The following is a 110,675-nucleotide window of genomic DNA, read 5'->3' as shown; positions in this document are numbered from 1 at the left end:
GAGGTCCGCCGGGTCACCGAGTACTGCAACCAGCTGCCTGTCCACCCGCGCCACCCCTGGGGCGGCGAGCTGGTCTACACCGCCTTCTCCGGCTCCCACCAGGACGCCATCAAGAAGGGCCTGGAGCACATGGAGCGCGACGCCGCCGCCGCGGGCGTGCCGGTGGACGACTTCACCTGGGCGGTGCCGTACCTGCCGATCGACCCCAAGGACATCGGCCGGACCTACGAGGCGGTCATCCGGGTCAACAGCCAGTCGGGCAAGGGCGGGGTCGCCTACATCATGAAGGCCGACCACCATCTGGACCTGCCGCGCCGCCTGCAGATCGAGTTCTCCCGCGTCGTGCAGGGCCGTACCGACGAGATGGGGGGAGAGGTGAGCCCGGCCCAGATGTGGGAGGTCTTCACCGACGAGTACCTCCCCAACCCGGCCAGCCCGTGGGGGCGCCTGGGCCTGCTGGCCCACCGTACGGTCTCCAGGGGGGACGACAAGGACGCCATCGGTGCCGACCTGCGCGTCGACGGTGAGATCCGTGAGGTCGAGGGCGTCGGCAACGGCCCCATCTCGGCCTTCTGCGACGCCCTGAGCGGAATCGGGGTCCAGGTCCGTGTCCTGGACTACGCCGAGCACGCGATGAGCGCGGGAACCGACGCCAAGGCGGCCTCCTACATCGAGTGTGAGGTCGATGGACAGGCCCTGTGGGGTGTCGGCATCGACGCCAACACCACGACCGCGTCCCTGAAGGCCATCATCTCCGCGGTCAACCGCGCCGGTCGTTAGGACCTGTCCCGGGGTTTCCCGTTCGAAGAAGGACGCCCGCCCGGCGTGATCCGCCGGGCGGCGCACCCGGGAGGCCGCCGATCGGGCGGTCGCGCCCCCGTTGTTCCCGGTGTCCTCAACCTGGCCGCGTCCACGGCGAGATCCGCCCGTGGCGCGGCCGAGTCATGTCCGGTCCGCCTCCTCGCAGGCCCCGGATTCCGGCTTCCGTTCACAGTCCCTGTCGCAGCCCCTGTCGGCGGGCAGCCGTTCGAGCTCCTGCTCCGCCCACAGCGCCCAGTCCCGCTGCATGGCACTGAAACGCATCCCCCATTCGAGCGCGAGCCTGCCGTACACCGACAGGCCGTCGTCCATCGCGCTGATCATCTCCCGCAGGGGGGCCAGTTTGCCGATTCGCTCCTCGCCGAGTTCCGCCTGCCGTCGCAGGTAGGCGCCGGCCTGTTCGTGGGAGACCTCGCCGAGGAAGAAGACACGCAGGAGCATCTCGCTGCGCCTGGCCAGGGGGCCGGGGTCGGTCTCCGTCAGCCAGCGCCGCAGCTCGGCGCGCCCCGCCTCGGTGACGGCGTACTCCTTGCGGCCCCGCGGGCCTTCCGAGGTCACCTCGACCAGGCCTGTGCTCGCCAGACGGCCGAGCTCGGCGTAGACCTGGCTCTGCGTGGCGGGCCACACGTTGGCGAGGGAGATGTCGAAGGTCTTCAGCAGGTCGTAGCCGCTCGCGGGTCCCTGGCTCAGCAGGCCGAGCAGTGCGTGTCGGAGGCTCATGCCTCGATCCTACATTCCTGTGTTGACATGTCATTACAGGAAGTTCTACCTTTGACCTGTCTGCATAGGAATGTCGAGCGCGAAGAGAGCGAGTCATGGTCCGCAGTTTTCTTGGGTTCCTCCCGTGGATCGTCTACGCCGTGATCGCCACCGGTGACGAGTGGCGTTGGGGGGCCCTGGCCGGGCTGGTGATCGCGCTCGGGCTCATCGTCGTGGACCGCCGTTCCGGCAAGGACTGGGACCAGATGGTGATCGAGACCAGCGCCGCGATCTTCTTCGTCCTGAGCGCGGCCGTCTCCTTCGCCGGTCCCTCCTCCTCGCTCATCCCGTACGGCCCGGCCCTCGTCAACGCCTGGCTGGCGCTCACCGCCTGGGGGTCGCTGGCCATCCGCAAGCCCTTCACCCTCGGCATCGCCAGGAGCATGGCCCCTGAGGAGATCTGGCGGACTCCCCAGTTCTACCGGGTCAACGCGGTCATCACCGCGGTGTGGGGTGCCGCCTTCGTCGTCGCCGCGGTGCTGCTGGCCGTACTGCTGAGCGTCGCTCCGCACGCCACCACCGCCGTCATCGCCGTCAAGATCGTCACCTTCGTGGTGCCCATGGTCTTCACCGCCCGTTATCCCAAGATCGCCGCGGCCCGGTTCCGGGGCCAGGCGGCCTGACCGTCCTCGCGATTCCCACCGAGTCATCTGGAGCAGAACGTGACCACCACTCCCGGGATCTCCGGAACCCCCGCCTACCTCAGCGGTGACCTCGCCCCGGTCCCCGACGAGATCGGTGCCTTCGACCTGCCGGTCACCGGCACCCTGCCTCCCGAGCTGACGGGCCGTTACCTCCGCAACGGGCCCAACCCGCTGCCCGGCCAGGACTCGGGGCACTGGTTCGCCGGGGCGGGCATGATCCACGGTGTCAGGCTGCGCGACGGCCGCGCGGAGTGGTACCGCAACCGCTGGGTCCGTACCCGCTCCTTCACCGAGGGCGCCAGGCTCCTCGGCCCGGACGGCCTCGACAGGACCGCCGTCAGCGCCAACACCTCGGTCATCCGGCACGCGGACAGGATCCTCGCGCTGGTCGAGAGCGGCTTCCCGTACGAGATGACGCCCGAGCTCGACACGGTCGGGCCGTGCGACTTCGGCGGGAGGCTGACCACGGGGATGACCGCCCACCCCAAGCTGGACCCGGTGACCGGTGAGCTGCACTTCTTCGGGTACGGCTTCATGCCGCCCTACCTGACCTACCACCGCCTGTCGGCGGCCGGGGAACTGGTGGAGAGCCGTGAGGTCGAGGTGCCCGGGCCGACGATGATCCACGACTTCGCGATCACCGAGAACCATGTGATCTGGCTCGACCTGCCGGTCGTCTTCGACATGGAACTGATCGGAAAGAGCCTGCCGTTCCAGTGGAGCGACTCCTACGGGGCCAGGATCGGCGTGATGGACCGCGCGGGGAAGGTGACGTGGTTCGACGTCGACCCGTGCTACGTCTTCCACGTGGGCAACGCCCGTGAGGACGCCTCGGGGCGGGTGGTGCTCGACGCGATCCGCTACACGCGTGAGTCCTTCGTCTCCATCTGGGGCAGGATCGGTGGCGCCGCCAATCCCGCGGCCGAGACCGGGGGAGCGGTGCTGCACCGCTGGGTGCTCGACCCGGCGACCGGCGGGGTGACCGAGGAACAGCGCGACGACCGCGCGGTGGAGTTCCCCACGTTCAACGAGGACCTGCTGGGCCGTGACAGCCGCCTGCTGTACACCGTCTCCGACGACGCGGTCGTGAAGTACGACACCGAGACCGGTGCGACCCTGGTCAGGGACACCGAGGGGCGCCCCGGTGAGGCGATCTTCGTGCCCGCGGCGGACACGGCGGCCGAGGACGGCGGCTGGCTGATGTCGATCGTCACCGACCACTCGGGGGAGGGCTCCCGGCTGCTCGTCCTGGACGCGGCGGATCTGGAGTTCGTCGCCTCGGTCCGGCTTCCCCGCCGCGTCCCGGCGGGTTTCCACGGCTCCTGGCTGCCGGACCTGTAAGCCGGACGGCGTTTCCAAGGTTGACCCGGGAAGGGGCCTGCGGGGGCGGGTCCCTTCCCGCTTTGCGGGTGAAGCGCTGTTTACCGCCGAGGGCTATGAGGACCTCGCAGAACCGGGAATTTGGCGGGCCCCATGGTATTGCGTAGGAAAGTTTCCTATCCAATACTTCGTCTAGATGCTCTGTCGTCGACGCGAGTCCCGCTATCGGTGGCGGACCGTTTAGGTCAAATGGTCCTGCGGGAATATCGGCACAGCTGGGAACGAAAAGCCGAAGGCCTTTTCCCTATGGAGACAGTCATGCCTGGACGTGTTCTCACTTTGCTTTCCGGTGCCGTGCTGGCCGCCTCGGCGGTGCTCACGGTCGCCGCCCCCGCACAGGCCGCCGTCGTCGAGCGCGGCGAGAGCCCGATCACCACGGGTGAGTACTGCATCGCCCGGATCGACTCCCGCTCCGTCGTCGGTCTCTACGAACGCGGCTCCCTCAACTGCTACGGCTACGTCGGGGGGCGGTTCGCCTACCTGGGGACGGGAAACGCCTACGACGCCTGCCGGTCGAGCAACCCGGGCCGGGTGATCGTCGGTGTCAAGGAAGGCCTGCCGTCCCACTACCTGATCTGCCTGGTCGAGGTCTGAAGTCTTTCCGGCGGTCCTTCGGGATCAGCGGAGAACGGGAAACACCAGCCATTTCCTTTCTGATTGGAGACAGCTATGTCCCGACGTGTTCTCACTTTGCTCTCCGGTGCCGTGCTGGCCGCCTCGGCGGCGTTGTCGGTGGCCGCCCCCGCGCAGGCCGCCGTCGTCGAGCAGGGGCAGGGGCCGATGAACACCGGTGAGTACTGCGCCGCGAAGGTCAGCTACGGCTCAGAACTGGGTTTCTACGAGTACGGCTCCATCAGGTGTTACTCCACCGACAGGAATGGGCGGCTCGTCTACAAGGGGTCGGGTGACCCGGTCGCCGCCTGCCGGTACAGCCACCCCACCAAGGTGGTCGTCGGGGCCAAGGAGGGTCTGCCCGGCCACTACCTGATCTGCCTGATCCAGGAGTGACATCGTTGTGAGGGCCGCCCGGACGCCTGTCCGGGCGGCCCGCACAGGCGGGGGTGCGCGCCCCCGCCCGTCGTGACCGCTAGCAGCTCAGCTTGTCACCCGGGTCGACCCCGAGGATCGCGGCGAAGCGCTTGTAGGCGTCGATGCGGCTCTGCACCTGCCTGGGGTTGCCGCCGTCGCACTCCAGGCGGCCGTTGATGCTGCGGATCGTCTCACCGAACCCGGCGCCGTTGACCATGGCGTTGTGCGGGGTCATCGTGCCGGGGCCGTTCTGGGTCATCCAGTACCAGATGCCGGTCATCCAGGCGACGGAGGCCTCGGTCTGCACCAGGTTGGGGTTGTTGAGCAGGTCGATGCCCAGGGCGTCGCCGGCGGCCTTGTAGTTGAAGTTCCAGCTCAGCTGGATCGGGCCCCGGCCGTAGTAGGAGGAGATGCCCGCGGGGCAGCCGAAGGGCTGGTCGGTGTCGCAGTAGTGGGGGTAGTTGGCGGTGTTCACCTCGACGATGTGGACCAGGCCGCCGGTCTCGTGGTTGATGTTGGCCAGGAAGGCCGCGGCCTCCTGCTTCTTGACCGTGTCACCGCCGGTGCCCGCGAATGCGGGGTAGGCGCTCAGTGCCGTGACCAGGCCGTTGTAGGTGTAGAAGGGGTTGCGCTTGGGGAACATCTCGTTGAACTGCGCCTCGGTGACGACGAAGTTGCCCTCGCTCGCCTCACAGGCGCCCTGGTCGGTCCAGATGCCCGACGGGCCGCCGGGGGTGTTGCCGCGCGTCCACCACTTCGCCCGCCAGTTGTGGCCCTGGTAGGAGGCGGTCAGGCCACCGGCGTAGCCCTTGGCGGAATCCCAATCACTCGCGCAGATGGGCGCGGCGGAGGCGGTGGAGGCCGAGGCGGGGGAGGCCAGGGGAACGGCGGCCAGCACGCCGGCGACCGCCATTGAGAAAAGGGATGACGTGAGGCGGTTTCTCGGCATTCTTTCACTTCCTTGCATGACGGAAAAAACGAGCACGAAACGACAAGAGACCGGCCCCGGGGTGGACGGTGACACCGCGGACGGGCTCCACAGGAGGTCGCCGTCGCGGGATTGACGACAATTAACAGGAATTTGAATTCTTGCGTCAATAGGTAGGACGCAAAGTTCCGCATAGTGCGCACCCGCCGGCCTCCCCGGGGGTCGCGCGGGCCGTACCGCGGGGTCGGGAGGAGGGGCGTGCCCCCTCTACGCCGAGTTGACCGGGGCGGTTGGTGGCCGATTCGGGATTCGGGGTAGCTGACCATAGGAGGGGCCGGAGGAGCCGGGGGAGGAGTGAGCCGTGGAGTACGAGGAGTTCATCGGCACCCTGAGGCGGTACGCCGGTCTGGGCGAGGACGAGGCCGAACGCGCGGTGCGCGCGACACTCGGGACGCTGGGTGAGCGGCTCTCGGTCGGCGAGGGGCTGCTCGGGCGGTTACCGGAGCGGGTGCGCGCGTGGATGCGCACCGGCAGGGCTCCCGAGCCCTTCGACGTGGACGAGTTCCTGCGCCGGGTCGCCGAGCGTGAGGGGGTCGACGTCGAGGTGGCGGCGCGGCACGCGCGGGAGGTCTTCTGGCTGCTCGGCGAGGTGACCGCGCCCGGGGCGATCGACGGCGTGGCCGCCTGCCTGCCGGAGGACTTCGACTCCCTGGTGGCCGAGGCCCGGCGGCGCGGCGTCCGGGTGATGCCCGCGGAGGAGTTCCTCGCCAGGGTCGCGAGCCGCGCCGGGCTTGAGGCCGCCGACGCCCACCGCGCGACCGAGGCGGTGCTGGAGACGCTCGCCGAGTGCGTCGCCGAGGGCAGGGCGGAGAACCTGATCGGCGAACTGGCCGTGCCGCTGCACGAGCCGCTCAAGCGGGGGGCGGCGGAGGGACGCGCGGAGAGCGTGCGGATGCCGCTTGAGGACTTCGTGCTGCGGGTGGCCGAGCGGCAGCGGGCGGACGGTCAGGACGTGCGGGGGTACGCCAGGGCCGTCTTCACCACGCTGCGCGAGGCCACCACGGAGCGGGGCTTCCTCGACGTCATGGCGGGCCTGCCCGACGAGTATCGGACACTGCTCACCGGCCGGTGACTCAGACGGGCAGTCCGAGCAGGGCCGCGTGGCAGCGCATGGTGTGTTCGAAGGCCGTCGCGGGGTCCAGGACCGCGTTGTTGAACTGGCCGAAGATCTCGAAGCTGACCCAGCCGAACAGCCCGGTCCAGGCGAGCAGGGCGCGGGAGATGACGTCGTCGGGGACCTCGGGGATGACGTCCCGCACCCGGCCCGCGTCGTCGCCGAAGGACGCGGGCGGGGCGGGAAGGCCGCCCGGCGGGTTCAGGACCCCGGCGCCGTGGGCGTCGGAGACGATCCGCCCGTAGACCACGGTGTCGCGGATCGCCGCGGCGACGGTGTCGACCGGCGCCTTGTAGCCGGGCACCGGCGAGCCGTACAGCAGCGCGTACTCGTGCGGGTGGGCCAGCGCCCAGTCCCGTACGGCGTGGCAGACCGCCAGCCACCGGCCGGTGTGGTCCTCGCGCGGGACGGCGGCGTCCGCCCGCTCCACGGCCTCTCCGAGGGCGTTGTAGCCGTCGATGATCAGAGCCGTGAGCAGGTCGTCCCGGGACGGGAAGTAGCGGTAGATCGCGGAGGAGACCATCCCCATCTCCCGGGCGACGGCGCGCAGTGACAGGCCCGTCGCCCCATCCGTGGCCAGCTGGCCTCGTGCGATGTCGGTGATCTCCCTGGTCAGTTCGGCGCGGACACGTTCGCGCGCCGTGCGGCTTGAGCTCATGTCCGGACCATATCAGAGCGATGCAAGAAAAAGAGAGCACTGCTCTTGACCGGCGCGACCGATCTGAGAGAGCATTGCTCTCGAAACGGAATGGCAATCTGCAAGGAGTCCCCCGATGCTGTCCCTGGCCAAGAACGTCAACCTCCTCGTCATGTTCCTGCTTGAGCTGGGCGTTCTCGGTTCGACCGCCTACTGGGGCTTCACCGTGGGGTCGAACTGGCCGCTGCGGCTGCTGCTCGGACTCGGCGCGCCCGCCCTGTTCATCGCGGTCTGGGCGGTCTTCGGCGCCGCCAACGGCGCGATGATCCCGCTCACCGGGTTCGCCAGGGTGGCCCTTGAGGTCCTGTGGTTCGGTGGCGGCGCCGCGGCGCTGGTCATGGCGGGCCGCGTGGCCCCCGGCGTCGTCTTCGCCGCCGTCTACGTCGTCAACGCCGTGCTGCGGCTGGTGTGGAACCAGTGACCGCGCACAACGAGGGAAAGGGAACGGACATGGGCAAGCACGTCGTCGCGGGAGCCGGACAGGTCGGCTCGCAGGTCGCCGGACTCCTGGCCGGGCAGGGACACGAGGTCGTCCTCGTCAGCCGCTCGGGATCGGGCCCCGACCTGCCGGGCGTCACCCGGGTCGCCGCCGACGCGGCCGACGGAAGGCGGATGACCGGCCTGGCCAGGGGCGCCGACGCCCTCTACAACTGCGTCAACCCGCCCTACCACCGCTGGGCGCAGGATTGGCCGCCGCTGGCGGAGTCGCTGCTCTGCGCGGCACGGGAGAGCGGGGCGGGATACGTCATCCTCGGCAACCTCTACGTCTACGCCGCTCCCGGACGGCCCATGCGGGAGGACGACCCGCTCACCCCGCCCAGCGCCAAGGGGGAGATCAGGACGCGGATGTGGCGGCAGGCGCTGGAGGCCCACCGGGCGGGCCAGGTCCGGGTGACCGAGGTGCGGGGGTCGGACTACTTCGGACCCGGCTGCCTCGACCAGTCACACCTGGGGGAACGGCTGGTGCCCCGGCTGCTCGGCGGGAAGACGGTGCGTATGATCGGCGACCCCGACCAGCCGCACAGCTGGACCTACGTGCCCGACGTGGCCGCCGCCCTGGTGACGGCCGCCACCGACGACCGCTCCTGGGGCCGCGCCTGGCACGTCCCGACGACGGAGCCGATCACGGCGCGCCAGGTCGCCGAGCGGATGTGCGAGATCGCGGGCGTCAGGAACCCCGGCGTCAGGTCAATGCCCCACTGGATGATCCGCGCAGGAGGGCTCGTGTCCCCCATGCTCGCCGAGCTTGAGGAACTGCGTTACCAGTTCGTCCGGCCCTTCGTCATGGACTCGGCCGACTTCCAGACGACCTTCGGCGTGACGCCGACCCCGATGGACGAGGCGCTGGCCGCGACGATCGCCTGGTGGCGCGACCGGCCGGCCAGGGCGGCGTGAGCCGTACGCTCTGAGCATGAAGATCGCCATGATCGGCCTCGGGGACATCGCGCGCAAGGCCTACCTGCCGGTGCTGACCGCGCTCCCCGGCCTCGACCTGCACCTGTGCACCCGTGACCGCGCCACCCTCGACCGCCTCGGCGACGCCCACCGGATCGGAGGCCGCCTCACCTCGGTCGGCGAGGTGATCGACGCCGGGGTCGAGGCGGCCTTCGTGCACGCGGCGACCGAGGCTCACGTGGAGATCGCCGAACCGCTGATCGAGGCCGGGGTGCACGTCTACCTGGACAAGCCGATCGCCTACACGCTGGCCGAGTCCGAGCGCCTGGTACGGCTCGCGCGCGACCGGGGGGTTTCGCTCTTCGTGGGGTTCAACCGCCGCTGGGCGCCGCCGTACACGGACCTGCTCGGCCTGCCCCGCCAGCTGGTCGTGATGCAGAAGAACCGGGCCGACCTCGCCGAGGACCCCCGGGTGGTCGTCCTCGACGACTTCATCCACGTCGTGGACACCCTCAGGTTCCTGGTGCCCGGACGGGTCGACCACACCGGGATCAGGACCAGGGTCAGGGACGGCCTGCTCGAACACGTGACGCTCGAACTGTCCGGGGACGGCTTCACGGCTTTCGGGATCATGAGCAGGGTGAGCGGCGCCGCCGAGGAGACGGTCGAGGTGATGGGCGGGGGAGTCAAGCGGCGGGTGGTCAATCTCGCCGACGTGATCGACCACGCCGGCGCGGAGACCCTGACCCGGCGCGGAGACTGGACCCCCGTCTCCCGCCAGCGTGGCATCGAACGCTCCTGCCTGGAGTTCCTCGGCGCGGTCCGCGCCGGCACGCCGGTGGACGCGCGGGACGCCCTGGCCACCCACGCCCTGTGCGAGGAGATCGTGGCCGCCTGCGTGGGGTGAGTCGTCCCCTGGGTGTGTCGATGCCGGTTTTCTGGCCGAAGGTGGGAGACGATGCCATGGGCGGTGAAAAGCCGTCTCATCCTGTCTGTGGCGGTTGCCGGGCATCCATGATCCCCCCGTGCGGAAACCGGCCGTGACGTCACGGATTTCCAGCGAGGGGGAGAAGTGACTGAGCGGAGTGCTCGATCGGGCGCCGCGCTGACCGCGGTGTTCCTGGCGGTGATGTTGCTCGGCGGCTGCGGCACCGGCGCGCCCTCGGCCATGGCGCCTCCGGCGAGTAAGGCTCCGGCGGCCGGGGCGCCGGCGGCGGGCGGGCAGGCCAACGGGCCGGTCGGCGCGCAGGGGGCGGGGGTCGCGCCGTCGCCGACGGTCTCCGGCGACAACTCACCCTGCCCGACGACGGGCAACACCAAGCGGTTCGCCAAGACACGCTTCGCCCTGCACGCCGGGCTCGCGCTGGGCGCCTTCCACCGCTACATCTACAAGCCGCTGCGGGCGGGCGGGTTCAAGGAGGGCGCGGACAAGCGCAAGCGCACCTTCGTCAAGGCCGCCATAGCCGGGCTGTTCGCCCTCCACGAGCTCAAGGTGGCCAAGAGGTTCGCCGAGGCCAACCCGGCGCTGTGCCACGCGGTGCAGAGCGTGACCAACAGCTTCGCCGCCCTGACCGGCAAACTGAAGGGCGGGACGGCGACCGAGAAGGACCTCGACGCGAGCAAGGACGTCTTCGGCGAACTGCAGCGGCAGGCCACCGGCAGCGGCTTCGGCTTCAAGGAGAAGAACGTCACGGTCCCGGGCGCGGGCTGAGCCGGGGCGGAACGACGACGGGGCCGGTCCTCTCAGATCCGAGAGGACCGGCCCCGTGGCGTTCTCCGGTCTTTTCCGGTCTTTTCCGGGAGGCCCCGCGCCCCGTACCCCGGCGGTACGCGGCGCGGGACGTCTCTTCCCCGCGGGCCCGCGCCGTCAGCGCTGGGCGAGGTACTGCCGGCCCAGGTCGCGCAGACGCTCGTGGGCCGACTCGTAGACGCCGCCCCCGCCGAGGTAGGCCTTGGGGAGCTTGGCGACCATCGTGTAGTTGCTGTCGCAGACGTTGCCGACTGGAGCCTCGCCGATCTGGCTGACCAGCTGGTAGGCGTCCAGCGTCTCCAGGCCGGTGACCTCCGAGGCCCAGGTGACCAGGTCGTGCTGACTGATCCGGTAGGCGTCCTCAAGCGGACGGGCCGAACCGGTCGACATCAGGCTGTGGTCGTCCTCCAGGCGCGGCCACGGGGTGGTGACGCCCTTGATCAGCTCGACTGCGACCACGGTGTTCATCGCCGACTCGATGGCCGTGCCGCACACCTCGCCGTGGCCCTGGCGGGCGTGCCCGTCGCCGACGGCGAACAGGCCGCCCGGCACGTTGACGCCGAGGTAGACGGTCACCCCGGCACGCAGCTCCGGAGTGTCCATGTTGCCGCCGTGGGCGTCCGGGGTGATGGTCATCCGGGCCTCGGACGCACCGGGCGCGACGCCGACCGTGCCGTGCATCGGGTCGAGCGGCAGGTCCACGGTGAAGTCGCTGTTGCGGGCGTGGTAACGCGCCACACCCGCGGCCACGTCGATGTCGTAACGCCAGACGACCTCGTCGAGCGGCGGGGTCAGCATGGCGGTGGTGTGCGTGCCGGTCAGCGCCCCGAAGTGCGGGAACGTCGCCGACACGGCCCAGTCCCTGGCGGGCTCGATGGAGACGAAGTGCAGCGCCAGCGTGTCTCCGGGCTCGGCGCCCTCGACGTGGAAGGGGCCGGTCACCGGGTTCAGGTAGGGGAACTCGCAGACCTGCGAGGGCAGGTCGTCGACGGAGCGGACCCGGCCGCCGAAGCAGTCCTCGGTGTAGAGCTCAAGGATCGTGCCGGGCTTGACCGTGCCGACGGCGGGCCTGCCGCCGAAGGTGTAGCTGAGTTCCTCGGGGGAGGGACGGTAGGAGACGACGTTCACCGCACACCCGCCTGGCTGAGGCGCGTCACCGAACCGGGGAGGGCACAGGTGGAACCCTCCTCCACCTCAAGAAAGATCTCGTGCATCTACTGTCCTTGTGTGAATCGGAAGGGGGCGTGACGCGGGGGGTGTGCGGCGACGTCGCGGGGGACCTACTTCAGGGGGGCGTCGTGCGACTCGCCGAGGGCGGCCAGCAGGGGGCGGCGGCCGTAGGCGAAGAAGGTGGCGAGCACCAGCAGGCCGATGGCGAGCCAGACGATGCCCACGACCTGCGCGGCGATGCTGGCGTTGATCACCACGTAGACCAGGATGCCGAAGCCGATCAGCGGGGCGAGCAGGTGCCGCCACAGGTCACGGCTGCGCTTCTTGAAGAAGTAGTGCACGATCACCGACAGGTGCAGCGCCAGGAAGGCGGTCATCGCGCCGAAGTTCACCAGGCCGCTGATCAGGGCGACGCCGTCCTCGCGGTTGGCCAGGAAGATGCCGACCGCCAGGGAGACCAGAGCCACCAGGATGGTGGCGTTGACCGGCACCTTGGTCTTGGGGTGGATCTTGGAGAGGAAGGCGGGCAGCTGGCGGTCACGGGCCATGGCGTACAGCAGACGCGAGGTGGCGGCCTGGGCGACCAGGGAGTTGGCGAAGCCCCAGGCGATGGCGGTGGAGATCGCGGTCAGGATGCTCAGCCAGTGGCCACCGGCGAATTCGGCCATGTCGTAGAAGGCGGTGCCGTTGGGGTCGCCACCGCTCAGCAGCTGGCTGCGGTTGGGGGTGAGCAGCGCACCGATCCAGGTCTGCACGATGAACAGGGCACCGGCCAGGCCCAGGGCGGCGATCATCGAGCGGCCGATCTTGGCGCTGTCGACCTTGCTCTCCTCGGCCAGCATGGAGATACCGTCGAAACCGAGGAAGGAGAGCACCGCGACGGAGACCGCACCGAAGGCCAGCGGCCAGGAGAAGGTGTCGGGGTTGAACAACGGAGTCAACGCGCCGGTCTGCGCCTTGCCCTGAAGGAGCGCGAACAGACCGATGATGATGAAGATCGCGAGCACGACGAGCTCGGCGATCAGCATGTACCTCGTGATCCGCGCGGTCATCTGGATGCCGGTGTAGTTGACGACCGTGTTGAGGACGACGAACACCAGCAGCCAGGCCCATACCGGCAGCGGTACGAACGACGCCATCGCCAGGCTGGCGATGAGGTACAGCAGCGCGGGCACCAGCACGTAGTCGAGCAGCATCGCCCAGCCGGCGATGAATCCGACGGGACCGACGATTCCCCGGCCCGCGTAGGTGTAGACCGAACCGGCCATCGGGAAGGCCTTGGCCATCTGCGCGTAGGAGAACGCGGTGAAGGCCATGGCGACCATACCGATGATGTACGCGAGTGCGACCATGCCACCGGACGCCTGGAAGACGCTTCCGAAGATCCCGAAGGGCGCGATCGGGACCATGAAGATCAGTCCGTAGATCAGCAGGTCATTGAAGCTCAGCGTCCTTCGGAGCTCCTGCCGGTAACCGAACTGTTCCAGGGAGGGGTCAGTAGTCATGGAACTACTCCTAAAAGAGATGTTGCAAGCGTCACTTTAGGACGAATCCTTGAAAAGGAAAAGTTTGCAGAGGCAACTTTTTATCGAACGATGTCGAAATCGAGACCGTCCGCTCTGCCGATGTGGGCGCCACGCCGTACCCCGTGGTCCTGGAGGGTCAGGCGTCCCCGCGCGGTGATGATCGAGGTGCCGTCGGCGACCTCGTCAAGCGCGGGCACGTGGAGGGTTCCCGCGCGTCTCGCGAGTGCCGCGAGCATCAGCACCGCCTCATAGCAGCCCTGGCCGTGCCCGTTGAGCAACGGCGCATTTGATCCGAAACGGCGAGTGTAACGCTCTCCCAGACTCAAGCTGTCATCGGTGACGAGACTGGAGAAATACCCCATAGCGCCGTATAGCTCGCCGGTGTCGTCGCCGCCGATGCCGAGCAGGCCGTGCTCCTCCAGCGCCCCGCAGAGACGGGGGAAGCCGAGGCCTGCCGCGGTGAAGGCGCGGTTGAAGTCGACCAGGTCACTGCCGATCAGACTGAGAAGCACGGCATCCGGCCTACTGGCCACCAGGTGGTCCAGAATCCTGCTCAGGTCGGGCTTGCCGTACGGGACGTAGCGTTCGCCGACCACCGACGCCCCGCGCGAGGCGAGGTAGCGCCGGGTGGCCCCGTGAACCAGGCGCGGCCAGATGTAGTCGTTGCCCAGCAGGAACCACCGCTTGGCCCGCCGCAGCTCGATCAGCCAGTCGAGCCCCGGCTTGAGCTGCCGTTCCGGTGTCTCCCCGAGGAAGTAGACGCCGGGGGAGTGGCCGCCTCCCTCGTAGGGAGGGGCGTAGACGAACGGCAGGCGCCCGGCGAGCGCCCGCACGATCGAGATCCGGACGTCACTGCCACAGGTGCCGACGACCGCGTCGATCACCTTGCCGCGCGCCAGTTCCCCGACCTCGGCGGCCACCTCCTCCGCGGGTCTCCCTCCGTCGATGAGGACCAGCTCGACCGGTCTGCCGAGAATGCCGCCTGTGAGGTTCACCTCGTCGGAGGCGAGGACGGCGCAGTTGATCGCGCATGGACCTACAAGCCCGAGGACCCCGGAGATGGGGACCACGAGCCCGACACGTAGGGCGACCCCTTGGAGGAGCTGAGCTTCCAGGGGTTCGATCACGGGTGTGATGGCTTCTGCCACATTGCAGAGTATCCTCCTGAAAGGACGGGTATGGGAGGCCCGTTACTCACCCGGGATACAGACGGGAGCTTCACATGGTGACGACCGGGCTGGGATCCTCGCTGGCCTACCTGCTCAGCCGAGCTGAGCGTAGTGTCAACCGGGGTCTGGCCGCCGCGCTCACCGCTGAGGACGTCAGCGTCGAGCAGTGGCGCATACTTCGTGCCCTCGCCGACGATTGCGGTCACTCGATGGGGGATCTGGCCGAGACGGTTCTGATGCCGCATCCGACGCTTACCAAGGCGATCGACCGGCTCATCGACCGCGCGTTCGTCTATCGCGGTCACGACCCCGCCGACCGCCGCAGGGTCGCGGTGTTCCTCGCCGACCGTGGCGCCGAGCTGCTCAACCGCGTCGAGGGATCGATCGCGGAGCACCACAGGGAGATCGAGGCCGCCTACGGCACCGAACGCACCGAACAACTCATGAGCGAGCTCGAACGACTGGTCAGGGCCCTGAACGAGGCCCCCGCGGAGCGGCCGTCGGACCGGCTCGCCGAGCGGCCTGCGGGCAGGCTCGCCGAGCGAGACGGCACCGCCGTTCCCGCGCTGCGCTCCTGAGCGTTCCCCCGCCGCCCCGAGGGCGGCGGGAGGTCTCACGGCCCGGCCCCGAGGGGGACCGGGCCTTCGCCCTGCCTCGGGGCGGGACACGGAAGGCTTACGGCAGGGGGTCTTGGAGCCGTGCCCCGTGCGCCCGGGCGACCCGCCCGACGGCGACGGCCCAGGCGGCCTGACGCAGGGTGATCCCGCGCTCGGCGGCCGTCGCCGCGACCGTGTCGAAGCACCGCCGGGCCAGGTCGGGACGGGCGGCGAGCACCTCGCCCGCACCCGTCAGGACGTCGGGGACCACGACGGTCCCCGCCTCGGCGAGGACCGCGTCGGCCCCGGGGGACAGCAGGCCGTCGGCCGCCTCGACCACGACAGAGGCCCTGACGTCGCGGGCCAGATCCGCGGTGACCGGGGCGGCCAGGATGAGCGCGTCCACCCCGAGCCCGAGAGGCTCATCGCCGGAGGGCGTGACCACCCGGAAGCCCTCCTCGGCTAGGCGCAACGCGGCCAGCCGGGCGGTTTCGCCCGGGCCGTGCACCGCGACCGTACGGACGCCTTCTCCCAGGACCCCCAGCACGGCCGCCGCCACGGCCCCGCCGGCCGCTGTGCCGGTCACCGTGCCGACCGCTGTGCCGACCGCTGTGCCGGGTGCCGAACGGCCGTCGGCCATCCAGGCGGCGATCCGCTCGTCGGCGTCCGGGTCGGGCGTGGGGACCTCCCCGTCGGAACCGGCGATCGTCATGATCTCGTTGACGTATCGCCTGGTCACCCGCTCCAGCTCCCGGGCGTCCAGCCTCGCGGGGTCGACGCGGACACCTCCCCTGGCCCCGCCGTACGGCACTCCCGCGAGCGCGTGCTTCCAGGTCGTGACCATGGCCAGCGCGGTGACCTCCTGGAGGCCTGCCGAGGGTGCGAAGCGCGTGCCGCCCCTGGCCGGGCCGAGGACGGTGCTGTGCTGCACCCGGAAGCCCTGGACGACGTCCATCCGGCCGTCCTCGCGGCGGACCGGCACCGAGACGGTCAGGGAGCGGCGGGGGGAGGCGAGCATCGCGCGCAGGCCGTCGTCCAGCCCGAGCAGGAGCGCCGTCTCGTCGAGACGGCGCAGGGCGGCTTCGAGGGGATCGTGGTCGGTGAGGGCGGTCGCCGGCGTCTTTGACGGCACCATGAGGGTCATGAGGGTCAGGCCTCCATGCGGTGAGCGGAGCGCCATTGCTCCACTCTTGATGGTTTGTGGTGATCACACTATTTATGGGTTCTTTGCCATGTCATGATGGATATGTTGCGGACTGATGGCCGTTTTTTGTGCGTTTCCCCAATGGGATGGGACAGTCGTTATCCGAACGGTCCGCCGGGCAGAGGCACACCTCGAAACGGCGGGAACCAACCGTTCCGCGATGGCCTGAGGGGATGAACGTGCCGGAACTTGTGGTCGGTCCGCTGCTGCGTCATGTGGACGCGACGAGCGCCTCGATCTGGGTCGAGACCAGCGTGCCGTGCGAGGTGACCGTCGAGGCGGACGGGGCCCGGGCGAGTTCGCCGACCTTCTCCGTCCACGGCCACCACTACGCCGTCGTGGACGTCGAGGGCGAGGGGGACTACCGGGTCCGTCTCGACGGGGAGGTCGTGTGGCCGCCGCCCGGCCGCCCGGCCGGTCACATCCGGTTCCTGGATCCGGGCGGCCCGAAAAGGGTGATGTTCGGCTCGTGCCGGACCAGTGTGCCGCACGACGCCCCGCACACCCTCTCCCACGGCGTGGACGTGCTGCGCGCCTACGCCCGCGTCCTGGCCGGCAGGCCCCCAGAGGAGTGGCCCGACCTGCTCCTGCTGCTCGGTGACCAGGTCTACGCCGACGAGCCGTCCGCCGAGATGCTCAAGTTCATCGCCGCGCGCAGGGACAGCGAGCCCAGGACCGAGATCGCCGACTTCGAGGAGTACGCCGAGCTGTACCGGATCGCCTGGACCGATCCGGAGATCCGCTGGATCCTCTCGTCCGTGCCCACCGCGATGATCTTCGACGACCACGACCTGCGGGACGACTTCAACACCTCCGCCGACTGGCGGGAGAAGATGGCCGGGGTCCCCTGGTGGCACAGGCGGGTGGTCTCCGGCCTCGGCGCCTACTGGATCTACCAGCACCTGGGCAACATGTCACCGGCCGAGCGCGCCGCCGACGGGCTGTTCCGTGAGCTGCGCGCGACCGAGGGCGACGGGGGAAAGCTGCTCGACGCCTTCGCCGAGCACGCCTACGAGGTCCCGGTGGACAGCAGGTGGAGCTACTGTCGCGACCTCGGCGGCACCCGTCTGATCATGCTCGACTCCCGCTGCGCCAGGCAGCTCACCCCCGGAGACCGGCGCATGATCGACCCGGTCGAGTGGGAGTGGCTCGTCGAGCAGCTCGATCGGGACGGTGCGGAGCGCTTCGTGATCGGCACCTCGGTGCCGTTCCTGCTGCCCGCGGGCATCCACCACGTCCAGAACTGGAACGAGGCCCTCGCCCAGGGAGCCTGGGGAAGATTGGTCGCCCGCTGGTCGGAGGCCCTGCGCCAGGCCTTCGACCTCGAACACTGGGCGGCCTTCCGCCGTTCCTTCGAGGACCTGTCCCGGCTGCTGGCGAAGGTCGGCAAACCGGTCATCCTGCTCTCCGGTGACGTGCACTACTCCTACGTGGCCAAGGTGGACGGGCTGCCCGTCCACCAGCTCGTCTGCTCGCCGATCCGCAACCCGCTGAGCCGTACGCTCAGACTGGCCAACATCGTCGCGCAGTTCGGCCTGGCCACCCTGGTCGGCGGCTGGCTCGCACGCCTGGCGCGCATTCCCAGGCCGCCGTTCGCCTGGCGGGTGACCAACGGTCCGTGGTTCTCCAACGCGCTGGCCACTCTGTCCCTGGACACCACGCCGCCCTCGGCCCGCTGGGACACCGCGACCATCTCCGGGGACGACGTCTCCGAGATCACCACCGTGCGCCTCACCTGACGGCTCACCCGGTGTGGACCGGCTCCCGTTCGGGTACGGCGGCCCGCCGTACCACGGGCAGGGCGCGCAGGCCCAGGGCACCGGCCAGGGCGAGCACGACGACGTACAGGATGACGGCGTCCGAGACCAGCGGGGCGATCCACGGCCGGTAGACCTCGGCGATCCACCGGGTCAACGGTGTCGGCTGCAACCGCAGCAGGGCGGTCGCGCCCGGCAGGTAGACCAGCCCGGTGACGACGCCCCTGACGAGCAGCGGCCCGTCGAGCCGGGAGGCGGGCATCAGGGCGAGCAGCGGGAACAGCATCGCGTCGTACCAGGGGTGCTGCACCGGCGAGGTGAGCAGCCAGCCCAGGCACCACGCCAGCGCGGGCCGTACGGCGGGCAGGCCGGGCGGCCCCTGCGGCAGCCGCCAGCACAGCAGGAGCGCGGCGATCAACGCCGCGCCCAGGGCGAGCCGCCCTTCGAGCTCCACGGCCTCGGGCCCCAGGTTCTTGACGAGCACCTGCCACGGGTCGGCCAGCGAACGGTCGCCGACCTTGCCCGCCACGTTCGCCAGCGCCTCGGGACCCTGCGTCGCGTACAGCGTGACCAGCGCGGTGAACGCGCCCATCCCCAGGGTCAGGAACGGTCCCGCCCGGTGGCGGGCGGCCCAGGCGAGCCCGGCCCCGGCCAGCACGAACGGCGCCTTGACGGCCGCCGCGGCGCCCAGCAGCGCCCCGGAGACCAGGCCGGAGCCCATCCCCGGCCTGCGCAGCGCGAACAGGGCGGCCACCAGCAGGAACGCGCCCAGACCGTCCATGTGGCCGCCGAGCACCACGTGCCACAGCATCAGCGGGTTGAGGCTCCACAGCAGGTGCGCCCTGACCCGCCGGTCGCGTTCCGGACCGGCGAGCCGGTCGAGCATGACCGCCGACAGCAGGAACGCCAGGGCGAGGATGACCTTGAAGGCGAAAACGGTCGCCGCCATGGAGTCTCCGCCGAGCCGGGAGGCCGCGAGCTGCGCCCAGGTGGCCAGCGGGCCGTAAACCGAGGGGGTGTTCCGCCAGGCGAGCGGGGTCAGGTCGCCGACCGGGTCGCCGATCCCGTGCAGCCAGGCCGGGGGAGTCACGTACGGGTCGTGCCCCAGGGCGGCGATCCGCCCGTAGACCGCGTAGTTGAGCACGTCCGTCGACCCGGCGGGCGGTACGAGCGTCAGGAGGACGACGACGAGCGGCGTGCCGGCCGCGAACAGGCCCCGCACGGGGAGCCACCCGCGGCGCAGCGCGTACAGCGCGGCGCACGTCCCCAGGCCCCCGATGAGCAGGGCCACCCAGCCGAGCTGGATCACCGGCGTCTGCGGCGGGTCCAGGCGCAGGGACCAGGGCGGCGCACCGGCGCCCAGCTCGGGAACCGTCGCGGACGGCCCGAGCAGGGAGACGGCGAGCATGGCCGCGACGGAGATCGCGACCATGAGAAGCCCCGCGGGGCCGGTGAGCCGCGCGCGCAGGGGCGGCCTGACGCCGGGGCCCGGCCCGGTCAGGAGAGAACGCCGACCAAGCCCACCCGACGCCGCCACCTGCCGACCCCCCCGAGTCACCGCCCGCGCCGCGTCCGCCGGGGCGGCCCGTACGGCGGCTTCCACGGCGGCGGCGTGATGTCCACTCCAGCCTAGATCGCCTGGAACGTAACCGAGGCCGGTGATCTCCTACTTCGCGAACTCCGTCAGGGCCTCGGCGAGCCGGTCGACGGCCCACAGGAGGTCCTCCTCGGAGACGACGATGGGCGGGGCGAGACGGATCGTCGAGCCATGGGTGTCCTTGGCCAGCACCCCCAGGCGCATCAGCGCCTCGGAGACCTGCCTGCCGGTGGCCAGGGAGGGGTCGATGTCGACGCCCGCCCACAGGCCACGGCCGCGTACGGTGACCACGCCCCGGCCGACGAGGGCGCGCAGCCTCTCGTGCAGCACCGCGCCGAGTTCCCTGGCCCGCGCCTGGTACTCGCCGGTGCGGAGCATCTCGACGACCGCGTTCGCGACCGCGCAGGCCAGCGGGTTGCCGCCGAAGGTCGAGCCGTGCTGGCCGGGCTTGATGACGCCGAGCACGTCCTGGTCGGCGGTGATCGCCGAGACCGGGACGACACCGCCGCCCAGGGCCTTGCCCAGCACGTAGACGTCGGGCACGACGCCCTCGTGCTCACAGGCGAAGGTCTCACCGGTACGGCCGAGCCCCGACTGGATCTCGTCGGCGATCATCAGGATGTTCTCCGCCGAGCAGAGCTCGCGGACCTGGGTGAGGTAGCCGTCCGGCGGGACGAGCACGCCCGCCTCCCCCTGGATGGGTTCGAGCAGCACCGCGACCGTGTTGGGGCCCACGGCCTCGCGGATCGCCTCGATCGAGCCGTACTTCACGATCCTGAAGCCGGGGGTGTACGGGCCGAAGCCGTCGTGGGCGTCGGGGTCGGTGGAGAAGCTGACGATCGTGGTGGTACGGCCGTGGAAGTTGTCCTCCATCACGATGATCTCGGCCTGGCCGTCCGGCACGCCCTTGACCTCGTAGCCCCATTTGCGGGCCACCTTGATCGCGGTCTCCACGGCCTCCGCGCCGGTGTTCATCGGCAGGACCATGTCCTTGCCGGTGAGGTCGCCGAGACCGGCGGCGAAGGCGGCGAACTGGTCGTGGAAGAAGGCACGGCTGGTCAGGGTGAGCCTGGCCAGCTGCTCCTGGGCCGCTTCGATGATCCTCGGGTTGCCGTGGCCGAAGTTCAGTGAGGAGTAGCCGGACAGGCAGTCCAGGTAGCGCCTGCCCTCGACGTCGGTGACCCAGGCGCCCTGAGCCTCGTGGATCACGACGGGGAGGGGGTGGTAGTTGTGCGCGCTGCGGCGCTCGCTGAGCTCGATGAACTCTTCTGTGCTCGTCATCGGTCCGTTCGCCGTTCCTTGCCTTTTGTTGCGTTCTGTCTGCTTTATCCCCGAATTTCCAGGGTGCAGCACTTGGGTCCTCCGCCCGCCTTGCGCAGTTCGGCCAGCTCGACCGGCACGACCTCGAAGCCGCGCCGCTTGAGCTCCAGCTGCAGGCCGGTCGCCTCGGCGTTGATCACCACGTGGGTGCCGTCGCTGACCGCGTTGAGGCCGAGCACCACGGCGTCGTCCTCGGTGGCGACGACGGCGTCGGGGAACAGGTTCCTGAGCACCTCCTGGCTCCCCGGGGAGAAGGCCTCGGGGAAGTACGCCACGTTGTGCCCGTTCAGCGGGAAGAGCGCGGTGTCGAGGTGGTAGAAGCGGGGATCGACCAGCCGCAGCGAGACCACCGGGCGGCCGAGGAACTCCTGCGCCTCCCCGTGTGCCGCCACCTCCGTGCGGAACCCGGTCCCCGCGAGCACCAGATGGTCGAGGGTGAGGAAGTCGCCCTCACCCTCGTTGGTGAACTCGGCCTCACGCGCGGCGGTGTAGCCGTTGGAGGTGAACCACTCCAGATAGGCGGGGCCCTCCGCGGCCCGCTCGGGATGCGTGAAGCGCGCGCCGTACACCCGGCCGCCCACGACCAGGGCGCCGTTGGCGGCGAAGACCATGTCGGGCAGGCCCTCCACCGGGTCGATCAGGCTGACCCGGTGGCCGAGCTCCTCGTAGACGCCCCTGAGCCCCTCCCACTGGCGGATCGCGACCTCACGGTCCGCGCCCGCCTCCGGGTCCATCCACGGGTTGATCGCGTACTCGACGGCGAAGTGGTCGGGCCGACACATGAGGTAGTGCCTCGTCATTGAGAACCCCGTAAAGGATGTTGTGGTGGGAGACGGCACCAGCCTAGAAACGGGGCATATTCGGGGCCAATAGCCTGATCTTGCGCGTTGCCGCAGGTCTCTTGCGTGATTCAGGCGAGGAACGGCGATTCGTTGCGCGATGTCAGCAGAGGGGCGTCGATCAGCCGGGAGAGCACGATGGAACTCTTCGTACGGACCACGAAGGGCTCGGCGGCGATGCGCTCGATCACCTGCTCCACATGGCGCACGTCGGTGGCCCTGATGTGCAGCAGCGCGTCCGCCTCACCGGTGATGGTGCACGCCGAGACGACCTCGGGATGCCGGGTGACGGCGACCCCGATCTCCGACGGCGAGGTCTTGCCCGCGCAGAACAGCTCGACATAGGCCTCGGTGGTCCAGCCGAGCGCCGTGGGCTCGACCCTGGCGGTGAACCCGGTGATCGCTCCCACCTCGCGCAACCGGTCGACCCGGCGCTTGACCGCCGAGGCGGACAGGCCCACCCGCTGCCCGATCTCGGCATAGGTTGCGCGGGCGTCCTCGACGAGAGCCCCGATGATGTCACGATCCAACCGGTCCAGTTCCACGCTGCTTTCTAACACAGCACGAGGGCCGCGACGCGCGTCGCGGCCCTCGCTGGAGAAGCGGGATCAGGCGGGTTCGGCCTCGCCCGTCGTCTGCTCAAGGGCCTCCTCAGGGGAGGCCTCAAGGTCGTCGGAGGCCTGGGCCAGCGCGGAGGCCTTGTCCAGACGCACCCAGCTCGTCACGCTCTCCACGGCGAACAGCACGCCGAGGTACAGCGTGAGCACGGCGACGACCCAGGTGGCGGCGCCGAACGCGGCACCCGCGCCGATCGCCAGCAGCCGCAGCTCCCAGCCGAGACCGGCCTTGAACACCCAGTCGGGCGGCCAGATGCTCTGCCGCGTCCGGTAGACCGTGTCGTAGGTGTGGTAGCCGACCACGTAGAGCAGCACGAACAGCAGCCACTTGGGCACGTCGGCGGCCAGGCCGACGAGGATGATCGTCAGGAACTCGGCCGCCCTGATCAGCGGGGGAACCAGCCAGTCGAGCTTGCCCAGGTGGTCACGGGCGGCCGTCGGCAGCACCAGGACCAGCATGACCAGGGCGGGCAGGAGCAGGATCGGCCCCTGGGTCAGCACCCCGGCGACCGCGACCGCGACGATCACCACGAGCGCGGCGAGCGCCCCGGGCACCGGGGGCAGCCCGGGCCCGATCCGGCCGCGCAGCGCGGCGACGAGCGGGCCGTCGTCGCGGTAGGCGAGCAGCCGGGCGGTCTGGACGCGCAGCCGCTCCAGATAGGGGTCGGGGGCGGGGGTTGTCTGCGGCTGGGTGATCATGCGAGCGACCTCATCAGGCGTCCGGTGAGCGTGTAGGCGGTGGCGACGCCGCCCCAGATGATCAGGGTGATGAAGGTGATCCTGGCGTCGAAGAAGGCGCTGACGAGCGCGATGGCGGCGAAGCGCTCGCCGATCGGGAAGACGACCATCTTGCGGGCCCAGTAGACGGCCCTGTTCCTGCCGGCCTTGCTCCACATCTTCAGCAGGCCGCGGATGCCGCCGCTACGGGCGATCTTGCGCTGCTCCAGCGCCGCGCGCAGCTCGGTGTCCGGGCTGATCGACAGCGGCATCGAGGGCAGCGGGGCGGGAGGCCTGCGCCGGTTGGCCGCGCCGAAGGAGAAGTCGAGCAGGTGCTTGACGGACTGCAGGGCGATCGCGGTCAGCGCCAGCGTCCACACGTCGCCGACCCCGGAGACGGCCGCGCCGATCGCGAGCCCGGCGAAGACCACGTACTCCTTGAACCGGTCGAAGGTGGCGTCGAGCCAGGCGCCGAGCACGCCGAACTTGCGGGCGTAACGCGCGACCTGGCCGTCCACGCAGTCGAAGACGAACGCGAAGTAGATCAGGATGGCACCCGCGATCATGCCGGGCCGCGCGCCGGTCGCGAAACACGCCGCGGACGCGACGCCGAGCGCGATCGAGATCAGTGTGACCTGGTTCGGGGTGAGCCCGCGCCTGGCCGCCCAGCGGGCGATGAAGCGCGAGTAGGTGCTGACGAAGTAGGTGGTGAAGAAGCCGTCGGCGCCCTTGACCGCGTTGTTCAGGCGGGCTCTGTCCTCGTCGAACCCCGCCATCTCGGCGACCGCCTGCACGGCCTCCTCCGGGGTGTTCAGCCGGCGGAAGAACAGGTCACGCCTGCCCCGGATGCCGACCGAGACGCCACGCCGTACCAGGCCGAGGACGAGGAGCTGGACCAGGTCGTCCTCGGGGCCGAACAGGTGGGCCATGTCGGCCAGCTCACGGGCCGCCTCGGCCAGCGTGGCCGCGTGTTTGTGGTGCAGGTGCAGCGGGCCGAGCAGGACGGAGTTCGGACGGGTCACCGCGTGGAAGGCGGAGCCGACCGAGATCACCCGGGATTTGCTCGCCCGCACCCTGACCGGCAGGCCCTCCAGGCTCCGGTCGCCGATCTCCGGCAGCGCCTCGTCGATCGGGACGTCGGGGACGATGAAGTCGCCGTTCTCGTCCTCCTCACGGGGCTCCTTGGTGATCAGAGCGAGCGCGCCGCGTTTCGACTTGGTGATCTGGTAGATCAGCTCGTCGTGGATCAGCGAGTTCGCGGGGAGGATGAGCAGGTTCTCCGTCGCGTCCTCGACCGCGTCGGCGACGGCGCGCAGGTCGTCCGCGAGATTCGCGGTCTCGACGAGGCGGCCGGGAAGACCCCGGTGGACCGCGGCCTCGCCGGAACGGACGATCGTCACCGGCGCGGGATCAAGGGAGGCGATCTGTCCGTGCAGCTTGCCGATCACCGTGGGGGAGCCGGGGAGCGCGGGCAGGGTCAGCGCGGCGGGCGGCGTCGGCTGGCCGAAAGCGGTTGAGGTGCCGGGTGAAGAACCCAGCAGGACCACGCGGGGCATGGCACCCTTTCGTACAGGGATGGGGTGAAACATGGCATGGGGAACTCGCCAGGGGCCAAAGTTTAATGAGTTTTAGGTGAACAACACGCACTCGTGATCCTTCCGTTCCCGTTGATCATGGTTGGACCGGCATGCCGCCGTGCCATCTAGACTGATCCGGTGAGCCTGTACCGTGACGAGGGCATCGTGCTGCGCACGCACAAGCTGGGCGAGGCAGACCGCATCGTCACCGTCCTGACCAGGCGAACCGGAAAGATCCGGGGCGTCGCCAAGGGTGTGCGGCGGACCATGTCGCGCTTCGGCGCCCGCCTTGAGCCCTTCACCCACGTGGACCTCCAGCTCCACACCGGCCGCACGCTTGACGTGATCACCCAGGCCGAGACCATCCGCCCGTACGGCGAGGCCTTCGTGGCCGACTATCCGCGCTACACGGCGGGCAGCGCGATGCTGGAGACCGCCGACCGGCTGATCATGGCGGAGAAGGAACCGGCCCTGCGGCAGTTCCTGCTGCTGGTCGGGGGCCTGCGCACGCTGGGCTCCGGAGAGCACGAGGCCAGGCTCGTGCTCGACGCCTACTTCCTGCGCTCACTGGCCGTCGCGGGCTACGCTCCCGCCCTGGAGGAGTGCGCCCGGTGCAGGACGACCTCGGTCAGGGCGTTCGCCATCGTGGCCGGGGGGGTGGTGTGCGGGGCCTGCCGCCCGGCGGGCGCCGCCGTACCGGCGGGGGAGACCATCGCGTTGATGGTCGCCCTGCTCAAGGGCGACTGGCGGAGCGCGGACGCCTCGGAGAGCAGGCACCGCACCGAGTGCAGCGGCCTGGTCGCCGCCTACCTTCAATGGCACCTCGAACACGGCATACGCTCGCTCCGGCATGTGGAGCGGGAGCGCGCAGAAAGGGAACCCGCCACGTGAACGTCCGTCCCCCGGTGCCTCATCCGTCCGGAGCGACCCCGCCGCCCATCCCCCGCGACCTCGTGCCCCGGCACGTGGCGATCGTGATGGACGGCAACGGCAGGTGGGCCAAGCAGCGCGGCCTGCCGCGCACCGAGGGGCACAAGGCCGGTGAGTCGTCGCTGTTCGACGTGATCGAGGGCGCGATCGAGCTGGGCATCCCCTACCTGTCCGCCTACGCCTTCTCCACGGAGAACTGGAAGCGCTCGCCGGACGAGATCCGGTTCCTGATGGGCTTCAACCGCGACGTGATCCGCCGCCGCAGGGACGAGCTCAACGCGATGGGGGTGCGGGTGCGCTGGGCGGGCCGTCCGGGACGGCTCTGGAAGAGCGTCATCAAGGAACTGCAGGACGCCGAACGGATGACCGAGGGCAACTCGACGCTGACCCTGCAGTTCTGCGTCAACTACGGGGGCCGGGCCGAGATCGTGGACGCGGCGCTGCGCCTGGCGGAGGACATCGCCGCGGGCAGGGTCAAGCCGGGCAAGGTCAAAGAAGAGACCTTCGCCAGATATCTCGACGAGCCGGACATCCCCGACGTCGACCTGTTCGTGCGTTCCTCCGGCGAGCAGCGCACCTCCAACTACCTGATCTGGCAGATGGCCTACGCGGAGATGGTCTTCCTGAACCGCCTGTGGCCCGACTTCGACCGTCGCGACCTCTGGGAGGCGTGCGAGCTGTTCGCCAAGCGTGACAGAAGGTACGGCGGAGCCGTGCCGAACCCCGTGGCGCAGGCCCCACTCCCCTGAGACCGGCGTTCCGGGGCCGCCCCCTTCCGGGTCAGGGGCGGGCGACCCGGTCCTGTCAGGCCTTGACCTCGCGCAGCCGTCCCGTCTCGACCTCGTAGACGAAGCCGCGGACCGAGTCGGTGTGCGGGATGAACGGGTCGTTCTTGATCCGGTTGACGGACTGCAGGACGTCCTCCTCCAGGTCGGGGAAGGCCTCGGGCGCCCAGTCGGGCTTCGTCCCGACCTCGGCCTGGATCTGCCGCTTGAACTCGTCGTCGGTGAAGGTGAGCATGCCGCAGTCGGTGTGGTGGATGAGGATGATCTCCCGCGTGCCGAGCAGGCGCTGGCTGATGGCCAGGCTGCGCCGCTCGTCCGCGGTCACCACACCGCCCGCGTTGCGGATGACGTGCGCGTCGCCCTCGGTGAGCCCCAGCAGGCCGTAGGGGTTCAGCCTGGCGTCCATGCAGGCCAGCACGGCGACACCGCGTGCCGGGGGCAACGGCAGGTCTCCCTTGTCGAACGCCGCGGCATAACGCTCCGCGTTGGCCAGAAGCTCGTCGGTGACGCTCATGAAATCTCCTGTCATTCCTCAGGGAAACGTCACAGGCAAACCTACCCTTATTTCCTACTGAGTCAATAGGTAATTACGGAGAGTGCCTCCTCCGCCGGGAGGTCCGGGCGGTGCGGGTGGCACGGGCGCCCAGGGCGCGCAGATACGCGACCAGCTCCGGCGGTTCGCACACCTCGAACTCGCAGCCGAGCATGAGCAGACGTGCCGCGGTCCACTCCAGCGTGTCGGCCGGCCCGCGCAGGCGGCAACGGCCCTCGTCGACCGGCTCGACGCGCCCCATCGTGCCGCCGAGCCGCCGGGCCACCTCCTCGGCGGGAAGACGCAGGACCGCCACCACCTCGTACGTGGGCGCGGACGAGTGCAGTTTGTCGGTGACGAACGCGGCCGCGTCCTGCTCGGGCGGCACCCGGGCCGGGACCCGCACGCCGGTCGCCAGCGGGTCACCGATCCGGTCCACACGGAAGCTCCGCCAGTCGTCGCGGTCGTTGTCGTAGGCCAGCAGGTACCACCGGCGCCCGGCCGTCACCAGGCGGTACGGCTCGGCCAGGCGCCTGCTCTCCGTGCCGTCCGCCGATCGGTAGGCGAAGCGCAGCCGCTCATGGTTGGCGGCGGCCCCGGCGAGCACCACCAGGGTCCGCGGATCGACGGGCGGGCCGTCTCCGGCGCCCATCGGTACGGTCGCCGCGGCGAGCGTACCGACCCGGTGCCGCAGCCGGGACGGCAGCACCCGCTCCAGCTTGGCCAGGGCCCGTACGGACGCCTCCTCGATGCCCTCCACCGGATGTGAGGCCGCGGTGCGCAGGCCCACGGCGATGGCCACCGCCTCCTCGTCGTCGACCAGCAGCGGCGGCATGGCCGTGCCCGCGGCGAGTCGGTAACCGCCGGCCGCGCCCATCGTCGCCTGGACCGGATATCCCAGCTCGCGCAGGCGGTCGATGTCGCGGCGGACGGTCCTGGGACTGACCCCGAGGCGTCCGGCCAGCTCACTGCCGGGCCAGTCACGGGGGGTCTGGAGCAACGACAGCAGTTCGAGCAGCCGCGCGGACGTGTCACCCATGGCCCCCAGCATGCCCGACCATGTAGGACAGGTCCCGACCTACATGGCTCCTATCGTCGTCCTGTCGCCACGACCTGTCGGGAGAACCATGAACACCGAGATCCGCCCCTTCCTGATCGACATCGCCCAGGCCGATCTGGACGACCTGAACGACCGCCTCGGTCGCGCCCGCTGGCCCCGGCCGCTGCCCGGCGAAGGATGGACCCGAGGGGTTCCCACCGGCTACCTCAGGGAACTCGCCGCCCACTGGCGCGACACATACGACTGGCGCGCGCACGAGGCGCGGCTGAACGCGTTCCCGCAGTTCATGACCGAGATCGACGGCCAGGAGATCCACTTCCTGCACGTGCGCTCGGCCGAGCCCGGCGCCCTGCCCCTCGTCCTCACCCACGGCTGGCCGAACACGTTCGCGGAGTTCGCCCGGCTCATCGACCGCCTCACCGACCCCCGCGCCCACGGCGGCGACCCCTCGGAGGCGTTCCACGTCGTCGTCCCCTCCGTGCCCGGCTTCGGGTTCTCCGCGCCACCACGCGGGACCGGCTGGAACGCGGCGCGTGTGGCGCGGCTCTGGGCGGGGCTGATGCGCCGCCTCGGCTACGAGCGGTACGGCGCGCAGGGCGGGGACTTCGGGGCCTATGTCGCGCCGGAGGTCGCCAGGGCCGCACCGGGCCACGTGGCCCGGTGTGTATGTCCTCGCCGGCCTCGGCTTCCCCACGGAGAAGGACCTGCCGGAGATGACGGAGGAGGAACGGGCGGCCTTCGCCCGGCTCCAGGAGCAGGACTGGATGAACGGCGTCGACCACCACGCGCTGTTGCGCGCGGCGCCGCAGACCTTCGCCTACGGATGGCACGACTCACCGGTCGCGGCGCTGGCCTGGACAACGCAGAAGTTCCACGAGTTCAACGCCTCGGGCAGGCCGCTGGAGCAGGTGATCGACCGGGACCAACTGCTGACCAACGTGAGCCTGTACTGGTTCACCGGAACCTTCGGCAGCTCGGCCTGGCCGTACTACGAGAGCACCGGCTTCGGCTGGCCGCAGGGCCAGGCCGCCGTGCCGACCGGCGTCTACAGCGGCCCGCCCGGCATCCGCCGCCTGGCCGAGCGCCACAACACCATCCTCCACTGGCCGGAGGACAATCCGCCCGGCCACCACTTCATCGCCATGGACCACCCGGCCGACCTGGCCGCCGACCTCCGGGCCTTCTTCGCCAAAGTCCGCTGACCCCAACGCTCTCCGGGTGCACCGACCCGAAAGCGCCCAAGCCCGCGCCGCCGCCAGGCGGCGCAAAGAGACACAGCGGACTACGCCCGGCGCCGCGCCCGGTAGGCCGCCACATGCATCCGGTTCCCGCAGGTGCGGCTGTCGCAGTACACGCGGGAGCGGTTGCGTGACTCGTCCACGAAGACGTTGTCGCAGTCGGGCGCGGAGCAGGTGCGCAGCCGTTCCCACTCGCCTTCGACGAACAGGTGGGCCAGCGCGACCCCCAGGTCGGCCGACAGGTGTTCGCCGACGGAGGCGCCGGGGGCGAAGTAGTGGACGTGCAGGGGGTGTCCGTCGTGCTCGGTCAGCCGTGGGGTGATGCGGGTCCCGCTCAGCAGCGTGTTCAGCCGGATGACCGCCGTCGCCTGGTCGGGGGCGGTGAAGACCTTGTGGAAGGCCTCGCGTGCCGCGCGCACCTGGTTCAGGTCGGAGGAGCAGAGCTCACCGACACCGCTGACCTGGTGGCGCTCCACGAACTCACCGAGCTCCCGCAGGTCGGTCAGCCTGTCGGGGCCTCCGGTGGCGGGGGAGGTGTTGATGAGGTCGACCACGGTCGCGAGTGAGTGCACCATGTCATGTCCGAATGGCATGTTGACTCCTGAGGATGGCGGTTTCGGCGTGGGAGGGCGCGTCCGGCGACTCGCCGTCTCGGATGATTATCCCCCGTAACGCGGGCGTGAGGGGCTTTTCACGGTACGTCAGCCACGCCGTGGCCGGGGCGGTCGTCAGGAGTGACTCACCGCCGCGTGCGTCCTGGCGGCGGTCGAGCAGGAGGCACAGGTGCCGAAGACCTCGACCGTGTGCGTGACGTCGGTGAAGCCGTGCTCGGCCCCGACCGTCTCGGCCCAGCGCTCGACCGCGGGCCCGGCGACCTCGACGGTCCTGCCGCAGCGGCGGCAGACGAGGTGGTGGTGGTGGTCGCCGCTGGCGCAGGCGCGGTAGACGGACTCACCGTCGTCGGTCCTGAGCATGTCGACGTGGCCGCTGTCGGCCAGGGCCTGCAACGCCCGGTAGACGGTCGTCAGGCCTATCTTGGCGCCCTCGGCGCGCATCTCGGCGTAGACGTCCTGCGCGCTTCGGAAGCCCTCGCTGTGGCGGAGGACGTCATGGACGGCATCGCGTCTGCTGCTCATGGATTGGACTCCTGTGGTCGGCTTCGGCGTACGAATCTACCGAGCGCGAGGGCCAGGACGAACCCTCCGAGCGCTATGACAACAATGATGGCGCCCGATGGCACCTTGACATAAAAGGAGGAAGTAAGCCCGCTGACCGTGGAAACCATCCCGAAGACCATGGACAGCAGCATCGTGCTCCTGAAGCCCCGGGTGAGTTGCTGGCTGGTGGCGACCGGGACCACCATCAGGGCGCTGACCAGGAGCAGGCCGACCACGCGCATCGCGATGACCACGGTCAGCGCCGCGGTGACGGCGATCAGCAGGCTCAGGAAACGCACCGGCAGGCCCGACGTCCTGGCGACCTCCTCGTCCTGGCAGAGCACGTACAGCTCGCGGCCGAAGAAGACGACGACGCCCAGGACGGCGACCGCGAGCAGGGCGATCACCCAGACGTCCTCGACGCTGACGCTGCTGATCGAACCGAACAGGTAGTACAGCAGGCTGGAGTTGCTGCCTCCCGGGGCGAGTGAGATGAGCAGCACGCCTCCGGCGATGCCGCCGTAGAACAGCAGGGCGAGCGCCACGTCGCCGCCCGTCCTGCCGCGCTCACGGACCAGCTCGATGGCCACCGCGCCGAGCACCGAGACCACGACGGCGGTCAGCACGGGGGCGGTGCCGGTCAGGAAGCCGAGCGCGACACCGGTGAGGGCGACGTGCCCGATGCCGTCGCCGAGCAGGGCCAGCCTGCGCTGCACGATGAAGGTGCCGATGGCCGGGGCGGCGAGGCCGACCAGCAGCGCGGCGATCAGTGCCCGCTGCATGAACTCGTACTGCAGAAGGTCCATCACGACGTCGGTCTCCAGTCGAGCGAGCTCAGCGGTTTGCCCGCCTCATGCGGGTGGACGTGGTCGTGGCCGGGCAGCGCGTGCGCGCCGACCGCGTGGGGCGGCGCGCCGTCGTGGCACACGAATCCGTTCCTGAGCACGACGGCCCGGGTGATGAGCGGTTCGAGCGGGCCGAGTTCGTGGGCGACGAGCAGGACCGTCTTGCCCTGGGCGACCAGGGAGGTCAGGGTGTCGGCCAGCAGCTGCTGGCTCTGGGCGTCGACGCCCGCGGTCGGCTCGTCCATGACGAAGGTGTCGGGCTCGCCCGCCAGGGCGCGGGCGATGAGCACCCGCTGCTGCTGCCCGCCGGACAGCGCCTGGACCGGGTCGCCCGCCCTGTCGGCCATGCCGACGGCCTGTAGCGCCCTGGAGGTCGCCTCCTTGTCGGCGGCGCCGGTCAGGCGCAGGCGCCGCTGCCTGGCGATCCTGCCGGAGGCGACGACCTCGCGGATGGTGGTGGGCACGCCGCCGCCGACCGAGAGCCGCTGGGGCACGTACCCGATCCGCCACCACTGCCTGAACCGGGCGGGCGGCGTGCCGTACAGCAGGGTGGTGCCGCCGGACAGGGGGACGAGGCCGAGCAGGGCGCGGATGAGGGTGGACTTGCCCGAGCCGTTCGCGCCCAGCACGGCCACCACCTCACCGGCTCCGATGGTCAGGTCGACGCCCCGGAGCACCGGGCGGCGGTCCAGGCTGACCTGGCCGCCGCTCATGCTGAAAACCGTTTCGATGGATGTCACGTGTCGCCTTTACGAGCAGCCGAGCGCCGTCTGGAGCGCACTGAGGTTCTGGCGCATGGCGGACAGGTAGTCGCCGTTCGCCGGCTGGCTTTCGACCGGGTCCAGGACGGCCGTCTTGGCGCCGATCTCCGTGGAGAGGACCTCGGCGACCTTCGGGCTGACGAGGGCCTCACTGAAAATCGTAGTCACTTTCTCCTGCTTGGCCACTTTCGCCACCTCGGCGAGCCGGGCGGGGGAGGGCTCGGCCTCCGGGTCGATGCCGTTGATCCCGATCTGGCGGAGCTTGTAGCGGTCGGCGAGGTAGCCGAACGCGGCGTGACTGGTGACGATCGCCGTCGAGGAGCACCCGCTCAGGCCCCGTGACATCTCACCGTCCAGGGTGGTGAGGTCGGCGACGGTCGCGGCGGCCCGGTCCCGGTAGCCCTTGGCGTGGGCCGGGTCGGCCTCGGCGAGCCTGTCGCCGAGCTTGGTGGCGATCACGGCCATCCGGGAGGGGTCGAGCCAGACGTGCGGGTCGTGGGCGGCGTCGCCCGTCTCACCCTCGCCCTGCTCCCCGGCCGAGGAGGGGATGGTCTTGACCAGGGAGGCGACGTCGAGGCCCCGGCCGGCCGCGTGCTGTTCGACGGCCTCGTCCACCGCGGGCTGCACGTCCTTGACGTAGACGACGAGACCGGTCGCCTCGATGCCGGCGACCTGGGCGGGGGACAGTTCGAGGTCGTGCGGTTCGACTCCGGGTTTGGTCAGGGCGGTGACGGTGGCGTCGGGGCCGCCGATCCGCTCCGCCAGCCACTGCAGGGGGTACATGGCCGCGGTGATGTCGGTCTTGCCTCCCTGTGCTCCGGCCGGTCCTGCCTGGCCGGAGCCGCAGGCGGTGGTGACGGTGAGGACGGCGGTGAGAGCGGCGAGCAGACTTGCTGTGCGCATGTGCATACGTCGGGAGGAGCCGGACATCATGCTCACCAGTATGCGCGTAAATGAAAATGGTTGTCAAAATCGTCTAGAACGCCCCGAATCTGTCGGCGACCAGCAGGAGCAGGAAGGTCAGCAGGGCGACGCGCAGGACACGCCCCCTGACGCCGAGCGAGGGCCACGACATGTAGGCCAGCCAGCCGACGAACCCGATCACCGGCAGCACCGCGATCCCGCCGAGGAAGGACGGCACGGCGAACCCGGCCAGCAGCAACGCCACCAGGACCACCGGCAGGATCCAGCGGGGAAGCTGGAAGAGGAAGACGAGCGGGGCCGCGCTGCGCCGTTCGACCTCGCGCCGCAGCCCCGTGGCTCCGGGCGTGAAGAACTGCTCGCCGGGCGGCAGCGGACGGGGGCCTCTCGCCGCGCCCCGGGTGGGGCGGGGCCTGGCCATCGGGTGTGCGGGGCGCTCACGGCGTTTTTCGGCCACGGCCCGAGCCTAACGCCGTGACCCCTCCCGGCGGCAGCTCCCGCACCGGTGCGCGGCGGCGGGCCGGGCTCTGGCATTCTGGGCGGATGCTCGCTCTCATCCGCTACTCGGTGCCCGCAGGCCGTACCGGGGAGTTCCTCGTCCAGGCGCACGACATCGTCGACACCCTGGCGGGGCAGCCGGGATACGTGCGCGGGCGCGTGGTCAGGTCGGTGGACGAGCCCGAGTTGTGGGCGCTGGTCAGCGAGTGGGAGGGGGCGGGGTTCTACCGGCGCGCGCTCGGCGCGGCCAGGATGGCGATGTACCCGCTGATGCCCCTGATGCTCAACGAGCCCAGCGCCTTCGAGGACGCCGAACGTCCGTAGGACCCGCCGCGCGGGCGGCGTGGGGGCAATGCGCGTCTGGCGCAGGTGCGGCTCCCCTAAGCTGGGGTCTCGACCAATTCCTCGCCGACCTCCAGCCGGATGGAGATTTTCCCTTATGGCACGCCGTACGGACATCATGGACACCATCGTCAGCCTTGCCAAGCGACGTGGGCTCGTCTACCCCTCCAGCGAGATCTACGGTGGCCTCCGGGCCTCCTGGGACTACGGCCCACTGGGGGTGGAGCTCAAGAACAACGTGAAGCGGCAGTGGTGGAAGACCATGGTGCAGGGCCGCGACGACGTCGTCGGCCTTGACTCCTGCGTGATCCTCGCCCGCGAGGTGTGGCAGGCCAGCGGCCACGTGGAGACCTTCACCGACCCGCTGACCGAGTGCCAGTCGTGCCACAAGCGCTACCGGGCCGACCACCTTGAGGAGGCCTACGCCGACAAGCACGGCAAGCAGCCCGCCGAGGGCCTGGCCGACATCACCTGCCCCAACTGCGGCAACAAGGGCGCCTTCACCCAGCCCAAGCAGTTCAGCGGCCTGCTGAAGACCTACCTCGGCGCCGTCGAGGACGAGTCCGGCCTGGCCTACCTGCGCCCGGAGACCGCGCAGGGCATCTTCATCAACTACCTCAACGTGCAGCAGTCGGCGCGCAGGAAGATCCCGTTCGGCATCGGCCAGATCGGCAAGTCGTTCCGCAACGAGATCACTCCCGGCAACTTCATCTTCCGCACCCGCGAGTTCGAGCAGATGGAGATGGAGTTCTTCGTCAAGCCGGGCAGCGACGAGGAGTGGCACCAGTACTGGATCGACGAGCGTTTCCGCTGGTACACCGACCTGGGCATCACCCCGGAGAACCTGCGTCTGTACGAGCACCCCAAGGAGAAGCTCTCCCACTACTCCAAGCGGACCGTCGACATCGAGTACCGCTTCAACTTCACCGGTGGCGAGTGGGGTGAGCTGGAGGGCATCGCCAACCGCACCGACTTCGACCTGACGGCCCACGGCAAGGCCTCCGGCACCGACCTGAGCTTCTTCGAGCAGGAGACCGGCGAGCGCTACGTCCCCTACGTGATCGAGCCCGCCGCCGGTGTCGACCGCGCCACGCTCACCTTCCTGATCGACGCCTACACCGAGGACGAGGCGCCCAACGCCAAGGGCGTCATGGAGAAGCGCACGGTCATGCGGCTCGACCACCGCCTCGCGCCGGTCAAGGTCGCGGTGCTGCCGCTGTCGCGCAACGCCGACCTGTCGCCGAAGGCGAAGGACCTGGCCGCCCAGCTGCGCCGCCGGTGGAACGTCGAGTTCGACGACGCGGGCGCCATCGGCCGTCGCTACCGTCGTCAGGACGAGATCGGCACGCCGTTCTGCGTCACGGTCGACTTCGACACCCTTGAGGACCACGCGGTGACCATCCGCGAGCGCGACTCGATGACCCAGGAGCGCGTGGCCCTCGACAAGGTCGACGCCTACCTCCGTCAGCACCTCAACGACTGACCCACCCGGCCCCCGCCCCGGCGACCACGGGAGCGGGGGCCGTCTGTGTCCGCGGGGGGTCGGCGTCCTGAGGCCCGGAGCCGCCCGGGACGACCGGCCCGACCAGAGGCGCGACCCCCTGATGCACGGCGACGCAGACCACGAGCCGGTCCTCCGGCCACTCCTCCCGTAACGGGACGAAGGCCAGCGTGGCCAGCCGGTCTCCGGCGGGACTGTTCTCGAAGAGCGGCTCAAGCCGTCCCCGGCACCCTCGCGCGGCCGTCTCCCGCACCTTCGCCTCGCCCGGCCAGATCCCGGGGGGTAACAGGAACCTGGCCAGCACCTCGCCGTCGTGCGGTGCCGAACAGCTCACCAGGGGCAGGATTCCGCTGTTCTTGTCGGAGGTCGTGCTGTCGGAGACCTCGTTGACGCAGGTGCCGAGCCGGACGTCGTCGATGTAGGTGACGGCGCCGGGCTCCTGTGACCGTTCGGCGGAGGCCGGGCCTGAGGAGGCCAGGACGCCCGGCCCGGGGCGTGACAGCAGACGCGGCACGAGAACGGCCAGGCCGGCGAGCAGGGCGGCCAGCGCGAGCGTTCCCGTCAGAACCCAGGCGAGGACCCTTCTCGTACGGCGTCCCGTCCGCACGGCCCGCTTCGGAGGGCCGGCCTGCTCCCCGGCGCGGGCCGCCCAGCCGGGCCGTCCCGCCTCCCACGGCGGCCTGGCCGTCTGTCGTTCCTCCTCGCGGCTGTCCGGCCTGGCCCAGGGGTGGTCGTTCCTCGCTTCGCCACTACTCATCACAAAGGTGACAATCCCATGCGAAGCCGGGGTGAGCCAGGAGATCTTCGACAATCGGGACCCGGTCGTTTCCCGTGTGACCCCGGGAGCGTGTGTGACGCGCGTTACATCGGATGCGCGGGAAGGCCGTTCCGTACCCCATACAGCATGGGTTGAACCCTCCGTGAACGCGTTTGAATGCTGAGACAATTGGTTTATACCAATTGGTTTATACCAATTCTTGGGGTGGTCCATATCACTGCGGCTTTGCTGCTCATTTAAATTGGATTAGACCGCCATGTAGCCTTCTACCTGGGCAAACGCTCTTTCGTGGGGTGGGTGGCGTTTCGTCTTCTTCTGCGTCGGTAGAGTCCAACCAAGGCGGGACCACACGTCATTTGAAGTCGCAGAAGGAGCAACCGTGCCCAAGTACGTTTACGACTTCACCGAGGGCAACAAAGATCTCAAGGATCTGCTCGGCGGTAAGGGGGCCAATCTGGCCGAGATGACCAATCTCGGGTTGCCGGTGCCCCCCGGCTTCACCATCACCACCGACGCGTGCCGCCGTTTCCTTGAGGACGGCGGGCTCCCCGAGGGGCTGGAGGAGGAGATCTCCCGGCACCTGGCCGCGCTGGAGGGCCGGATGGGCAGGCGTCTCGGCCAGGCCGACGACCCCCTGCTGGTCAGCGTGCGCTCCGGGGCCAAGTTCTCCATGCCGGGCATGATGGAGACCGTCCTGAACATCGGGCTCAACGACCAGTCCGTGCACGGCCTGGTCAAGCAGGCGGGGGGCAACGAGCGTTTCGCCTGGGACTCCTACCGGCGCCTCATCCAGATGTTCGGCAAGACCGTCCAGGGCATCGACGGTGAGCTGTTCGACGAGGCCCTGGAGGAGCTCAAGAACGGCCGTGACGACCTGGAGCTTGAGGCCGCCGACTTCCAGCGCCTGGTCGAGACCTACAAGGGCATCGTCCGCGAGCAGACCGGCCAGGACTTCCCCGCCGACCCGCACGAGCAGATGCGCATGGCCGTGATGGCGGTCTTCGAGTCGTGGAACGCCCCGCGCGCCGTCCTCTACCGCCGTCAGGAGCGCATCCCCGCCGACCTGGGCACGGCCGTCAACGTGTGCTCGATGGTGTTCGGCAACTGCGGCATGGACTCGGGCACCGGCGTCGCCTTCACCCGCGACCCCGGCAGCGGCCACCAGGGCGTCTACGGCGACTACCTGCAGAACGCCCAGGGTGAGGACGTGGTCGCGGGCATCCGCAACACCATGCCGCTGCAGGATCTGGAGCGCATCGACAAGTCCGTCTACGACGAGCTCATGAAGATCATGGAGACGCTGGAGAACCACTACCGCGACCTGTGCGACATCGAGTTCACGGTCGAGCGCGGCAAGCTGTGGATGCTGCAGACCCGGGTGGGCAAGCGGACGGCGGGGGCGGCATTCCGCATCGCCGTACAGCTGGTCGACCAGGGCCTGATCGACCTCGACGAGGCCGTGACCCGGGTGAACGGCGCCCAGCTGGCCCAGCTGATGTTCCCGCGCTTCGACGGCGACGCGAAGAGCGCCAGGATCACCACCGGGATGAACGCCTCGCCCGGCGCCGCCGTCGGCAAGGCCGTCTTCTCCTCCGCGCGGGCCGTCGAGCTGGCCGCGGCGGGAGAGGCCGTCATCCTGGTCCGCCGCGAGACCAACCCCGACGACCTGGCGGGCATGATCGCCGCCCAGGGCGTGCTCACCAGCCGGGGAGGCAAGACCTCCCACGCCGCGGTCGTCGCCCGGGGTATGGGCAAGACCTGCGTGTGCGGCGCGGAGGAGCTTGAGGTCTCCACCAAGGAGCGCAGGTTCACCGCCCCCGGCGGCGTCGTGGTCTCCGAGGGGGACGTCATCTCCATCGACGGGTCGAGCGGCGCGGTCTACCTCGGCGAGGTGCCCGTCGTCCCCTCCCCGGTCGTCGAGTACTTCGAGGGCGCGACCGACCAGGACGACGAGCTGGTTACGGCGGTGCACCGCATCATGACCCACGCCGACGCCGCCAGGCGGCTGAAGGTGCGGGCCAACGCCGACAACGCCGAGGACGCCTCCCGCGCCCGCAGGTTCGGCGCCGAGGGCATCGGGCTGTGCCGTACCGAGCACATGTTCCTCGGGGACCGCAGGCAGCTGGTCGAGGACCTCGTCCTGGCCTCCTCGGAGGAGGAGCGCGACCGGGCGCTGGCGGCCCTCGAACCGCTGCAGAAGGCGGACTTCGTGGAGATCTTCCAGGCGATGGCGGGCCTGCCCGTCACGATCCGGCTGATCGACCCGCCGCTGCACGAGTTCCTGCCCGACTACACCGAGCTGTCGGTCAAGGTGGCCCTCGCCGGGGACCAGGCCGAGGAGAAGGACCGCAGGGTGCTGGCCGCCGTCAAGCGCCTGCACGAGCAGAACCCCATGCTCGGCCTGCGCGGTGTACGGCTCGGCCTGGTCATCCCCGGCCTGTTCGCCATGCAGGTCAGGGCGATCGCCGAGGCCGCCAAGGCCGTGGAGGGCGCCCGCGCCGAGATCATGATCCCGCTGGTCGGCGCGGTCCAGGAGCTGGAGCACGTCAGGGACGAGGCGCGGCGGATCCTGGCCGAGGTCGGTGTCGAGGCGCTGGTCGGCACGATGATCGAGGTGCCCAGGGCGGCGCTGACCGCGGCGCAGATCGCCGAGGCCGCGGAGTTCTTCTCCTTCGGCACCAACGACCTGACCCAGATGACCTGGGCCTTCTCCCGGGACGACGTGGAGGCGGCGTTCTTCTCCAAGTACCTGGAGCTCGGCGTCTTCGGCGTCTCGCCGTTCGAGTCGCTGGACCGCGACGGAGTCGGCAGGCTCGTGCGGATCGCGGCGGAGGAGGGACGCGCGACCAGGCCCGACCTCAAGCTCGGCATCTGCGGCGAGCACGGCGGCGACCCGGACTCCATCCACTTCTGCCACCAGGTGGGGCTCGACTACGTGTCCTGCTCGCCGTTCCGCATCCCCGTCGCCCGTCTTGAGGCGGGCCGCGCGGCCCTGGTGAGCACGGGTTCGGACACCCGCTGACGGATCGTGCGCCCCGGCCTCCCCGGAGGAGGCCGGGGTTTCCAGGAGTCACCAGGTGTTTCCACGACGTTTCGCATAGGTGGCACCTTTCCTGGATAAAATCACTGCACTTATGCACGCTTATGACGAGCATGACCAGGCCAGATGGGTGCCGGAACCGCCCGGCAACCCCGAACGAAGCCCGTTCGAACGCGATCGGGCGCGGGTGCTGCACAGCGCGGGGCTGCGCAGGCTCGCCGCCAAGACCCAGGTGGTCGGACCGGCGGAGACGCTCGGCAGCGGGCAGCACATCCCGCGCACCCGGCTGACCCACTCCCTGGAGTGCGCGCAGATCGGCAGGGAGATGGGCCAGGCCCTGCGCAGGGACCCCGACCTGGTCGAGACCGCGTGCCTGGCCCACGACCTGGGGCATCCGCCGTTCGGGCACAACGGGGAGACCGCCCTCAACGAACTGGCCGCCGGGTGCGGCGGGTTCGAGGGGAACGCGCAGAGCCTGCGCCTGCTGACCCGTCTTGAGGCCAAGGTCCTCACCGAGGACGGCCGCAGCGCCGGGCTCAACCTCACCCGGGCCTGCCTGGACGCCGCGACCAAGTATCCCTGGACCAGGGAGCGAAGCCCCAAGTACTGCGCCTACCCCGAAGACATGGCGGTCTTCGAGTGGATCAGGCGGGGCGCCCCCGAGGGCAGCGTCAGCTTCGAGGCCCAGATCATGGACTGGGCCGACGACGTCGCCTACTCGGTGCACGACCTGGAGGACGCCCTGCACTCCGGCGCCGTCATGCCGCAGGTGCTGCGCGACCCGGCGGAGCGCGGGGGCGTCTGCGCGACGACCCGTGCCTGGTACGCTCCCGACGCCGAGCCCGCGGAGCTCGACGACGTCCTCGGCGGGCTGTTCGCCCTGCCGCTGTGGCCCCGGCACTTCGACGGCACACTCGCCGACCTCGTCGCGACCAAGGCGCTCACCAGCTCCCTCATCGGCCACCTGTGCCGCTCCGCGCAGGAGGCGACCCGCGAGGCGTACGGCGAGGCCGCGGGGCGCCACGGCGCCAACCTGGTCGTCCCCCGGCGCACCCGTCTCGAATGCGCCCTGCTGAAGGGGCTGACCGCGCACTACGTGATGACCAGCGACGCGCACAGCGCCAACCAGGCCAGGCAGCGTGAGATCGTCCGTGACCTCGCCCACCTGATCATGCTCGGCGCGCCGCTCACCCTGGAGCCCGCGCTGCGTCCCGCCTTCACCAGGGCGGAGACCGACGCCGGGCGGCTGCGGGTGGTCGTCGACCAGATCGCCTCGCTCACCGACACCTCCGCGCTCACCTGGCACCGGCGCCTGTCCGGCGGCTGAGCCCCGGCCCGTGGTTCAGTGGTGGAACCCCGGCCTGTGCTCCGCCCCGCCGCCCCGGTGGAGCCGGTCCAGGCAGCGCCGGATGTCCTCGGCGAGCAGGGAGGCCTCGTCACGGCCGATGCCGTGCCTGATCAGCACCCGCTGGACGACCGTCTCCTGCCGGTCGGGCGGCAGCGGGTATGAGGGAACCTGCCAGCCCCTGGCGCGCAGCTGTTCTGACAGGTCGTAGAGGGTGAAGCCGGGGTCGGGGCCGGCCAGGGTGTAGGAGACCGCGGGCAGGGCGCCCCGGCCGTCGTAGAGCAGTTCGAACGGCCCCATCTTGGCGATCCGGTCGGCCAGGAACCGCGCGGTGTCCAGGCACGCCTGCTGGACCCTGCGGTATCCCTCCCGGCCCAGCCGCAGCATCGTGTAGTACTGGGCGACGATCTCGCCGCCGGGACGGGAGAAGTTGAGGGCGAACGTCGGCATCTCACCGCCCAGATAGCTGACGTCGAAGATCAGGTCCTTCGGCAGCAGGTCGGCGGAGCGCCACACGATCCATCCGACGCCGAGCGGCGCCAGGCCGTACTTGTGGCCGGAGGCGTTGATGGAGGCGACCCGTTCGAGCCGGAAGTCCCACGGCAGGTCGGGCTGGACGAACGGGGCGACGAACCCGCCGCTGGCGGCGTCCACGTGGATCGGCACGTCCAGGCCCGTCTCGGTGTGGATCGCGTCGAGTTCCCCGGCGATGCCGGCGACCGGTTCGAAGTCGCAGGTGTAGGTGACGCCGAGGATCGCCACGACGCCGATCGTGTTCTCGTCGACGTAGTCGCGTAGCTGGTGCGGGCGCAGACCGGTCGCGTCACGTTCGAGCGGCACCTGCCGCAGCTCGACGTCGAAGTAGCGGGCGAACTTCTCCCAGCAGACCTGCACCGGGCCGCAGACCAGGTTGGGGCGGTCGGCCGGCTTGCCGTCCTCCTGGCGGCGACGGCGCCATCTCCACTTGAGCGCCAGCCCCCCGAGCATCGCCGCCTCACTCGACCCGGTCGTCGAGCAGCCCATCGTGCCCATGCCGTCGGGGGAGTTCCACAGGTCGGCCAGGATGTGCACGCACCGGGACTCGATCTCGGCCGTCTGCGGGTACTCGTCCTTGTCGATCATGTTCTTGCCGAGGCAGAGATCCATCAGACGATGGGTCTCCTCGTCGCTCCAGGTGGTGCAGAACGTCGCCAGGTTCTGCGCGGAGTTCCCGTCGAGCAGGAGTTCCGAGCTGACGAGGTCGTAGACCGCGCGTGGTTCGGCGGGGGAGTCGGGAAGGCGGCGCTTCGGCAGCGGCCGTTCGCTCAGCGGCGAGGTGTACACGTCGTCCCAGGAGGTGACCTTGTGCAGGGGCATGTGGATCTCCTGTTCGCCGGGTCAGGCCCGGTCGGCGGTACGGTGCCGGGGTCCATCGGCTACCTACCCGACCGGCAAACGCCACAAAGTCCGACGAAATTCACGAAAGGTCCAAGAGGGGTTGCGGCGCTCGTTCGCGGCTGGCGTTCCGATATGTCGGGAAACCTGTGGTTTATGGCTGGATCAAGGATTGTCGGGGTTTCCCGGTCATGATTACGTGAACCCATCGGGGACGGGCGCGCGTTCCGGTGACGCGCACGGGACGCGACGCCCTTCAACCAGTGAGGGGAACCCATGCGAGTCTTCAGCGGGCTGCTCGTCGGTGTGCTCGTCGCCACCGCCCTGGCCCTGTTACCCACCTCCGCCGCCCAGGCCCAGGTGTGTCAGCACCGTACGGGCGTCAGCCATGGCGGCGGGATCTTCCCGAACACGTTCACCGAGGACTCCGTCTGCGGCAACCAGACGGGAGCCCCGGTCCACGCCACCCCGGACGGCTCGTCGCCGCAGGTGGGGGTCATGGACACCGCCCAGAGCTGGTTCCTGTGCTGGACGCGCGGCCAGCAGCACGGCGGTGGCAACAACGTGTGGTACTACACCCAGGGCGACCGGGTGGTGAGCAACCCGGAGCGGCACGGCTACGGCTTCGTGCCCGCGCTCTACCTGAACACCTCACTGGACCCGGACGACGCCAGGCTCGCCCAGTGCCCGTCGCTGCCCGCCGATCGCTCGACCGCCTACATGGTCTACGACCGCGTCACCGGCACGTCCGTGCGCAGCGAGGAGCACAAGAGGTTCCGCTCCGCCTCGCTGGTGAAACTGCTCATCGCCCTCGACTACCTCGAAACCCTCGGCCCGGGTACGGCGGTGCCCACCGCCGACGCCCAGCTGCTGCAGAGCATGCTGCGTTCGAGTAAGGACAACGCCGCGAGCGCCCTGTGGGAGCGTGGCGGCTGGGAGACGATCGTGAGCCGGATGGTGACCAAGATCGGCCTGACCGACACGGCGCCACCGGCCGACCGGGGGATGTGGGGCTACACCGAGATCAGCGCCGCCGACGTGGTGAAGATCTACCGCTACATCCTGGAGAGAGCGGACCCGTCCTTCAGGAACCTCATCATGGGACACCTGCGCCAGGCCACCCGGTGCGCGGACGACGGCTGGGACCAGTACTTCGGCATCCCGAGTGCCGTCTCCGCCCCCTGGGCCGTCAAGCAGGGCTGGTCCGCCTTCGACGAGGACCCGCGGTGCCCGGTGGCGGCCGGTACGCGGAGCCCGTCCGCCCGTACGGCGAGCGTCGACCTGGCCAGCCCCGCGATGCACACCTCCGGGACCCTCTGTGCGAACGACCGGAAGATCATGGTGGTGCTGACCCTCAACCCCCTGGGCACCACCTGGGCCGACGCCGCCTCCCGCATCACCACCCAGGCGGGGACCCTCTACGCGGCGGCACCCTGCTGACAGGGCGAACGCGGAAGCCCGGCCTGTAACCCGGCCTGTGGACCGAAACGGACCCACAGGCCGGGAAGGTGCGCGCCCGGATCTCATCCGGATGAGACCGGTGGAGCGGGCCCGGGAGAGGCGCTCGTCAGACCGGGAAGAGAACCCCCCGGAACGTGCTAACCATACTTTGTAAAGGCGGTTTCCGGTGACCGCCGTCGAGGCCCGGAACCTCCCACGCCGTGGCTCCCCGACCGGGACGGCCGGGGGACGAGGACGGCTCCGGGGTCCGTTGATCGCGTGTCTTCGCGCACATGCCGCAGGACACCGCGTTGGCATACGGTGAGGCCCGCGCTTTCGTCCGCCGGGCGGCGGGAGAGGTTCTGGACCCTCGCGCCTGCGCCGTCATCGACGACAGGGTCGGAGCCGTCCGGTGGGTTCGCCAGGAGGATGACTCAGGTTCAGGGCCCGAACCCCCGGACCCCTGACCGGTCACCGGATGACCCGTACCGGGGACGAACGTGCCGACATCATCCGGTGGCTGCGGCGTGAGGTGCCCGCCGAACCGGCCGCGGCCAAGGAGCGGCTGGAGCGAACCGGTGCCTGAACGGCGTTCCTGAGGCCGCCCCGTACGGGTTACCAGCCCACGGGGAAGGCGCGGGTGCCGAAGACCACCCCGTCGTAGTTGAAGGGCAGGTCGTCGTCGTCTCCGATGACGTGGAGAGCGGGCAGGCGGTCGAAGAGGGCGCGGTAGGCGATCTCCAGTTCGGCGCGGGCGAGGTTCTGGCCGAGGCACTGGTGGACGCCGTAGCCGAAGGCCAGGTGGTTGCGGGCGCCCCGGCGGATGTCGAAGTCGTCGGGCCGGTCGAAGACCCGGGGGTCGCGGTTGGCCGATGCGCCGAGCACGAACATGCCCTCCCCGGCCCGTACGGCCTGGCCCCCGATCTCCATGTCCCGGGTGGCGACCCGGTCGAAACCCACCCAGTCGACGATCGAGTGGTAGCGCAGCAACTCCTCGACGGCCAGGGGCCAGCCGGTGGGGTCGGCGCGCAGGGCGGCGAGCTGGTCCGGGTGACGCAGCAGGGTGTGCACGCCCAGCGGGATCATGTTCGCGGTCGTCTCGTGCCCGGCGATGAGCAGCAGGAAGACCATGCCGACCATGGCGTCGTGGGTCAGCTCGCCGGTCTCCCGCCGCGCGGTGACCAGGCGTCCGATGAGGTCGTCGCCCGGCTCGCTCTCCGCCTCGGTGATCAGCTTGTCGAGGTAGTGCCAGACCTCGATGGCGGCGGCGATCCCGTCGGCGGAGGAGCCGACGCCGGTGTCCATCATCTTGCGGGTCCTGGCCCGGAAGAAGTCGCGGTCGGCGTAGGGGACGCCGAGGAGCGCGCAGGTCACCATGGACGGCAGGGCGAAGCCGAAGGCGTCGACGAGGTCAGTCGGGGAGCCCGCCTTCAGCATGTCGTCGATGAGCAGGTCGGTGGCCTCCTGGATGGCCGGGCGCATCTCCTTGACCCGTCGCACGGTGAACTCGGGGATCAGCATTCGCCGGTAGAGACTGTGCTCCGGCGGATCCATGTCGATGAACTGGCCGGCCTGGAACCTCCTGCGGATCTCCAGTTCCTCCTCGGAGGGGTCGTCGGGCCGCATCGCGGGCATCGGATGGCCGGGGGACGCCGGATCGGTGCTGACCGTGGGATCGCTGAGCACCTGCTGCGCCTCGGCGTGCCGGGTCACCAGCCAGACCTCGCCTCTGGCGATCCTGGCTCTGACGAGTGGGGCCTGTTCGCGGAGCCGTTCGTACTCGTCCGGCGGAGAAAAAGGACAAGTGCGAGAAATTGGGAAGTCTGTCGTCATTTGATCTTGCTCCCAAAGGGCCGCCACATTTGTTCTTTTCGGAGAACGTAGCAAAAGTTACCTGTCTGTCAAGGTGTCGCTTTTGGGTGGCCGAAAAGATGATATTTATTTATTAGAGTGATTTTTCGGATTTGGGGATGAGGGTGATGATCAATCGGCTGGTGGTGCGATGAATGAGCCGGTCACGGGGTCATTCCGCTCAATGGAAGGCCGTTCCCGAATGCCGGAAGGCCACGGCGGGTCGCCGTACTCATGGAAACCGTGATATCCCGGCGCGGCTCTTGCGGTCCGCGCCGGCCGTGTGAACGTGAAAGGCGCCGGAAACCCCGTCCCCGGCGGAGAGGATCCGCAGGAACGGGGTCAGTTGCCCAGGGGAATCTTCTCTTCGGGCGTCGGGGACGGCTTCTCCGGCTTGTCCGTCGAACCGGGCTTGGCGGCGCACAGGGTCGAGCACTTGGGGGAGGCGCCGACCCGGTTCATCACGGCCCGCGACTCCTCGGCGGGCGAGAGCGTGCGGTTGCCGTCCAGCCAGGCGTCCAGGTAGTTCCACGGCGGGACCATGCCGCGCCGTACCCACCAGAGGGAGTGGTCGGTCTTCCAGGAGATCGCGAAGTAGAGGTTGCTCGCGGTCGAGCGGGCGTTGCCCGAGTTGCCGACCTGGCCGAGGGTCTGACCCGCGGAGACCCTGACGCCGGGCTTGATCCCCGGGGTGATCCTGTCCAGGTGGCCGCCGAGGTAGCGCACGCCGTCGTCGCCGATGACCGTGACGAAACGGCCCTCCCGGTCGGGGCCCCGGTCGGTCGAGGGCTTCCACCGGTTCTTGGCGTTGACCTCGTCGACCACCCCGTTCACCGGGGAGACGAACGAGCAGCCCTTCCCGGTCCAGATCGTGGTCTTCGGCAGCACGAGAAGCCTGCTCTCGTAGCTCACCCTGCAGTCCTTGACCGGGAAGACGTAGCTGAAGTTCGACAGCTTCGGCGGTGGGACCCGCACCGGGTCGTCACCCGCCGGCCGGGTCACGCTCGCCTGCGCGGCGGGCGTCGGGGACGGGGTGGGAATCGTCGCCGTGACCTTGCCCGGCCCCGTGGCCGCGACCTCCGCCGCGGGGGGAAGGGTGCTGACACCCGCGACCCCTCCCGGGGACGCGCAGGCCCCGGTGGCGAGCAGAACGCCCACCGTCACACTCAGTCGAGCTATGTGCCCCGATCGCATGATCTCCACCAGGCTAACGTTATCGATAACCAGCCTTTACCTTTGTAGCCGACCTTCCGTTTGGTCACGACCTGTTCGGGAAAGTCGGCGTCCCAGCTGAGGCCGCTCCAGGGCGCCCCGGGATGTCGGAGGACCGCACTAGACTCACGGCGTGGCAGGCCGGATCAGTGACGAGGACATCGCGCTCGTGCGGGAGCGCTCGCCGATCGCGGACATCGTGGGTGAGCACATCCAGCTCCGCAACGCGGGCGGCGGCAACATGAAGGGACTGTGTCCCTTCCACGACGAGAAGAGTCCCTCCTTCAACGTCACCCCCGCCCGCGGCTACTGGTACTGCTTCGGCTGCGCCGAGGGCGGCGACGTCATCACCTTCGTCCGCCGTCTTGAGCACCTGTCGTTCGGCGAGGCCGTCGAACGGCTGGCCAACCGGGCCGGCATCCAGCTGCGCTACGAGCAGGGCGGCTACGTCCCCGGGCGCGAGCAGGGGGAGCGCAGCCGCCTCATCGAGGCGCACCGGGCGGCGGCGGAGTTCTACGCCGAGCGGCTCTCCTCCCCGGAGGCCGCGGCCGGGCGCAGGTTCCTGTCCGAGCGCGGGTTCGAGCGGGCCGACGCGGAGCACTTCGGGGTCGGTTACGCGCCCGCCGAGTGGGAGGCCCTCTCCCGGCACCTGATGGCCAGGGGCTTCACCGCCGCGGAGCTGATCAAGGGCGGCCTGGCGAAGGAGGGACGGCGAGGGCCGATGGACCGCTTCCGCGGCAGGCTCGTCTGGCCGATCCGCGACATCACCGGCGACGTCATCGGATTCGGCGCCCGCAAGCTGAACGACGCCGAGGACGGCCCGAAATACCTCAACACCCCCGAGAGCCCGCTCTACAAGAAGAGTGAGGTCCTCTACGGCGTCGACCTGGCCAAACGGGAGATCTCCAAGCGGTCCCAGGCGGTGATCGTCGAGGGATACACCGACGTGATGGCCTGCCACCTGTCGGGGGTGCCGACGGCGGTCGCCACCTGCGGCACCGCCTTCGGCCAGGAGCACATCAAGGTGCTGCGGCGGCTGCTGCTCGACCAGTCGGGCTCGCAGGGCGAGGTGATCTTCACCTTCGACGGCGACGCCGCAGGGCAGAAGGCGGCGCTGCGGGCCTTCGCCGACGAGCAGAAGTTCGTCACGCAGACCTTCGTCGCGGTCCAGGGCGACGGGCTCGACCCGTGCGACCTGCGCGTCACCCGTGGCGAGGCCGCGGTCCGCGACCTGGTCGCCAGCCGGGAGCCGCTGTTCGCCTTCGCCATCCGCAGCGTGATCCTCCGCCACGACGTGAGCACGAACGAGGGCAGGCTGTCCGCGCTGGACGCCGCGGCCCCGATCGTGGCCGGCATCAAGGACAGGGCGCTGCGCCAGCTGTACGCCGTCGACCTCGACCGCTGGCTGGGCTTCAACAACGAGCAGTTCGTCGTGGACCGCATCGCCGAGATCTCCGTCGCCGCCCAGGGTGCGCCGCAGCGCCCGCAGCGGCCCGCCGGGCCGCGCAAGGTCGCCGAGCTGACCGACCCCGCGGTGCGGACCGAGGCCGAGGTGCTGAAGCTGGCCGTGCAGCGGCCCGCGTTGCTGGGGCCCGGTTACGACACGATCGGCGCCGAGGCGTTCACGTTGCCCGAGCACGTCGCCCTGCACAAGCTGATCCTGGAGGCGGGCGGTACGGCCACGGCGGGCCCCGGTGGGCGGGAGTGGGTCGACCGGCTGCTCGGCCTGGCCACCGAGGCGCTGCGCCCGCTGGTCACCCGGCTCGCGGTCGAGGGGCTGCGCGTCGACCTGGACGACGAGGAGAGATACGCCTCGGGGATGCTCACCGCGCTCGAACTGATCTCGGTCGAGCGAGCCGTCGAGCAGCTCAAGTCGCAGATGCAGCGGACCAATCCCGTCGAGGAGCAGGAGGGGTTCAACCGGCTGTTCGCCGAGCTCGTCGCGCTCGAACAGCAGCGCCGGGTGCTGAAGGATCGTGCCTCGGGCAGCTGATCACGTAATGTGCTTTGATTTCCATACGGCGATTCGACCAAACCCCAATAAGGTCTCGGTTCGATAATGATCGCCGCCTTACCTTCGGTGACAAAAATAGGTCTGCCATTTAGGGGACCGAATACAGCAGACTGTCTCCCGTGGGTGCATCGGTGCTGCCAAGTGGGCCGCCATCGGTAGACCAGGTGGCCGACCTCGTCGCGAAGGGAAGAGAGCGCGGAAGCGTCACGGTCGATGACGTAGCCGCCGCCCTCGACAAATCCGAGCTGCCGTCGGACGCGCTTGAACGCGTCGTGCGCATGCTCGCCGAACACGGAGTGGAGGTCCTCGAACCACAGGGCGACGAGGACGCCGTCCGGTCCGATGAGGAGGATGTCGGTAAGAGAGCCCCGACCAGCGATCTGGTCCGCATCTACCTGCGGGAGATCGGCCGGGTGCCCCTGCTCACGGCGGAGGAGGAGGTGGAGCTCGCCAAGTCCATCGAGGCGGGACTGTTCGCCGAGGACAAGCTGACCAATCTCGTCTCAAGAATGTCCTTCCCCGAGTTCAGGGAGCTCGTGTGGGAGGGCACACGGGCCAAGCAACGGTTGATCGAGGCCAATCTGCGGCTCGTCGTCTCGATCGCCAAAAGGTACGTCGGGCGCGGGATGTTGTTCCTGGACCTCATCCAGGAGGGCAACCTCGGGCTCATCAGAGCGGTCGAGAAATTCGACTACACCAAGGGATACAAGTTCTCCACGTACGCCACGTGGTGGATTCGCCAGGCGATCACACGGGCCATCGCCGACCAGGCGCGCACCATTCGCATTCCGGTGCACATGGTCGAGACCATCAACAAACTGGTCCGTGTTCAGCGCCAGCTCCACCAGGACCTCGGCCGGGAGCCCGCGCCCGAGGAGATCGCGCTGGAGATGGACCTGCCGATCGAGCGTGTGATCGAGATCCAGCGCATCGCGCAGGAACCGGTCTCACTGCAGTCGCCCATCGGCGAGGAGGACTCCGACCTCGGCGACTTCATCGAGGACGCCGACGCCGTCGTGCCGATGGAGGCCGCGGCCTTCATCATGCTCCAGGACCAGCTCGACGACATTCTCGCGACGCTGTCCGAACGGGAGCAGCGCATCATCCAGCTGCGCTTCGGCCTGGCGGACGGGCACCCCAGGACGCTGGAGGAGGTCGGCAGGGAGTTCGGCGTGACGCGGGAGCGTATCCGGCAGATCGAGTCGAAGACGCTGGCGAAGCTGCGTCACCCGACCCGCGCCCAGATGTTGCGCGACTACCTGGACTGAACGTCCCGTACGGCGGAGGCCCCCGGGGAACCCGTTCCGGGGGCCTCCGCCGTACCTCGTGAGGCGTTGGTCCTTTGCTGGGAAACGAGCGGGTTCGAGGGGTTCCTCCCTGCCGTTCCTGATGAGGATCGCCGGGTGCTTCGGCACGTCGCCGAGGCTGTGACGTGCGGTTACAGGATTATGGATGCTTCGGGAAAGATCTTCGGGGAGCCGTCCATGTCCGTTGTCCTTCGTCCGGCCGCGGCCTGCGGCCTGCTCGCCCTCGTCCTGACCGCGTGCGGCACGGCCGGCACCGGCACCGGCGGCGCCCCGGTCGTCCCGGCCGTTCCCGCCGCCGCGCCGCCGGGCGAACACGCCGGCCAGGAGGTGCTGGAGGCCGCGCGCGTGGTCGGGGAGTACCGGACCTACGCGGAGAAGCGGATCTACGACGCCATCGCCAAGACCGCCAAGTTCGTCAACGCGGTCAAGAAGGGCGACGTGGAGAAGGCGAAGGCCCTCTACGCGCCGAGCAGGGTCGGCTGGGAGAGCGTCGAGCCGGTCGTGGGGGCCTTCCCCGAGATCGACACCAGGGTGGACTCGCGGGAGGCCGACCTCAGCCAGGGCGAGGAGTGGATGGGCTGGCACCGGCTGGAGAAGGCGCTGTGGCGGGCGCCGCAGACCCTCAGCAGGGAGGCCGCGTACGGCGACACCCTGCTGGCCGATCTCAGCAGGCTCAGGGCCCTGCTGCCGCAGGCGGAGATCACCGTGGCCTCCATGGCGGCGGGGGCGAAGGAACTGCTCGACGAGGTGGCGATCGGCAAGGTGACCGGTGAGGAGGAGACCTTCTCGCACACCGACCTGTGGGACTTCAAGGCCAACGTGGACGGCGCCTTCGAGGTCTACCGGCTGCTGCGGCCGATGGTGTTCCGGCGTGACCCCAAGCTCTCGGCCACCCTGGACACCGAGTTCGCCGACATGCGGGCCCTGCTCGCCAAGCACGCCAAGGGCGACGGGTTCGCCGCCTACAACGACCTGTCGAAGGAGCAGATCAAGGAGCTCTCCGACGGGCTCAACGCGCTGGCCGAGCCGTTGTCCAATCTGGCCGCGGTGATCGCGGGCTGAGCTGGGCCGGTCTCAGCGGCCTTTCGGTGGCCTTTAGGTGGCCTTTCAGGGGCCACCGTCCCCTCCGTCTCCCCCCATCCCGTCCCCGCCGGTTCCCCCCGCGCCGCCCTGGCCTCCAGCGCCCCCTGAGCCCCCTGGGCCCCCTGAGCCGCCGTCAGCGCCCCCACCGTCGCCGCCCCGGCCCTCTCGTCCATCCTGGCCGTCCCGGCCGTTCTGGCCGCTGTGTGGCGCCTCGCCGGGCGGGGTGGTCGCGCGTCCGATGCCGGGCGTCCCCGACATCCCGGGCGTCCCGGGTGCTTCCGGTACCGCCGGTGTCCCTGGTGCCCCCGGTGTCCCCGGTGTTCCGGAAGGGGAGACGTCGGCGAGGGCGGACGACGGCTGGAGGAACGCCGGGGAGAGCACGCTCGCGGCGCCGGTGACCGCCAAAGACAACCTCCCGATCATGATTTTCCGCTTTATATCCATAAATGACCCCTTTTTAGTCTTCTGCCCGATAGATGTGTGTCGTACGCCGAATGGCCGATAGGGCGGGCCGATGGGAAACGGTCCTCGGGGACGCGTGGACGGTCGGGTAGAGACATGCCAGAAGCATGCAGAAGGGGCGAAGGGCTGTTCTCCCGGCGAATACTGGCCCAGACTGGGCGAATGGAGGGGCGGACAGCGGTGGACGATGTCGCACTCGGACGCGAGGCGTGGTCCGTACTCGACGCCAATCGCGCGGGCGCCGTGACCGTGCCCGCGCCCGGCCTCTATCCGCACCAGTGGAACTGGGACTCGACCTTCGTCGCGATCGGCGTCTCCCGCTGCGACACCCGCCGGGCGGGCACGGAACTGCTCAGCCTCCTGGCCGGGCAGTGGCACACCGGGATGGTGCCCCACATCGTCTTCAACCGGGGTCTCGCCGACGCCTACTTCCCCGGCCCCTCCGTCTGGCGGTCCGGGGAGCATCCCGCCGCCCCCAACGGGGTGCCGACCTCCGGGCTGACCCAGCCGCCCCTGCACGCCCTGGCCACCTGGTGGATGTGGCGGCACGCGAGGAACCGCGAGGAGGCGCGCGGCCTGGTCCGCAGGCTGTACCCCATGCTTGTGGCCCAGCACGACTACCTCGCCACGGCCAGGGACCTGGGAGGGGGAGGACTGGCCGCGATCGTCCACCCCTGGGAGTCGGGGATGGACGACAGCCCAGTGTGGGACGCCCCGCTGGACGCCGTGACCCAGGCCTCCGGCGCCCACGGGGAGGAACCGTTCCCCGACCGCTACGTCTGGCTGGCCCAGCGCTACCGCGACTCCGGCTACGACCCGGCCTACCTGCGCGCGGAGCATCCCTTCGCGGTCGAGGACCCGCTGTTCAACGGGATCTGGCTGGCCTCCTGCCAGGCGCTCGCCGAACTGGCCCCGCTGGCCGGGGCCGATCCCGCGCCGCACCGGGAGGCGGCCGAACGGATCCGCGCCGGGCTGCTCGAACGGCTCTGGGGCGGTGAGGCCTTCCACGCCCTCGACCTGCGCTCGGGACGGCTCAGCCCGATGTGCACCGTGGGCGCCTTCGGGCCGATGCTCGACCCCGGCCTGCCCGCCGACCGGGTGGCCAAGCTGGTCGGGGTGCTCGAATCGGCCCGGTTCATGGGGGCCGCCGGATACCCCGTGCCCAGCTGTGAGATCCGCGCCACCCAGTTCGACCGGTCGCGCTACTGGCGAGGGCCGTCCTGGGTGAACACCAACTGGCTGCTGCGGCGGGCGGCGGCCGTGCACGGGCTGGACGGCCTGGCGCGGCTGCTCGGCGTCTGCACCCTGCGCCTGGTACGGCAGGCGGGCTTCAGGGAGTGCTTCGACCCCTTCGACGGCAGCGGCAGGGGCAGCAGGGACTTCTCCTGGTCCGCCGCGCTCACCCTCGATCTGCTCGCCGATAACGTGGAGGGATGAAGCTCTTCAATCGGACGCCCGCGGGGGTCCGCGCGGCCGTGGCGCCGACCGACCGGGTGCTCACCTACGCCGAGGGGCCCGAAGGCTACGTGGTCGCGACCGACAAGGCGCTCTATCTGGGCGAGACCAGGCTGCCGTGGTTCCGGATCGACCGGGGGGTGTGGGACGAGGAGGGGCTGACGGTCGTCACCACGGAGGGGCGGACGCTCCGGGCGCCGCTGCCCGAGCCGGGGCGGGTGCCGGAGGCCGTGCGGGAGCGGGTCATGGCCTCGATCGTGGTCAGTCAGTACGCCCCGCTGGACGTCAGAGGGGGAGTGCGGCTGGTGGCGAGGAGGACCGACGACGACCAGATGATCTGGGAGTTCGTCTTCGACGCCGGGATGGACCCGCAGGACCCCGGTCTGCGCGCTCTCGCCGAGCAGGCCCTGGAGGAGACGCGCCGCAGTTTCGGCGTCTGAGGGCGCCCCACGACCGGCTTTTCTCGGTACGGAACGCGAAAGGAGCCCGCGCGGGTCCGGTGGGCGCCGTGACCCGCGCGGGCGGCGGGATCAGTGGGGGGTGACGGCCTTCTCCTCCCGTGGCCATCCGGTGCCCGTTTCGTCGTGCTCTTCCGGCCCCCTGCCGTCGCGCGGCTGCAGGAACGGCAGTTTGTCCCTGGCCACGTCACTCACCTTCGTCCTGGCCACGTCGGTGGCCCTGGAAACCTGGGCGCCGACCAGCCCCGCGGCCTCCTGGACGGCGGGGTTGTCCGAGACCCGGCGCGCCATCCGCTTGAGCTGCTCATAGCGCTCCCGGCCTGCGCGGCTCCCAAGGATGTAGCCGACCGCGAGGCCTACACCGAACATCAGTCGGTAACGCATCTCCACCTCCACAAGCGTCCTGGGCGGGACCCTACCCGCGGATCGTGAGTTGTCTCGGCCCTACCCCGGAGCATCGATGCGACACACACTCCCGGAGTGCGCTAATCTATTCCTGCGCCGCAAGGAGCGGGGGAAAACCCCAGGTCCGAACAGCGCGAAGCACGATCCCGTGTAGCTCAATCGGCAGAGCAGCCGGCTGTTAACCGGCAGGTTATAGGTTCGAGTCCTATCGCGGGAGCCATCAGGAAGGCCCCGGGAGCACAGCTCCCGGGGCCTTCGCCGTTTCGTGTCCTATTTCGCGGACAAATCCCGGTGAATCACGGAAAATAGGGGGCGCATCGCCTCGTGTCCTTCCGCTCGCACTCGGTGACCGGGCCGTGGGCGCCGTACCGCAGTGGGATCACCGCCGGGCCGGAGACATCACGCGGGACATCACGCCGAGGGAACCGTGCCGCCCGGAACGGCATGCCGTACCCGTTAGACGTATACAGGTGGTTTTTCTGTGCCGACTTGGCCGAAACCCCGGCGCCAGACGCCGGCGAGGGAACAGGGAGCACGCGCGCAGGGCTATGCGGGGGCCCACCGGGACGACGGGAGGGCGCCGTGGCAGCCGCCTTCCCAACCGGTGGCCCCGCCGGTGGACGTGACGGCCGCCGAGGAGTTCCTGACGCTGTTCCACGAGGAGAACCCGGACGCGGGCCCTGTGAAGCCCAGGCTGCGCGAGGTGCGCGCCGAGATCGCCGCGACGGGGACCTACACCCACACGCCGAAGGAACTCGTCTTCGGCGCCCGGGTGGCCTGGCGCAACAGCGACAGGTGTATCGGGCGGTTGTACTGGAAGTCGCTGCGGGTACGCGACCGGCGCCGGGTGAACACGGTCGAGGGGGTCGCCGTCGAGTGCGTCGACCATCTCCGTGAGGCCGTCTCGGACGGCCGGATCCGGCCGATGATCACGATCTTCGCCCAGGACCGGCCGGGGGCGCCGGGGCCGAGGATCTGGAACGAGCAGCTCATCCGTTACGCGGGGTACGCGATGGACGACGGTTCGGTCGTCGGTGATCCGCGCAACGCCGGGTTCACCACGATGGCCCGTAAACTCGGCTGGCCGGGCGGCCGGGGCACGCCCTTCGACGTGCTTCCCCTGGCGGTCTCGATGGGCGACGGGCCGCCTGTGCTGTCCACGATCCCCGGGGACGCGGTGCTAGAGGTGCCGCTGTCCCACCCGGCCTATCCGTGGTTCGAGCGGCTGGGGCTGCGCTGGCACGCCGTACCAGTGATCTCGAACATGTGCCTGGAGATCGGCGGGGTCTGCTACCGGGCCGCGCCGTTCAACGGCTGGTACATGGGGACCGAGATCGGGGCGCGCAATCTCGCGGACCCCGACCGCTACAACCTGGTGCCCCTGGTCGCCGCGCGGCTCGGCCTGGACACCCGTAACGAGCGTTCGCTGTGGCGCGACCACGCGCTGGTCGAACTGAACGTGGCGGTCCTGTACTCCTTCGACAGGGCGGGGGTCACCATGACCGACCACCACGCCGAGTCCAGGCGCTTCCTGACGCACGTGGCGCGGGAGGAGAGCGCGGGCAGGACCTGCCCGGCCGACTGGAGCTGGATCGTCCCGCCCATCTCGGGGGCCGCGACCCCGGTCTTCCACCGGTACTACGACCAGGAGCGGCTCTCGCCGAACTTCGTCACCCACCCCGACTCCAGGGAGCGGTCGGCGGGCCGGTGGAGCCCGGGGCGGTGACGTCCTTCTCAGCGGTTCCCGGAGACCAGGGAGAGCCAGTGCGGAGGTGAGGCGAAGGGGGCCGTCCTGGCGGTGACGGCCTCCATCAGCGCGGCGGCCGAGGCGCGGGCGCCCTCCACGATCTCCCTGGGGTAGGCGTAGCGGACCTGGTGCTCCTCGAACTCGTCCTCGTCGTCCAGGAGCACCCGGCCGTCCTTGCGCATGCGGATCACGTCGAGGTCGAGGTCGACCATGGTCACCTCGTCGCCGTCCCAGCGCGGCACAGTCGAGACGTCACAGTAGATCTCGGCCTTGTACGGCGCCGCGTTGAAGGTGGCCGTCCACCAGGCGTCACGGGGGAAGAGGATCACGAACGGCTCGTCCCAGACGACGGGCGGCTCCTGCCCCCGCCTGCCGCTGCTGCCGGGCGGGCAGCCGACCCACACGCCGTGTTCGTCCTCGCCGAGGAGCAGGGCCGGGTGGTTCCAGTGCAGCGAGCCGTCGTACTTGCGGTAGACCACGCGGACGATCTCATGAGACATCCCCCGACTTTAAGGGTTGACAGAGATCTATGTATTTCCTACCGTCTAACTAGGTTAAGAGTGTCAGTGCAAAGCCCCGGCTCGCTGACCGGCAACCCTCGCACCGCGGCGGGGTGCCCCCGGGGAGGACCGGGTGGCACGGTCGGCGTGCCGCAAGCGCGGACCCGCACGGGTCACCGAGGCATGCCCTGGGAGTGTCACATGTCCGAGATCACACTCAACTACGCCAGCCCAGTGGACCTGGACACCCACGGCCGCTACCGGCCCGGTGGCAGGCCCGGCCCCCGCTACCCCTTCCAGGGACGGATCACCGACGACGGCACCGGGGAGTTCCCCGCCGAGGCCGGGCGCTACCACCTCTACGTCGCGGCGGTCTGCCCCTACGCGCAGCGTACGGCGATCGTGCGTTCCCTCAAAGGGCTGCAGGACGTCGTCTCGCTGTCCTACGTGGACGACGAGCGGGACGGCAGGGGGTGGGCGTTCCGCGAGCGGCGCGGCGCCGACCCGGTCAACGGCTTCGCGACCCTCAGGCAGGCCTACGAGGCGACCGAACCCGGATTCGACGGACACGTCTCCGTGCCGGTGCTGTGGGACCGGCACAGGGGGCGCATCGTCAGCAACAACTTCCCGGACATCACCATCGACCTGGGCACACGCTTCGGCGGCGACCCCGAGGCCGACCTCTACCCCGAGGAATTGCGGACCGAGATCGACGCGCTCAACGCGCGCATCTACGAGTACGCCAACACCGCCGCGGGCCGGGTCTCCGCCGCCACGACCGAACCGGAGTACCACCGGGCGAGGAAGGCCGTGATCGGCTTCCTCGACGAACTCGACGCCAGGCTCGCCGGCCGCAGGTTCCTGTTCGGCTCCGCCGTCACCGAGTCCGACGTACGGCTCTGGCCCACCCTGGTCAGGTTCGACGTGAGCGACAACCCGTCGGCCAGGATCAGCGAGCGCCCGCTGACCGCCTTCCCCAACCTGTGGGACTACGCCAGGGACCTCTACCAGCACCCCGCCTTCCGCGAGAACACCGACCTCACCGTGCTCGCCTCCCCCACGGGGGAGACCGACCCGTGGCGGGTGCCGGTCGAGCCCGCCACCCCCGACTGGGACCTGCCCCATCGAAGAGCAGCGCTGTGACGGACCGTACGAGAGGGGAGTGGTCGGCGTGAGCGCCTCCATCGCGATCGTCGGCGCCGGGCCGACCGGCACCTGCCTGGTCGAGCGGATCTGCGCCAACGCCGCCGAACTGCTCAGCTGGCCGTCGCTCGACGTCCACGTGATCGACCCCTACCCGCCGGGCGGCGGCAGGGTCTGGCGCGAGCGGCAACCCGACCTGCTCTGGATGAACTCCGCCGCCGCCGACGTGACGCTCTTCACCGACGAGTCCGTCCGGTGCGTCGGCCCGATCCGCCCCGGCCCCTCGCTGGCCGAGTGGCTCGGCTGCGACCCCGGACGCTTCGTCCCCCGGCCCGTGCAGAACGCCTACCTCACCCACGCCTTCCGGCGAGCCGTGGACACCGCCCCCCGCGGTGTCCGGGTGCACGTGCACCGGACCCGGGCACTCGACCTGACCGACGTCCCGGGAGGCCAGGCCGTACTGCTTGAGGACGGGACGACCCTTGAGGTGGGCGCCGTGATCCTCGCGCAGGGACACGGCGACGTCACCCCGGCGGCGGAGGAACGCGGGCTGACGGCCCTGGCAAGGGAGAGCGGCCTGCGCTACCTGCCGACCGGCTACACCGCGGACCTCGACCTCGGCCTGGACCGGCTGCCCGCCGGTGAACCGGTGATCGTGCGCGGCCTGGGACTGGCCTTCGTCGACCTGATGGTGCTGCTCACCTCGGGAAGGGGCGGCCGGTTCGTCAGGGAACACGACGGGGAGCTCGTCTACCTGCCCAGCGGGCGGGAACCGCTGCTGCACGTGGGGTCACGGCGCGGTGTGCCGTACCACGCCAAGACCGCCTACCGCTTCCAGGGGCTCCGGCCGCCCGCGCCGCGCTTCCTGACGGCGGGGGCGCTGGGGGAGGGGCCGTGGAACTTCCGGCGGGACGTGTGGCCCCTGGCCGCCAAGGAACTCGCCTTCGCCTACTACCACGAACTCCTCAACAGCCATCCGAAACGGGTCAGGACCGGTTGGCCGGAGTTCGCCGAACGGTTCGCCGCAGAGGAATGGCGCAGCCCCGGGATGCGGCTGCTGATCCGCAAGGCCGTACCCCGGCACGCCGACCGGCTCGACCTGGACCGGCTCGACCGGCCGCTGGAGCGGATCCGCTTCGGCGACCAGGCGGGACTGCGGCGGTGGATGGACGGCTACATGGCCGCCGACCTGCAACGACGCTCCGACTCCGCGTACAGTGCCGACCACGCCCTGATCCTCGGATTACTGTCCGTCAACGGCGTCCTCGCCGAACGGGGAATCTCCGACCGGTGGTTCGAGGGCTTCTTCAGCTACGTCGCCAGCGGCCCGCCCGGCCCCCGGCTTGAGGAGCTCAAGGCCCTGGCCAGGGCGGGCGTGGTCACCTTCCTCGGCGCCGACGTCAGGGTCGAGCACCGCGGCGGGCGATGGGTCGCGCAGAGCCCCACCCTGCCCGGCGCCGTCACCGCCAGGTCCCTCGTCGAGGCCAGGCTGCCCGCACCCAGCGTGAGCCGCTCGACCGACCCGCTGATCTCCGCGCTGCGCGACCGCGGTGAGATCGACGAGTCGTCGGGCCTGCTGAGGGTACGGCCCGCCGACCGCCGCCTGCTCGACCGCCTCGACACCCCGCACCCCCGCAGGTTCGCCTTCGGCCCCTGGGTCGTCGGCGGACGGGTCACCGGCGGCTTCGCCAGACCCGGCCTCGACGCCCCGCTCTTCCGCCACGCCGACGCCCTGGCCCGGATCGTGCTGTCCGAGGCCGTCACCACCGAGATCAGACATGTCGCCTGAGGCGGCGCACGACTCCCCGAGGAGAAGGTAAGTGAAAGCGCAACGGGGCGTCCTGGCTCTGGCCGGGGTGCTGACGCTCGCCGCGTGCGGAACCGAGACCGGGGCCGCGAACCCGGCCTCAGGCGGCGGCACCGAGGGGGACTCGCTGGTGTGGGCGATCGAGACGCAGCCCATCACGTTCAACCCCCAGCAGTGGGGCCAGAACAAGGCCAGGCTGCTGGTGCACAACCAGTTCGACGCGCTCGTCGCCAGGGGCAGGGACGGTGAGTTCCTGCCGTGGCTGGCCACCTCGTGGGAGGTCTCCAAGGACGGCCTCACCTACACCTTCAAGCTCAGAAGGGACGTGACCTTCCACGACGGGGAGAAGTTCGACGCGGCCTCGGTCAAGGCCAACCTCGACCAGCTCGTCGCGCCCGGGTACAACCCCGCCGTCGCCGGCATCCAGCTGCGTGAGTACTCCTCGGCCGAGGTGACGGACCCCTACACGCTGAAGATCACACTCAAGGCGCCCGACGCCCTGTTCCTGGACTTCCTGGCCTCGCCGTACGCCGGACAGGTCTCCCCGAAGTCGCTGAGGAACGCCAAGGACCTCAAGGCGGGCGGTCCCGACCTCGTCGGCACGGGACCGTTCATCCTCGACCGGTTCACCCCCGGCCAGGAGGCCCACTACCGGCGCAACCCCGCCTACAACTGGGCACCGCCCAACGCCGCGCACCAGGGACCCGCCTACCTGGCGGAGATCACCTACCGGTTCCTGCCGGAGGCGGCGGTCCGGGTCGGCGCGCTCACCTCGGGACAGGTCCAGGTGATCGAGGGAGTGCCCGCCACCGAACTCGGCCTGCTCAAGGCCGACCCCGGCGTGAAGGTGGAGACCAGCCTCAACTCGGGCAGCGCGTTCTCCTACTACTTCAACGTCTCGCACCCGCCCTTCGACGACAAACGGGTGCGAGAGGCCTTCAGGGACGCCGTGGACGTGGACACCGTGCTCAACTCGGTCTACCAGGGCACGGCCAGGCGAGCCTGGAGCATCGTCGGCCAGGGCAGCCCGCAGTTCTACGACGCCTCCCTGGAGAACACCTACGGCAACGACACGCGACGGGCCAACGAACTGCTCGACGAGGCGGGCTGGACCGAACGCGACGCCGAGGGCTTCCGGGTCAAGGACGGCAAGCGGCTGACCGTCCGATCCGTCGAGTCGGCCCCCTACGTCAGGGACCGCCGCGACGTCCTCGCGCAGGCCGTACAGGCCGCGGTCAAACAGAGCGCGGGCATCGACTTCCAGCCCAAGGTGGTCGACCAGGGCACCCAGCAGAAGGCCCTGGAGGACGACCAGTACGAACTGTTCCAGAACTCGCGCGGCGACACCGACGCGGGGGCCGCGCTCAACCTGATCCTGCCGAAGGGCGCCGCGATCAACCGCACCCACTTCGAGGACGCGGACCTGGACAAGCTGCTCGCCGAGGCCTCGACCACCTCCGACCAGGCCAGACGCAAGGAGCTCTACGCGAGGGCACAGCGGACCGTCGTCGCGGAGGAGGCGCTGCTGCTGCCGCTCTACGTCCCGGCGGACCAGGTCGCCTACGGCGCCGGGGTCACCGGGATCACCTTCGAGCCGGTCTCCGGCACCCCCAACAGTGCTTACGACGTCCGGACAGGCACGTGAGCACCCTCACACTCACCCGGCGGCGGGGGCTGGCCGCCGCCGGGTGGACCGGCCCGGTGGTCAGGCGGCTCGGAGCAGGACTCGTCGTGCTCTGGGTCGCCGCCACCGCGGCCTACGCCGCGCTGTTGCTCGTCCCCGGCGACACCGTGGACGTCCTCATCGCCGACGGCCTCGACACCCCGCAGCGGCGGGCCGCGATCGTCGCCGAATGGGGGCTCGACCGCCCCGTCCCGCAGCAGTACGCCGACTACCTGCTGCGGCTGCTGCACGGCGACCTCGGCCGCTCCTACGTCCTGCAGCGCGACGTCGCCGAGATCCTGTCCTCGCAGGTCTGGCCGACCGTCAGGCTCGCGCTCACCGCGGCGGCCTTCGGCGTCGCGATCGCCCTGGTACTCGCGCTGACCACCGCGGGGCGCCGCTCCTGGGCCGGCGGGCTCGCCGGACTCTCCGAGCTGACCGCCGCCTCGGTCCCGCCGTTCCTGGCCGGTCTCCTGCTCCTGGCCGTCTTCTCCTTCACCCTCGGCTGGTTCCCCGTCTCCGGCGACCGAGGCTTCGCCTCCCTCGTGCTGCCCGCCCTGGCCCTCGGCCTGCAGATCGCCGGAACACTCGGCCAGGTGCTGCGCGAAGGCCTGGAACGGGCGCTTGAGGAACCGTTCGCGGTGACCGCCCGCTCGCGCGGCATCACCGAGTGGCGACTCGTCGCCAGGCACGCCCTGCGGCACGCGCTGCTGCCCGCCGTGACCCTCACCGGCTGGTTCGTCGGCGTCCTGCTCGGTGGGGCGATCGTCGTCGAGGCCGTCTTCGGCAGGCCCGGCCTGGGCCAGATCACCCTCGTCGCGGTCACCGGCAAGGACATGCCGGTGGTCATGGCGGTCATCATGCTGGCCGCCGCGGTCTACGTGACGGTCAGCACCCTCGTGGACCTCGCCTACCTCGTGATCGACCCCCGGTTGAGGAAGGGCCGATGACCGTCTCCGACAGGGAACAGGCCACGGCGCCGCCGCTGACCGGCGACGGGCCGGTTCCCGCCGTCGTCCCACGCCGGTACGGCGTGCGCCCCGGACAGGCGGTCTCGCTGCTCATCCTCGCCGTCGTCGCGGTCGCCGCCCTGGCCCCGGGCCTGCTGAGCGACGCCGACCCGCTGGTCGCCGACCCACTGCACGCGCTCGCCCCGCCGAGCGCGCCGCACTGGTTCGGCACCGACCACCTCGGCCGCGACGTGTTCTCCCGGGTCGTCCACGGCGCGGGGTACTCGCTCGGCATCGGCGCCGCGGCCATCCTGTTCGCCACCGTCCTGGGCACCGTCCTCGGCGCGCTGGCCGGACTGTCCCCCCGCTACGTCGACGAGCCGCTCAGCCGGCTGTTCGACGTGCTGGCCAGCTTCCCCGAACTGCTGCTCGCCATGCTCGTCATCAGCGTCACCGGCCCCGGCGCGGGCAACGTGATCATCGCGATCGGACTGGTCCAGCTGCCCAACTACGCCCGCGTCATCAGAGGGCAGACCTTCGTCGTGCGCCGCTCCGGCTACGTGGAACAGGCCGTCACCCTCGGACTGCGCCGGCCGGTCCTGGTCGCACGACACGTGCTGCCCAACATCCTGGGGCCGCTGCCGGTACTCGCCACCATCGGCATGGGCACCGCCATCATCGCCACCTCGGGACTCAGCTTCCTCGGCATGGGCCCGCAGCCACCCGACCCCGAATGGGGCTCGATGCTGGCCGAGGCACGCAACTACCTGCGTGTGGCCTGGTGGACCGTGCTCTTCCCCGGCCTGTCCGTCACGCTGACCGTCGTCAGCCTGACCGTGGTCGGACGACGCCTCCAACGCCGTTTCGAGGGGAGACTCCCGTGAACCTCATCGAGATCGAGGACCTGCGTGTGACCTTCCCCAGGGCGGGGGTCGAGGCCGTCAGGGGAGTGAACCTGTCGATCGCCGAAGGCGAGTGCGTGGCGATCGTGGGGGAGTCCGGATCGGGCAAGAGCGTGACCGCCAGGACCCTGGTCGGGCTGACCGGACAGGGCGCGACCGTGACGGCGGGAAGGTTCGACGTCAGGGGAAGGGACGCCCGCCGGTTCGGGCCACGTGACTGGCGCAGGCTGCGCGGGCGCTTCGCCGGGCTCGTACTCCAGGACGCCCTCGTCTCCCTCGACCCGCTGCGCACCGTCGGCGCCGAGATCGCCGAGGTGCTCGCCGCCCACGACGTCGTGCCCCGGGCGGGCCGTAGGGAAAGGGTGCTCGAACTGCTCGACGCGGTCGGCGTCCCGGAACCTGGGCTGCGGGCCGGGCAGTACCCCCACCAGCTGTCCGGCGGGCTGCGCCAGCGAGCGCTGATCGCCTCGGCCATCGCGGCGGGCCCGCCACTGCTCATCGCGGACGAGCCGACCACCGCCCTCGACGTCACCGTACAGGCCCAGATCCTGCGCCTGCTGGCCGCGCGCAGGGCCGAGGGCACCGCGCTGCTGATGATCAGCCACGACCTGGCAGTCGTCTCCTCCATCGCCGACCGGGTGCTCGTCATGAAGGACGGCGTGGTCGTCGAGGAGGGACCGACCGGCCGGGTGCTCTCCGCCCCGGAGCGGGACTACACCAGACTGCTGCTGGCCGCCGTACCGTCCGCCGCCTCAAGGGGAACCCGCCTGTCGGCCATCGCCACCGGCGGCGTCCCGCTGCGCACCCCGCTGCCGGAACGGAAGGTCGACCACGGCTCACCGGTCGTCGAGGTCAGAGGCCTGTCGGCCGAGTACGGCTCCCGCCGGGTGGTCGACGACGTCTCCTTCGAGGTCCACGCGGGAGAGACCGTCGGTGTCGTGGGGGAGTCGGGGTCGGGCAAGACGACCGTCGCCCGGCTCGTGATGGGCCTGATGAGGCCCGTCGCCGGGCGGGTACGGCTGGACGGCTCCCCCTGGTCGGAGCTGTCCGAACGGGAACGCCGCCCCCGCCGCTCCGTCATCCAGGTGATCTCGCAGAACCCGCTGGACTCCTTCGACCCCCGCTACACCGTCGGCCGTCTCGTCGCCGAGCCTCTCGGCGGGCCAGGACGGGAACGCGCCGCCGGGGTCGCCGAACTGCTCGAACGGGTCGGGCTGCCCGCGGACATCGCGGGACGTCACCCTCGGGCGCTGTCCGGCGGCCAGCGGCAGCGGGTCGCCATCGCCAGAGCCCTGGCCCCCCGGCCGCGGGTGCTCGTCTGCGACGAACCGGTCTCCGCGCTGGACGTCTCCGTACAGGCCCAGGTGCTCGACCTGCTCGGCGAGATCCAGGCGGCCGACGGAACCGCCCTGATCTTCATCTCGCACGACCTGGGGGTCGTCCACCACATCAGCGACCGGGTCGTGGTCATGCGCGAGGGACGGGTCGTCGAGGACGGACACGTGGACGAGGTGTTCTTCCTGCCCAGGCACGACTACACGAGGGAACTGCTCGGCGCGGTGCCCAAACTCGCGACCACCTCCTGAGACGTTTCGGCGCTGTCGCGTTCTCGGAGCGCCACGTTGTCCTCCGCCGGTCTTCCGGCTGTCCTTCGTCGGTCTACCGGCGGCCGTCTCGCTTCCTGGTCGCTGTCGTGTTCTCGGGTGCCCACGTCGTTTTCTGACGTTTCTCGGGTGGCCGTCTTGCTTATGTTCTCGGAGGCGGCCGTGTCGTCTTTTGATGTCCGCGGGGTTTTGGGACGCTTCGAGAGCGCCGTTCCGGTTCCCGGACCGGTCGTCCTCAGGCCAGGCGGCGGGCACCCGCCGACGGGACCGCCGGGTGGATCCCGGGGGCGGTCCAGCCGCGCTCGGCGTAGGCGGCGCTCACCGACTCCCGTACGGCCTCCACCCGCTCGTCGGGGACCAGTGCGATGACCGAGCCGCCGAAGCCGCCACCGGTCATCCTGGCACCCCTGGCCCCGCCCCTGACCGACGCCTCGACGGCCACGTCCAGCTCCGGGCACGAGACCTGGAACTGGTCGCGCAACGACAGGTGGGAGGCGTTCAGCAGCGCGCCGATCTCCCGCACCGCCCCGGCCCTCAGCAACCCGATCAGCGCCTCGACCCGGTGGTTCTCCGTCACGACGTGCTGGACCCGCCTGCGTTCGTCGCCGTCGAGCCTGCCGAGCGCGCCCGCCAGATCCGTGACGTCGCGCAGGGAGGCCACCCCGAGGCGCTTGGCGGCGTTCTCACACTCCTGGCGGCGGCGGGCGTACTGGCCGTCGGCCAGCGCGTGACGCACCCCGGTGTTGACGATCAGCAGCCGCAGGCCGTGCCCGGCAGGGTCGAAGGGGACGTTCCTGGTGGCCAGGCTCCGGCAGTCCATGAACAGTGCCCTGCCCTCCTGCGCGAGCGCGGAGGCGGCCTGGTCCATGATCCCGCACGGCATGCCGACGAAGTCGTTCTCCGCCCGCCGCGCGGCCAGCGCCACCCGCATCCCCTCCAGGCCGAGGCCGTACAGGTCGTTGAGAGCCACGCAGACGGCCACCTCCAGCGCCGCGCTCGACGAGAGCCCCGCGCCCTGTGGCACGTCCCCGTCGACGACCAGGTCCGCCCCCCGCACCGGATGCCCGGCCTCGCGCAGCGCCCAGAACACCCCCGCGACGTAACGCGCCCACCCCTCGGCCTCGTCGGGACTCCCGAGGGTCACGACCCCGTCGGCCTGCAGCGAGCGGAGCCTGATGAGGTCGTCCCGTCTGGGGGAGACCGCCGCGGTGACCCCCCACGGGACGGCGAACGGCAGTACGAACCCGTCGTTGTAGTCGGTGTGCTCACCGATGAGGTTCACCCGCCCCGGGGCGTGCCACACCCCCTCGGGCTCCGCCTGGAAGGTCTCACGAAAAGCCTCAACAACGCGCATGATCGAACATCCTCCAACAAGGTCCCCCCGTAGGGTAGCGACTCCACCGAAACCCGGCGTCGCCGTTCAAGGTCACATCTTGGCCCCGTCCCGCTCGGCCGATGTGCGAACGGCGCCGACCTTTGGTTGAATGCGGCAGTACGGCGTGCGCGAGGGGCGGTAGCTCAGCCGGTTAGAGCAGGGGACTCATAATCCCTGGGTCGCGGGTTCGAGTCCCGCCCGCCCTACCTCTTGTGACCATCAGGAAAGCGCCTCTGACCTGGTGTTTCCCGGCCAGGGTTCTCGGTCGTGCGTGGCTGTGCCGAATACGTGCCGGAGTTTCTAGGAGGCCGTCAGTTCACACGGTGGCCCGGTTTATGGCGTGAGGTTCTGCCGGTGCTGCCAGGCGAGGTCCAGTACGGCCGCGCCCGCGGCCTGCATCGGCTCGTGGTGGACGTATCGGCTCACCTGGTCGGCCTGGAACGGGATGCCGGCGACCTCGACGACCCGCCCCTCGTCGTTGTCGTTGACGATGTCCTCGAAGAGCTCGTCGAACACCTCCGCCTCGATCACGGTGACGGCCAGGATGTCCGCCGCGAACGTCAGCGGGTCGATCCCCAGGCCAAGGACGAAGGAGCGGAGGCGGCCGTCGGCCTTCGCCTGCTCCATCCGCCGGTAGAAGGGCCAGGACCCGTAGGAGAAGGCCTCGCCGTACACCTCGGAGCGTCCCAGGAACTCCTCGCTGTACTCCCGCGCCATGCCTTTCCAGAGGTCGAAGTCCTGGCTGGACGACGCGGCGCTGATCGGCTGGAAGACGCCCACCGGCATGACCTGGTAGAGGCCACCCGCGTGCGCGACCTTGGCGGGGTCGCGCCAGTGCAGGACGAATGTCATGTCTCCGGTCCGGTCCTGACGCAAGGTCAGCATTGAGACGGCGGGGAGCACGACACGTCTACTCAGGTCGGTGGGGTCTCCGACGAGGGACCGGAAAGGGAGCCGTTCTTCCTGGAGAAGCCGGGCCGACGCCAGTTCGTGCGCCGCGGTCTCCCCGACGTTGACACCGTCGAAGTAGGAACCGCCGGTGAAGCTCAACGTCGGCCACGACACGTCAAGCAACCGGTAGCACGGCCGGTTCTCGAACAGGGCGGGTCTGTCGTGACGGGCGATGGCCTCGGAGTAGTTCGCGCTGTCCGCAGGAAGGGCCGGACGGGCTTCCGGCTCCTCGCCCGTCACCACCGGGGAAGGAGCCTGGTCGCTCCACTTCAGGGTGACCCGGTCGAGGGGGAGCGGCTCGTTCAGCAGCCAGTCCTCACGGGTCAGCAGGGGCGTCGCCCCCACCCGCCGGTAGCCGTCATGGAATCGGCCGGCGACGCGAGCGAGGTCGTGGCGGTGACCGTTCATGTAGCCACGTACGTCCCGCCAGGCCGGGCGGGAACCGGTCGGCCGCTCATTCACACTCATCGTGCCTCCGGGGCAGAGGTGGCGTCGGCCACCAACTCTAGGCAATGCCTGTAAACGATCGCCTCGGACGCGGCTGGGTGATCGTCCGTGGCACGACGAGTGGGCTGACCGACAGGGCCTGGCAACGGATCGAGCTCCCGCCGGCCGCGAGGGACGCCAGGGGAGACGCCCCCTGGCGTGACCTGCTGTGAGGTCGTCAACGGGATCCTGTGGCCGGAGCCCCTGGTTGAAGGTATCCACGAGCGCTACGGTCCCTGGCAGATCCGTTACGAACGATTCAAGCGCTGGGACGAGGACGGCGCCTGGGTCAGGGGACTGGAAGAACCGCAGGCCAAGGGCGGCATCGGCTCGACCATCGCCTGCCTCACCAGCACGCCGTCGGAGCCAGAGAGGGGGAAGACGCGGAACAATCGCAAAGACGACAGGCCCTCGGACGCTCCCGCAGCGGACTGACCACCAGGCCCCACCTGACCGGCGGCGACATCGCCGGCGGCGCCGTCTTCGACGCGGTCGCGGCCGCCTTCCGGCTGCGCCGCCGCGTCGACCGGCCCCGCACCCGCCCGGATCGTGTGCCGGGCGACAAGGGCCACTCCTCCAGGAAAACCCGGCGGCACGGTATCGAGGCGGTCGTCCTTGAGCGAGGGAAGCAGGTCGCCAACCGCAAACGCAAGGGCAGACGGCATGCCGTGTCACAGGGGCGCGGGTGCCTCATGGTCTCCGGACCGTGGGTTCGAGTCCGCCTCTCCTGCCTCTCACAACCACCGGGAAAGAGCCCCTGGCCTGGTGTTCCACGGCCAGGGGCTTCGCCGACCTTCCGGTTGTGCCGGTCCTCCGCAGAGATCTATGCCGCTCGGGGTCGCATCAGTCGTACAGGGTGGTGCTTCGGTACCACACCGTGCCCGGGAAGTTGACCGAGGACACCTCGCCCACCCCCACCCGGGGGCCGGTCATGGCGACCCATCCCACCGCGGGGTTCACGTGCACGCCGCTCACGTAAACCGCTTGTGTGCCTGTGCCGCCCGTGCACTTGCTGTGGACGACGTACCCCTCCTGCCAGGTGGTGCAGCCCGTCAGGGTGGCGTGGGCGGGGGACGCGGTGCCCACCAGCAGCGACGCGGTGAGCAAGGCGGTGGCGGACATGGCCGTAAATCGACTTCTCATGTGTGCTTCCTCCGGTTTCAACGGCAAAGCCACTTCCGGTATGAAATTGTCCTAAATGGACAATACGGACCAGGAGGAGCCAGGCAAGCGCTTTCTGTGCCTTCACCAGGCCGAGAACGCCCTGCGGTGACGCCTTGTCGTTTCTGACAATCCGTTTTGACTTCGCCACTCACGAAATCGTCGGGATGGTCAAGGGTCGGCTCGGATGACCCGGCCTGCTGAACGGTTTTCTCCGCGGGGCCGGACCGGCGATCCCTGACCTGGCCTTCCGGCTCTCTCGTGAGAACGGGAGCGGCGGGGTCCGAGACCGGACGGCCTCGGGCGGTTCGCGTGGATGCCCGTGTCCTCGCCGTGGTTGGGACGGCGATATGTGACGGATCAGGAGGGATGACTATTGGCAGTTGTCTTTGTGAAAATTACCGTCAGTTCATGATGCGACGGATATCTCTTCTGTTGATCTTCGGCCTTCTTCTGTCCACTCCTGGAGTGGCCTTCGCCGAGACGGGCACCCCCATCTACGTCGGCGACTCCTTCGGGACCAACGGCCGCTGCACGGTCGGAGCGGCCGTTCCCGGCGGGTTCGTCACCTCCGGGACCTGCGGCTCTCCGGGCGAGATCGTGCGTGCGGCGAACGGGGCGGTCGTGGGGACCGTCCGTGCCTCGACCCACCCCATCCCCTCCAGCGCCTGGGTCAGCGTGACCTCCGCCTGGGAACCGGTCGGCGTACTCAGAGTCCCCGGCGGTCGTGACCTGCCGGTTCGTGGCAGCACCCCGGTTCCCGTCGGCTCCCAGGTCTGCGGCTTCGGCGGTACGACCGGGTGGCGGTGCGGCACCCTGCTCGGCAGGAACGCCTCGCTGAGCCTGCCCCAGGGAACGGTGACCGGCCTGCTCGTGACCAGCATCTGCTTCGAGCCCGGCACCCCGCCGGGATCTCCCCTCTACGCGAACGGCCAGCTGCAGGGAATCCTGCTCGGCTTCTCCGGCAACTGCAGCGCGGGAGGCCGTTCCTACTACGTGCCCATCAACGAGATCCTGCGGCGGTACGGACTGACCCTGCTCACCTCCCCCTGACCTCCGGACACCGGAGCACGCGTGACCGGCCATGATGAGGGGCCGTCCAACGGGAACCCGGGGGGCGGCCTCTCGTCATTGAGAGCGGGCGAGAACCCGGAGCCCGGGATCGGGTGAAGGAGGGTGACCAGTTCTCACGAACGGAGCCCACGTTTGATCGCCCAAACCGAACCGGACGACGCGGAGGTGATCGCCCGCGCCCGGCGTGATCCCGCAGCGTTCTCCGTGTTGTTCGACAGGCACGCTCCCGCGCTCCATCGATACGTGACCCGCAGGCTGGGCGAGTCGCTGGCCGACGACGTCGTGGCCGACACCTTCCTCGCGGCCTTCCGCAGGCTTGGGCGTTACGACACCGCCCACCGCGACGCCCGCCCGTGGCTGTACGGGATCGCCGCCAACCTCATCGGTAAACACCGCCGCGCCGAGGTCAGGGCGTACCGGGCGCTGGCCAGGACCGGGACGGACACGGTGGCGGAGAGCTACGCGGACCGGGTGGAGGCTCGCGTCTCGGCCTCGGCGGCACACCGGGAGCTGGCCGAGGCGCTCGCGGTGCTCTCACCGCAGGACCGCGAGGTGCTGTTGATGGTGGCCTGGGCCGACTTCAGTTACCAGGAGGTGGCGTTGGCGCTCGGCGTACCCGTCGGCACGGTGCGTTCGCGGCTGCACCGAGCCAGGAGGAAGACCCGTGCGGCGCTGGGTGCCGATCCGTCAGGCGTCGTTGAGGAGGACACCCGTGGATGACCTGAAGTTGCTGAACGGCATGCGAGCGGACGCGCCCGAGCCCGGCGCGGACCGGCTGAACGCCCTGCGCGCCCGCGTGCTGAGGCCTCGCCGCCGGTTCCGGCTCGTACCGTCCCTGCTCGTGACGGTCAGTGCGGCGGCCGGTGCGGTGGCCGTCGCGGTGGTGGTCAACGGCGCCGTCCCGCCGCCTCAGGGAGTACGCCCCTCGGTCGCCGTCGAGACGAGGCCCATGAACGCGGCGGTCGTGCTGGTACGGGCCGCCCAGGTGTCCGAACGGCGCGCGCTCACCCCGGAACCACGCGCCGACCAGTGGCTGTACCGGAAGAACATGGTCAAACAGCCGAACGACGCGGTGCCCGAGACGCAGGAGTCCTGGACCCGTTACGACGGCACGCGGCGGGCCGTACGGTGGGGGCGGGGACCACTGGAGCAGTTCGGTTCCACGCCGGACCCGGACGACGACGACCTGACCCCGCGTGAGTACGCGGCCAGGCTGGCCGGACTGCCCACCGACCCCGACCGGCTGCTGGCACATGTCAGGGGCGACCGGCACTGGGAGACCAAGCCCAGGTGGGACACCGGAGAGCCCCCGGACGCGCGGGCCTTCCGGGTGCTGTCGGTCTACCTCGACCAGGAGGTGCCGGTGCCGCCCAGGCTGCGTGGGGCGATCTTCCGGGCCCTCGCCAGGATCCCGGGTGTGCGGGTGGACTCCGGCGTGCGCGACGCGGCGGGCAGGGCGGGCATCGGGATCGCCTACGAGCGGGGTGCCCCGGGAGTCGGCACCGAGCACGACACGGACGGTCAGGTGATCTCCAGGTCGTACCTCGTCCTTGACGCCACGACGTACGAGTTCCTCGGCACGCGGGTGGACTACGTACGGGACGAACTCATCAACGGTGAGATCGCCTTCCCGGCGGGCAGCTTCTACGCCACCGCCGAACTCGCCAAAGGCATTGTGGGCAAACCAGGCGAACTTCCCGGTTCGTAGGTGTGAACGGACAATCTTGCCCGCCGAGGCCTGCTTGACGTGCTTTCGCGTCGTCTCGGCCATGGCCTCTGGCCGGAAAGCGGATGGCCGTGACATCCGAGCCGCGGGAGCCAGGCTGTGTCCCGGCGGATGGTACGGCGGAGCCGGGTGGTCCACGGGTACGGTGGGACGTCGACCAGATGCGGCGGTTCCATCCGAGCCGGCGAACCGGGAGGGTCGGCTACTCGGGAAAGCACATCGGGCCGACGCCGGGAGAGCCGGCGTTCCGGTATCCCGTGTTCAAGGCCCGAATCGACGACTATCTCGGCGCGATGGTCCCGGAGGCGCTGGGCGTGGACGAACGGCTCGTCGACAAGTACTCGGCCGTGGAACTCCGTACCCGGGACGCGGAGCGGCCGTTCGGGCCGGAGGCCATCTCCGTGGGGACCTGCACGCGGCCGGTGTGCCGGCCGCGTTGTTCCAGGCGGCCGTACTCGACGGGCAGGCGGAACTGGTGGCCGCGAGGAACCGGAGACCGCGCTCCACCCCGCTGCGGCGGGGGCGTTGTTCGACGCGTTGACGGAGGCGAGTGAGTTCGTCCAGGTCGTGATCACCACTCAGAGCGCCGAACTGCTCGACCGGGACGGCATCGATCCGGCCTCCGTCCGGGTCGTGGCGATGGAGAACGGGGCGACCGTGGTCGGCGAGATCGACGGGGTCAGCCGCGCCCTTCTCGAAGAGGGCACGCCACCCTTGGCGAACTGTTGCGCGACGGTCAGCTCCGGCCGGAGACAGGCGCATGAGCGGCCCGGTCACGATCGCCTCCATCGTGGAGGGCGACGGTGAGGTGTCCGCGCTTCCTGTCCTGCTTCGCAGGATCGCCGGGGCGCTTTCGCGCTGGGACGTACGGATCTCTCCGCCCCGCCGTGTCCCCCGCGGCGGACTTGTCGCCCGTGGCGGGGTCGAGAACGCGGTCCTCCAGGCGTCCTACCAGCTCACCGGTGCGGGAGGAATCCTGCTGCTGATCGACTCGGACGACGACTGTCCGGCCGCTCTCGGTCCCAGGCTTCTTGAGACGTCGAACGGCTTCTGCTGGGAAGGCCGTGATCTCCCGGAAGCGTCGAACTCCGTGCCCTGTGCCGGAGTCTTAGTCGGTATGAGGTCCTGGGGTTCTCTTGGGCGGTTGGTCGTGGTGGCGGTGTTGCTCGGATTGCTGGTGGCGGGGGGCGTGTGGTGGGCGCTGACCGCGGTGGGGGAGGCGTTGTGGAGCGACATACCGATATTTCACCCCTTCCCTGATGGCGGCCTCTGACGTTCCCCGGGTGCGGCGCGTCCCAGGGGACGCGCCGCTCGGAGGTCAGGCGACCTTGGGGGAGGGAGCCTTCCAGGTGTTGCAGGCGCCGGGCTTCCCCGATCCGTAGCCGGTCTTGAACCAGGCGAGACGGTTGGCGGGCTTGCCGTACCACTTGGGGATGAACCTGCCGTACTCCTTGGGCGTTCCTGCGGAGAGCAGACGCCCCCAGTCGCGGGCCGTACGGCCGAGGCTCCTGACGGACACTCCGGCCAGGCAGTCGGCCTGCTGGTAGAAGCGGTGGGTCTGCTCGTTCATCTCGGCCTCCTCGCCGTCGTAGCGCAGTGCCCACCAGGCCTCGCTGATGCCCGTCTGCGTCTGGACGAACCCGGCGTAGGCGCGGGCGACCCCGACGAGGACGGGCAGTTCGGACTTGGCCTTGATCCAGTCGGAGCGCAGTTGCACCTCGACGGAGCGGTTGCAGCCGGCGGCGAGGGAGCCGGACACCTTGATGCCGGTGTAGCAGGGGCTGTGCTCGTAGGTGTCCTTGATCGTCACCTCGGCCGGGACGAAGTCCTTCACCCGCTTGCCCCAGGCGGTGTTCAGGCAGCCGACGACCTTCTTGAGGTAGGCCGTCGTTGAGGCTTTGGTGGTGCCCTTGACCGCCTTGCAGGAGATCGAGGGCAGGGCGGGCACCGTGTAGAGCGGGTTCTGGGTCAGCTCGGGCGCGCCGACGACGGGGTACGCGGACGCGGCGACCGGGGTGGAGAACAGCAGAGCCAGGACTCCGGCGGAGACCGTCAAAACACGGCGAGTTGTCATAGATCATGATCGTAGGGAGCGGTGATCCCACACGGACACGTCGTGATCATGTCGTGCTCCAGGGTCTCCGAGGACCCCAGGCACCCCAAGGACTCCAGGGCTCTCAGGGCCCAGGCCTCCAGGCTTCGGGACCCTCGGGGCTCCAAGATCCCAAAGCTCCGAGGACCCCGAGGCTTCAAGACCCCCGGGGTTCCCGCCGGTGGGATGTCACTGCCTGCGGCGGAGGTTGCCGTCGTCGAGGCGGGCGTTGACCAGTTTGCCGATAAGACCGATGAGCTGGTCGCGCTCGGCGCGGGTCAGCGTCTCCGCCCAGTAACGCTCCCTGGCGTTGTACACGGTGAACGCCTCGACGAAGGCGGTCCTGCCCTTCTCCGACAGGGTGACGACGTGGGTCCTGCGGTCGCGTTCCGACAGGCGGCGCTCGATCATCTCCTGGCCGACGATCCTGTCGAGCAGGGCGGAGGCCGCGGCCCTGCTCATCCCGGAGAGCCTGATCAGGTCCCGGGACTCCATCTCCCCGTACATGTAGAGGATCAGCAGCAGTTTGAGCGTGGGGGCGGCGACGGCGTCGGCGCGCCTGAGGGTGGCGGACAGGTCGTAGAACACGAGGCTCGTCGCGCAGTGCAGCGTCATGCACAGCCGCATGGCCTCGTCGTCGACCCCCGGGATCTGCGGGGGGACGGACTCGACCGCCTGGCCGATCAGGGACCACATGGTGGTGTCCTCCACGGCGTCGGGCGCGGTCTCGGCGTTCGGTGCGCGGTCACTGGGCAACGGCACGGCTCCGCTTGTCTGGGTGGTGGGAACGATCAGGACATTCAACCATCATGATGACTGCCAATGTATTGACGGTCAATCTATTGACAAATTTTGCGGCGCTGCCCACGCTGGTCGAACCCAACCGAGAGTACGGAGACACCGCCGCATGATGAGGTATCACTCCCTGGGCGTTAACGGTCCCAAGGTGTCCGCGCTGAGCATCGGCTCCTACCACACCTACGACCGGATGCGTCACGAGGACATCGTCGAGTTCCTGACGACCGCGAGGAACGCGGGAGTCACGTGGTTCGACGTGGGCCACTACACCTCGGCCGCCCGGCCGGACGATCCGGTCTCCGAGACCGACATGCGGTTCGCGGCGGCGCGGGACGCGGCGGGCATCGCCAGGGAGGACTACTTCCACACCGAGAAGCTCTGGTACGGCGGGCCGCGCCCCTCCTTCCGCGACCAGCTCGCGGAGTCCCTGCCCCGGGCCAGGGTGGACGCGGCCGACTGCGTCATCTACAACCCGGACACGGCCTACTACTTCCAGACCGTCGTGGACATGAAGGACATCGTCCGTCAGATGGCCGGGCTGGTGGAGGCCGGGCTGACCAGGTACTGGGGCATCAACCACGCGACCCCCGCCGAGATCGACGAGGCCTGCGCCTACGCGCACCAGGAGGGCATGCCGCTGCCCAGCGTGCTGCAGCTGCCGTACTCGGCCATCGCCAGGAAGATGGGCGAGGACAGTGAGCTGGCCGAGGTCATGGAGCGCTGGGACCTGGTCATCCAGACGACGAACGTGCTGGCCGTCGGTGTGCTGGCCGGGCGGCGCGCCGCCGGCAGCGAGCGCCCGCTCGGCCCCACGGGCATGACCAGGCACGCCGAGAAGGTCCGCGACGCGTTCGCCGCACGGGCGGAGGCGCTGGGCGCGACCGCCGCGCAGCTCGCGATCGCCTTCGCCCTCACCCACCCGCGTACGGCCTCGGTGCTCTTCGGAGCCAGCAGCGTCGGACAGCTCAAGGCCAACCTCGGCGCGCTCGACCTGGTGAACAGGCTGGGCACGGAGGGCGTGCGCGCCGCCGTCGCCGACCTGCCCCAGAACCCGGACGAGCTGCGGGTCGGAGAGATCGACACCGAGCCCGCCGTGGGCTGACCCGCGCGCGAGCGCACCCGTCGGGGGACAAGCTCCAACCATCTGTTTTGAAGAAAGGCCGACCCGTGAGCCCAACCACCACGCGCATCCGACGCCTGATCGCAGTCGCCGGTGCCACCGGTCTCGCGCTGGCGATCACCTCCTGTTCCAGCGAACGCGGCACGCAGAAGACGGCCGCGGGCGGCGACAAGGCGGGGACGTTCGTCTTCGCCGCCGCCTCAGAGCCGGTCGCGCTGGACCCGGCGTTCGTCGCCGACAGCGAGAGCACACGGGTCGCCAACCAGATCTTCGAAGGTCTGGTGTCGATCAGGCCCGGCACGGCCGAGCCCGCGCCGGGCCTGGCGACCTCCTGGTCGCAGACCGACGACGGCCTGAACTACACCTTCCAGCTCCGCAAGGGTGTGAAGTTCTCCGACGGCACACCCTTCGACGCCGAGGCCGTCTGCTTCAACTTCGAGCGCTGGTACAACTGGAACGGTCCTTTGCAGGCCGAGAACATCAGCAACCTGTACCAACTGGTCTTCGCCGGCTTCAAGACCAGCGACAACCCGGCGCTCACCAAGAGCATCTACAAGAGCTGCGCCGCCGAGGGCGACGCGGTCACCATCACGCTGACCCGCCCCTACGGCAGCCTCATCCCCGCGCTGGCCATCTCGTCGTTCGCCATGCAGAGCCCGGCCGCCCTGAAGCAGTACAAGGCCGACGACCCCGGCGCCTCCGGCGACGTCCGGCGCAACGAGTACTCATCCGCCCACCCCACCGGCACGGGACCGTACCTGTTCGAGTCATGGGAGAAGGGACAGCGGCTGACGCTGCGCGCCAACCCCGGCTACTGGGGCGGAAAGCCGAAGATCGACAAGATCGTCGTACGGATCATCCCGGACGGCACCGCCCGGCTGCAGGCGCTGCAGAGCGGTGAGATCGACGGCTACGACCTGGTCGCGCCCGCGGACGTGCAGGGGCTGTCCGGCGCGGGCTTCCAGGTCCTGCCCAGGGAACCGCTCAACATCCTCTACCTCGGCATGAACCAGGCCGACCCGCTGCTGGCCGACATCAGGGTCCGCAAGGCGATCGCCCACGCCCTGGACAAGCAGGCGATCGTCTCCCAGACGCTGCCCGCGGGAACCAAGCCCGCCGAGCAGTTCATCCCGCCGCCGGTCAACGGCTACGCCGACAGCGTCGCCACCTACGACCACGACCCGGCCAAGGCGAAGAAGCTCCTCGAAGAGGCGGGCGCGGTCGGCAAGACGGTCACCTTCAACTACCCGACCGGTACGTCGAGGCCGTACATGCCGAGTCCGGAGGACACCTTCGTGGCGATCCGCACCCAGCTTGAGGCCGTCGGGCTGAAGGTCAACGCCGTACCGGAGAAGTGGAGTCCCGAGTACCTGGAGAGGATCAAGGCCAAGACCGACCACGGCCTGTACCTCCTCGGCGGGACGGGCATCATGAACAGCGCCGACACCTTCCTCGGCATCTTCTTCGGCCGCAAGACCGTCGAGTGGGGCTTCGAGGACAAGAAGCTGTTCGAGTCGGTCGCCGCGGCGCGCAGCGCGCGCAACCTCACCGAGCAGGGCGAGAAGTACGCCACGGTGAGCAAGGAGCTCATGGACCTGCTGCCGGGCATCCCGGTGGCCCACCCGGTCCCCTCGCTCGCGCTCTCGCCAAGGATCTCCGGTTACGTCACCAGCCCGCTCGCGGCCGAGGTGTGGAACAACCTCCAGATCAAGGGCTAGGGAACAGACGACATGATCGCCTTCGTCGCCCGGCGCCTGGCCCTGGTCGTGCCGGTGCTGTTGGGCCTCAGCCTGCTGCTGTTCGTGTGGCTGCGGCTGCTGCCCGGGGACCCGGCGCGGGCACTGCTCGGCGAGCGGGCCACCCAGGAGGGGATCGACCGGGTCAACCACCTGTACGGGTTCGACCGGTCGCTTCCCGAGCAGTTCCTGCTCTTCCTCGGGCGGCTCGCGCGGGGCGACCTCGGTTCCTCCATCAGGACGGGCCAGAGCGTGGTGGACAGCTTCCTTGAGCGTTTCCCGGCGACCGTCGAACTGGCGGTCGCCGGGCTCGGCCTCGCGGTCGTGGCCGGCATCCCGCTCGGCTACCTCGCCGCCCGCCGCAGGGGCGGTCCGCTGGACCACCTGTCCGTCGGGGCGTCCCTGCTGGGGGTCGTGGTCCCGGTGTTCTTCCTGGCCTACCTCCTGAAGTACGTCTTCGCGATCCGGCTCGGCTGGCTGCCGACGGCGGGACGCCAGGACGTCAGGCTCGACGCGACCCACCCGACCGGCCTGTACGTGCTGGACGGGGTGCTGACCGGGGAGTGGGACGCCGCCTGGGACGCCCTGCGCCACCTGATCCTGCCCGCGATGGCCCTCGGGGCGATCCCGCTGGCGATCATCGTGCGGATCACCAGGGCCTCGGTGCTGGAAGTGATGAACGAGGACTTCGTCCGCACCGCGCGCGCCAAGGGCCTGACCCGGGCCGTGATCCGGCGCAGGCACGTCATGCGCAACGCGCTGCTGCCCGTCTCCACCACGATCGGCCTGCAGGCCGGTGCCCTGCTGGCCGGGGCGGTGCTCACCGAGACGGTGTTCGCGCTCAACGGGGTCGGGGAGTTCCTGTTCACCGCCGTCAACCATCTGGACTATCCGGTGCTCCAAGGATTCGTGCTGTTCATCGCAGTCATCTACGCGATCGTCAACCTGCTGGTCGACGTGTCGTACGCGGTCATCGACCCCAGGGCGAGGCAGCGATGAGCGCCCCGACCGCCGCAGCCGTCCCGGCGCGGGCCGGCGGGACGTGGGGGGTCGCGCTGCGCCGCCTGCTCCGACGCAGGTCCGCGGTCGCCGGAGGCGTCATCGTGCTGTTGTTCACGGTGATCGCGCTCGCCGCGCCGCTGCTGACGCCGTACGAGCCGGGCAGCGCCGAGTGGGCGGGGAGGATCACCCCGTCGTCGGTGCCGGGGCCGGGCCCCGGCCACCTGCTCGGCCTCGACAGCTTCGGCTCCGACCTGTTCACCCAGCTCGTGTACGGCGCGCGGCAGTCGCTGGTGATCGGTGTCACCGCGACCGGGCTCGGCCTGCTCGTCGGGGCGCTGGTCGGCCTGCTCGCCGGAGGGCTCGGCGGCTGGGTCGACACGCTGGCGATGCGGGTGACCGACGTGATGCTGTCGATCCCCGCGCTGCTGCTGGCGGTGAGCGTCGCCGCCGTGATGGGCCGCAGTCCGGTCGCCGTGATGATCGCCATCGCGGCGGCGCAGGTGCCGGTCTTCGCCCGCCTGCTCAGAGGGTCGATGCTGGCCCAGCGAGGCCTGGACTACGTGGTCGCGGCCCGCTCGGTGGGCGTGCCGACAAGCCGGATCGTGTTCGGCCAGATGCTGCCCAACTCGGTCGGTCCGGTGATCGTGCAGGCCACCCTCGTCCTGGCGACGGCGACGATCGAGGTGGCCGCGCTGTCGTTCCTCGGCCTCGGGCAGGCCGACCCGACGGTCGCCGAGTGGGGCCGCATGCTGGTCAAGGCACAGGCCAGGCTGGAGAGCGCCCCCCATCTGGCGCTGCTGCCCGGCGCCTGCATCGCCGTCACGGCGCTCGGCTTCACCCTCGTCGGTGAGGCCCTGCGCGAAGTCCTCGACCCGAAGACCACGAGGTGACCATGTCCCTGCTCGACGTACGGAACCTCCGGGTACGGTTCGCCTCCGCCCAGCCCGCGATCGCCGCCGTGGACGGCGTCAGCCTCACCGTCGAGGCCGGGGAGGTCGTGGCGCTGGTCGGCGAGTCCGGCTGCGGCAAGTCCGCGACCGCGCTGGCGCTGCTCGGGCTGCTGCCCGCCTCGGCGCGGGTCGAGGGCGAGATCGTGTTCGACGGCGAGGACCTGACCACGCTGAACGACCGGCAGCTGTCGGCCAGGCGCGGCCGTGACCTGGCGATGGTCTTCCAGGACCCGATGACCTCGCTCAACCCGGTCGTGCCGATCGGCGTGCAGATCACCGAGGTCCTGTTGCGGCACACCGACCTGTCGAAGGCGGCGGCCGGGGCCCGCGCGGAGGAGCTGCTGCGCGAGGTCGGCATCCCCGACCCGCGCCGCAGGATGCGGCAGTACCCGCACCAGCTCTCCGGCGGCATGCGCCAGCGCGTCATGATCGCCACAGCGATCGCGTGCGGCCCCAAGCTGCTCATCGCCGACGAGCCGACCACGGCGCTCGACGTCACGATCCAGGCCCAGGTCCTCGAACTGCTGGCCAGGCTGGCCCGGGACCACGGCGCGGCCCTGCTGATGATCACCCACGACCTGGGCGTCGTCGCGGGCCTGGCCGACCGGGTCAGCGTGATGTACGGCGGGCGGGTCGTCGAGACGGCCTCGGCGGAGGAGCTGTTCCGCAGGCCCATGCACCGCTACACCCGTGGCCTGCTCGCCTCGATCCCGGCCCTCGACTCCCCGCGGGACACGCCGCTCACCCCGATCCCCGGCTCGCCGTTCGACCGGCTGCCCTGGGAGTCGGGGTGCTCGTTCGCGTCCCGGTGCGCGGTGGCCGACGAGGCCTGCATGGTCCCCGGCCTGCCCATGGCCGAAGACTCTCCCGGCCACCGGTTCCGGTGCGTCCACCCGGCGGGCGACGCCCCCGTCCCCGTCTCCGCCGCTGTCACGGCGCGGGAGTCCGCCGCCCCCGCCGAGGGGGAGAGCCCCGAGCCGCTGGTGCGGATCAGCGACCTGCGGGTGCGCTACCCGGCCAGGCGCGCCGCGGTCACCAACCGTCCCGTCGAGTACGTCCGCGCCGTGGACGGGGTCAGCCTGGACCTGCCGAAGGGGCGGACGTACGGGCTGGTCGGGGAGTCGGGCTGCGGCAAGTCAAGCCTCGGCCGCGCGCTGCTGCGCCTCGAACCGGTCGCCTCGGGCAGCGTGCTCTTCGACGGCGTCGACCTGGCCGGGATGCGGGAACGCGCGCTGCGCCCGATGCGCCGCCGGATGCAGATGGTCTTCCAGGATCCGATGGCCAGCCTCAACCCGCGCCAGAGCGTCGGCGACATCCTGGAGCTGTCGCTGCGTGTGCACGGCGTGCCCGGCGGGCGCGGGGAGCGGCGCGCCAAGGTGCTGAACACGCTGGACCAGGTCGGGCTGCCACGCACGGCCGAGCACCGCTACCCGCACGAGTTCTCCGGCGGCCAGCGCCAGCGGGTCGGCATCGCCAGGGCGATCATCCTCGAACCCGACCTGCTGATCGCCGACGAACCGGTCTCCGCGCTTGACGTCTCGGTCCAGGCGCAGATCGTCAACCTGCTCCAGGAGGTCAAGCGGACGCTGTCGCTGACGACGCTGCTGATCGCCCACGACCTGGCCGTGGTGCGGCACATGAGCGACACGGTCGGTGTGATGTACCTCGGCAGGCTGGTCGAGGAGGCGGACTCGGGGGAGCTGTTCGAACGCCCGCTGCACCCCTACACCGTGTCGCTGATGTCGGCGGTTCCGCTGCCCGACCCGGTGGCCGAGGCGCGGCGGGAGCGGATCATCCTCAGCGGGGACCTGCCGAGCCCGGCCGCCCCGCCGAGCGGCTGCCCCTTCCACACCCGCTGTCCCTTCCGCAGGCAGACCCGCTGCGCTGAGGAGGTCCCGCAGGTCAGGGAGGTCGTTCCGGGGCACCGCGTGGCCTGCCACTGGGCGGAGGACATCGCGGGCCTGGCGTGAGGACCGCGCCGTACGGACGGCGTCCCCACCGCCCGACGGGGCTTCGGCCGGTGGGGCGCCGCCCTCTCCCGTCACGGCCTCCGCCGGGCTCCGCGGGCGTAAACCATGTGCGAACTGTCGGTGGGGCAGGCAAGAATGCGGAGCATCATGGTTATCTCCCCAACGCTTCCGTTCACCGCCACGACGTCGCTCAACGGCGACATCGTGGTCTTCTACGTCGGCCCCGAGCCCCGCATGACGGCCGAGCAGGCGCTCGCCTTCGCCGACCTGCTCCGCGACCTGGCGACCGAGCCCGCCTGTCTCAGCTGACCGGGAGGGCGGGGACGGCCGGTCTTCCGGTCGTCCAGCCCGCCTCAAGGACCACCTCGACCTGGTCGTCCCCGTTGCCCGGCTTGCCGGTGACGGTCGAGGACAGCACCTGTGAGGAGACGGGGTCGATGACGAGGGTCCGCCGCACGGCCACCGGGAGCCGTGTGGCGCCTGCGGTCTGCAGGGTGAAGGAGAAGGCCGCCCCGGCTCTGCCCCGTTCGTCCTTCGTCTCACCGAGATAACGCACCTCGGGCAGGTCGGCGAGCGCCCGGTAGGCGGCGGCGCGCACCTTCGGCGGCGACGGCTTGCTCCACAGCAGGCCGCTGAGCGCGTCCGCGACGACGCCGTCGAGAGAGCCGCCCGGCGCGTCCCTGACCAGTTCGGCGACCTGTTCCCGCAGGGCGCCGGGGTCGGTGGGCAGCGCCCTGATCTGTTCGAGGGTCATCGGCTTTCCCGCCATGCTGAACGCCGTCCCGTCGGTCACGGCCCTGAGCCGGCCCCGGTCGGGTGCGGCGGACAACGTCCCGCCGGGCACCGGCCACGTGGCCGGGGAGCCGTCACGACGCCAGGCCTCCTCGTCGGCCTCGCCCGCCGGGCGCGCGCCCAGGGAGCGGGTCCCGACCCAGATCCCGTCGCCGTCCTCGGCGACCCACTGCTCGGTGAGCCGTGACTCGACGACCCGGTAACGGTCGCCGTCGCGGCCGAACGACTCCGGGTAGGTCCGCCGGTTCAGCTTGCTGACGTGCCAGTACGGGCCGTCGGCGGCGACGTCCGCCTCGGCGGTCACCGCGGCGGCCAGCAGGATCGACCGCCCGGAGCCGGTCGCGCTCTCCGTGACGTACGGCGACGCCGCCGAGGAGGGCGCCCGCCCCGGTCCGGCGGTCGTGGCCCCCGTGACCACGACCGCCACCGCCACCGCCGTGGCCACCACCGTGCCCACCGTCGCCGTGGCGGCGAGCGCCCCGGTGATCCCCTTGACGAACCTCAGGCGTGGCCGCCTGGCCTCGGCGTCCAGGGCCTGGCGCACTTTGGCCTTGAGGATCGGGTCGGGCCGTGGCTCGCCGTACAGCTCGCGGAGCGTCTCCAGCTCATCCACGGCGGGTCTCCTCGGGGTCGAGCATCGGATTGGTCTCACCCAGGACGGCGCGCAGCTTTCGCCTGGCCCGGTTCAGGCGTGATCCCACGGTTCCGTAGGGGATGCCCAGGGCCGCCGCGACCTCCTCGTGGCTGAGGTCGGCGAGGGCGACCAGGAGCAGCACGTCGCGGTCACGCTGGTGGAGTTCGGCGACGGCGGCGGCGAGACTCGGCCGCAGGCTCTCCGCGCTGACCCGCGCCGCGACGCGATCCTCGTGCCCGGGGGCGTCGGGGGCGGGGCCGTGCCGGCCGAGCGCGCGCAGCGTGCGCACCTCGACGCGGCGCTGCCTGCCGATGAGGTTGGTCGCGATGCCGTACAGCCAGGCGCGGACCCCGGCGCGGGACGGGTCGTAACGCGACCGTTTGCGGAACGCCGTGAGGAAGGTCTCCGAGACGATGTCCTCCGCGACGTCGTCGCCCAGCCGCTGGGCGGCGTAGCGGTGGATCTCGGCGAAGTGGGCGTCGAAGATCGCGCCGAACCACTCGGCCTCGTCGAGGGAGTGAGGCACGGCCTCGGGGCTCCCCGTACGGACGGCCCATGAGATCGAGGTCACGAAGGTCTCCCGTTTCCAACGCGGTCGGCGGTCACCTCTTCTCACCCGATCCACCGGATCGCTTTCACGGACTCGCCCTCAGCGGGTTCCCGCAAGGACGTCGCGGACGTCCATGAGGGCGAAGCCGAGCAGGTTCAGACCCCGCCAGGTGGCCGGGGAGGCGGCGCGTTCGTCGTCGGCGGTCAGTCCGATGCCCCAGATCGGGTCGACGGGACTGGCCTCGACCAGAACCCGGTCCCGGGTGCCGAGCAGGAAGTCCCCCAGCTCCGGGTGCGCGCCGAACTTGGCGGTGTTGCCGCGCACGACGGTCGCGTACCGGTGCTCCGCCCACACGGCCTCGTCGAAGCCGCGGACCTCGCGGCCGAGTCGTTTGGCCTCGCCGGGGTGTGTGGCCGTGAGGATCGCCGCCGCCGTCTCGTCGTCGCCGAACAGCCACGCCTTGTGCGCCATCATGTGGTGCTCCGCCGAGGGGAAGAGGTGCTCGCCGCCGCCGAAGGCGTTCTCCGCAGGGAAGGGCGCCCGCCACCACTGGCTGAGGCATCCGGCACCGGCGCCGCCCCCGCGCGGCGGCCGGTGGCCCCAGAAGAACAGGTAACGCAGCCGTCCGCCGTCGCGCTCGGCGGCGACGGCCTCGGCGACGGAACGCGGCAGTCCGGTCAGGTCGGGCACCGTCACACCCTGCCACGCAGGGTCGGCACGCGGCCAGCGGTTATCCGCGCGGGGCGACCGGCCGGGTAGGGCGACGGCCTCCGCCCGTGCCGCGCCGTGGCACGGCCGCAGGCCCCGTACGCCGAGGGGCCGGCGCGGTGCCTCAGCGTACGGCGACGGCGTAGGCGAGCAGCCACTCGACGCACTCGGTGACGTGCCTGGCGTGCGTCAGGTCCCGGCCCCAGGCGTACAGGCCGTGCCGGGCCACGATCACCGCCGGGACGGCCGCGTCGTGGGCCTCCTCGAAACGGTCTCCGAGCTCGGCCATGTCCTGGCTGTTGGCGATCACCGGGACGACCACCTCGTCGTCGTGCGCCAGCCGTCCGATGCCCTTGAGCATCTCGATGTCGCGCAGCGGCACGCCTGCGGGCCAGTGGTGCCCGGCGACGACGGCGTTGACGGTGTGGACGTGCACGACCGCGCCCGCGCCGGTCAGCGCCGCGACCCGGGCGTGCAGGCCCGCCTCGGCCGAGGGCCTGCGCGGCTCGACGCCCTCGACCGGCACCGTCTCACCCGAGGGGCCGACGACCGAGACGTCGGCGGCGGTCAGCTCACCCTTGTCCAGGCCGCTGGCGGTGACCGCCAGCCGCAGCGGGTCACGGCTGACGACCTCGGAGAGGTTGCCCGAGGTGCCGCGCATCCAGCCGAGCCCGGCGAAACGCGCCGACTCGGCCGCCAGCCGGGCACCGGCCCCGAGGACCAGCTCCGCCGTACGGAAGTCCCGCCCGGCGCTCATCGCGGCCCCCCGAAGCCCGGCTCCCCGGAACTCAGCTCCCCGAAGGACGCCACGACCGGGTGCGGGCCGAAGTCGGCGTTCTCACTTGGCTCGCCAGGACGGCGCAGGCCCGTGGTCCGCCAGCCCGCGGCGGCGGCCGCGTCCAGTTCGGCGGGCACGTCGGACAGGAAGAGCAGGTCCGTCCCGCCGAGTTCGGCGGCGATGCGCCGGTAGGACGACGCCTCCCGTTTCGGCCCCGCGTTCACCGTGTCGAACCACCCCTCGACGAGGACGGACAGGTCCCCGTCCCCGGTGTGCGCGAACCACGGGCGCTGGGCGGAGACCGAGCCGGAGGAGAAGACCGCCAGACGCCTCCCCTCGGCGTGCCAGGCGCGCAGGGCGGGGGCCACGTCGGGGAAGAAGTGCGCGGTCAGCTCGCCCGCCGCGAACCCCTCCGCCCAGATCCGCCCCTGCAGCGTCTTCAACGGCGTCGCCTTGACGTCGTGGTCCATCCAGTCGTGCAGCACCTTCACGACCTCCTCGGTAGTGGCGCCGCCGATCTCCTCGACGGCGGCACGGACCTCGGGGTCGTCCCGGTTCGCCTCGATCCACGGCCCGAGCCTGGGCCTGGCGAAGGCGTAGAGCCCCACGTGTACGGACTCGGTGGAACTCGTCGTCCCCTCGATGTCGAGCACGGTCCATCCGGTCATCGGGCGAGCACCTCCACGAGGTCGGGGGCGTGCGACGGGGCGTCGGTTTCGATGCCGTGAACCATCAGCTCTCCTCGGTGCGGCCGGAAACGGCGAAGTGGTCGCGGACACGGGACGGCTCGTAGACGCCGTGCTCGGTCACGATTCTGGTCACCAGGCGCGGCGGGGTGGCGTCGAAGGCCGGGTAGTAGCCGACGACCCCCTCCGCCGCGGTGCGCCGCCCCAGCACGTGCAGCACCTCGTCGCCGTCACGCCGTTCGATCACGACGTCGTCGATCGTGCGCGCCTGCGGGTCCGGCGCGTCGATCAGGGCGTGGTACGGCACGCCGAAGGCGTTCGCGGCCAGGGCGACCCCCAGTGTGCCGACCTTGTTGACCACGTGACCGTCGAGCGTGACCCGGTCGGCCGCGGTCAGCGTCACGTCGGCGAGCCCGTCGGCCAGCGCGGCCGCGACCATCCCGTCGGTGATCAGGGTCGGCCGGTAGCCCATCTCGACGAGCGTGGCCGCGGTGAGCCTGGCCCCCTGCAGGTAGGGGCGGGTCTCGGTGCAGACGAACTCCAGGTGCTTGCCCGCGGACCGCGCCGCCCGCACGGTCGCGATGAGGAAGGCGTCGGCCCAGCAGTGGGTGAGCACCCGCGCGCCGTCACCGAGCAGGCTCGCCGCGTGACGGCCCAGGGCGGCGCTGCGCTCCCGGTAGGCGGCGTCGTGCGCGTGGGCGGCCCGGGTGACCGCCTCGACCAGCTCCGTGCCCGAGGCCGCCTCCGGCCCGTCGAGCACCACCCCGAGCACTCCCTGTACGGCGTCGCGGATGTGGTTGTTCGTCGGCCGCGTCGCGATGAGCCTGGCACCCGCCCGGCGCAGGTGGGCGACGGCCTCCTCGGGCGGTTCCCGCCGGGCCTCGCGGGCGGCCAGGACGAGTCCGGCGGTCGCCGCGAACAACGGTCCCGAGCTCTGCGTGACCATCCGTTCGATGGCCGTCGCGACCTCCTCGCTGGTCGTGCAGCGCACCCAGCGCACCTCGAACGGGTAGACGCGCCGGTCGAGGATCTCCACCGCGTCGTCGGTGATCCTGACGGAGTCGGCCAGGACGGGGGTGTCACTCATTGAGGCCTCCATGAGACGTCGCCGTCCACGGGCGGCCGGGTACCGCCCGGCGTCATCACGACGACGGCGACCCGGCCCCTGCCCGCGCTCATGCCCTCACTGAACAACGTCACGCCGCCCGGCGCCAGCCGTGCCCGCCGGGCATCCGTGTGTTCCCGGCCTCCGGAAGGTACGGCCGCACAGCGGTGCCGACGCACGGGTGAGCGTCCCGCGGGACGCGGGGTCAGACCGCCGCGGGCGCCCGCATCAGCTCGGCGCGGTAGCGGGCCAGGGCCGAGGGCAGGCCGATCATGACCACACCGACGAGTCCGCCGCCGTCGTGGTAACCGACCGCGACCTCCCCGCCGAGATCGCCTTCCAGCACCCGGATGTCGTCGCCGCCGAGCCCCGGGGCGCCGAAGGACTGGATGCGCAGGTCGTACTGGTCGCTCCAGAAGGTCGGCAGCGGCGTGAACGGGGCCGGATCGTGCCCGGCCTGCCCGAGGTCGGCCAGCAGGGTCGGCACCGCGCGCTTGGCCGTGTCCGTAGGAACGCTCCAGTGCTCGACCCGCCGGGCGACGTCGTCGTAGCGGGGGTTGGGGAAGCGCGCCACGTCGCCGACCGCGACCACGCCGGGACGGCCCTCGACCCGCAGCGCGTTGTCACAGAGCACACCGTCGGACAGGTCCAGGCCGTTGCCCCCGAGCCACTCGGTGTTGGCCGTGGAGCCGACCGCCTCGACGACCACGTCGGCCTCGGCCACGGTCCCGTCGGACAACTCGGCCCCCGCGGGGGAACCCTCCCCGAGGAAGCGCCTGACCGTACGGCCCAGCAGGAACCGCACCCCCTCCTCCTCGTGACGGCGCCGGAGCGCGGCCCCCAACCCGGCGCCGAGCGGGCGGAGCATCGGCTCGGCCTCGGGGGCGACCACGGTGACCCGGCAGCCGAGCACGCGGGCGGTCGCCGCGACCTCACAGCCGACGAACCCGGCTCCGACGACCAGCACCCTGGTCCCCGGCAGCAGCCGCGCGCGCAGCGCCGCCGCGTCCTCAAGCGTCCGCACCACGTGCCGCCCCTCGGGGCCGGGCACGGGCAGCCGCCTCGGACGCATCCCGGTCGCCACCACCAGCCCGTCGTAGCCGATCTCGGTGCCGTCGGCGAGCCGTACGGCGCGCGCGGCCAGGTCGGCCGAGGCGATCGGGACGCCGAGCCGCCATATCACGTCGGCCACCGCCGGGCGGAGCCTGAAGGCGACCGCCTCGTGCGTGACCTCCGAGGCCAGCGCCTCCTTCGACAGCGGCGGCCGGTTGTACGGCAGGTGCCGCTCGTCGCCGACCGCGACGATCTCCCCGGTGAAACCGCCCGCCCGCAGTCGTTCCGCCGCTCGCAGGCCGCCCATGGAGGCACCCGCGATCACGATCCGGCTCGCTGCCACCGTCACCCCTCGACCGTGATGGCCTGCAGCGGGCACACGTCGGCGGCCTCCTCGACGGCGTCGCGCAGCGCCTCGTCCACGTCGGGCTCGTAGGCCAGCCGACCGTTCTCGTCGAGCCGGAAGACCTCGGGCGCGGAGAAGACGCACTGACCGTGGTCCTTGCAGACGCCCATGTCGACGATGACCTTCATTTCACTACTCCTGGTGATACGGGGAGGGACAGGGGTCGGTGCGGCGCCGGGAAACCGCCCGCACGGCAGGCCCCGGGCTCCGGCGATCCGCCGATCGGCGCCTTGAGACCCCGCACGGAAAGGTGGTCCACCCACACCGTCCCCGCCGTCGGGCGGGCACCGACCCGCTCGCCGCCGATCCGGTGGTCGTTGCGGACGGGGATACCGGCGACAGTGGCCATCCGCTTCTCCTAACCGTTTGACTCCAAACAAACTAGGACCTGCCAATGGTGACGGTCAAGGCCGCCGACAGTTCGTTTGGAGTCAAACGAACTGCTCGAACAATGTCGCGATTTTTCGTGGTATGTCGGTGAACTCGCAGGTCGACGGGAGGGGTGGGGGAGAGTTCCGCCGTTCGCCCTGGTTTCACCGACGACATGCGGGCCGGATTTTCGATCCGTGGGAATGGGCTCTTGCGTCAACTTCATTTGAGCACATACGATCCCGGCCACGTGGTTCGTACGGGTACGAACGAAACATGTCTCCGTGCCGCCCCATGCTTCTGTTCTGTCCCAATGGAGGGTCGCCATGGCCGTCAACGAATCGGCAGCCACCCCGGCCACGCTGTCACGCCGACGGATCGGCGTGCCGGACATCGTGTTCTTCGTGGTCGCCGCGTCCTCCCCGCTGACCGTCGCGGCGGGTGGAACCCCACAGAACTTCGCGACCACCGGTGTGCTCGGCGTGCCGTTGATGTTCCTCATCCTGGCCGCCGTGCTCGCCCTCTTCTCGGCGGGATACGCCGCGATGAGCCGTCACATCTCCAACGCGGGCGCCTTCTACGCCTACATCACCCACGGTCTCGGCCGTGTCCCCGGTGTCGGCGCCGCCTTCGTGGCGCTGGTGGCCTACAACGCCATGCAGGTCGGGCTGTACGGCCTGCTCGGCTTCAGCACCTCGGGATTCCTCTCCGGCACCCTGGGTGTCGAGGTGCCCTGGTGGATCGTCTCGCTCGTCTTCCTGGCGGTCATCGCCCTCCTCGGCTACCGCAGGATCGACCTCAACGCCAGGGTGCTCGCCGTCCTGCTGGTGTGCGAGGGCCTGCTCGTCCTGGTCTTCGACATCTCCCAGATCTCCACCGCCCCGCAGGGGCTGTCGCTGGAGCCGTTCGGCTGGGGCGCGCTGACCACGGGAGCGGTCGGCGCCGCGTTCCTGTGGACGATGGCGGCCTTCATGGGTTTCGAGTCCGGGGCGATCTACAGCGAGGAGTGCCGGGACCCGCGCAGGACCGTCAGCCGGGCCACCTACATCGCCGTCGCCGTGATCGGTGTCTTCTACGCCTTCACCGCCTGGGCGACCGCGATGGGAGCCGGGCCGGGCGACGTCATCGCCGCCTCCCGCGAACACGGCCCCGAACTGGTCTTCGTGCTCGGTGAACGGGCGCTCGGCCCGGCCTTCTCGACCCTCGGCCAGGTCTTCCTGATCACGGCGGTGTTCGCCGCCACGCTCTCCTTCCACAACGCGGTCGCGCGGTACTTCTTCGCGCTCGGCCGTGAGGGCGTGCTGCCGCAGAAGCTGGGACTGTCGCATCCCAGGCACGGTTCGCCGTACATGGGGTCGGTCAGCCAGACCGTCTTCGCGGCGGTCGTCGTGATCGCCTTCGGCCTGTTCGGCGGGGACCCGATGGGCACGCTGTTCAACTGGTTCACCAACCTCGGCGCGCTGGGTGTGATCCTGCTGCTGGTCGCCACCTCGGTCGCGGTCGTCGGCTTCTTCCGCAGGGAACGACGGGGGGAGAGCGCCTGGAACGTGGCGATCGCCCCGGTGCTGGCCGGGCTGGCGCTGTTCGCCGTCCTGTACGTCGCGTTCACCAACTTCTCCGCCCTGCTCGGCACCCCGCCGGACTCGGCGCTCAACTGGGCGCTGCCCGCCGTCGTGGTGCTGGTCGGCGTCGTCGGCCTGGTCTACGGCGCCTACCTGAGGTCCGCCGATCCGCAGGCCTATGCGCGGATCGGGCAGGGGGCGCCCGTGCGGGACTGACGGCCGTGTGCGGCGGCGCCGATCGGGGGATCGGGGCTCCGGCAAGGGTGACCTATACTTGTTCGGACCCGTACGATCCATCCTGAGCTGCGAAAAGTCCGCTCAGAGGTGGTTTTTTCCTGGCCTTTGCGTCCTGTTCGGGACTGACGTCGAACATATGGTTCGAGGCCAAATGAGGCGAGTCGAGGGAGACACCATGAGCATGGATTCCGTGGAAGGCGCCGCCGGCCATCCGGGGGAGCGGGACGCCGCCGTCCTCAACAGCTTCCCGACCGGCGCCGAGCTCGACAGCTATCTGCTCGGCGCGGGTCCCTACTACCTGCTCGAAACCGACCCCGTCCAGGAGTGACGGGACGTCATCCGAACACCATCCGGAGGAGATCCATGCGCCTCGACGAGGTCGACCTGGCGGACAACGACAAGTTCCTGGACGGCGACACCCCCTGGCGCATGTTCGACGTGCTCAGGGCCGAGGCGCCGGTGCACTGGCAGGACGAGGGCGAGTACGGCAGCGGCTTCTGGTCGGTGACCCGGCACGCCGACATCGTGGCCGTCGACCGTGACGCCGAGACCTTCACCTCGACGAAGTTCACCAACCTCGAAGAGGTGGACGAGCGCCAGGCGACCATCCGGCGCTCCCTGCTGGAGACCGACGGCCCCCGGCACGGCGTGCTCCGCCGGATCCTGCAGCGCCAGTTCACGCCCCGCGCGATCGCCGGATACGAGGTGTTCCTGCGCGGCCTGACCGCCAGGACCCTGGACGCCGCCCTGGCCAAGGGCACCTTCGACTTCGTGAAGGAGGTCTCGGCGGACTTCCCGATCAACGTGCTCGCCAAGATGCTCGACGTCCCCGAGGACGACACCCAGCAGCTCATCGACTGGGGCAACCGCATCATCGGCAACACCGATCCCGACTACGCCGACGTGCTGCTGCACAGCCAGGAGAGCGAGAAGTACCGCGACCTGCCCTTCCGCAGCCCCGCCTCCCTTGAGGTCTTCGAGTACGGCCGGGAGCTGGCCCGCAAGCGCCGGGGCGGTGACGGCACCGACCTGGTCAGCAAGCTCGTCAACGAGCCGACCGCGGACGGGGTCCCGCTGTCGGAGGGCGACTTCGACAACTACTTCCTGCTGCTGGTGGTCGCGGGCAACGAGACCACCAGGCACGCGATCACGCACTCCATGCGCGCGCTGATCGACAACCCGGGCGAGGCCGAGCGGCTCCGCCGGGACCCGTCGCTGATGCCGGGCGCCGTCGAGGAGTTCCTGCGCTGGGCATCCCCGGTCTACCACTTCCGCCGTACGGCCACGCGCGAGGTGGAGATGCACGGCAGGCGGATTCGCGAGGGGGACAAGGTCGTCATGTGGTTCGCCTCGGGCAACCGGGACGAGCGGGTCTTCGACGACCCCTACCGGTTCGACGTCACCCGCGCCGACAACGACCACATCACCTTCGGCAAGGGCAGCCCGCACTTCTGCCTGGGCAACGCGCTCGCCAGGCTGGAGATGCGGGTCATGTTCGAGGAACTGCTGCCCCGGATCTCCGACATCAGGCCGGCCGGCGAGTCGCGCCGCGTCCGCTCGAACTTCGTCAACGGCATCAAGACCCTGCCGGTCACGGTCACCCTGGCCTGACGACCACTCCGTGAGGCCCGGATCCACCGGGCCTCACGGAGTGGGTCCCGCAGCGGACCTTCAGCGGACAGGGTCGAAGTCCCGCAGGGCGGCGGGCTGCCTGCCCGTGACGATCTGCTCGGCGAGCAGGCGCCCGGTGACCGGGCCGTGGGTGAGCCCCCACATGCCGTGCCCGCCCGCGACGAACCTGCCGGGCGCGTTCGTCGCCCCGACGAGGGGACGGCCGTCGGGGGTGACGGGACGCGGCCCGACCCACGCGTCGGTGAGCCCGTCCCACGAGACGCCGGCCAGCAGCGGCTTGGCCGAGGCGATGATCGCGTCGATGCGTGCCCGGTCGAGCGGGGCGTCCGCGTCACGGAACTCCATCGTCCCCGCGACCCGCAGCTTGTCCTGGTACGGCGTGCACGCCACCCGGACGGCGGGCAGGTAGACCGGCCCGGGGACGGGCTTGTCGGTGGGGACGGTGAAGGAGTAGCCGCGTCCCGCGCGCACCGGGACCCGGACCCCCCAGGCGGCGCCGAGATCGTTCAGCCAGGCGCCGGTCGCCAGGACAACGGCGTCCGCGACGACCGTCTCCCCGGCCCCCGACCGTACGGCCAGGCCGCCCGCCTCCTCGTGCACCCCGGTCACCCGGAAGCCGGAGCGGATGACGGCGCCCTTGGCGACGACCGACTCGGCCAGCGAGTGGGTGAACCGTCCCGGGTCGACGTAACGCTGGTCGTCGAGCCGGATGCCCGCCCGCACCTTGGAGGACAGCTGCGGCATCTGCTCGCGCAGGGCGTCGCCGTCGAGCGCGGTGTAGTCGATCTTCAGGCCGGAGCCGTCGATACGCCTGAGCTCGTGCAGCAGGCCGGTGGCCTGCCGTACGTTCTCGAAGGCCGCGGTGATGGGGGCCTTGATGGTCGGGGCCTCGACACCGTTGGAGGTCAGGGTGTCGAACGTCGCGAGGCACTCCTCGTTGAAGGCGAGGTTGGCGCGCACGGCGCGGTTCCACGACCTCCAGGTGCAGTTCGCCGCGAACCGGGTGAGGAAGGTCCACAGCCTGACGTCGGGGGTGGCGGGCACGTGCAGCGGCGCGCCGGGGTCGAGCAGGGAGCGCAGGCCGTACTTCAGGACGCCGGGCTCGTTCAACGGGATCGCCAGACCGGGGGAGAGCCAGCCCGCGTTGCCCCACGAGGCGCCCGCCGCGACGCCGTCGCGGTCGACCACGGTGACCTCGACCCCGTGCTCCCGCAGGAACCACGCGGTGGACAGGCCCACCACACCGGCACCGATCACCACGACCGAGCGCGGCCCACCGTCGACACCCATGACCACTTCTTTCGCTTCTTGAGGGGTTCCTACCATTCGAGCATCGTCGGAACAGAGGGGAAATGAACTGTATGCCGCGGACAAGTGGATCGGGGAGGTTTGACGGACAACGACAAAGACCGAAGATCAGGGACGGCCGACGGCCAGGGCGATGATCATCGCCAGCCGCTTCTCCGGCACGTCGAGCCGCAGATCGGTGATCTCGGCCATCCTCCTGAGCCGGTATCTCACGGTGTTCGGGTGCACGCCGAGACGTTCGGCGGCGGTGGCCAGGTCCCCCTGCGCCTCAAGCCAGGCGCGCAGTGTCGCGATGTGGCGGGTGCCGTGCTCGGCGTCGTGCCTGGTCAGGTCGGCGACGGGGCCCCGGGAGGGGACGCGCCCCGCAGAGGCCGCGGCCCGTAGCCGCTGCAGCAGAATCTCATCCCACGACTCGTCGTAGACGACCGCGACGCCGCCGCCGGGCCGGGCCGCCCGCAGGGCGAGGCTCTCGTCGGCCTCCTGCCTGCAGGAGGGCAGCTGCGCCGGGTCCGCGGCGCCGCCGACGCCCGCGAGCACGGTGACCTGCCGGGGCAGCACCCGCACCATCGCGGCCAGCCAGTCCAGGGCGGGGGTCACGTCGTTGCCGCAGGGCAGCAGCGTGTACAGGGTGTTGCCGAACAGCGTGCTGCGCCCGGGCCGTGACCAGCCGAAACCGGTGGTGGCCCGCTCGAACGCCAGCAGCACCGCGGCGTGCCGCTCCTCGGCGATGTGCGCCTGGAGCGCGATCACCCGGAACCGTCCCCTCGGCAGGCCGAGCCTGGTGATCACCGCGTGGGCGTCGGCCGTACCCTCCAGCAGGCGGATGACCAGGTCGGACTCCACCTGGCGCTCCAGGTCGGCGCTGACCCGGGAGCGCAGCAGGTGCAGCGCCACCGCCCGGGCCCCGTCACCGAGGACCGTCCTGTGCCGTTCCGGCAGGGGCCGTTCGCACTCGACCCAGATCGACCCCAGCAGCTCACGCCCCGCCCGCACGGCGACCACCATGCGGCCCCTGAGGCCGTGCTCGGGGGAGGGGCCGACGAACAGGGGCTCGTCGGAGGTCGCCAGGTGCGCGAAGACCCCCTTGCCCTCGAACAGCCGTCGTACGGCATCCGGCACCCGCCTGCCCAGGATGGTCTCAAGCCGGGCCGGGTCCGCGGTCTGCTGCGAGCCCGAGTAGGCCAGGACGCGGGACATCTGGTCCTCGATCGTCACCGCGGAGCCGACCTCGGAGGCGAGGGTGTCGGCGAAGGCGAACAGGTCGGTTGGTCCCCGCCCGGCGTCGGTCTCGCGCCCTTCGAGCACCAGGCCGTAGACCACCCCGGACAGCTGGCTCCAGGAGACCTCGGGCTCGACCAGCAGCACGGCGATGCCGGCGCCCACGGCCTCGGCGAGCACGGCCTCGTCGAGCGGCGGGCTCACCCGCACCAGCATCGCGACGGCGCGCGCCGCCCGCGCCAGGCGGACCGCCTCGGCCGCCGAGTCCACGCCGACGGCCAGGAACACCTCACCCGTCGCGGGACGGGCGTCGGTCGGGTCGTGCACGACCACACTGCGCAGTTCGACGTCCCGGGAGGCCGGGGCGCAGCACAGCCGGGCGCCGTACCCGCCGAGCACGTTGACCAGCCGGTCCAGCCTCAGCATCCGGTGCGTCCGGGAATGCGGCCTCTGGTGCGTTCCACACCCCGATTCTCCCCCGTCCCCGCCGTTCCCCGGTCGTGTCCGGGGAACGGGTCCGCAGGCCTCCCGAAGGCCTACGGTGAGGACATGCGCCTGACCGCCTTCACCGACATATCACTTCGTATCGTGATGCGGTTGGCCGTGGCACGGGAAGAGGACCTGCTCACCACCCGTACGGTCGCGCTGGGGCTGGCGGTGCCGTACTCGCACGCGGCGAAGGCGGTGGCGCGCCTGGTCGAGCTCGGCCTGGTCGAGACCAGGCGGGGACGCGGAGGCGGGCTCCGGCTCACCGGCGCGGGCCGGGACGCCTCGATCGGCGGCATCGCCCGCGCGCTGGAGAGCGGGGGAGACCTGGCCGGATGCGAGGACGACCCGCCGTGCCCGCTGCGGGCGGCGTGCAGGCTCCGTACGGCGCTGGCCGAGGCCAGGGAGGCGTTCTTCGCCTCGCTCGACCGGATCACCGTCGAGTCCCTGGTGGCCTCCCCGACCGGCCCCGCGCTCGTCCTGCTCGGACGGGGTCCGGGGCAGGAAGGGCGGGAGGGGGACCTTCGTCCCTAGAGGAGATGGCTTTCGGCCCCAGTGGCCGGTGGAGATCACGGGCTTTAATTTGCATGTCAGATGAATATTTAACTTCCTCCCGTTCTCTCCCATCCCCTCCCCTGGAGGCCACGTGCTTTCCCCGGAGTCCGCCGAGACCGTCCGCGCCACGCTTCCCGTCATCGGAGCCTCGCTCGACGCGATCACCACGCGGTTCTACGCCACGATGTTCGCCGACCGTCCCGAGTTGCTCGACGGTCTTTTCAACCGCGGCAACCAGGCCAGCGGTGAGCAGCGAAGGGCACTGGCCGGGTCCATCGCCTCCTTCGCGACCGCGCTGCTCGACCACCCCGACGAGCGCCCCGACCGGCTGCTCGCCAGGATCGCGCACAAGCACGCCGCGGTCGGGGTGACCCAGGACCAGTACGTCATCGTGCACAAATACCTCTTCGGGGCGATCGCCGACGTGCTCGGCGACGCGGTGACCCCCGAGGTCGCGCAGGCGTGGGACGAGGTCTACTGGTTGATGGCGGGCGCGTTGATCGCCATGGAGGCACGCCTGTACGCCGAGGCCGGAGCCGGCGAGGGGGAGAGGACCTGGCGGCGCTGGAGCGTCGTCGAACGCCACGAGGAGACACCCGACGTGGCCTCCTTCCTGCTGAGGCCGCTCGACGGGGAACCGGTGCCGCCCGCGCGGCCGGGACAGTACGTCAGCGTCCGGGTGCTGATGCCGGACGGCGTCCGTCAGCTCCGTCAGTACACCCTGTCCGGTGGGCGGGACGGCCTGCGGCGGATCACGGTCAAGCGGGTGCGCGGTGACGGCTCGCCCGCGGGCGAGGTGTCCGGTCTGCTGCACGAGACGGTGCGAGCCGGTGACGAGCTGACGCTGTCCGCGCCGTTCGGGGAGGTCACGCTTGAGGACGGCGACCGCCCGCTCGTGCTCGCCTCGGCGGGCATCGGGTGCACCCCGATCGCCGCGATGCTGGGGCACCTGGCCGAGACCGGTTCCGAGCGTCAGGTCATGCTGCTGCACGCCGACCGCTCCCCGGCCAACCACGCGCTGCGCGAGGAGACGGCCGAGCACCTCGGGTCGCTGTCCCGCGCCGAGAGCCTCCTGTGGTACGAGGACGGGGCACCGGAGGGGGCCAGGACCGGGCTGATGGACCTGGCCGGAGTCGAGGTGCCCGAGGGCGCGGTCGCCTACCTGTGCGGGCCGCTGCCCTTCATGCGCCGGGCGCGTACCCAGCTCATCCACGCCGGGGTGGCGGCGCGTGACGTCCACTACGAGGTCTTCGGTCCCGACCTCTGGCTGGCGGACGAGGACGCCTAGGACGACAGAACGGCCACCCGGTGGCCGTCCGGCGGGTGCCGGGCGGCCGTGGGTGGCCGTCCCTTTCTCTATGTGGTGTCCCGGCTGGCGGGATCGTGATGGTCCAGGGGGTGCGTCAGCCGTACGGACAGCGGGTCAGCGCTTCTCGGTCCTGAGAGAGACGATGGTCCCCGGCGGGAGGTAGGCCGTCGAGGTGGCGCCCGCGGAGACCCACGGCCCCACGCTGTAGACGTAACCGACGGAGGGGTTGGCGTGCAGGACGGTGACGCCGACCCGGTGCTGACCGGTGCCCGAGGCGCAGTAGCTGGAGGCGTAGGACCCCGAGGTGGAGACGTTGCAGCTCTCGGGGGCCGCGCTGGCGCCGGAGGCTCCGCCGATCAGGAGCGCGCCGGTGAGCAGGGTCGCCGCGGACAGGGACAGTGCCCGGATACGGGGTTTCAAGAGCGTTTCCTCCGAGGGGTGGAGAGGTGGGGGGTGATTCGCGGGTACGGCGGAGCCGCCCGCGCGGCGGCCGGAGCGTGTGCTCCGGTGTCCGCTCTCCTGGGGTGGCACACACCAGGGAACGGAGGCTGGAGGGTCAGCGCGCGGGCGCGCCGACGGAGACGGCCGTGCTGGAGTTCGTGATGGAGGAGATCCGCCCGGCGGGCTTCAGGGGAGCGATCGCCCATGTTCTGGCTTTCACGTCTTCTTCCTCCGCGGGGGGACTTGGAGTGTCGGAAGCGCCGATCGGGCCTTTCCTTTAGGAAAGTTTCCTAAATAGGAAGATACTTGCCTGGGAAGATGAGTCAAGGGCCGACGGCACAGTAGTTTCGGCCGACCGTGAACCCTCTCCCGGAACCGGCTATCGGACGTGTTCCCTCGGCCGCTGCCCGGAGAGCGTGGGAAGCGGTGCGGCGGAGTCCAGCGGGACCTGCTGCCCGCGTACCAGGTCGAGCTGGACCGTCTGGCGCGGCAGCAGCGCGTCCAGCAGCCAGTCGCCCGCGATGCGCGTCCTGCCCCCGGGGATCGCCAGCAGGTGATACCCCCTGGCGACCACCTTTGCGGGCAGCCCGGAAAGGGGCACCCCCAGTGGGTCGGCGGCGGCCTTGACCCCGCCGAGATCGACGACGAACCCGAGGTCGTCGTGCCGGTACGGCTCCCGCTCCGCCCTGCCGTAGGAGGCGGCCAGGTTGAGCGCGGCCCGCGCGCCCTGCCGTACGGCGTGCTGGGCGGTCATCGCGGTGTACTCGCCCGGCCTGGTCAGATCGGGTACGGCCGCCGCGTCCCCGCAGGCGAGGATCTCGGGATGGCCGGGGACGCCGAGATACTCGTCGACCAGCAGCCTGCCCCGCTCCGTCGGCAGCCCGAGCGACTCGACCAGCGGGTCCGGCCGGACGCCGACGCACCAGATCAGCGAGCGGGTCGGCACGAACTCCCCGTCGGAGAGCCTGACCCCGTCCGAGGTCGCCTCGGCCACGCTGGTGCCGGTGCGGATCTCGACGCCGCGTTCGGCCAGGGTGCGGTGGGCGACCCGGGAGAGCCGCTCGTCCAGGTCGGGCAGGATGCGCGGGGCGAGGTCGGCCAGGATCCAGCGGACCGGCTGTTCGCGCAGGCCGGGGCGGCGCCGCCAGGTGTCCAGGGCCAGCAGCTGCCCCTGGGCGGTGACCTCGGTCCCGGTGTATCCGGCGCCGACGACGACGAACGTGCACCGCGCCCGGCGCTCCTCCCGGTCGTCGGAGGCGTCGGCGAGCTCGATCTGCCGGATGAGATGGTCACGCAGGTAGAGGGCCTCGGCGAGGCTGCGGAAACCGTGGGCGTGCTCGGCCACCCCGGGAACGGGCAGCAGCTTGTTGACGCTGCCGACCGAGAGCACCAGGCGGTCGTAGCCGATCTCACGGCTTCGCCCCTCGGGGTCGACGCACCGCACCCGCCTGCCCGCCACGTCGATCGCCTCGACCGAGGCGAGCAGGTGCCGTACCCCGGGGCAGACGCTCGTCAGGGGAATCGCGATCTTGCGTGGGTCGAGGATCCCGGCCGCGACCTCCGGCAGCAGCGGGAGATAGAGGAAGTAGTCGGTCGGGTTGATCAGGACGATCTCGATCGCGCCGCGCGCCATCCGGGAGAGGGTCCGGGCCGCGCTGAAGCCCGCGAAGCCCCCTCCCACCACGACGATCCGTTGCCGCTTGCCCATGTCCGGCCTCCTCCGGTGGTGAATCCCGCCCTATCGGCCCTGCCCGCCACACGCGGCGTCAAGCGTCGGAGGTGCGTAACGCCCGTGTGAAAAACGGTGAACGTCGTCCGGCAAGGCTCACCTCGGATCGGGCTTTACCCGTGAACGACATGCCATCCCTTGTTCATGAAACTTATGCCTGATAGAACGGACGGGCCGTGGCCAGGAAGGCCCGGCGACGGAAAGGACGGCCGATGGGCGACCTCGTCATCGTCAACTGCACCGTGGTCGACAGCAGGGCGGACGGCACGACCGCCGAGGGCGCGCGAGTGCTCACCGACGCGGCCGTGCTGGTCAGGGGAGAGCGCATCGTGCTCACCGGCCCCCGGGAGGAGGTCCTGCCCCACGCCGAGGGGGCGAGGGTGATCGACCTGGACGGCGCCCACCTCACGCCGGGCCTGGTCAACATGCACACCCACTTCTCGCTGTCGCTGCCCGGCGGCGCCGGGGAGGGCGTCAAGAACCTCAACCCCCACGAACTGGCCCTGCACATGGCCGACGGGGCCCGGCGCACCCTGCGCTGCGGCGTCACCACCGTGCGGTGCGTGGCGGAGAAGGACCACGCCGACTTCGCCCTGCGCCGCGCCATCGAGGCGGGCACCGCGACGGGACCGCGCATCTTCACCGCGGGGCAGGCGCTGGTCTGCACCGGCGGACACGGCCACGAGGGCTCGGACACCCTGGAGTGCGACGGCGCCGACGGGTTCAGACGTGGCGTCCGCACGCAGCTCAGGGCGGGCGCCGACCTGATCAAGGTGATGATCTCCGGCGGGATCGCCGGGGAGCACGAGCGCATCGACACCCCGCAGCTGTTCTCCGACGAGATGGCCGCGGTGCTCGCCACCGCCCACGCCTGGGGGCGCAAGGTCACCGCGCACGCCGGCCCCGCCCCGGTGATCGCCGAGGCCGTGGAACTCGGCCTCGACTGCGTCGAACACGGCTACCAGCTCACTCCGGAGGTCGCGGCGGCGATGGCGGCGCGCGGCACCGCCCTGGTGCCGACCCTCATCGTCACCAGGTGCAAGGAGTTCTTCGACGAACTCGGCGTGCCCGAGTGGATGCAGTGCCGCTCCCTGGGGGCCGGCCCGCGCCACCTGGAGAGCTACGCCATGGCCCTGGAGGCGGGCGTCGAGATGCTGCTGGGCAGCGACATGCCGCCCTTCTGGGACTTCGAGGGCACCAACGCGACGGTGCGGGAGCTTGAGCACATGTCGGAGGGCGGCCTCGGCCCGGCCCGCGCGCTGTACGCGGCCACGCTGGGCCCCGCCCGCTGGCTCGGCGCCGCGCAGGACATCGGCACCGTCGAGGAGGGCCGCTACGCCGACCTCGTCGCCATGGACGCCGACCCGCTGGACTCGGCGTCGGCCTTCCGCACGATCCGCTGGGTGATGAAGGGAGGCCGGGTCGTCCGCGACGACCGGGCCGGAGAGGCGAACCATGTCTGAGAGCGTGTCCGGGACCGCGAGCGCCGACGTCGAGGCGATCTCGACGGGCATCGACGACATGTACGAGGCGTTCCTGCGGGGCGACCGGGCGCGCTTCGACGCCTACCTGCACGCCGAGGTCACCGTCTGGGAGACCCATCTGCCGGGGCCGCTGCGCACCCGCGCCGAGCTGGATGCATATCGTGAAGAAAGGGACCAATCGGGCGCCCGGCCCGTCCTCGACGGGCTGCGCGCGCAGGACAGACGGATCGACGTGTGGGGGGACACCGGCGTCGCCCGCTACGTGCTCGTCGCCGAACCGCCGGGCGCCCCCGCCGAGTACAGCAGGGTGACCGACGTGCTGCGCCGTACCGGTGACACGTGGCTCATCGTCCACCACCACGCCGAACTGCTCGGACCCTGAGGCCCTGAAAGGAGACGTCACCGTGGAGAACCCCGTGGAGAACACGGAAGACGGCGACATGGAGCTCTACGACCTGCGGGTCGTGGTCGACCGCATCGAGGGCAGGTCCGTCTGCGGGATGGAGGTCGGCGACTGTTTCACCCTGGAGAACAGCGCGCACCTGCGGCTGCCCGACGGAGGGCACTTCTGCGTGTACGCGCTCGCCTCGGTGCTGCCCTTCCTCGCGGCCAAGCAGCGTGACCTCGCCTCGGGGGACTGGCTGGCCCAGGACTCCCTGTTCGCCTGCCCCGACCCCGAGGAACGGCTGGTGATGCGGGTCGAGCGCACCGGCCGCCGCAGGATGAACTCCGCCGACCTGACCTGAAGGAGCCCCCATGACCGTCGCCGAGATCGGCCTCGGCCTGCAGAGCGACAAGAGGGCGGGCGACTACGCCAGGCTCGCCCGCCGCGCGGAGGAGCACGGCTTCGACGTGCTGAGCGTGTTCGGCGACCTGATGTACCAGCCCCCGATCTTCCCGCTGCTTGAGATGGCCGCCGCCACCCGCCGGGTACGGCTCGGCCCGGCCTGCCTCAACCCCTACTCGGCGGCGCCGTACGAGATCGCGGGGCAGGTGGCGGCGCTCGACCTGGCCTCGCACGGCCGGGCCTACCTGGGACTGGCCAGGGGCACCTGGCTCGGTGCCGTCGGCATCGCCCAGCCCAGACCGCTGACCGCGCTCGACGAGGCGGTGAAGGTGGTCCACCTGCTGCTCGCGGGCGACCGGGAGGGGTTCGAGGGGGAGATGTTCCGCCTGGCCCCGGGCACCGCGCTGCGCTACGCCGTGCACAGGCCGCGCCCGCCCCTGCTGCTGGGCGCGTGGGGGCCGAAGGGGGCCGCCCTGGCCGGGCGGATCGCCGACGAGCTGAAGGTCGGCGGCAGTGCCAACCCGGCGATGGTCCCGGTGATGCGCGAACGGGTCGCGCGCGGCGCGGCGGAGGCGGGGCGCGATCCCGCCGACGTCGGGCTGGTGTTCGGCGCGGTGACCGTCGTCGACCGGGACGGGGCGGCGGCCAGGGCCAGGGCCCGCACCGAGGTCGCCATGTACCTCGCGGTCGTCGCGGACCTCGACCCGACCGCGAACGTCCCCGCCGACCTGCTGGCCCGGGTCAAGGAGCTGGTCGACGCCGGACGGCACGAGGAGGCCGGGCGGCTGATCCCCGGTGACCTGCTCGACCTGTTCGCCTTCTCCGGCGATCCCGAGCACGTCGCCGCGCAGGCGCAGGCGCTCATCGACGCCGGGGTGCGGCGCGTGGAGTTCGGCACCCCGCACGGCCTCACCGACGACGGCGGCGTAGATCTGCTCGGCGGCGCGGTGCTTGCGCTGCTCGACCGTTCCCCGCGTGTCGTGGCCGGTTGAGCACGAGGGGGTCACGTTCCGTCATGTCGAAACCCGATCCGCCGATAACCTTCGGTGCATAAGGCGAAAGGCGCTAATCACCTCACAGTCCTGATTTCAGGAACGTTCAGCAAGCGTGAACATATAGCTGAACGAAGGAGGCCACATGACGACGAGGCGCACCAGAGGCCCGGGGGCAGGCCGGGTCGGGGTGATGGACAAACGCGGGCGCGCCGACCGGGCGGCGGCCAACGCGGGCGCGCCCACACTGGAGTTCACGGCACGGACCCCCTACGACGAGTACGTCGGCACCGAGGTCCTGCACGGCCTGCAGCGGACGGTCACCGACGTGCCCGAGGAACTGGCGTTCCTGGTGACCACCCAGGTCATGGAGCTCTACTTCGGCCTGCTGCGCGCGGAGTGGACCCTGGCCAGGGGGCTGCTCGACGAGGACGACGTGACCGGGGCCACCACGGTGATCGTCAGGAGCGTGCGCCACTTCGAGGCGCTCAACGCGGCCTGGACGGCACTCGGCTGGATGACCCCCGCCCAGTTCAACTCCTTCCGCGACGAGCTCGGCGAGGCCTCGGGATTCCAGTCGGCGATGTACCGGCACCTGGAGTTCCTGCTGGGCAACAAGTCGGAGTCGCTGATCCGCCCGCACCGCCGGGACCCGAAGGTCCACCAGGAGCTGCTCGACGCCCTGCGGGCCCCGAGCCTCTACGACAGCACGCTGGCCCTGCTGGCCAGGAGGGGCTTCGACATCCCCGTGCGGCACGACCTCACCGCGGAGTACGTCCCCAGCCCGCTGGTCGAGGCGGCCTGGGTCAGGGTCTACGCCGAGCGGGGGCCGGGCGATGAGCTGTGGGCCCTGGGCGAGGCGCTCACCGACCTGTCCGAGCGCTTCTCCGACTGGCGTTACCGTCACCTCATGGCGGTGCGCAGGTCCATGGGGGCCAAGCCGGGCTCGGGCGGTTCGAGCGGGCTGAGCTGGCTTGAGCGCAGCCTGCGCCGGGAGGTCTTCCCCGAGCTGTGGTCGGCCAGGACGGCGATGTAGCGGTTCAGAAGAGCCGGGGGGTGACCACCGAGACCACGGTGGTGACCCGGTCGGTGTCGTTGTACATGCTGTGCGGGACCGCGGACCTCAGGTGCACGCTGTCACCCGGGTACAGGCGGTGCTCGACGCCGTCTACCTCGTAGATCAGCTCGCCCTCCAGCACGAAGGCGAACTCCTCACCCGGGTGGCCGTAGGCGTCCTCGCGCCGCCCGCCGGGGGCGATGCGCACCAGCAGCGGTTCGAGGACGAGGTTCCGGCCACGGGCGGAGAGCATGCGGTAGGTCTGCTGTCCCGAGATGTACTCGGTGGCCCCGGCCTGCGCCCGGGTCAGGGTGAAGTGGCCGGGCGGCTGCGGGGCCTGCGGCTCCTCCTGCCGGGGCTCCTCGCCGAAGAAGTCCCCGACGCTGCGGCCGAGCGCCGCCGCGACGCCGTTCAGGGCGGTCAGGCCGATGGCGGAGATGCCCCGTTCGACCTGGGACAGGAACCCGATCGAGAGACCGGAGGCGGCGGCGAGCCCGCGCAGCGTCAGGCCGCGCTCCTTGCGGAAGCGCCGCATCCTGGCGCCGACGTCGCCGTGGACCCCCGCTCTCGCGTCGCCCTGGTGCTCCGGCACGGCCACCGGCTCTCCTCCTCCGCCTTGTTCGCTCCCGCCAAACATAGTTCACGGAGCACGGCGGTACGGCCCGCGGGCTCAGACTCGCAGCATCGCCGCCATCGGCGGTTCCTTGCCGGTGAGGTACCAGTCGCCGATCCAGACCTCCTTGGCGTCGGTCGGGTCGTGGGTGGCGAAGGTGCGGGCGTTACGCCAGAAACGGTCGAAGCGGTACTTGTTGGCCGTGCTGCGCGCGCCCGTGAGATCGAAGATCTCCTGGGTCACGCTCAGCGCCGCCCGGATGCAGGCGACCTTGACGCCGAACGCCTCCACGAACAGCTCCGTCGGATCCTCGTCGAGGTCGCACCGCTCGATCCTGCGGGCGGTGTCCAGGAGGAAGGCACGGGCGGCGCGCAGGTCGACCGCGCAACCGCCGATACGGCGGCGGACGAGGACGTCCTCCGTCGCGCTCTCGAACTCGGGGAAGCTCGGACGGTCCAGCTTGCGCACGTAGTCGAGGGCGGCGTCGAACGCGCCGAGACCGGGCCCGAGCATGATCGCCGCGTGCATCAGGAAGACGTAGGACAGGAAGGACGGGGAGGCGCCGTTGCCGTTGAAGTGGTAGCCGTCGGGGACGAACACCTCGTCGTAGACGATGGTCTGGCTGTGGGTGCCCCGCTGGCCCATGGTGTCCCAGTCGTGCTTCATGGTCACGCCCGGCTGGTCGAGGGGGAGCAGCGCGTTGTAGCGGCCCCTCCTTCCCTCAAGGGTGAGGCCGACGGAGGCCCACCCGCCCCCGCCGCTGTTGGTGTTGAACGCCTTCGTGCCGTTGACGACGAGACCGCCCTCGACGCGCCTGGCCGTCACGGGTCCCGGCGCCCCCGCCTCGGAGTTCGAGGCGCAGAGCCTGACGCCCTCGTCGCGGATCAGGCGGGCCATCTCCACCTTCGTCGACTCGGGCAGCGTGTTGCCCTCCCGGAAGATCTCGAAGGTCACGAGCGCCTGGACCACGAAGTTCATCCCGGCCGAGGAGTCGCCCGCCATGATGTCCAGGGCGATCCTGAAGAAGTCCTCGGTGTACAGCTCGGGCCTGGCGTCGTTGATCCCGCCGAACCTGTGGGGCAGGCAGAAGGCGAACAGGCCCTCCTCCCAGATCCGCCGCATTGCGAACGTGGTGTCGACGTTGGCCGCGTCCACCTCGGCGGCGCTCTCCGGCAGTTCCTTGCGCAGGAGCGCGGCTCTGCGGGTGAGGTCGGTTATCCGTTGTCTGACGGTGTCCTCACCATTCATAGCGGAAGTCGCCCCGTTTTCCTGAAAAGTCATGACCTCTCCCGTCTTGCGGTCGTGTACCCGACGAGCAGCTGGAACCCGGGCCTTCGACCTGCGCGCACCGCCGCGCCGGGACGTCCGTCAACCGGCCGGGCCGCGCCGCCCGGTGGGGTCCGGACCGGACGTCGAGGCGACCGTCCGCCGGACCTGCCGCGCGAGAGCCGTACCCGCGCTTCGAATTAAGTAAAATCCGTATTCGGATTCTAAGTCAAGGCTTGACCGAAGTGCCCGGCTGTCGGTTGCGCGGTATTGACGGAGCGAGGAGAGCGCCGGATACTCGAAAAAGAATACTGATTCGGATTGACCGATGTCGTCGGTCCGGGTCCCCGCCCGCACGACCGGCCGAACCCCCTCCCCACAGAGGAGACAGTGGAATGCAGCCCTTCGTCGTCGGACTCGGGGGCACGACACGCGCCTCCTCAAGCAGCGAGAACGCCCTGCGCCTCGCCCTCGACGCCGCGGCCTCCGCCGGGGCCAGGACCGAGCTGTTCGGCGCCGACTACCTGTCCGGCCTGCCGATGTACGACCCGGCGCGCCCACCGGGAGGCCCGGGGAGGCGCCTGGTCGAGGCGCTGCGCTCGGCGGACGGTGTGATCGTCTGCTCTCCCGGCTACCACGGGTCGGTCTCCGGTCTGGTCAAGAACGCCCTCGACTACGCCGAGGACCTCAGGGACGACGCCCGTCCCTACCTGACGGGCCGCGCGGTCGGCTGCGTCACCACCGCGTACGGCTGGCAGGCGGCCGTCACGACGCTGCAGGCACTGCGCACCATCGTGCACGCGCTGCGGGGCTGGCCCACCCCCCTCGGCGCGGCCCTCAACGTCGCCGAGGGTCGTGACGGGCGCGGCTGGAGGCCCGACGAGCGGGTGCTCACCCAGCTGCGCACCGTGGGACTCGAAGTCTGCGGGCGCGGCGTCGTCCCCCCGCCGCGGGGGGTACGCGGAGCACATCAGAACGGATCTTCGGATACTGCTACGGTGGGAACGCGCTGACAACCGGACCGAGGGGCGACGGCACCGCTGACGGCGACACCGTCGGCAGCACCGACGGCAACACTGTCGGCAGCACCGACGGGGCCCCTCGCGCGTCCACGCTGGGCGGAGGGAATGGCATGTCGGGAGGCCCGGCGACCGCCCCCGGGAAGGGCGGCCCCGAGGACCACGCGGGGGGCAGCTGGCTGCCCGGCCTGCACGAGGGTCTGCTTGAGGAGCCCCAGCAGCGCCGCAGCCGCCGCTCCGCCCTGCAGATCCTCGACGCCGCCAGAACGGTGCTGGCACGCGACGGCGTCGACGGCTTCACGATGGCCGCGGTCTCCGAGGCCTCGGGCATCTCCATCGGCGGGATCTACGGCCGCTTCGACGGCAAGCAGGGCCTGATGCGGGCGGTCGGGGACATGATCCTCACCCGCCTTGAGGACGACCTCACCGAACGGCTGGAGCGGGCCGAGACGACCCTGGCGGACGTGGTGCTCGCGTTCGTCACCTGCCTGTCCGAGGACGTCGCCTCCCAGGCCGTGCACCCCCTCGCCGAGCACTCGACGGACGACGAGCCGCTCAGGGCGCGCAAACTCCGCGCCCGTGAGCGCATGTTCGCCTCCTTCAGGCTGGCGGTGCTGCGCCACGAGGACGAGATCAGGCACGACGACCCGGAGGCGGCCCTGCTGACGGTCTTCCACATGTGCCTGAGCAGCTTCCTGACCGCCTACGACCTCGGCGGCGGGCCGGGGCTGCCGAAGTCGGCGGCGCACCTGCGCGACGAACTGGCCCGAGCCGGTCTCGCCCACCTCACCTCCCCGGCTCCCCGGTCGTAGACCACGTCATCGGGCCCGCGACCGGAGCGCCGGCGAGCCGGGCCGTGTCACCGCCGAGGGCCGGATCGGGGAGCGTCCGGCTGAGGGCGCCGAACCCCACGGGCCCGGCGGCGCGGTCCGGGTCGCGACGGGGTCCCAAGCCCTGGCACGGAACCGGGCACCCGGCCGTGAGCGGCGTGACCACAGGCATCACCACAGGTGCTGACCTGCGGTGATGCCGCCTGTTGCCCCTCGCGCCGGGCGGGGTATCGCTCATGACATGAGCTCATCACCCAAGGATCCCCTGCCGGATCTCGACCCCTTCGACATCTTCGACACCGAGGCGGCCCGCCTCGACCGGTACTTCTCCGGGCTCGACGAGGAGGGCTGGAACCGCCCCTCCCGCGCGGCGGGCTGGTCGGTGCGCGATGTTCTCGGGCACCTGGCGGGGGAGGAGCTGTACAACCACGCCTGCCTCGACGACGACCTCGACGGATTCTCGGCGATGCTCAGGCGCGAGGGGGTCGAGGGCGGGTTCAACGCCTTCAACGACTGGTGCGTGCGCCGCCGCAGGGACCTGCCCGTCGAGGAGGTGCTCCAGGAGTGGCGCGAGGCCAACGGCGAGACCCGCGCGCGCATGCGGGCACTCGGCCGGGAGGCGTCGCTGCCGACCCTGGCCGGGCCGTACCCCGTCGGGCTGCAGACCTTCCACTACGACTCCGAGTACGCCACCCACGCCGACGACGTCGGGGCGCCCGTCTCGGAGGAGGAGGCCGACGACCGGGCCTGGTGGCGGGCCAGGGTCGCGGTCTTCGTGCTCGCCGAGCAGGGCTCGCAGGCCCAGGTCGAGCCGACCGCGGAACGGATCTGGGTGTACGCCTACGACACGGCCACCCAGCTGCCCGTACCGATCTTCGTCGAGGCGACCGTCGGCAGGCTCCCCGACGACTACCCGATCGACCGCAAGGTCAGAGCCGCCCTGCGCTGCCTGGCCTGACCCCGCGACCCCTCGCAGGCCGTACGGCTCGCCCGTCCTCAGGACGCCAGGAGGTGCGCGTTCGGCCTGCGCGCGGCCTCGGCCAGCCCCGGGATCTCCAGCACCGTGACGCCCGCCGCGGTGAGTTCCTCGGCGCCGCGGCAGTCGACGAACAGCAGGGGCTCCCGCCAGGCCAGCACGACCCGCCGCACCCCGCTGCCGATGATCAGCGTGCTGCAGGGCACCGGGCGGGAGTGGCGCACGCTGCACGGCTCCAGGCTGCTGTAGACGGTCGCGCCGGGCAGCCGGGGGTCACCGGGGGAGACCCTGGAGAGCGCGACCTCCTCGGCGTGCAGGTGGGGGCCGGTCTCCCGGGAGTGCCCCCTGGCGATCTCCACGCCGTCCGCGCCGACCACCACGGCGCCGACCGAGAAGGCGGTCGAGGAGGGCGGGCAGAGCCCGGCCAGGTCACACGCGAGCCGCAGCCACTCGTGGTCGTCCAACTCTCCCCCTCCGGTGGAACCCGTCCCCGCAACGCTACCGGCCCTGTCCGTGGTGCTCAGGTTCCCGGGTGGTCCTCCTGGCTCCTGAGGTAGGCCAGCACCGCGAGGACCCTGCGGTTGGTCCCCTCGTCCGGCGGGAGTGAGAGTTTGGCGAGGATGTTGCCGACGTGTTTGCCCACGCCCGTCTCCGAGATGGACATCATCCTGGCGATCGCGGTGTTCGAGTGGCCCTCCGCGACGAGCGCCAGGACCTCGCGCTCACGCTCGGACAGTGCCGAGAGCGGGTCGTGGTGGCGGCGCAACAACCTGCGCACGACGTACGGATCGACCACGGTGCCGCCGTCGGCCACCTGGCGCAGTACGGCGGCGAACTCCTCGACGTCGACGATCCGGTCCTTCAGCAGGTAGCCGATCCCCCTGCCCTCTCCGGAGTCGATGAGCTCGTAGGCGTAGCTCTGCTCGACGTACTGGCTGAGCGCGACCACCGCCAGCCCGGGGCGGGCGCGGCGCAGCTCGACGGCGGCGCGCAGCCCCTCGTCGGTGAAGCCGGGAGGCATCCGGATGTCGGTCACCACCAGGTCGGGGGAGTGCTCGGCGACGGCGGCCACGAGCGCCTCGGCGTCGCCGACCCCGGCGACGACCTCGAAGCCGAACCTGGCGAGCAGCCCGGCGAGCCCCTCCCGCAGGAGCACGGCGTCCTCGGCGACGACTACTCGGACGGGTCGTTCTGACCGCAAGGGATCTCCACACGTAGCAGGGTCGGTCCGCCGGGCGGGCTGGACATCAGCATTCTGCCGCCGGCGACGGAGACCCGGTCCGCCAGGCCGGTCAGACCGGTTCCCTCCTGCGGGTCCGCCCCGCCCCGGCCGTCGTCGGAGATCTCGACCACGAGGAGGCCGCCCGGCGCGCTCGCGGTGAGGGCGGCGCGCGTGGCGCCGCTGTGCCTGGCGATGTTGGTCAGCGCCTCCGCCGCCACGAAGTAGGCCGTCCCCTCGACGTGGGCGGGCAGCCGTTCCGGCAGGTCGGCGCGGACGGTCACCGGCACCGGGCAGCGGTCGGCGAGTTCGTCGAAGGCGGCGGCGAGCCCCTGGTCGGACAGTACCCGGGGGTGGATGCCATGGATGAGCTCCCGCAGCTCGGCCATGAACTGTTTCGCCTGGCCGTGGGCCTGCGCCATGGCCTCGGCGGCGGGGGAGCCGGGCGGGACGTCGAGCCTGGCCATGCCGATCTGCAGGGTGAGGCCGACGAGCCGTTGCTGGGCGCCGTCGTGCAGGTCACGCTCGATGCGCCGCCGTTCGGCCTCGAAGGCGTCGACCAGCCGTGCGCGGGAGCGCGAGACCTGCACCAGCTGGGCGCGCAGCCGTTCGCCGGGGCCGCCCTGGAGCAGCGCCCGCGCGAGCGCCGCCTGCGCGCCCGCGAGCACCGCGATCGGGTAGGGCAGCAGCGGCAGCAGCACCAGGCCGGCCAACGCGTACGGCAGCGCCTCCCCGAGGCCGCCGACCTCGGTGAAGCCCAGGGAGACCGGGTCCATCTCCCCGGCCACCAGGAAGGGGGCGGTCAGGAACGAGACCGTCAGCAGCGCCAGCAGCAGCACGACGGCGTAGACCACGGGCCCGGCCGTGGCGAGCAGGAGGGCGTAACCCAGCTCGCGCCAGGTCGCCGCCTCGGTGTAGCGGGTCCGCAGCCACGGCCACGCCCCCGGCGCGGGCGGCGCGCGGTGCCCGGAGACCAGTGGCGGGGAGCCGACCATGCGTGTGCGCAGCCGTTCGACCCTGGCCAGGGCGGTCGCCACGACCGGCCAGAGGGCCACGAGCCCGGCGCCGAGCAGGATGAGCGCGACGGCGGAGCCGGGGGACAGCGGCCGCCCGCGCGCCTGCCGCAGCAGCACCAGGCCCCACGGCCACGCGAGCGCCCCCAGCGCCAGCACGGCCCCCGCCGTCAGCGGGATCCCGGTCAGCAGGTAGCCCGCGGAGCGCCACGGCCAGCCCGTGGCCAGGAAACGGCGGTCGGTGACCGCCTCAAGCGGGGTTCTCGGTTCTCGGGACGGCACGCGCCCCACGCTAGCCCGCCCGCTCGTCCCGTCCCATCCGTCTGGCGGTAGTTCCCGGGTACGGCCGGCCACCCCCGGATCGGGTGTTCCGGCGTAGTGACCGTGGCTCGGGGCGGGTGATGTGCTGACGCGGCGTCCGGGACGGTCCCGGACGTGAACGGAAACGAGAGAAAGGCGGAACGGCGGTGGCGTGGAAGGACAGGGGCGTGCTCGCCTACCTGCTCATCACCTTCGGGGTCTCCTGGGCGGGGATGTTCGCCGTACGGCTGCTGCTGGGGATGTCCCTGGCAGACCCGCTGGCGCAGTTGTCGATGGCCTTCGTCCCGGCGATCGCGGCGTTCGTCGTACGCCGCTGGGTGACAGGGGAGGGGTTCGGCGACGCGGGCCTGGCGCTCCGGCTGCGAAGCGCCTGGCCCTACTACCTGGCCGCCTGGTTCGGCCCGCCCGCGCTGGTGGTCATGTCCGCCGGGATCGCCGCGGCCACGGGACTGGCCGACCCGAGCCTGGCGTCGTTCGACGACGTGCTTCCCGGCCTGCCGGGGTGGGCCTTCCTGCTGCTGCTGGTCGGCCTGATCCCCCTGCTGTCCCCTCTCTACTGGGGGGAGGAGTTCGGCTGGACCGGCTACCTGCGGCTGCGCCTTTTTCCCGGCCGCCCGGTGCTGGCCTCCGTCGTGACCGGCCTCATCTGGGGCGCCTGGCACTACCCCCTGGCCTTCCTCGGGTACGTCGAGTACGCCGACGTCGTGGCTGGGCTGCTGATCTGGACCGTCTCCTTCCAGTTCCAGGAGATCCTTCTCGGCTGGCTCCGCCAGCGCAGCGGCAGCATCTGGCCGTCGAGCCTGGCGCACGCGGGCAACAACATGGTCCTGTTCCTGCTGGTCGGCATGTTGCTGGGGAAGGAGGGCGCGCGGTTCGGCGGTTCGGCGACCGACCTGATCGTGATGGGCCCGCTCGTCCTGGCCTCGATCCTGGTCGTCGTCGGCGGGCGGGGGAGGCGTTCCCCGAGGAGCGCCGTCACCGGGAACGGCAGGGCCGCAGGAGCCGTCGGGGCCGGCTGACCGGACGGCGGTTCACGGCGGCCCCAGCCGGTGTCTCACGCCCCGGAAGTGTTCTTTGCCATGCGCCCGTTACTGTGGATTGAGAGCTGGTCACAGAGGGATGTCATGACTGGTCACAGGGGGGCGCCATGAAACGCATCATCGCCGTCACGGCTCTTGTCATGGTCACCACGGTCGGGCTCGTCGTCACCGGGACCGGCACCGGGACCGCGGCGCGGGCGCTGCCGAAGGACAACGGCAGGACACCGGTGAGCCGGTCACAGTACGAGACGCTCCTCAACCAGTGCTCCTACGCCGCGACGGCGC

109 protein-coding genes, 2 tRNA genes, 1 pseudogene and 1 riboswitch (2 of these 113 running past the window's edge) are annotated in these 110,675 nt (G+C 70.6%); of the genes and pseudogenes, 62 read left to right on the top strand and 50 right to left on the bottom strand.

From position 1 onward, the window contains the following. On the top strand, positions 1–780 hold the 3' portion of the coding sequence (gene leuA / locus ABZ470_RS08230; RefSeq protein WP_352008612.1) for a 2-isopropylmalate synthase. Its footprint begins 933 nt before the window's first position; the window shows 780 of its 1,713 coding nt (coding positions 934–1,713); its start codon lies beyond the left edge, outside the window; the stop codon is at positions 778–780. 162 nt (positions 781–942) lie between these two features. Here the strand turns inward: leuA and ABZ470_RS08225 are convergent, their stop codons facing one another. Then, a complete protein-coding gene (locus tag ABZ470_RS08225) occupies positions 943–1,539 on the bottom strand; it encodes a PadR family transcriptional regulator (protein ID WP_352008613.1) in 597 nt (198 codons plus the stop codon). Between the two features lie 95 nt (positions 1,540–1,634). Between ABZ470_RS08225 and ABZ470_RS08220 the strand changes: the two genes are divergently transcribed. The 4 genes from ABZ470_RS08220 to ABZ470_RS08205 all read left to right on the top strand — a co-directional run bounded on the left by ABZ470_RS08220 (position 1,635) and on the right by ABZ470_RS08205 (position 4,610). Further along, entirely contained in the window at positions 1,635–2,201 is a 567-nt protein-coding gene (locus tag ABZ470_RS08220) for a hypothetical protein (protein ID WP_352008614.1), read from the top strand. A 39-nt stretch (positions 2,202–2,240) separates the two neighbouring features. After that, positions 2,241–3,563, top strand: coding sequence for a carotenoid oxygenase family protein (locus ABZ470_RS08215; RefSeq protein ID WP_352008615.1), 1,323 nt, complete (start codon positions 2,241–2,243; stop codon positions 3,561–3,563). A gap of 297 nt (positions 3,564–3,860) precedes the next feature. After that, complete coding sequence (locus ABZ470_RS08210) at positions 3,861–4,196, top strand: hypothetical protein (RefSeq protein WP_352008616.1); 336 nt, start codon at positions 3,861–3,863, stop codon at positions 4,194–4,196. Positions 4,197–4,271: 75 nt separating this feature from the next. Continuing rightward, positions 4,272–4,610 carry a hypothetical protein gene (locus ABZ470_RS08205; RefSeq protein ID WP_352008617.1) on the top strand — a complete coding sequence of 113 codons (339 nt, stop codon included), beginning with the start codon at positions 4,272–4,274 and terminating at the stop codon, positions 4,608–4,610. A gap of 79 nt (positions 4,611–4,689) precedes the next feature. Here ABZ470_RS08205 and ABZ470_RS08200 read toward each other — a convergent pair whose 3' ends face one another. Beyond that, complete coding sequence (locus ABZ470_RS08200) at positions 4,690–5,544, bottom strand: glycoside hydrolase family 19 protein (RefSeq protein WP_352008618.1); 855 nt, start codon at positions 5,542–5,544, stop codon at positions 4,690–4,692. A gap of 376 nt (positions 5,545–5,920) precedes the next feature. Between ABZ470_RS08200 and ABZ470_RS08195 the strand changes: the two genes are divergently transcribed. After that, positions 5,921–6,691, top strand: a complete 771-nt coding sequence (locus tag ABZ470_RS08195) for a DUF2267 domain-containing protein (protein WP_362910776.1) — start codon at positions 5,921–5,923, stop codon at positions 6,689–6,691. A gap of 1 nt (position 6,692) precedes the next feature. On the opposite strand, the gene ABZ470_RS08190 is transcribed toward ABZ470_RS08195, so the two are convergent. Then, positions 6,693–7,391 (bottom strand): TetR/AcrR family transcriptional regulator, encoded by a 699-nt coding sequence (locus ABZ470_RS08190; protein ID WP_352008620.1) that lies wholly within the window; start codon positions 7,389–7,391, stop codon positions 6,693–6,695. Between the two features lie 115 nt (positions 7,392–7,506). Here ABZ470_RS08190 and ABZ470_RS08185 point away from each other — a divergent pair, with 115 nt between their 5' ends. From ABZ470_RS08185 to ABZ470_RS08170, 4 genes are all read left to right on the top strand, one after another. After that, positions 7,507–7,851 carry a YrdB family protein gene (locus tag ABZ470_RS08185; protein ID WP_352008621.1) on the top strand — a complete coding sequence of 115 codons (345 nt, stop codon included), beginning with the start codon at positions 7,507–7,509 and terminating at the stop codon, positions 7,849–7,851. Positions 7,852–7,880: 29 nt separating this feature from the next. Next, positions 7,881–8,825, top strand: coding sequence for an NAD-dependent epimerase/dehydratase family protein (locus ABZ470_RS08180; protein ID WP_362910773.1), 945 nt, complete (start codon positions 7,881–7,883; stop codon positions 8,823–8,825). Positions 8,826–8,841: 16 nt separating this feature from the next. After that, complete coding sequence (locus ABZ470_RS08175) at positions 8,842–9,732, top strand: Gfo/Idh/MocA family oxidoreductase (RefSeq protein ID WP_362910771.1); 891 nt, start codon at positions 8,842–8,844, stop codon at positions 9,730–9,732. Positions 9,733–9,897: 165 nt separating this feature from the next. Beyond that, positions 9,898–10,536: a hypothetical protein gene (locus ABZ470_RS08170; RefSeq protein WP_362910769.1), complete on the top strand. Its 639-nt coding sequence runs from the start codon at positions 9,898–9,900 to the stop codon at positions 10,534–10,536. A gap of 156 nt (positions 10,537–10,692) precedes the next feature. Here ABZ470_RS08170 and ABZ470_RS08165 read toward each other — a convergent pair whose 3' ends face one another. The 3 genes from ABZ470_RS08165 to ABZ470_RS08155 form a co-directional block, all read right to left on the bottom strand. Beyond that, a complete protein-coding gene (locus ABZ470_RS08165; protein WP_362910767.1) occupies positions 10,693–11,703 on the bottom strand; it encodes an acetamidase/formamidase family protein in 1,011 nt (336 codons plus the stop codon). A 152-nt stretch (positions 11,704–11,855) separates the two neighbouring features. Further along, the gene (locus ABZ470_RS08160) at positions 11,856–13,250 is read right to left on the bottom strand and encodes an APC family permease (protein WP_352008626.1); all 1,395 of its coding nucleotides are present in this window, start codon (positions 13,248–13,250) and stop codon (positions 11,856–11,858) included. 80 nt (positions 13,251–13,330) lie between these two features. After that, the gene (locus tag ABZ470_RS08155) at positions 13,331–14,419 is read right to left on the bottom strand and encodes a substrate-binding domain-containing protein (RefSeq protein WP_362774684.1); all 1,089 of its coding nucleotides are present in this window, start codon (positions 14,417–14,419) and stop codon (positions 13,331–13,333) included. A 74-nt stretch (positions 14,420–14,493) separates the two neighbouring features. On the opposite strand from ABZ470_RS08155, the gene ABZ470_RS08150 reads away from it, so the two are divergent. Beyond that, entirely contained in the window at positions 14,494–15,018 is a 525-nt protein-coding gene (locus tag ABZ470_RS08150; RefSeq protein WP_362774686.1) for a MarR family winged helix-turn-helix transcriptional regulator, read from the top strand. A gap of 97 nt (positions 15,019–15,115) precedes the next feature. Here ABZ470_RS08150 and ABZ470_RS08145 read toward each other — a convergent pair whose 3' ends face one another. Then, on the bottom strand, positions 15,116–16,180 hold the full coding sequence (locus ABZ470_RS08145; RefSeq protein ID WP_362910765.1) for a Glu/Leu/Phe/Val dehydrogenase dimerization domain-containing protein: 1,065 nt from the start codon (positions 16,178–16,180) through the stop codon (positions 15,116–15,118). Positions 16,181–16,413: 233 nt separating this feature from the next. Between ABZ470_RS08145 and ABZ470_RS08140 the strand changes: the two genes are divergently transcribed. Further along, positions 16,414–17,979 (top strand): alkaline phosphatase D family protein, encoded by a 1,566-nt coding sequence (locus tag ABZ470_RS08140; RefSeq protein WP_362910763.1) that lies wholly within the window; start codon positions 16,414–16,416, stop codon positions 17,977–17,979. 4 nt (positions 17,980–17,983) lie between these two features. Here ABZ470_RS08140 and mptB read toward each other — a convergent pair whose 3' ends face one another. The 6 genes from mptB to ABZ470_RS08110 all read right to left on the bottom strand — a co-directional run bounded on the left by mptB (position 17,984) and on the right by ABZ470_RS08110 (position 24,643). Beyond that, complete coding sequence (mptB, locus tag ABZ470_RS08135; protein WP_362910761.1) at positions 17,984–19,429, bottom strand: polyprenol phosphomannose-dependent alpha 1,6 mannosyltransferase MptB; 1,446 nt, start codon at positions 19,427–19,429, stop codon at positions 17,984–17,986. Between the two features lie 234 nt (positions 19,430–19,663). Then, on the bottom strand, positions 19,664–20,875 hold the full coding sequence (gene rocD, locus ABZ470_RS08130) for an ornithine--oxo-acid transaminase (protein WP_352008632.1): 1,212 nt from the start codon (positions 20,873–20,875) through the stop codon (positions 19,664–19,666). A 44-nt stretch (positions 20,876–20,919) separates the two neighbouring features. Further along, entirely contained in the window at positions 20,920–21,714 is a 795-nt protein-coding gene (gene ddaH / locus ABZ470_RS08125) for a dimethylargininase (RefSeq protein WP_352008633.1), read from the bottom strand. 110 nt (positions 21,715–21,824) lie between these two features. After that, positions 21,825–22,298, bottom strand: a complete 474-nt coding sequence (locus tag ABZ470_RS08120; protein ID WP_352008634.1) for an Lrp/AsnC family transcriptional regulator — start codon at positions 22,296–22,298, stop codon at positions 21,825–21,827. 63 nt (positions 22,299–22,361) lie between these two features. Continuing rightward, a complete protein-coding gene (locus tag ABZ470_RS08115; protein ID WP_352008635.1) occupies positions 22,362–23,069 on the bottom strand; it encodes a DUF5941 domain-containing protein in 708 nt (235 codons plus the stop codon). Beyond that, complete coding sequence (locus ABZ470_RS08110; RefSeq protein ID WP_352008636.1) at positions 23,066–24,643, bottom strand: CDP-alcohol phosphatidyltransferase family protein; 1,578 nt, start codon at positions 24,641–24,643, stop codon at positions 23,066–23,068. The genes ABZ470_RS08115 and ABZ470_RS08110 overlap by 4 nt, the downstream gene beginning before the upstream one ends. Positions 24,644–24,802: 159 nt before the next feature. Between ABZ470_RS08110 and recO the strand changes: the two genes are divergently transcribed. After that, positions 24,803–25,555, top strand: a complete 753-nt coding sequence (gene recO / locus ABZ470_RS08105) for a DNA repair protein RecO (RefSeq protein WP_352008637.1) — start codon at positions 24,803–24,805, stop codon at positions 25,553–25,555. Then, the gene (locus ABZ470_RS08100; protein WP_352008638.1) at positions 25,552–26,343 is read left to right on the top strand and encodes an isoprenyl transferase; all 792 of its coding nucleotides are present in this window, start codon (positions 25,552–25,554) and stop codon (positions 26,341–26,343) included. The genes recO and ABZ470_RS08100 overlap by 4 nt, the downstream gene beginning before the upstream one ends. Before the next feature lie 55 nt (positions 26,344–26,398). Here ABZ470_RS08100 and ABZ470_RS08095 read toward each other — a convergent pair whose 3' ends face one another. Together ABZ470_RS08095 and ABZ470_RS08090 are read right to left on the bottom strand one after the other, a co-directional pair. Continuing rightward, positions 26,399–26,893, bottom strand: coding sequence for a carbonic anhydrase (locus tag ABZ470_RS08095; RefSeq protein ID WP_362910757.1), 495 nt, complete (start codon positions 26,891–26,893; stop codon positions 26,399–26,401). Positions 26,894–26,966: 73 nt separating this feature from the next. Then, positions 26,967–27,950 carry a YafY family protein gene (locus ABZ470_RS08090; RefSeq protein WP_362910755.1) on the bottom strand — a complete coding sequence of 328 codons (984 nt, stop codon included), beginning with the start codon at positions 27,948–27,950 and terminating at the stop codon, positions 26,967–26,969. Between ABZ470_RS08090 and ABZ470_RS08085 the strand changes: the two are divergent. Both ABZ470_RS08085 and ABZ470_RS08080 read left to right on the top strand, forming a co-directional pair. Further along, positions 27,949–28,581: pseudogene (locus ABZ470_RS08085) on the top strand (epoxide hydrolase); the annotation flags it as partial. The gene ABZ470_RS08090 and the pseudogene ABZ470_RS08085 overlap by 2 nt on opposite strands. A 52-nt stretch (positions 28,582–28,633) precedes the next feature. Continuing rightward, entirely contained in the window at positions 28,634–29,173 is a 540-nt protein-coding gene (locus ABZ470_RS08080; RefSeq protein ID WP_362910753.1) for a hypothetical protein, read from the top strand. A gap of 80 nt (positions 29,174–29,253) precedes the next feature. Here ABZ470_RS08080 and ABZ470_RS08075 read toward each other — a convergent pair whose 3' ends face one another. The 6 genes from ABZ470_RS08075 to ABZ470_RS08050 all read right to left on the bottom strand — a co-directional run bounded on the left by ABZ470_RS08075 (position 29,254) and on the right by ABZ470_RS08050 (position 33,350). Beyond that, on the bottom strand, positions 29,254–29,802 hold the full coding sequence (locus ABZ470_RS08075; RefSeq protein ID WP_362910751.1) for a CGNR zinc finger domain-containing protein: 549 nt from the start codon (positions 29,800–29,802) through the stop codon (positions 29,254–29,256). Between the two features lie 135 nt (positions 29,803–29,937). Next, on the bottom strand, positions 29,938–30,345 hold the full coding sequence (locus ABZ470_RS08070; RefSeq protein ID WP_352008643.1) for a transcriptional repressor: 408 nt from the start codon (positions 30,343–30,345) through the stop codon (positions 29,938–29,940). Continuing rightward, positions 30,342–31,175: a metal ABC transporter permease gene (locus ABZ470_RS08065; protein WP_352008644.1), complete on the bottom strand. Its 834-nt coding sequence runs from the start codon at positions 31,173–31,175 to the stop codon at positions 30,342–30,344. The genes ABZ470_RS08070 and ABZ470_RS08065 overlap by 4 nt, the downstream gene beginning before the upstream one ends. Next, entirely contained in the window at positions 31,172–31,924 is a 753-nt protein-coding gene (locus tag ABZ470_RS08060; RefSeq protein WP_362910998.1) for a metal ABC transporter ATP-binding protein, read from the bottom strand. The genes ABZ470_RS08065 and ABZ470_RS08060 overlap by 4 nt, the downstream gene beginning before the upstream one ends. 36 nt (positions 31,925–31,960) lie before the next feature. Further along, entirely contained in the window at positions 31,961–32,875 is a 915-nt protein-coding gene (locus tag ABZ470_RS08055) for a zinc ABC transporter substrate-binding protein (protein ID WP_362910749.1), read from the bottom strand. A gap of 73 nt (positions 32,876–32,948) precedes the next feature. After that, entirely contained in the window at positions 32,949–33,350 is a 402-nt protein-coding gene (locus ABZ470_RS08050; RefSeq protein WP_352008646.1) for a DUF6703 family protein, read from the bottom strand. Positions 33,351–33,436: 86 nt separating this feature from the next. On the opposite strand from ABZ470_RS08050, the gene ABZ470_RS08045 reads away from it, so the two are divergent. Beyond that, entirely contained in the window at positions 33,437–33,715 is a 279-nt protein-coding gene (locus ABZ470_RS08045; RefSeq protein WP_362910747.1) for an antibiotic biosynthesis monooxygenase family protein, read from the top strand. Between the two features lie 115 nt (positions 33,716–33,830). Then, complete coding sequence (locus tag ABZ470_RS08040; RefSeq protein ID WP_352008648.1) at positions 33,831–35,216, top strand: glycine--tRNA ligase; 1,386 nt, start codon at positions 33,831–33,833, stop codon at positions 35,214–35,216. On the opposite strand, the gene ABZ470_RS08035 is transcribed toward ABZ470_RS08040, so the two are convergent. After that, positions 35,206–35,991, bottom strand: a complete 786-nt coding sequence (locus ABZ470_RS08035; RefSeq protein WP_352008649.1) for a hypothetical protein — start codon at positions 35,989–35,991, stop codon at positions 35,206–35,208. The genes ABZ470_RS08040 and ABZ470_RS08035 overlap by 11 nt on opposite strands. A gap of 400 nt (positions 35,992–36,391) precedes the next feature. Here ABZ470_RS08035 and ppdK point away from each other — a divergent pair, with 400 nt between their 5' ends. Together ppdK and ABZ470_RS08025 are read left to right on the top strand one after the other, a co-directional pair. Further along, positions 36,392–39,034, top strand: a complete 2,643-nt coding sequence (gene ppdK / locus ABZ470_RS08030) for a pyruvate, phosphate dikinase (protein WP_362774720.1) — start codon at positions 36,392–36,394, stop codon at positions 39,032–39,034. Between the two features lie 112 nt (positions 39,035–39,146). Then, positions 39,147–40,379, top strand: a complete 1,233-nt coding sequence (locus tag ABZ470_RS08025) for a deoxyguanosinetriphosphate triphosphohydrolase (RefSeq protein WP_352008651.1) — start codon at positions 39,147–39,149, stop codon at positions 40,377–40,379. Between the two features lie 15 nt (positions 40,380–40,394). Here the strand turns inward: ABZ470_RS08025 and ABZ470_RS08020 are convergent, their stop codons facing one another. After that, positions 40,395–41,753, bottom strand: coding sequence for a glutamate decarboxylase (locus tag ABZ470_RS08020; protein WP_352008652.1), 1,359 nt, complete (start codon positions 41,751–41,753; stop codon positions 40,395–40,397). Positions 41,754–42,047: 294 nt separating this feature from the next. Here ABZ470_RS08020 and ABZ470_RS08015 point away from each other — a divergent pair, with 294 nt between their 5' ends. Next, positions 42,048–43,211 carry a hypothetical protein gene (locus ABZ470_RS08015; protein ID WP_362910745.1) on the top strand — a complete coding sequence of 388 codons (1,164 nt, stop codon included), beginning with the start codon at positions 42,048–42,050 and terminating at the stop codon, positions 43,209–43,211. Positions 43,212–43,826: 615 nt separating this feature from the next. On the opposite strand, the gene ABZ470_RS08010 is transcribed toward ABZ470_RS08015, so the two are convergent. Next, a complete protein-coding gene (locus ABZ470_RS08010; protein ID WP_362910743.1) occupies positions 43,827–45,044 on the bottom strand; it encodes a cytochrome P450 in 1,218 nt (405 codons plus the stop codon). A 360-nt stretch (positions 45,045–45,404) separates the two neighbouring features. Continuing rightward, positions 45,405–46,256 (bottom strand): peptidoglycan DD-metalloendopeptidase family protein, encoded by an 852-nt coding sequence (locus ABZ470_RS08005; RefSeq protein WP_362910997.1) that lies wholly within the window; start codon positions 46,254–46,256, stop codon positions 45,405–45,407. A 151-nt stretch (positions 46,257–46,407) separates the two neighbouring features. Between ABZ470_RS08005 and dnaG the strand changes: the two genes are divergently transcribed. From dnaG to ABZ470_RS07980, 5 genes are all read left to right on the top strand, one after another. After that, positions 46,408–48,267, top strand: a complete 1,860-nt coding sequence (dnaG, locus tag ABZ470_RS08000) for a DNA primase (protein WP_352008656.1) — start codon at positions 46,408–46,410, stop codon at positions 48,265–48,267. A gap of 185 nt (positions 48,268–48,452) precedes the next feature. Beyond that, positions 48,453–49,556 carry an RNA polymerase sigma factor RpoD gene (gene rpoD / locus ABZ470_RS07995; protein WP_352008657.1) on the top strand — a complete coding sequence of 368 codons (1,104 nt, stop codon included), beginning with the start codon at positions 48,453–48,455 and terminating at the stop codon, positions 49,554–49,556. A gap of 216 nt (positions 49,557–49,772) precedes the next feature. Next, the gene (efeO, locus tag ABZ470_RS07990; protein WP_352008658.1) at positions 49,773–50,657 is read left to right on the top strand and encodes an iron uptake system protein EfeO; all 885 of its coding nucleotides are present in this window, start codon (positions 49,773–49,775) and stop codon (positions 50,655–50,657) included. Positions 50,658–51,320: 663 nt separating this feature from the next. Then, entirely contained in the window at positions 51,321–52,577 is a 1,257-nt protein-coding gene (locus ABZ470_RS07985; protein WP_352008659.1) for a hypothetical protein, read from the top strand. After that, positions 52,574–53,035 carry a hypothetical protein gene (locus ABZ470_RS07980; RefSeq protein WP_362910741.1) on the top strand — a complete coding sequence of 154 codons (462 nt, stop codon included), beginning with the start codon at positions 52,574–52,576 and terminating at the stop codon, positions 53,033–53,035. Before ABZ470_RS07985 ends, ABZ470_RS07980 begins: the two co-directional genes overlap by 4 nt. A gap of 90 nt (positions 53,036–53,125) precedes the next feature. Here ABZ470_RS07980 and ABZ470_RS07975 read toward each other — a convergent pair whose 3' ends face one another. Beyond that, positions 53,126–53,437, bottom strand: a complete 312-nt coding sequence (locus ABZ470_RS07975; protein WP_352008661.1) for a YtxH domain-containing protein — start codon at positions 53,435–53,437, stop codon at positions 53,126–53,128. Between the two features lie 165 nt (positions 53,438–53,602). Between ABZ470_RS07975 and ABZ470_RS07970 the strand changes: the two genes are divergently transcribed. Both ABZ470_RS07970 and ABZ470_RS07965 read left to right on the top strand, forming a co-directional pair. Continuing rightward, positions 53,603–53,678, top strand: a tRNA-Asn gene (locus ABZ470_RS07970). A 396-nt stretch (positions 53,679–54,074) separates the two neighbouring features. After that, positions 54,075–55,184: a nitric oxide synthase oxygenase gene (locus tag ABZ470_RS07965; protein WP_362910739.1), complete on the top strand. Its 1,110-nt coding sequence runs from the start codon at positions 54,075–54,077 to the stop codon at positions 55,182–55,184. 8 nt (positions 55,185–55,192) lie between these two features. On the opposite strand, the gene ABZ470_RS07960 is transcribed toward ABZ470_RS07965, so the two are convergent. Then, positions 55,193–55,705, bottom strand: coding sequence for a DUF402 domain-containing protein (locus ABZ470_RS07960; RefSeq protein WP_352008663.1), 513 nt, complete (start codon positions 55,703–55,705; stop codon positions 55,193–55,195). Positions 55,706–55,757: 52 nt separating this feature from the next. After that, positions 55,758–55,870: riboswitch (SAM riboswitch) on the top strand. Positions 55,871–55,906: 36 nt separating this feature from the next. Between ABZ470_RS07960 and ABZ470_RS07955 the strand changes: the two genes are divergently transcribed. The 6 genes from ABZ470_RS07955 to ABZ470_RS07930 are packed head-to-tail and all read left to right on the top strand — an operon-like array spanning position 55,907 to position 63,756. Next, the gene (locus ABZ470_RS07955; protein WP_362910737.1) at positions 55,907–56,848 is read left to right on the top strand and encodes a glutathione S-transferase C-terminal domain-containing protein; all 942 of its coding nucleotides are present in this window, start codon (positions 55,907–55,909) and stop codon (positions 56,846–56,848) included. 28 nt (positions 56,849–56,876) lie between these two features. Continuing rightward, positions 56,877–58,637: an FAD/NAD(P)-binding protein gene (locus ABZ470_RS07950; RefSeq protein WP_362910735.1), complete on the top strand. Its 1,761-nt coding sequence runs from the start codon at positions 56,877–56,879 to the stop codon at positions 58,635–58,637. Positions 58,638–58,668: 31 nt separating this feature from the next. Continuing rightward, complete coding sequence (locus ABZ470_RS07945) at positions 58,669–60,300, top strand: ABC transporter substrate-binding protein (protein ID WP_362910733.1); 1,632 nt, start codon at positions 58,669–58,671, stop codon at positions 60,298–60,300. After that, positions 60,297–61,268, top strand: coding sequence for an ABC transporter permease (locus tag ABZ470_RS07940; RefSeq protein ID WP_352008667.1), 972 nt, complete (start codon positions 60,297–60,299; stop codon positions 61,266–61,268). The genes ABZ470_RS07945 and ABZ470_RS07940 overlap by 4 nt, the downstream gene beginning before the upstream one ends. Further along, on the top strand, positions 61,265–62,152 hold the full coding sequence (locus ABZ470_RS07935) for an ABC transporter permease (RefSeq protein ID WP_362910731.1): 888 nt from the start codon (positions 61,265–61,267) through the stop codon (positions 62,150–62,152). Before ABZ470_RS07940 ends, ABZ470_RS07935 begins: the two co-directional genes overlap by 4 nt. Next, the gene (locus ABZ470_RS07930; RefSeq protein WP_362910729.1) at positions 62,149–63,756 is read left to right on the top strand and encodes an ABC transporter ATP-binding protein; all 1,608 of its coding nucleotides are present in this window, start codon (positions 62,149–62,151) and stop codon (positions 63,754–63,756) included. The genes ABZ470_RS07935 and ABZ470_RS07930 overlap by 4 nt, the downstream gene beginning before the upstream one ends. A 253-nt stretch (positions 63,757–64,009) precedes the next feature. Here the strand turns inward: ABZ470_RS07930 and galK are convergent, their stop codons facing one another. Beyond that, positions 64,010–65,128 carry a galactokinase gene (gene galK, locus ABZ470_RS07925; protein WP_362910727.1) on the bottom strand — a complete coding sequence of 373 codons (1,119 nt, stop codon included), beginning with the start codon at positions 65,126–65,128 and terminating at the stop codon, positions 64,010–64,012. A gap of 153 nt (positions 65,129–65,281) precedes the next feature. Here galK and ABZ470_RS07920 point away from each other — a divergent pair. Further along, positions 65,282–65,355, top strand: a tRNA-Ile gene (locus tag ABZ470_RS07920). 127 nt (positions 65,356–65,482) lie between these two features. Here ABZ470_RS07920 and ABZ470_RS07915 read toward each other — a convergent pair. Beyond that, positions 65,483–66,568 carry a hypothetical protein gene (locus tag ABZ470_RS07915; RefSeq protein WP_362910725.1) on the bottom strand — a complete coding sequence of 362 codons (1,086 nt, stop codon included), beginning with the start codon at positions 66,566–66,568 and terminating at the stop codon, positions 65,483–65,485. A 44-nt stretch (positions 66,569–66,612) separates the two neighbouring features. Between ABZ470_RS07915 and ABZ470_RS07910 the strand changes: the two genes are divergently transcribed. Then, the gene (locus ABZ470_RS07910; RefSeq protein WP_362910723.1) at positions 66,613–66,759 is read left to right on the top strand and encodes a hypothetical protein; all 147 of its coding nucleotides are present in this window, start codon (positions 66,613–66,615) and stop codon (positions 66,757–66,759) included. A gap of 75 nt (positions 66,760–66,834) precedes the next feature. Here ABZ470_RS07910 and ABZ470_RS07905 read toward each other — a convergent pair whose 3' ends face one another. Both ABZ470_RS07905 and ABZ470_RS07900 read right to left on the bottom strand, forming a co-directional pair. Then, complete coding sequence (locus ABZ470_RS07905) at positions 66,835–67,251, bottom strand: hypothetical protein (RefSeq protein ID WP_362910721.1); 417 nt, start codon at positions 67,249–67,251, stop codon at positions 66,835–66,837. 178 nt (positions 67,252–67,429) lie between these two features. Continuing rightward, the gene (locus ABZ470_RS07900) at positions 67,430–67,729 is read right to left on the bottom strand and encodes a hypothetical protein (protein WP_352008679.1); all 300 of its coding nucleotides are present in this window, start codon (positions 67,727–67,729) and stop codon (positions 67,430–67,432) included. A 429-nt stretch (positions 67,730–68,158) separates the two neighbouring features. On the opposite strand from ABZ470_RS07900, the gene ABZ470_RS07895 reads away from it, so the two are divergent. The 5 genes from ABZ470_RS07895 (at position 68,159) to ABZ470_RS07875 (ending at position 71,820) form a co-directional block, all read left to right on the top strand. Further along, positions 68,159–68,800: a S1 family peptidase gene (locus ABZ470_RS07895; RefSeq protein ID WP_362910719.1), complete on the top strand. Its 642-nt coding sequence runs from the start codon at positions 68,159–68,161 to the stop codon at positions 68,798–68,800. A 153-nt stretch (positions 68,801–68,953) separates the two neighbouring features. Next, complete coding sequence (locus ABZ470_RS07890; RefSeq protein WP_362910717.1) at positions 68,954–69,541, top strand: RNA polymerase sigma factor; 588 nt, start codon at positions 68,954–68,956, stop codon at positions 69,539–69,541. Continuing rightward, positions 69,534–70,529 carry a CU044_5270 family protein gene (locus ABZ470_RS07885; RefSeq protein ID WP_362910715.1) on the top strand — a complete coding sequence of 332 codons (996 nt, stop codon included), beginning with the start codon at positions 69,534–69,536 and terminating at the stop codon, positions 70,527–70,529. Before ABZ470_RS07890 ends, ABZ470_RS07885 begins: the two co-directional genes overlap by 8 nt. Positions 70,530–70,658: 129 nt before the next feature. Then, complete coding sequence (locus ABZ470_RS07880; protein ID WP_362910996.1) at positions 70,659–71,354, top strand: AAA family ATPase; 696 nt, start codon at positions 70,659–70,661, stop codon at positions 71,352–71,354. Next, positions 71,308–71,820 carry a hypothetical protein gene (locus tag ABZ470_RS07875; protein WP_362910713.1) on the top strand — a complete coding sequence of 171 codons (513 nt, stop codon included), beginning with the start codon at positions 71,308–71,310 and terminating at the stop codon, positions 71,818–71,820. The genes ABZ470_RS07880 and ABZ470_RS07875 overlap by 47 nt, the downstream gene beginning before the upstream one ends. A 45-nt stretch (positions 71,821–71,865) precedes the next feature. Here ABZ470_RS07875 and ABZ470_RS07870 read toward each other — a convergent pair whose 3' ends face one another. Together ABZ470_RS07870 and ABZ470_RS07865 are read right to left on the bottom strand one after the other, a co-directional pair. Next, positions 71,866–72,621 (bottom strand): hypothetical protein, encoded by a 756-nt coding sequence (locus ABZ470_RS07870; protein WP_362910711.1) that lies wholly within the window; start codon positions 72,619–72,621, stop codon positions 71,866–71,868. Between the two features lie 207 nt (positions 72,622–72,828). Then, positions 72,829–73,401 (bottom strand): MarR family winged helix-turn-helix transcriptional regulator, encoded by a 573-nt coding sequence (locus ABZ470_RS07865; protein WP_362910709.1) that lies wholly within the window; start codon positions 73,399–73,401, stop codon positions 72,829–72,831. Between the two features lie 184 nt (positions 73,402–73,585). Between ABZ470_RS07865 and ABZ470_RS07860 the strand changes: the two genes are divergently transcribed. The 6 genes from ABZ470_RS07860 (at position 73,586) to ABZ470_RS07835 (ending at position 80,524) form a co-directional block, all read left to right on the top strand. Then, positions 73,586–74,539, top strand: coding sequence for an aldo/keto reductase (locus tag ABZ470_RS07860; protein ID WP_352008687.1), 954 nt, complete (start codon positions 73,586–73,588; stop codon positions 74,537–74,539). Between the two features lie 65 nt (positions 74,540–74,604). Continuing rightward, entirely contained in the window at positions 74,605–76,275 is a 1,671-nt protein-coding gene (locus tag ABZ470_RS07855) for an ABC transporter substrate-binding protein (RefSeq protein WP_362910706.1), read from the top strand. 12 nt (positions 76,276–76,287) lie between these two features. After that, the gene (locus ABZ470_RS07850; protein ID WP_352008689.1) at positions 76,288–77,292 is read left to right on the top strand and encodes an ABC transporter permease; all 1,005 of its coding nucleotides are present in this window, start codon (positions 76,288–76,290) and stop codon (positions 77,290–77,292) included. Next, a complete protein-coding gene (locus tag ABZ470_RS07845) occupies positions 77,289–78,185 on the top strand; it encodes an ABC transporter permease (RefSeq protein ID WP_352008690.1) in 897 nt (298 codons plus the stop codon). The genes ABZ470_RS07850 and ABZ470_RS07845 overlap by 4 nt, the downstream gene beginning before the upstream one ends. Positions 78,186–78,187: 2 nt before the next feature. After that, a complete protein-coding gene (locus tag ABZ470_RS07840; protein ID WP_362910704.1) occupies positions 78,188–80,215 on the top strand; it encodes an ABC transporter ATP-binding protein in 2,028 nt (675 codons plus the stop codon). A 147-nt stretch (positions 80,216–80,362) separates the two neighbouring features. Further along, positions 80,363–80,524, top strand: coding sequence for a hypothetical protein (locus tag ABZ470_RS07835; RefSeq protein WP_352008692.1), 162 nt, complete (start codon positions 80,363–80,365; stop codon positions 80,522–80,524). Here ABZ470_RS07835 and ABZ470_RS07830 read toward each other — a convergent pair. From ABZ470_RS07830 to ABZ470_RS07795, 8 genes are all read right to left on the bottom strand, one after another. Continuing rightward, positions 80,517–81,620 carry a CU044_5270 family protein gene (locus tag ABZ470_RS07830; protein WP_362910702.1) on the bottom strand — a complete coding sequence of 368 codons (1,104 nt, stop codon included), beginning with the start codon at positions 81,618–81,620 and terminating at the stop codon, positions 80,517–80,519. The genes ABZ470_RS07835 and ABZ470_RS07830 overlap by 8 nt on opposite strands. Next, positions 81,613–82,212 (bottom strand): RNA polymerase sigma factor, encoded by a 600-nt coding sequence (locus tag ABZ470_RS07825; protein ID WP_352008694.1) that lies wholly within the window; start codon positions 82,210–82,212, stop codon positions 81,613–81,615. The genes ABZ470_RS07830 and ABZ470_RS07825 overlap by 8 nt, the downstream gene beginning before the upstream one ends. Before the next feature lie 78 nt (positions 82,213–82,290). After that, the gene (locus ABZ470_RS07820; protein ID WP_362910699.1) at positions 82,291–82,887 is read right to left on the bottom strand and encodes an NADAR family protein; all 597 of its coding nucleotides are present in this window, start codon (positions 82,885–82,887) and stop codon (positions 82,291–82,293) included. Positions 82,888–83,023: 136 nt separating this feature from the next. Next, positions 83,024–83,656 carry a methylthioribulose 1-phosphate dehydratase gene (gene mtnB, locus ABZ470_RS07815; protein ID WP_362775035.1) on the bottom strand — a complete coding sequence of 211 codons (633 nt, stop codon included), beginning with the start codon at positions 83,654–83,656 and terminating at the stop codon, positions 83,024–83,026. Then, on the bottom strand, positions 83,653–84,345 hold the full coding sequence (gene mtnC / locus ABZ470_RS07810) for an acireductone synthase (RefSeq protein WP_362910697.1): 693 nt from the start codon (positions 84,343–84,345) through the stop codon (positions 83,653–83,655). The genes mtnB and mtnC overlap by 4 nt, the downstream gene beginning before the upstream one ends. Positions 84,346–84,409: 64 nt before the next feature. Next, complete coding sequence (locus ABZ470_RS07805) at positions 84,410–85,450, bottom strand: s-methyl-5-thioribose-1-phosphate isomerase (protein WP_362910695.1); 1,041 nt, start codon at positions 85,448–85,450, stop codon at positions 84,410–84,412. Positions 85,451–85,673: 223 nt separating this feature from the next. Then, on the bottom strand, positions 85,674–86,870 hold the full coding sequence (locus ABZ470_RS07800) for an FAD-dependent oxidoreductase (RefSeq protein WP_362910693.1): 1,197 nt from the start codon (positions 86,868–86,870) through the stop codon (positions 85,674–85,676). After that, a complete protein-coding gene (locus ABZ470_RS07795) occupies positions 86,867–87,055 on the bottom strand; it encodes a ferredoxin (RefSeq protein WP_352008700.1) in 189 nt (62 codons plus the stop codon). Before ABZ470_RS07795 ends, ABZ470_RS07800 begins: the two co-directional genes overlap by 4 nt. A gap of 567 nt (positions 87,056–87,622) precedes the next feature. On the opposite strand from ABZ470_RS07795, the gene ABZ470_RS07790 reads away from it, so the two are divergent. The 3 genes from ABZ470_RS07790 to ABZ470_RS07780 all read left to right on the top strand — a co-directional run bounded on the left by ABZ470_RS07790 (position 87,623) and on the right by ABZ470_RS07780 (position 90,706). Continuing rightward, positions 87,623–89,074, top strand: coding sequence for an APC family permease (locus tag ABZ470_RS07790; protein ID WP_362910691.1), 1,452 nt, complete (start codon positions 87,623–87,625; stop codon positions 89,072–89,074). Positions 89,075–89,276: 202 nt separating this feature from the next. Further along, positions 89,277–89,423, top strand: a complete 147-nt coding sequence (locus ABZ470_RS07785) for a hypothetical protein (RefSeq protein ID WP_352008702.1) — start codon at positions 89,277–89,279, stop codon at positions 89,421–89,423. A 35-nt stretch (positions 89,424–89,458) separates the two neighbouring features. Continuing rightward, positions 89,459–90,706: a cytochrome P450 gene (locus tag ABZ470_RS07780; protein WP_362910689.1), complete on the top strand. Its 1,248-nt coding sequence runs from the start codon at positions 89,459–89,461 to the stop codon at positions 90,704–90,706. A 60-nt stretch (positions 90,707–90,766) separates the two neighbouring features. On the opposite strand, the gene ABZ470_RS07775 is transcribed toward ABZ470_RS07780, so the two are convergent. Together ABZ470_RS07775 and ABZ470_RS07770 are read right to left on the bottom strand one after the other, a co-directional pair. Further along, positions 90,767–92,017: an FAD-dependent oxidoreductase gene (locus ABZ470_RS07775; RefSeq protein WP_362910687.1), complete on the bottom strand. Its 1,251-nt coding sequence runs from the start codon at positions 92,015–92,017 to the stop codon at positions 90,767–90,769. A 126-nt stretch (positions 92,018–92,143) separates the two neighbouring features. Then, on the bottom strand, positions 92,144–93,679 hold the full coding sequence (locus ABZ470_RS07770) for a helix-turn-helix domain-containing protein (protein WP_362910685.1): 1,536 nt from the start codon (positions 93,677–93,679) through the stop codon (positions 92,144–92,146). A gap of 123 nt (positions 93,680–93,802) precedes the next feature. On the opposite strand from ABZ470_RS07770, the gene ABZ470_RS07765 reads away from it, so the two are divergent. Together ABZ470_RS07765 and ABZ470_RS07760 are read left to right on the top strand one after the other, a co-directional pair. Further along, positions 93,803–94,273 (top strand): Rrf2 family transcriptional regulator, encoded by a 471-nt coding sequence (locus ABZ470_RS07765; protein WP_352008706.1) that lies wholly within the window; start codon positions 93,803–93,805, stop codon positions 94,271–94,273. Between the two features lie 112 nt (positions 94,274–94,385). Further along, complete coding sequence (locus ABZ470_RS07760; protein WP_362910682.1) at positions 94,386–95,582, top strand: globin domain-containing protein; 1,197 nt, start codon at positions 94,386–94,388, stop codon at positions 95,580–95,582. 135 nt (positions 95,583–95,717) lie between these two features. Here the strand turns inward: ABZ470_RS07760 and ABZ470_RS07755 are convergent, their stop codons facing one another. Both ABZ470_RS07755 and ABZ470_RS07750 read right to left on the bottom strand, forming a co-directional pair. Beyond that, positions 95,718–96,023, bottom strand: a complete 306-nt coding sequence (locus ABZ470_RS07755) for a hypothetical protein (protein WP_362910680.1) — start codon at positions 96,021–96,023, stop codon at positions 95,718–95,720. A gap of 400 nt (positions 96,024–96,423) precedes the next feature. Further along, positions 96,424–97,752 (bottom strand): NAD(P)/FAD-dependent oxidoreductase, encoded by a 1,329-nt coding sequence (locus tag ABZ470_RS07750; protein WP_362910678.1) that lies wholly within the window; start codon positions 97,750–97,752, stop codon positions 96,424–96,426. 233 nt (positions 97,753–97,985) lie between these two features. Here ABZ470_RS07750 and ABZ470_RS07745 point away from each other — a divergent pair, with 233 nt between their 5' ends. The 5 genes from ABZ470_RS07745 (at position 97,986) to ABZ470_RS07725 (ending at position 102,072) form a co-directional block, all read left to right on the top strand. Then, a complete protein-coding gene (locus tag ABZ470_RS07745; protein WP_362910676.1) occupies positions 97,986–99,236 on the top strand; it encodes an amidohydrolase family protein in 1,251 nt (416 codons plus the stop codon). Then, entirely contained in the window at positions 99,229–99,639 is a 411-nt protein-coding gene (locus ABZ470_RS07740) for a DUF4440 domain-containing protein (RefSeq protein ID WP_362910674.1), read from the top strand. Before ABZ470_RS07745 ends, ABZ470_RS07740 begins: the two co-directional genes overlap by 8 nt. Before the next feature lie 22 nt (positions 99,640–99,661). After that, a complete protein-coding gene (locus ABZ470_RS07735) occupies positions 99,662–100,003 on the top strand; it encodes a TIGR04076 family protein (protein ID WP_362910672.1) in 342 nt (113 codons plus the stop codon). Positions 100,004–100,013: 10 nt separating this feature from the next. Then, positions 100,014–101,036: an LLM class flavin-dependent oxidoreductase gene (locus ABZ470_RS07730; protein WP_362910670.1), complete on the top strand. Its 1,023-nt coding sequence runs from the start codon at positions 100,014–100,016 to the stop codon at positions 101,034–101,036. A 145-nt stretch (positions 101,037–101,181) separates the two neighbouring features. Further along, positions 101,182–102,072 (top strand): tryptophan 2,3-dioxygenase family protein, encoded by an 891-nt coding sequence (locus ABZ470_RS07725; protein WP_362775068.1) that lies wholly within the window; start codon positions 101,182–101,184, stop codon positions 102,070–102,072. 4 nt (positions 102,073–102,076) lie between these two features. Here ABZ470_RS07725 and ABZ470_RS07720 read toward each other — a convergent pair whose 3' ends face one another. Further along, complete coding sequence (locus ABZ470_RS07720) at positions 102,077–102,691, bottom strand: cupin domain-containing protein (RefSeq protein WP_352008715.1); 615 nt, start codon at positions 102,689–102,691, stop codon at positions 102,077–102,079. Between the two features lie 72 nt (positions 102,692–102,763). Then, complete coding sequence (locus ABZ470_RS07715; RefSeq protein ID WP_352008716.1) at positions 102,764–103,954, bottom strand: acyl-CoA dehydrogenase family protein; 1,191 nt, start codon at positions 103,952–103,954, stop codon at positions 102,764–102,766. 413 nt (positions 103,955–104,367) lie between these two features. Between ABZ470_RS07715 and ABZ470_RS07710 the strand changes: the two genes are divergently transcribed. The 3 genes from ABZ470_RS07710 (at position 104,368) to ABZ470_RS07700 (ending at position 106,779) form a co-directional block, all read left to right on the top strand. Beyond that, positions 104,368–104,985 carry an NADPH-dependent FMN reductase gene (locus ABZ470_RS07710; RefSeq protein ID WP_352008717.1) on the top strand — a complete coding sequence of 206 codons (618 nt, stop codon included), beginning with the start codon at positions 104,368–104,370 and terminating at the stop codon, positions 104,983–104,985. A gap of 119 nt (positions 104,986–105,104) precedes the next feature. Next, the gene (locus ABZ470_RS07705) at positions 105,105–105,803 is read left to right on the top strand and encodes a TetR/AcrR family transcriptional regulator (RefSeq protein WP_362910667.1); all 699 of its coding nucleotides are present in this window, start codon (positions 105,105–105,107) and stop codon (positions 105,801–105,803) included. A 259-nt stretch (positions 105,804–106,062) separates the two neighbouring features. Then, the gene (locus ABZ470_RS07700) at positions 106,063–106,779 is read left to right on the top strand and encodes a maleylpyruvate isomerase family mycothiol-dependent enzyme (protein ID WP_362910665.1); all 717 of its coding nucleotides are present in this window, start codon (positions 106,063–106,065) and stop codon (positions 106,777–106,779) included. 38 nt (positions 106,780–106,817) lie between these two features. Here the strand turns inward: ABZ470_RS07700 and ABZ470_RS07695 are convergent, their stop codons facing one another. The 3 genes from ABZ470_RS07695 to ABZ470_RS07685 are packed head-to-tail and all read right to left on the bottom strand — an operon-like array spanning position 106,818 to position 109,311. Then, the gene (locus ABZ470_RS07695; protein WP_352008720.1) at positions 106,818–107,261 is read right to left on the bottom strand and encodes a dCMP deaminase; all 444 of its coding nucleotides are present in this window, start codon (positions 107,259–107,261) and stop codon (positions 106,818–106,820) included. 56 nt (positions 107,262–107,317) lie between these two features. Next, positions 107,318–107,998 carry a response regulator transcription factor gene (locus tag ABZ470_RS07690; protein ID WP_352008721.1) on the bottom strand — a complete coding sequence of 227 codons (681 nt, stop codon included), beginning with the start codon at positions 107,996–107,998 and terminating at the stop codon, positions 107,318–107,320. Further along, a complete protein-coding gene (locus ABZ470_RS07685) occupies positions 107,971–109,311 on the bottom strand; it encodes a sensor domain-containing protein (RefSeq protein ID WP_352008722.1) in 1,341 nt (446 codons plus the stop codon). Before ABZ470_RS07685 ends, ABZ470_RS07690 begins: the two co-directional genes overlap by 28 nt. A 185-nt stretch (positions 109,312–109,496) precedes the next feature. On the opposite strand from ABZ470_RS07685, the gene ABZ470_RS07680 reads away from it, so the two are divergent. Further along, positions 109,497–110,369, top strand: coding sequence for a CPBP family intramembrane glutamic endopeptidase (locus ABZ470_RS07680; RefSeq protein ID WP_362910662.1), 873 nt, complete (start codon positions 109,497–109,499; stop codon positions 110,367–110,369). A 128-nt stretch (positions 110,370–110,497) separates the two neighbouring features. Then, on the top strand, positions 110,498–110,675 hold the start of the coding sequence (locus ABZ470_RS07675; protein ID WP_352008724.1) for a hypothetical protein. The gene runs 209 nt beyond the window's last position; the window shows 178 of its 387 coding nt (coding positions 1–178); it begins with the start codon at positions 110,498–110,500; the stop codon falls past the right edge of the window.

Origin of the sequence: Streptosporangium sp. NPDC020072 (genome assembly GCF_040631445.1) — a bacterium.
In the GTDB taxonomy this organism is placed as follows: Bacteria; Actinomycetota; Actinomycetes; order Streptosporangiales; family Streptosporangiaceae; genus Streptosporangium.
Note: the sequence above shows the minus strand (reverse complement) of the source record. Positions and strands in the feature narration are given on the sequence as shown.

What these genes read in the sequence shown, in the direction of transcription:
- ABZ470_RS08225 (WP_352008613.1), bottom strand. Translation starts at nt 1,539, where the DNA reads ATGAGCCTCCGACACGCACTGCTCGGCCTGCTGAGCCAGGGACCCGCG.
- ABZ470_RS08220 (WP_352008614.1), top strand. Translation starts at nt 1,635, where the DNA reads ATGGTCCGCAGTTTTCTTGGGTTCCTCCCGTGGATCGTCTACGCCGTG.
- ABZ470_RS08210 (WP_352008616.1), top strand. Translation starts at nt 3,861, where the DNA reads ATGCCTGGACGTGTTCTCACTTTGCTTTCCGGTGCCGTGCTGGCCGCC.
- ABZ470_RS08205 (WP_352008617.1), top strand. Translation starts at nt 4,272, where the DNA reads ATGTCCCGACGTGTTCTCACTTTGCTCTCCGGTGCCGTGCTGGCCGCC.
- ABZ470_RS08200 (WP_352008618.1), bottom strand. Translation starts at nt 5,544, where the DNA reads ATGGCGGTCGCCGGCGTGCTGGCCGCCGTTCCCCTGGCCTCCCCCGCC.
- ABZ470_RS08190 (WP_352008620.1), bottom strand. Translation starts at nt 7,391, where the DNA reads ATGAGCTCAAGCCGCACGGCGCGCGAACGTGTCCGCGCCGAACTGACC.
- ABZ470_RS08185 (WP_352008621.1), top strand. Translation starts at nt 7,507, where the DNA reads ATGCTGTCCCTGGCCAAGAACGTCAACCTCCTCGTCATGTTCCTGCTT.
- ABZ470_RS08180 (WP_362910773.1), top strand. Translation starts at nt 7,881, where the DNA reads ATGGGCAAGCACGTCGTCGCGGGAGCCGGACAGGTCGGCTCGCAGGTC.
- ABZ470_RS08175 (WP_362910771.1), top strand. Translation starts at nt 8,842, where the DNA reads ATGAAGATCGCCATGATCGGCCTCGGGGACATCGCGCGCAAGGCCTAC.
- ABZ470_RS08160 (WP_352008626.1), bottom strand. Translation starts at nt 13,250, where the DNA reads ATGACTACTGACCCCTCCCTGGAACAGTTCGGTTACCGGCAGGAGCTC.
- ABZ470_RS08150 (WP_362774686.1), top strand. Translation starts at nt 14,494, where the DNA reads ATGGTGACGACCGGGCTGGGATCCTCGCTGGCCTACCTGCTCAGCCGA.
- ABZ470_RS08145 (WP_362910765.1), bottom strand. Translation starts at nt 16,180, where the DNA reads ATGACCCTCATGGTGCCGTCAAAGACGCCGGCGACCGCCCTCACCGAC.
- ABZ470_RS08140 (WP_362910763.1), top strand. Translation starts at nt 16,414, where the DNA reads ATGAACGTGCCGGAACTTGTGGTCGGTCCGCTGCTGCGTCATGTGGAC.
- mptB (WP_362910761.1), bottom strand. Translation starts at nt 19,429, where the DNA reads ATGGTCGCGATCTCCGTCGCGGCCATGCTCGCCGTCTCCCTGCTCGGG.
- rocD (WP_352008632.1), bottom strand. Translation starts at nt 20,875, where the DNA reads ATGACGAGCACAGAAGAGTTCATCGAGCTCAGCGAGCGCCGCAGCGCG.
- ddaH (WP_352008633.1), bottom strand. Translation starts at nt 21,714, where the DNA reads ATGACGAGGCACTACCTCATGTGTCGGCCCGACCACTTCGCCGTCGAG.
- ABZ470_RS08115 (WP_352008635.1), bottom strand. Translation starts at nt 23,069, where the DNA reads ATGATCACCCAGCCGCAGACAACCCCCGCCCCCGACCCCTATCTGGAG.
- ABZ470_RS08110 (WP_352008636.1), bottom strand. Translation starts at nt 24,643, where the DNA reads ATGCCCCGCGTGGTCCTGCTGGGTTCTTCACCCGGCACCTCAACCGCT.
- ABZ470_RS08095 (WP_362910757.1), bottom strand. Translation starts at nt 26,893, where the DNA reads ATGAGCGTCACCGACGAGCTTCTGGCCAACGCGGAGCGTTATGCCGCG.
- ABZ470_RS08090 (WP_362910755.1), bottom strand. Translation starts at nt 27,950, where the DNA reads ATGGGTGACACGTCCGCGCGGCTGCTCGAACTGCTGTCGTTGCTCCAG.
- ABZ470_RS08075 (WP_362910751.1), bottom strand. Translation starts at nt 29,802, where the DNA reads ATGCCATTCGGACATGACATGGTGCACTCACTCGCGACCGTGGTCGAC.
- ABZ470_RS08070 (WP_352008643.1), bottom strand. Translation starts at nt 30,345, where the DNA reads ATGAGCAGCAGACGCGATGCCGTCCATGACGTCCTCCGCCACAGCGAG.
- ABZ470_RS08060 (WP_362910998.1), bottom strand. Translation starts at nt 31,924, where the DNA reads ATGAGCGGCGGCCAGGTCAGCCTGGACCGCCGCCCGGTGCTCCGGGGC.
- ABZ470_RS08055 (WP_362910749.1), bottom strand. Translation starts at nt 32,875, where the DNA reads ATGCGCACAGCAAGTCTGCTCGCCGCTCTCACCGCCGTCCTCACCGTC.
- ABZ470_RS08045 (WP_362910747.1), top strand. Translation starts at nt 33,437, where the DNA reads ATGCTCGCTCTCATCCGCTACTCGGTGCCCGCAGGCCGTACCGGGGAG.
- ABZ470_RS08040 (WP_352008648.1), top strand. Translation starts at nt 33,831, where the DNA reads ATGGCACGCCGTACGGACATCATGGACACCATCGTCAGCCTTGCCAAG.
- ABZ470_RS08035 (WP_352008649.1), bottom strand. Translation starts at nt 35,991, where the DNA reads ATGAGTAGTGGCGAAGCGAGGAACGACCACCCCTGGGCCAGGCCGGAC.
- ABZ470_RS08025 (WP_352008651.1), top strand. Translation starts at nt 39,147, where the DNA reads ATGCACGCTTATGACGAGCATGACCAGGCCAGATGGGTGCCGGAACCG.
- ABZ470_RS08020 (WP_352008652.1), bottom strand. Translation starts at nt 41,753, where the DNA reads ATGCCCCTGCACAAGGTCACCTCCTGGGACGACGTGTACACCTCGCCG.
- ABZ470_RS08015 (WP_362910745.1), top strand. Translation starts at nt 42,048, where the DNA reads ATGCGAGTCTTCAGCGGGCTGCTCGTCGGTGTGCTCGTCGCCACCGCC.
- ABZ470_RS08010 (WP_362910743.1), bottom strand. Translation starts at nt 45,044, where the DNA reads ATGACGACAGACTTCCCAATTTCTCGCACTTGTCCTTTTTCTCCGCCG.
- ABZ470_RS08005 (WP_362910997.1), bottom strand. Translation starts at nt 46,256, where the DNA reads ATGCGATCGGGGCACATAGCTCGACTGAGTGTGACGGTGGGCGTTCTG.
- efeO (WP_352008658.1), top strand. Translation starts at nt 49,773, where the DNA reads ATGTCCGTTGTCCTTCGTCCGGCCGCGGCCTGCGGCCTGCTCGCCCTC.
- ABZ470_RS07980 (WP_362910741.1), top strand. Translation starts at nt 52,574, where the DNA reads ATGAAGCTCTTCAATCGGACGCCCGCGGGGGTCCGCGCGGCCGTGGCG.
- ABZ470_RS07975 (WP_352008661.1), bottom strand. Translation starts at nt 53,437, where the DNA reads ATGCGTTACCGACTGATGTTCGGTGTAGGCCTCGCGGTCGGCTACATC.
- ABZ470_RS07960 (WP_352008663.1), bottom strand. Translation starts at nt 55,705, where the DNA reads ATGTCTCATGAGATCGTCCGCGTGGTCTACCGCAAGTACGACGGCTCG.
- ABZ470_RS07955 (WP_362910737.1), top strand. Translation starts at nt 55,907, where the DNA reads ATGTCCGAGATCACACTCAACTACGCCAGCCCAGTGGACCTGGACACC.
- ABZ470_RS07935 (WP_362910731.1), top strand. Translation starts at nt 61,265, where the DNA reads ATGACCGTCTCCGACAGGGAACAGGCCACGGCGCCGCCGCTGACCGGC.
- galK (WP_362910727.1), bottom strand. Translation starts at nt 65,128, where the DNA reads ATGCGCGTTGTTGAGGCTTTTCGTGAGACCTTCCAGGCGGAGCCCGAG.
- ABZ470_RS07915 (WP_362910725.1), bottom strand. Translation starts at nt 66,568, where the DNA reads ATGAGTGTGAATGAGCGGCCGACCGGTTCCCGCCCGGCCTGGCGGGAC.
- ABZ470_RS07910 (WP_362910723.1), top strand. Translation starts at nt 66,613, where the DNA reads ATGCCTGTAAACGATCGCCTCGGACGCGGCTGGGTGATCGTCCGTGGC.
- ABZ470_RS07905 (WP_362910721.1), bottom strand. Translation starts at nt 67,251, where the DNA reads ATGCCGTCTGCCCTTGCGTTTGCGGTTGGCGACCTGCTTCCCTCGCTC.
- ABZ470_RS07900 (WP_352008679.1), bottom strand. Translation starts at nt 67,729, where the DNA reads ATGAGAAGTCGATTTACGGCCATGTCCGCCACCGCCTTGCTCACCGCG.
- ABZ470_RS07895 (WP_362910719.1), top strand. Translation starts at nt 68,159, where the DNA reads ATGATGCGACGGATATCTCTTCTGTTGATCTTCGGCCTTCTTCTGTCC.
- ABZ470_RS07880 (WP_362910996.1), top strand. Translation starts at nt 70,659, where the DNA reads ATGGTACGGCGGAGCCGGGTGGTCCACGGGTACGGTGGGACGTCGACC.
- ABZ470_RS07875 (WP_362910713.1), top strand. Translation starts at nt 71,308, where the DNA reads ATGAGCGGCCCGGTCACGATCGCCTCCATCGTGGAGGGCGACGGTGAG.
- ABZ470_RS07870 (WP_362910711.1), bottom strand. Translation starts at nt 72,621, where the DNA reads ATGACAACTCGCCGTGTTTTGACGGTCTCCGCCGGAGTCCTGGCTCTG.
- ABZ470_RS07850 (WP_352008689.1), top strand. Translation starts at nt 76,288, where the DNA reads ATGATCGCCTTCGTCGCCCGGCGCCTGGCCCTGGTCGTGCCGGTGCTG.
- ABZ470_RS07845 (WP_352008690.1), top strand. Translation starts at nt 77,289, where the DNA reads ATGAGCGCCCCGACCGCCGCAGCCGTCCCGGCGCGGGCCGGCGGGACG.
- ABZ470_RS07840 (WP_362910704.1), top strand. Translation starts at nt 78,188, where the DNA reads ATGTCCCTGCTCGACGTACGGAACCTCCGGGTACGGTTCGCCTCCGCC.
- ABZ470_RS07835 (WP_352008692.1), top strand. Translation starts at nt 80,363, where the DNA reads ATGGTTATCTCCCCAACGCTTCCGTTCACCGCCACGACGTCGCTCAAC.
- mtnB (WP_362775035.1), bottom strand. Translation starts at nt 83,656, where the DNA reads ATGAGCGCCGGGCGGGACTTCCGTACGGCGGAGCTGGTCCTCGGGGCC.
- mtnC (WP_362910697.1), bottom strand. Translation starts at nt 84,345, where the DNA reads ATGACCGGATGGACCGTGCTCGACATCGAGGGGACGACGAGTTCCACC.
- ABZ470_RS07805 (WP_362910695.1), bottom strand. Translation starts at nt 85,450, where the DNA reads ATGAGTGACACCCCCGTCCTGGCCGACTCCGTCAGGATCACCGACGAC.
- ABZ470_RS07795 (WP_352008700.1), bottom strand. Translation starts at nt 87,055, where the DNA reads ATGAAGGTCATCGTCGACATGGGCGTCTGCAAGGACCACGGTCAGTGC.
- ABZ470_RS07790 (WP_362910691.1), top strand. Translation starts at nt 87,623, where the DNA reads ATGGCCGTCAACGAATCGGCAGCCACCCCGGCCACGCTGTCACGCCGA.
- ABZ470_RS07785 (WP_352008702.1), top strand. Translation starts at nt 89,277, where the DNA reads ATGGATTCCGTGGAAGGCGCCGCCGGCCATCCGGGGGAGCGGGACGCC.
- ABZ470_RS07780 (WP_362910689.1), top strand. Translation starts at nt 89,459, where the DNA reads ATGCGCCTCGACGAGGTCGACCTGGCGGACAACGACAAGTTCCTGGAC.
- ABZ470_RS07775 (WP_362910687.1), bottom strand. Translation starts at nt 92,017, where the DNA reads ATGGGTGTCGACGGTGGGCCGCGCTCGGTCGTGGTGATCGGTGCCGGT.
- ABZ470_RS07770 (WP_362910685.1), bottom strand. Translation starts at nt 93,679, where the DNA reads ATGCTGAGGCTGGACCGGCTGGTCAACGTGCTCGGCGGGTACGGCGCC.
- ABZ470_RS07765 (WP_352008706.1), top strand. Translation starts at nt 93,803, where the DNA reads ATGCGCCTGACCGCCTTCACCGACATATCACTTCGTATCGTGATGCGG.
- ABZ470_RS07750 (WP_362910678.1), bottom strand. Translation starts at nt 97,752, where the DNA reads ATGGGCAAGCGGCAACGGATCGTCGTGGTGGGAGGGGGCTTCGCGGGC.
- ABZ470_RS07745 (WP_362910676.1), top strand. Translation starts at nt 97,986, where the DNA reads ATGGGCGACCTCGTCATCGTCAACTGCACCGTGGTCGACAGCAGGGCG.
- ABZ470_RS07740 (WP_362910674.1), top strand. Translation starts at nt 99,229, where the DNA reads ATGTCTGAGAGCGTGTCCGGGACCGCGAGCGCCGACGTCGAGGCGATC.
- ABZ470_RS07730 (WP_362910670.1), top strand. Translation starts at nt 100,014, where the DNA reads ATGACCGTCGCCGAGATCGGCCTCGGCCTGCAGAGCGACAAGAGGGCG.
- ABZ470_RS07725 (WP_362775068.1), top strand. Translation starts at nt 101,182, where the DNA reads ATGACGACGAGGCGCACCAGAGGCCCGGGGGCAGGCCGGGTCGGGGTG.
- ABZ470_RS07715 (WP_352008716.1), bottom strand. Translation starts at nt 103,954, where the DNA reads ATGAATGGTGAGGACACCGTCAGACAACGGATAACCGACCTCACCCGC.
- ABZ470_RS07710 (WP_352008717.1), top strand. Translation starts at nt 104,368, where the DNA reads ATGCAGCCCTTCGTCGTCGGACTCGGGGGCACGACACGCGCCTCCTCA.
- ABZ470_RS07705 (WP_362910667.1), top strand. Translation starts at nt 105,105, where the DNA reads ATGTCGGGAGGCCCGGCGACCGCCCCCGGGAAGGGCGGCCCCGAGGAC.
- ABZ470_RS07700 (WP_362910665.1), top strand. Translation starts at nt 106,063, where the DNA reads ATGAGCTCATCACCCAAGGATCCCCTGCCGGATCTCGACCCCTTCGAC.